This is a genomic window from Bacillus cereus group sp. BfR-BA-01380, assembly GCF_022663535.1.
In the GTDB taxonomy this organism is placed as follows: domain Bacteria; phylum Bacillota; class Bacilli; order Bacillales; family Bacillaceae_G; genus Bacillus_A; species Bacillus_A cereus_BB.
The window spans coordinates 1-115,343 of the sequence record NZ_JAKUFS010000002.1 but is presented as its reverse complement, the minus strand read 5'-3'; the positions used below and the strand labels follow the sequence as shown (position 1 = coordinate 115,343).

Here is a 115,343-nt window from a genome sequence, read left to right as displayed (position 1 = left end):
GCAAAATACTGTTCATCGCCTTCTGGTGTTTCTTCTAATAATAAAGGTAACGTATAATTGTTCACATATTTTGTAATCACTTCAACTACTTCTCCCAAAAAAACAGTTACTTGCTGCGTTTGGTTTTCAACCATTAAATTGGACATACTAGTTTCTCCCCCCACCATTTGAACTGATTTTGAAAGTTGATTTTTCTGTTATGTATTTATTCTGAAGCAGTATCTTTACAAAATCTCTTACCACTATTATTGTTTCTTCATCAAAATATACGCAAAAGTCTTTTACCGTATTAGTATAAAAATCCTCTCTCACACTATCCCTATTTTTATCACATAACGACAGAATAACATCACGCAAATATATGTTTTGATTTTCGATTTTAAAAACAAATTTCCTTCAAAAGAAGTAAATTCTTTCAAAAAATCTTCAAAATAAAGTGGAATTTCTCAGATTTTTAAGTTTAGAGTCTTACCGTCCATTAATAGCGGCACAAAACATGCAGTGCCTTTTCTATTCTGCTTGTATATTAGTGGTGAAATGTAGATAGTTTGATGATGTGTTTGATTACATTTTTAATTGTAGCCATTGTAACCTGTTAAACTCATCTGCTCTCCATTGCCTCGAATTTAGCAATTTATGAATAGAGAATGTTTACAAATATAAAGATTACAACTAAATTTTCAAAGAATTTTTCTTTTTATTTTTATTGAAGTTTGTCATAATAAAAATATTGTCTCAGTTTTCTTATACAAGGAGAGTTGTCTTTATGTCGTTTTCATGGAAACGTATATTACAAATCGGAAAATTTATTTTTCCCTTTGTTGTATTAACAATTGTGTTTTTTCAAGCACGCAAAGAACTATCTGGTATTTCATTTCGAGAAGCAGTTGAAACGATTAAAAACATTCCATCCGGTGGATTTTTCTTAGCTGTTATACTCGGCGCATTTGCTGTTGCTACAATGTTCTTTTATGATTTTGTTATGCTGCGGCATTTACAAGCAGATATACCAGTTAAAAAGATTTTTCGTATTTCTTGGACTGCTAATACATTCAATGGATTTATAGGATTTGGTGGTCTTGTTGGCGCAGGTATACGTACAATGTTATATCGTCCTTATGTACAAGAAAATGGTAAACTTATTCGAAGTATTGCCTGGATGACAACAGCTTTTATTAATGGACTAGCATTATTATCTTTTCTCGGCCTTATTGGCCTATTAGATACAAGATTTATTTTACATGAAAAACCTTGGCTATGGCCTGTTTTGATCTTTTTTGCTCTTTTTGTTCCATTATACATAGGTATTTCCAAAATGAAAAATCGCAAACAAAGCAAAGAAGAACAACAAGTAGAAAAAAATCCTACTGTCCTCTACTCACTTGTTTCATTGGTAGAGTGGGTATCAGCGGGTATAGTAATGTATATCATCTTACTTCTATTCGGAATTGACATAGATCTCCATAAGTTTTTTGGTGTATATGTCATTGCAGCTTTGGCTGGCGTTGTAAGCCTTGTACCAGGAGGCCTTGGTTCCTTCGATCTTGTTTTCTTATCAGGGATCGGACAATACGGAGTAGATACAGGTGTCTTACTCCCTGCTATGTTATTATACCGCCTTGTATATTATATTTTACCCTTTGGGCTCGGTTTAATTTTTGCAGCTTTTGAAATGACAGGTGCTGCTTTAAAGAAATTTGAAGATAATCCGTTCATTGCACCCGCCCTTGAAACAACCGGAGTCATTTGGTCGTTGCAACGTGATTTTCTTGGAAAACTAGGTTCTTGGGCATCTGCTGCATTAACAATTTTCGCAGGACTCATGGTGATTTTTTCCACCATTTTCCCAACAAGTATTGAACGCGCTCATGCGCTGCATATTTTAGTTCCTAAACACCTTGTACAAATTTCCTTTAGTTTATCACTAACATTTGGTATTTTACTCGTTATTTTATCACACGGCATTTATCATGGAACGAAACGCTCCTATTATATGACAATTGTATCTCTAATCGGAGCCGCGATTTTCAATACACTAAAAGGAATTGATTTAGAAGAAACCTTTATCTTACTCATTGTACTTACTGTACTATATATGATTCGCAAACGATTTGTTCGGGAAAAAATGTCGATTTCATTCTCAGATGTAGTAAAGGTTTGTCTCTTTTTACTTATTACATTGTATCTTTACAAAAAACTTGGGGTACAATTTGCGGAAGCCAAAGAAGTGTTTAAACCTGATTTTGTTGTTCGTAATATTAAACAAGTACAACGTAGTGCAATTGCAGCAGCTTTTTTTGTACCAAGTTTTCTACTAATTGGTTCTATTATCGCTAATCGCTACCGAAATAAATTTCCCGGGCAACCACCCAATATGACACGACTGCAGCACTTTTTAGATGAACACGGTGGAAACGTGTTAAGTCACCTTGGTTTTTTAGGAGATAAACAATTCTTTTTCAGTAGCGACGGAAAAGCAATGATTCAGTTTTCACCTGCAGGTAAACGTCTTATTGTACTCGGTGATCCAATCGGACAACCTTCTTCTTTTCGTAAAGTTTTAGAAGAATTTCTAACAGAAGCGGATCGTTTCGGCTATATTTGCGTATTTTATCAAATTGAAAGTAAATGGATGAGTTTATATCATGATTTTGGTTATAACTTCTTCAAACTTGGTGAAGAGGCAGTTGTCGATTTGAATGATTTCACAATTTCAGGAAAAAAACGAGCTGGATTGCGTGCAACTTTCAACCGTTTCGAGCGAGAAGGTTATACTTTTGCGATTCACGAACCGCCATTTACAGATGAATTGTATGATGAGCTAAAAAAGGTATCAGATGCATGGCTTGGGGGAAAAAAAGAGAAAAGCTTCTCTCTTGGTTATTTTGATCGTGATTATATAAACCGTGCGCCCATTGCAACACTTTCTGATGCTGATGGTAAAATCATTGCCTTTACAACATTTATGCCTGTATACCAAGATGGTAAATTATCTGTTGATTTGATGCGTTATTATCCTAATGCACCAGGCGGCATTATGGATGCTATATTCATTCATTTATTCCAATGGGCAAAAGAAAATGGCTATCACTGCTTTAATATTGGAATGGCCCCACTTTCTAATGTTGGGTTATCAGCACAATCCTTTTGGTCAGAGCGCGTTGCAGCAGCCATTTTTAATAATGTTCGTTACACATATAGCTTTAGCGGCCTGCGACATTTCAAAGAAAAATATAAACCAACATGGAGCGGGAAATATTTAGTATTTCGTAAAAATCATTCCTTACCAATTACGATGCTCGCTGTAACAAAATTAATCGGAAAACGAAAAGACAGCTAAAACTTAGCTGTCTTTTCGTTTCTGAACTTGTAATGTAAACTGTTCTTCATATTTCTTTCCGTTTATGTAAAAAGTACCCCATATTTTATAAATCCCTTCACTCGGAAACGTAACACGAAATTGTAATTGTTCCTCAGCATTATTAGGAACAACGTATAGAAAATGCTGTTTTCTCTCATCCACTATACGCAATTCAGTACGTTCTCCTGTATTTGAGCGAAACTTTAGATTTTGGCCTTTTCCTATTTGAAATTGAAACGTTAATGTTTCTTCTTCATTCGGATGTAACGTACGAAATAAAAGCGATGTTTTGTAAGGACCAATGTCTTTCGTTAATACCGTATCCGTAGCAATTGGATTTTGTTTTTTTTCGACCACTTTATTTCCTACTATTATATTTTTTTCAGCAAACTGTTTTGTTGTATCTCCTGTTTCCTCATATAGGAAAATTGTATATTCTCCCTCTTTTTTAAACTGATGAGTAGCTTTGTAAGAACCCTTGCCCACAAAATTTGGGCTCACTTGATATGATTGTGTTAACTGCTTGTCCACAATAAACATTCGAATATGGTCGTTTACACCGCGAATTTCAGCCCCTTTTTTATTTTGTAATTCAAATGTAATATTCGCGATTTCATTTACATCCATATCATGCAGTTGCCACTTTACTTGTTGTATCTGTCCTGTTGTTTCTTCACTGTTTTTATATTTTTTCATATAAAATCCTCCAAGAACAATAAGAAGCAAAGCGATAACTCCTATAATAACATTTTTCATGAAATCCCCTATCTATTTTTTAATAAATTGTAACATAATTCAGATTATTACACGTACAAAAACATCTATTAGAGCACAATTATTTTATGTTGTCTGAAGCAAATAATAGACACTCTCTACGAATGAATACTCCCCCACTGATTATCAGCCCTCACCAATCGGGCTTTTACGGGCAGTTTATCTCCTACCTAACTTCTTAAGAAAAGCGGAAGCGGCTCGTTCAGAATCGCAGGACGCCCACGCCCCTGACAGAGAGGCGCTTTTTGCCTCGTCCGAGGGGGCGAAACGGCCGGAGATTCTAGCCGCTAGAGCTGGACAACAAAGAAATGTGGAAGTGGCTCGCCCAGAATGTGAGGGGGATGGAGCTTCTGACGTAGAGGTGTTTTTTACCTCGTAGGAAGAAGCGAAGCCACCGAACATTCTAGCCACTGGAACTGGACAATGCTTTCGCTGAATTTTGAGGTGGGAGTATTACTGCCCACAAATAGCAGGATAAATACAAATTGAAAAAACGACTTTCTTTTTGGGTGGACAAGAGCATCTGGCCATGCATAGACGTGGTCAGCGCTTTTTGCTGCCGCATGCAAAGGTAAAAACAATGGAAGAAAGCGAGTGCAATGAATTATAAAATGAAACTTCCATCAGAAATATTTTCTCTCCCCCGAATCTTGAGACGGGATATTATTTCTCCGAATAGCTAAATAAACAGAAATACACTATTGTAAACGCTCTACTTCGTGTATACTACAAAGTGAAGTAGATATTTAGTAATATCGATTGCTACATAACAAGGAGGATTTTATATGAGCGTACACATTGGAGCAAAAGAAGGCGAAATTGCAGAATCTATTTTATTACCTGGAGATCCTTTACGTGCAAAGTATATTGCAGAAAATTTTTTAGAAGATGTAACATGCTACAACAATGTGCGTGGTATGCTAGGATTTACAGGAACATATAAAGGAAAACGCGTCTCTGTTCAAGGTACAGGCATGGGAGTTCCTTCTATTTCTATTTACGTAAACGAACTAATTCAAAGCTATGGGGTAAAGAATTTAATTCGTGTTGGAACATGCGGTGCAATTCAAAAAGACGTAAAAGTACGTGATGTTATTATTGCAATGACTACATGTACAGACTCTAACATGAATCGTTTAACATTCCCTGGATTTGATTTTGCGCCTTGTGCAAACTTTGATTTATTGAAGAAAGCATACGATGCTGGCATCGAAAAAGGGTTACACATCCGCGTTGGTAACGTACTAACAGCCGATGTATTTTACCGCGAAAGCATGGATATGGTTAAAAAACTTGGCGACTACGGTGTATTAGCTGTTGAAATGGAAACAACTGCACTATATACATTAGCTGCAAAATACGGTGTAAATGCATTGTCTGTCTTAACAGTAAGTGACCATATCTTTACTGGTGAAGAAACAACTGCCGAAGAACGTCAAACAACATTTAATGAAATGATTGAAATCGCATTAGATGCAGCAATCCAATCATAAATCCGATAAGAACTTGTCATACGTCTGGCAAGTTCTTTTTTATCCCTCTACTATATACATCTATTTTCATTTTTTGACATCTTTGTCTAGCTCTGCCTCCTAAGCCCTCATGTCTAAGAACCTTGCACATGGTAGAAAATGCCTTGACTAATTCTATGCATGGCCAGATGCTCCCGTTCTCCCTAGAAATATACTCACTTTATATGACTTTTTGAAATAAACTATCTCAGCATGCGACAGATTTTCTCTCCTACTATATTTATTCGTTTGCTATAATAAAGTGACGATTATGGAAATTACAGCTTATGAGGTGAAAAAGTGAAAAAAAGAAGTATTGTGTTTAAGCTTTTCTTATTAACATCAGCGTTATTTACTGCTACATTTTTACTCTTTTTCCTTGGACAATCACTGTTTTTAGAGAAATTTTACATTAATAAAAAAGTTCATACGGTCCAGACTAATTTCGAAAAATTTGTAAACAAATATGATAAAAGCAATGGATCCTTCGAAGAGCTTTCAAAGTTAAAACAAGAGTTTTATGAAAAAACAAACGCTGAACTCGTCCTATTAGATCGCAATGGTATTATTAAGGATGATAAAAATTATCACATTGAAATTGTTGATAAATACAATCATACACTTTTTATTCCATTGAATAATACTTTCACAATTCCTGACTATTCTTCGTTTATCAACTTAGGATTAAAGATTTCTGATCCGATCAGTGTACAAGGTATCTTAAAAAACAATATGATTATTCCTGTTACAATTACGACTGCTGATAATAAAACATGGCAAAATAATAATATCATTTCAGATTTGAAACTATTTGGCATCCAACTTACAGATACCAAAAAAAACCTATATACAAAAGATTTTAGTAATAGTGTTAACAAATTTGATGGTACTATATCAAAATTGCATATTCCTTCTCCAAACGATATTCGTCTTGCAAATAAAGATACATTAATGCAAGGCATCCAACATTGGGAGCTTTCTGTCGCATTAGGAAAAACGAATGCGAATGAAATGACGACATATACATTGGGCGGAGAAAACGACATTAAAAGTCAGATTTTTGTTAAACCCGTTATCAAAAATGGAGAAATAAAAGAATTTGCATTTGCAATGACATCATTGCAGCCCGTTAATGAGGCTATGCTTGTTTTGAAAGATTATTATGTCTATGCGTTAATTATCGTCTTTATTGTCATTATTTTATTATCGTTCTATTACTCAAAAATCATTGCAAACCCGCTTATTAAAATGAATCGTGTTACAAAAAAAATGGCAAACTTTGATTTCTCTGAAAAGCTCCCTATCTCAACAGAGGATGAAATAGGAAGTCTATCAAGTAGTATTAACTCTCTTTCTGTAAATTTAAAGGACCGAATTGATAAATTACATGTAGCAAATACAAAACTACAACAGGATATTGAAAAAGAACGACAACTAGAAAAAACAAGAAAAGAATTTATCTCTGGCGTATCACATGAATTAAAAACACCATTAAGTGTCATCCGAAGTTTCGCTGAAGGCATTAAAGATGGCGTAAGTAAAGACACTACGTATTATACTGACGTTATTTTAGAAGAGACTGATAATATGAACCGCCTTATTGTCGAAATGCTAGAACTTGCAAAACTTGAGTCTGGCACATATAAATTAGAATTGGAAAAGTTTTCGATAGGAGAGTTGATTCAACAAGTATATACAAAGCTATTATTTAGCATCGAAGAAAAAAATTTACAGGTAGAGCTTGCATTTGATTCCACTATTTATGTACAAGCAAATCGAAATCGTATTGAACAAGTTGTCGTCAATTTATTAAGCAATGCGATTCGGTATACACCAGCTGGCGAACAAGTGAAAGTATCTGTCAGTGAGTATGAAGAAACCGTAAAAGTGGAAATTGAAAATAATGGTGCACCGATTCCCGAGGAAAGTTTAGATAAAATATGGGATCGCTTCTATCGAATAGATGCATCACGTAGCCGTCATACGGGCGGAACTGGTCTTGGACTATCCATCGTAAAAAATATCTTAGAATTGCATCATACTAATTATGGTGTTTATAATAAAGAAAATGGCGTTGTCTTTTACTTTCATTTGCCAAAAGTGGAAGTAATCAAATAATTTGTCCTAATTTCACGAAGATTTCACATGAAATTCACACACTTCCTTTACAGTAATAACTAGTTAATCCTTTCCTTTACACATATAAAAGAGGAGAGTGCGTGAAATGAAACAAGTAGGACAACCAATTCAAAATGAAAAACAATTAGAAAAAATCAAAAGTATACTGATGCAGTCATCAAAGCGTGATGCTTTATTATTCGTATTAGCTGTGAATTCCGGATTAAAAGTTAGTGAAATATTGCAGTTAAAAGTTGGCGATGTTATCGATGAAAATGAGCATGTTCGTCATTCTATTTTGTTCTATAATGACAAAATGAAAAAGCACAAATGGTTCGCTGTAAATGAAGAATTGCAACATACAATCGAACAATATATGAAAGAACGAAAAGTATGGAAGCGAAATGAACCATTATTAAAATCTCAAAAAGGAACAAAATCTATTACGAGACAGCATGCTTGGTACATTTTAAATAAAGCGGCAAAAGAAGTTGGTTTAGAAGGGATTAGCTCGCATACACTTCGCAAAACGTGGGGATATTGTGCTTATAAATCTGGTGTAGATATTGCATTTTTACAACACTTTTTTGATCATAGTACCCCATCCAAAACTTTAAAATACATCGGTATCGCTTAACTATACTTGCTGTAAAAATCGTAAAAGAAGGTAGCTATTTTGAAAATAGTTACCTTCTTTTTATATACATATAGATTAAAATAGTCATTTAAAAACCCTTTTCTTTTTGGTGGGCAAGAGCATCTGGCCATACACGGGAGCGGTCAGGGCCCATTCCTGCCACATGCAAAATTTAAAAGCGGATACAGATTATGTTGATTACGCAATAACGGACAATACGACTCCCATCTCAAGATTCAAAGAAAAGAAGATAGATGGAGATAACTGTTCCTAAATAGCCTGATTGGCGAGAGCTTTCCACCAGTAGGAGAAGCCCCCAACTGATGGAGGCTTAGGAGGCAGAGCTAGACAAAGATGTTGAAAAATGAAAATGGATTTATATAATTTCTGTAACACCTTATATATCTTTCTCTTTTCTTGTTTCTCTCCTCTTCTAGTGATACTCTAATAGTAGGGGGGAGAAATATGGACACATTAACAATTGAATTACCGAAAGAAACATTGGAAAAGCTAAGTTTATTACAACAAGCTTACAAAAAGAAAACAGGTGCTGTCGTTACCGAAAGTACACTTATTCAATCTCTTATTTCAAGAGAATTTATTCAAGAAGTTACACCATTTGATTTACAGCAATACGTACAACAAAAAGAACTGCGATAAGTTTCTAATGACAGAAAAACTCTCACTTTCAAGATAAGTGGGAGTTTTTCTGTCTTTTAAAGTAAGTCTTTGCAAGTGTACATGGTCGATTGCCAATCTTATCTTTTTATAAACCTTAATTTTTTAAGATAAAATCTAGAAAAACTATTGACAATGATAATGATAACCATTATCATTTATTACGAAGCCAACAATTGATGAATCAACCAAATGCTCAGTAACATTGTTACCCCTCTTTTTTCATAAAGAAAAACATTGTACATTCCCCCTGTTTGTACAGTGTTTTTCTTTTTATTTTGATTATGAATAGATGAAACTCTTTCGTTAATATTTCACTTCATTCAAATAAATTTAGTTGTTCAGGCTTAAGTTTCCCGTACGTAATGCCAAGCATGTCCATTAGCTGTTTCGCATTATCCGCTGCATCTCCGCCAGAGTTATTATTAAATAGAAGATAAACTTCCTTTGTTTTCAATTCTTTTATCCTTTCTACCCATTCTTCTAACTCTTGTTTGTTATAGCGATATAAACAGCGAACTGCTCGCCAATTCTCTCCAGTATTCAGCCAGCCATGTACATTGCGTCCGTGAAATCGAACTAAGGTCATTTGCTCATGCGTGGCTTCTAGCACAATTGGAATAGAGCCAATTCCTGCTTGCGGTTCATCACAAATCGTATGAATCCAACCTTCTTGCTTCATAAATTGTAATGTTTGATTACGAAATTGTGGATAAAACCAAGTTTGATTACGAAACTCCAATGAACATGGGATATCTCTCATTTTTTCTTTCGTATAACGTAATAAGTCTACATTTTTCTTTTGACAATCAAACCAAGGCGGATACTGAAATAAAACCATTTTTAGCTTACTAGCTTTTTGAAGAGGAGTGATTGACTCTTTAAATGCGTGAAACATATCGTCAATATTTGCAAAAGGAATTTCTCCGCGCATATGGCCTGTCATTCCTTGATAAGCCTTCACAATAAACGAAAAATTTGATGGTGTTTCTAAAGCCCATTTCTCATAATTTCTTACAGGCTGCATAGCATAAAAAGAACTATCCACTTCTACAATTGGAAAATAGTCACTATATGTTTGTAGTTTATGCTTCATTTCATATGCATCCTTATATAAAGAGTCGTGATCCCCCCATCCTGTTAACCCAATAGAAATCATCTGAACACCCTCCGCTATCTACCTTTAAATCTTAAAAACATATTATAATATATTGGAAAAAAATAAAATGAAAGCGTTGTTTCATTTATGAACAATTCATTATACGTTTACACTCTTTACAAATTCCATTGTATCTTATAGCTTCTTATTAACCATATTAACCCTAGGTGCTTTCTCTATATACATCCATTTTAATTTTTCAACTTATAAGGCACTGCTATACAGAACACCACATGACCTACACTTGCTTTCTCCTTTTGTTTTAAATTTTGCATGTGGTAGGAATAGGCTCTGACCGTTTCCATGCGCGGCCAGATGCTCTCGTCCCCCCTAAAAAGAAAGAGGGTTTTACTTCGTTTTTCAATTTGTATTTATATATACAAAAAACTGTCCATCTTTACTTTTCTTTACCTAAGCTTAACGTTTATTTAATGCTCATTTTGTATAATTCATAATGAAAGAACTTATACGAAAAGAGGGTGAATGCTGATGAAAGTATTATCATCTGTCCGCTTTTGGATTATTCTCATGTCATGTATAATATTATGTTTTGCACTCTTTTTAATTGGAGAATACAATAAATCGAAAGCAGAATCAAATGACGATACCGTTCCTTATCACATCCTATATATAAACGAAAATCACATACCACTAACGCAAACTAGACAAAAAGAAAAAATTGTTCTAAAGGGAATGGTGATTACTGATGCCACTTCCTATAATCAATTAGAAACAATTGCAAAACAAATCAAAGAAAAATATGCACATGCAAACCTCGACTCTATTGAACTAACAGTCCATAACAAAAATAATGGCCAATACGATGATCTTGCTTATGAACCTATTGCCAAAGGTAATATTGTCATCTCTTATACAACATTAGCTAAAACCGAGCGCAGTGTGCATACAAATATAAATATTCAACTCAACAAGCACTCTTAATCTAATAGAGTGCTTGTTTTTTTATGTATACGCACATTTTTTATAAATTAGTCAAGTATCCTAGGTCTTGTCCTGTAAAGATGAATATCATATAACGACAAATGATTTAAAGAGAAATAATTTCCATTAAGGAGGAACTATGTATGATGTATCCATATAATCAGTCGTACTATTCTCGAAATTCGATGAGAAATTTTAAAAATTTAATTGGCACAAACGTAAGTGTTAATTTAGGGGGTCCAGAAAAAGGAGAGGGAACATTATTAAAAGTTCAAAGTGATTTTTGTGTAGTACAATCTGACGATGGTGTTGTTTACTATCCGTTACATCATATTAATGGCTTTGCCGAGCAATATGAAGATGAATCTGAAGAATCTGATGATAATGAACAAAACGACAATCAAAATAATCAAAATAACCAAAATGAAGACCCTATCATTGTAAGCGGAAACCGTTTTGGTAGTGTTATTAACCGGCTAAAAGGAGAAACAATTCAATTGAATCAAGGTCCGAAGAAAATAGAAGGGACTGTTGTCGGCCGTACTAGTAGTCATATTCTGCTAGAGGTTGATGGTCAGGTTACGTATGTACCATCGTTCCATGTTCAAAGTATGCGCTGGAACTATAACAACAATGATAATGATAACAATAACGACAACAATAACAACAATGAGAATAACAACAATGCTAATAACAATGATGATAATGAAACACGTAACCAAGATCGTGATAGAGATGAGCGGAAAAGAAAGAAATGTAAACGATGCAAAAAACGTCGTGACTAAAACAGTAATGCTCTCCGTACTAACAATTTAATATAACACATGTAGATCCCAGGCTATTTTATAACCTGGGATCTACTCCCTAAAAGGATGAAATCCATTCTTTTATTTTATCCATCCAGTTCCCTTTTTGTTCTTTTCCTTGTTTGTCTTCTTGACGTTTTTTCTCTTCTTTTCGCTTCATTTCTTCTTCAATGGTTTGTAATTGTTTTGTATACTCTGCTTCTGGTATGAGAGATAAATCAAAGCTTTTTTGGATTGGTTTTCCAATTGCTTTATTCATGATATCCCGAAACATCGTCGTCGTTATTTGACTCCCCGCCGGCACAAAATGTTCATTATCTGTTTTATCGTAACCAACCCAAATAGATGCAAGTAATTCTGGTGTATAGCCAACAAACCATGAATCTTTTGATCCATTATTTGATTCATCTGCTAGTTGTGTTGTACCTGTTTTTCCAGCAGTCTCTACATACTTAAGTTTCGCTTTTTTACCAGTTCCTTTCTCTACAACTCCTTTTAATAGATACGTCATCTTTTGTGCCGTTTTTTCATCTGTAACATAAATTTCTTTTTTATACCATTTCCCTACTGTATTCCCTTCACCATCTTGAATTTCCCGAATCGCATGTGCTTCCATTTGTACACCATCATTTGCAAATGTTGCGTATGCTTGTGCCATAACAAGAGGAGACGTACCTTCACTCATCCCTCCTAGCGCTAACGCATACGATTGGTCATTTTCTTGCAGTGGAATCCCAAAACGTTCTAAAGATTTCAATCCTTTTCCTAAACCAATTTGTTCTAATAGCCAAACAGCTGGTACATTATATGAATTAGCCATTGCCTCATACATCGTCACATTACCATGGTATACATTCCCGCTATTTTTTGGTTTATATTCATTCATTTCAAGCGGTTCATCTTTTAATACATCATATACCTCATATCCTTGTTCCAATGCCGGTGTATACACCGCTAGTGGTTTTAATGTGGAACCTGGCTGACGTTTTAATTGTACTGCATGATTAAACTGTAAAAATTGATACGGTCCTCTTCCGCCTACAAGGGCTGGAATACCGCCCGTTTTTGGATTCATAAGTACAACACCTGTTTGCATGATCTGATCAGAGGTAGTCTTAGGAAAATAATGATCATTATTCACAACATCTTCTGCAGCTTCTTGCATTTTTGGATTTAATTCCGTGTAAATATGATAACCACCTGATAAAATTTCATTTTGTGTCAATTTATATTTATTCATTGCCTCTCGAACAATGTAATCAACATATTGAGAGTACTTTCCTTTATATTTATCTTCGACACCTCGATGAAGTGAAAGCCCTTCATCTTTTGCTATTTGAAATTGTTTCTCTGTAATATAACCTTGTTCCTTCATTAATGAGAGAACAACATTTCTTCTTTCAATCGACTTATTAAAGTCTTTGAAAGGTGAATACGTAGAAGGGGCTTTAATTAATCCGGCTAAAGTAGCAGCTTCCGGAATTGTCAATTCCTTTACTTCTTTGTCAAAATACGTTTTTGCCGCCTTTTTAATCCCCCAAGCTCCTTCACCAAAATAAATTTGATTCAAATACATCTCTATAATTTCATCTTTTGTATATGTGCGTTCAATTTTCTTTGCAATAAAATACTCTTTAAATTTTCGTGAAAACGTCCGATCCTGTGTTAAAAATACGTTTTTAGCTAGCTGTTGTGTAATTGTACTTCCTCCAGCAACAACTTCTCCTGCTGTTATATTTTTAACAATCGCATGAAAAATTCCGCTATAATATATGCCACGGTGCTCATAAAATTTTTTATCTTCTACTGCGACAACAGCTTCCACCATAACATTTGGAATATCTTTTCGCTTAATTCCATCCGTTTTCGAAGAAGACAATGTTGCCGCTACTTCCTTATTTGCATCGTAAATAACTGTTGGCTGAGGTACTGCTTGTTTTAATGCCGAAATATCTTGGATTGTGATCATAATATTCACAAAGATAAACATGGATAAGAAAACAACGCCTATCGTTAACAATACAATTCGCAATTTTTTTCTTCTTTTGAACCACTCCTGTATCTTTTGTAAATGAGCGCTGTTCAACTTCATTCATTCACTTCCTTCTATCTTACTTTCAAATGTATATATGTACGTTATACCTTTACAAATTTTCCATGATACCGCTATAATTCGTCAAGTGTAAGCTCTCTTTATTAGTCATACTTTTTATAAAAAAGGACATTCTATAGACGAGAACATCACTAATTTTTATTAATATTGCTAATTTTTCAACATGTCTAATGTTAAGTTTTTGTAAACTTTTCGATAAAATGTTTTAAAAAACGACAGCTTTTTGATAGAATGAACTAGCCAATATGCTTTACATAACTATTTTTTGGTGGGGGTAACTATATGGTTTTCAAATCTAAGAAAGATAAATTTTCAGAAATGTTAACGAATATTTCCGAAAATTTAAAAGAAGGCGCTCAATTTTTTGTGGAGTACAAACTGAAAAACGCAAGTGATTTAAAAGAATTCTCCATGCGCATGAAAGAATATGAGTCAAAAGGCGATTCATTTATTCATGAAGTTATTATGGAATTAAACAAAGCGTTTATTACTCCAATTGAACGTGAAGACATTTTGCAACTTGCAATGAGTATGGATGATGTATTAGACGGATTAGATCATAGTGCTGGTCTATTTGAGATGTACTCTATTACAGAAGCAGATGAGTACATGATTAAGTTTGTTGATGCAATTAATCAATGTGCAATTGAAATTGCATCATCTATTGAATTGATGTCTAATAAAAAGTTGCTCGATATTCGTACAAACGCAATTAAAATTAAAGATTACGAATCAAAATGTGATGATATTCGTAGACATGCGATTAAACATTTGTTCTCTCGTGAAAAAGATCCAATTAAGATTATTCAATACAAAGAAATTTACGAAGAACTTGAAGAAGTTGCTGATAGCTGTCAAAGCGTAGCAAATGTTTTAGAAACAATTATTATGAAGAACGCATAAGGAGTTTGATCATGGATACACTCTTGATTTTAACCGTTTTAGTTGTCATTTGTGCTTTAGCTTTCGACTTTATTAACGGGTTCCATGATACAGCAAATGCTATCGCAACAGCTGTTTCAACAAAGGCTTTAAAGCCAAGGCAAGCCATTCTTATGGCATCTATTATGAACTTTTTAGGTGCAATGACATTTACGGGCGTAGCAAAGACGATTACAAAAGATATTGTTAATCCATTTAATTTACCAAATGGTTCTGTCGTTATTTTAGCAGCACTGCTTGCTGCCATCGCATGGAACTTAATTACTTGGTACTACGGAATTCCAAGTAGTTCATCTCATGCAATTATCGGCGCTATTGCTGGGGCAGCTATTGCTGCCGCTGGTGTACATTCATTAAATTATAAAGGTTTCATTAAAATTATTGAAGCTTTAATTACTTCACCAATTATCGCTTTCGTCATTGGTTACATCGTGTATAGTATTTTTAAAGTTGCCTTTAAAAACTTTAATCTGACGAAAACGAACAAAAACTTCCGTTTATTCCAAGTGTTTACAGCTGCATTGCAAGCTTACACACATGGCACAAACGATGCTCAAAAAGCGATGGGTATTATCACAATGGCACTTATTGCAAATAATTATCACACTTCAACAGATATTCCTTTTTGGGTCCAAATCGCGTGTGCGACTGCAATGGGTCTTGGTACTTCTATTGGAGGATGGAAAATTATTAAAACTGTCGGTGGACAAATTATGAAAATTCGCCCTGTAAATGGTGTAGCTGCTGATTTATCATCATCACTTGTTATTTTCGGTGCAACTTTCATTCATTTACCAGTAAGTACAACACACGTTATTTCATCTTCTATTTTAGGTGTTGGTGCTTCACATCGCGTAAAGGGTGTAAAATGGGGAACAGCAAAGCGCATGTTAATTACATGGGTTATCACACTTCCTATTTCAGCTACATTAGCAGCTTTATGCTATTACGTATTAGATCTTATTTTCTAAAAAAAGTCGTCTTCTACATAAGAAGACGACTTTTTTGTAAACACACATCGTTCTCATTCAAAACGTTGTATAATGAATGATGTATTTGCTACAAAAGAGGAGATGTTACAGTTGGAATATATTATGCTACTACTTGTTGGATTATTAGCAGGTACGATTGGAAGTCTAGTTGGTCTTGGTGGTGGAATCATTATTGTTCCTTTACTCATTGGCTTACATAGCCTTTCCCCACAATTAGCTGTCGGTACTTCAATTGTTACTGTCGTATTTACAGGTTTGGCTTCTACCCTTACTTATATGAAGCATAAACGAGTAGATTACAAAAGTGGTCTTATTTTATTTATTGGGAGTGGCCCTGGAGGGATCATCGGATCATGGGCAAATAAATTTTTAAATCAAGAATCATTTTCTTTATATTTTGGAGTCTTTCTTATTTCCGTATCGATTTTACTCATGCTACGAGATAAACTAAAACCCCTCTCCCTTTCAAGCAGTTCTACTATTAAACGTTCCTTTACAACTTCAGAAGGAGAAATCATAACCTATCAGTTTCCACCTTTTCTTGCTATCATTATTTCATTTGGTGTAGGTTTTATTTCTGGGTTATTCGGGATTGGCGGAGGTGCCTTATTAGTTCCAGCAATGATGCTTCTTTTTGCTTTTCCGGCGCAAATCGCCGTTGCTACATCCATGTTTATTGTTCTTTTATCTGCAATTGTAAATTCAGCAACTCACATCTCCCTTGGCAATGTTAGCTGGCTCTATGCCCTAGTTTTAATCCCTGGGGCATGGATTGGCGGAAAATTGGGAGCTTATATTAATACAAAATTAAGTGGTAATGCCATTATTAATTTATTACGTATTACCTTAATTATTCTCGGCACACGCCTCATTATTAGTTCCATTTTATAACGCATTCTTTTTTAGAATGCGTTTCTTTATATACATGTATAAAAAAACACACCTAAAATAATACATAATGCTGAGCAGACACATAATAAAATAAGATTAGAAACATGTAAATTCCTCAAAACAATCACTCCTATGTTTGTTGCATCTTTTTTACTTGATCCCGCTCTAACGTACAATAAGACTCCTACCGAAATAGGTAAAAATGAAACTTCCATAAGAGCTTGATTGGTTCAACTAATGAAAAATTACTATTTACTTTATCATACCGAAAAAACACAACATATACATTTACAATGCCCTAACAATATAGAAATGAGTGTTACAAATCCGATGTAATTATTACATTATATATACAATCTCATTGTTTTGAATTTACAAATATATCCTTTTTTATTTTTTTCGACGTATAAGTCGCTGCTATGCAGCAATATAACATAACCGCTACTTTCTCCTTTTGTTTTACATGTAATAGGAAACTTAACCGTTTCTATGCGCGGCCAGTTGTTCTCATCCGCCTAAAAAGAAAGGGGGGTATGTCATTTTTAACTTATATATATAAAACAATCCAATACATGCTTCTCTCATAAATGAAAAGCAGCATGTATTGGATTGTTAAAAATTCCATTAGTGTACAAGCGACCATCCCATAAAATCTTCATGAACTTGTCTTGCTCGTTTATCATTTCGATCGTATAATTCTGCATAACTATCAGTTTCTTCATCATAAGCCATCGTATAAATAATTTGTCCATCTATTTCGACTGATAGAACAACTCCGCCCTTCATTTCTTCCACATGTATCACTGCATCAGCTGAAATCCTCACATCAGTCATTTTTTCATCTAACATGGTATGCCCCCTAAAAAATATTCCTTTCTAGTACCGTTCTTACACATACACACTAAACAGTATACTACTGTAATACGGTATCTTTCGTCAATATAATTAATGGACTTTATGTAAGTGAATGTCTTTTCTACTAAATATAAAGCGAAATGCCCCTTAGCAGGACCACTCTCTTAACCTTATAATACAAATCTTACTACTTATAAGTGATTTGATAAAGTGAAACTTCCATCAGTGGAGAGCTTTTTCATCTCCCACTGATGGTTAGCCCGCCCAATCGGGCGCATGCCAGCAGTTATCCCCCACCTATCTTCTTTAGAAAAGCGGAAGCGGCTCGCTCAGAATCGCAGGACGCCCACGCCCCTGACAGAGAGGTGCTTTTTGCCTCGTCCGAGGGGGGCGAAACGACCCGAGATTCTAGCCGCTAGAGCTGGACAACGTTTCTCTCTGAATCTTGAGGTGGGGGTCTTACTGCCCACGAATAGCGGGATAAAGCTATATCCACTTTGATTTTTCAACATATACGTCGCAGCTGTGCAGAACAAAACATGACCTACACGTGGCAGAAAAAGGTCTTGATCGCTTCTATGCATGACTAGTTGCTCTCGTCCACCTAAAAAGAAAAGGGTTTTATGTCGTTTTTTCAAAATAGATTTATATATACAGTCGCCTCTATCTGTATCAAGTATAGTCTTATATAAACACTTCCTCTATAATGAAATTAAAAGCAAAATATAAAGAGGTGCTTACATTGATTTTACATAAGGGAGAAATATTATTTCGCCAAGGGGAGGAAGGCCCTCTATATTTTATAAAAAGCGGTTTATTAAAAGTCGTTCGTGTCCAAGAAGATGGCACACCTTTTTTATTTAATATTATTGTTCCAGGTGAAACAATTCCTCATCACTCTTTAATCTCACCAAAAGAATATCATGGTACTGCAATTGCTTTAATTAAAACAGAAGTAACACCAATTACATGCAAAACATGGTATGAACAATTACAAACAACTCCTGAATCTTATGCCGAGATCGCCCTTCAGCTGCAAACAAAATTACGCATGATGCAGCAGCGTATCGACCAACTTACAACTGTCTCACCAAAAGAACGCCTTGATCGTTTACAAGAATGGTTCGCAACATATTTAGGTGATATCCCTATTTATGAAATCTTAACGCAAACGGAAATCGGGCAATTAATTGGCATTCGCCGTGAAACAGTAAATCGTTTTCTTCGAGAACAAACAAAAAACGAGGTGAACTAACACCTCGTTCTTTCTAATTACTGTAAGCTTGCTGCTGGTCCGAAAAATTCAAAGTGAATATGCTCTGATGAAACGCCCCATTCTGTCAAAGCTGCATGAATATGCTTCATAAATGGTACTGGTCCGCAAAAATAGAAATCTGCTTCAGTAGAAGGAATAATAGTTTGTAACCACGCTAAATCAACAAATCCTTCTTTATCATAGTTTTTTGCTTTCTTATCTTGCTCAGTTGGTGCCGAGTAGCAAGTATATGCTTTTACCTGTTCATGTTCTTTTGCTATATTTGCAACATACTCTTTCATTGCGTGTACATCGCTGTTTAACGCACCGTGAATAAAGTATACATTGCGGTTTGGCGATTGCTGAATTAATGTATTTAACATACTCATCATCGGTGTAATTCCTACACCACCACTAATTAACACAACTGGTAATTGTGAATCCATATTAAGTACAAAATCTCCTGCTGGTGCACTTAACGGTAAAATATCTCCTTCTTTTACATGATCATGTAAATAATTAGATACCACTCCCTCTTGACTTTCCATACTTTTCTCACGTTTTACACTAATACGATAATAATCTTTTCCAGGAGCATCGGATAAACTGTACTGACGGTTATGTGTATATGTTTCCCCTTCAATATTTAGCTGTACGCTTACATACTGTCCTGGCAAAAATGAAGATAGTGACCCTTTATCTTCTGGCTTCAAATAAAATGATGTAATCACATCACTCTCTTTTTCTTTTTTCACGACGATAAAGTTACGGAAATCTTTCCAACCACCCGCTTTTTCTGCCGCTTCTTCATACATCTCTGCTTCTATACTAATAAATGCATCAGCAATTACGCCATAAGCTTCTCCCCAAGCATCTAATACTTCTTGCGGCGCATGAGCTACTTCTTTAATTGCTTGCAATAAGCATTTTCCAACAATCGGATAGTGTTCAGCTTTAATACCTAAGCTGCGATGCTTGTGTCCTATTTGTTTTACAACTGGAATAATTACTGCTAAATTATCAATATAATTAGCAGCTGCATATACTGCATTTGCTAAAGCTTGTTGCTGTCTTCCTTTTTTTTGATTTGTATGGTTAAAAATATTTAATAGTTCAGGATGCTCAGAAAACATGATTTGATAAAAACGTGTTGTAATCTCTACACCCTTTTCTTGTAATAACGGTACAGTTGATTTTACGATTTCAATTGTTTTTGCACTTAACATACTATTCACTCCTCTATTTCTTTATCTACCTCTATTTTATAGGATACCCAAAATAGAGGTTGTGATTTTAATCACTATAAACATGATGTTTTTGTGAAAAACATCATAAAGTGAACCTTTAATCTATCTTCTGTACTTGTCTCTCTATCTTGACGTGGTGGCTTACTGCCCAAAAGTAGCGAAATAATAAAAAGACATACTAAGTATGCCTTTTTACGGTGCTTTCAATGCCTGTTCAATTACTTTTACGTCTTTTCCATTTCCAAACTCTGTATAGCCCCAAATGTTCGTTTCACCTGTATATTTATTTACAATAATATCGAGATCATGATACACACGATGGGCATAAACAATACATTCGATATTCCGAGTAGTTACTCCCTTTTTCAAAATTTCATAACTTCGTTTCACATCTCGTTTTATTTGATTGTTTTTCACTTTCTTCTCAAAATCTTTTAAAGCATTCTCCTGTTCTTGAAACCATTTCATGAAATGGTACCAATCTCCATCTGTATACTTTTCTGCTTTTCCATAATTTAAGAAGTTATTGTAGCTTTCATGTGTTGTACCGATAAATTGTAGTACTTCTTTCGTCTCATCCACATTTTCTACTTTTGGTATCGATGCTACACCAACTGGCTTACTTGCATAGTGTATAAAAAATTTGCTTAAGCCGTAACTAGCGATTCCCATGGCAAGAAGAATTCCAAGTATACTCCACATTTTTTTCATACACCTTACCCCTTTGCTTTATGAATATTACATTTATTTATCCCGCTATTTTGGGGCAGTAATACTCCCGCCTCAAAATTCAGCGGAAGCAAAGAAGTTAGGCGGGAGATAAACTGCCCGTAAAAGCCCGATTGGTGAGGGATGATAATCAGTGGGGGATGAAGAAAACCCCCACTGATTAAAGTTTCACTTTATTAGAAGTGTAATGTTTGTAATATTCTACAAAAAAATAAGGGTTCCTGTATAAATAGTTCTTACCATTTCGACAATGTTTTTCTACAAATTACGTGTCGGAAGTTGATTTTGCAAGATAGTTGTTCCTTGATATGTAGCATATCCGAGTACTACAAGTAGTAATACATACAAAATGAATATACTTATATGAGTTTTCATATTTGCAGAATAGTACTTTTCATGCTGTTCTTTTTCTTCTTCCCACTTATGTAAATTTCGCTCTGACACTGCTATTACCTCTTGCATCAATAAAAGATACTGTTCTCTTTCCTCTTCATACGGTACGTAATCTAGTGGTTCAAATTTAGGATGCAAGTAATCTAATGCCATTTTAATTTAGACAACAGAAAAACACCAACTGCTGCAATAATCCCCCATAATCCTTTTGTATTTTGTTTCATATTCCTCTCCTTACCGATAATCTTTTTTTCTTATTATGTCATATTTTTTAAGTTTATTGGAAACTATCGTTTATTTCCTCCATTTTTAGCCAATACTATACATGCAAGGAGGTGAAAACGGTGACACTGCAATCTGTTATGATCGGCGCCTTATCTTTTCTAGCTTCTATGCTAATTTTTTATACTGTTGGACATGTATTACTTTTAGATTGGCTACCCGACAATATTTTTATTAGCTCTATTATCCTTTCTGCACTTATTATCGCTTATTTTATTACGCGAAAATCCATGAGTGAGCCTTCAACAAAAACAAAATAAAAGAGTGATGGTGTCTTATCACTCTTTTTCTCATTTCCTAGAATAACCATTATCTCTCTAACTGCATCTTCTCTCCATATTCTTTCACTATTTGAATAATATTTTGAAACGCACCTATCTCTTCTTTTTTATGATTCAATACTTTTAGGTTGTATTGATCATAATACGCTTCTAACATTTTTAATTGAGATGATGATATACCGCTAACAGGAACAACAAAGTTCACTTCATATTGTTTATATCCTTCTTTCACTAACTCACCTTGTACTTGTTCACTTTTTTCTTTATTTATTATCTTTTGTACTTTCGAAGGAAATTGTAATTGAAAATAATAGTTTTTTTCTTTTTTCAGCTTTTTATATAATGCATCTGAAATCGTATAATATACCGTATAATACACTGTATTTTCCTTTGTTTTAATATGAAAACGAGTAATTTGTAAATCTTTTTTAGTGATTTCAGTTATAGCTGATTGTTGTTCGTCATCATTTTGTGTTAAAGGTGCTGACGGAAATAAAGAAAGCAGTTTTTCGGTATCCACTTTTGATATAAGATAAAAACTTTTTGGATCCGCTTCTTTTTGTAACCACCCTGTTCTCGCTTCTGTACGAAGCCAAGCTTTATATTTTTCTTCTTGTCCATTTTTCTTAATTGTAATTACATATTCGGGTTCACCTAATTCACCGATCACATTTTGTTTCTCTGCTTTACTTATAATATTAGCCGCTATTTTTGCTTTTTCATCCTTCAATATTGTTTCTTTTTTCCCTACTAGAGATACAATTACTTCTACATTCTCTTCCATAATACGCCCCGCTTCTTTTGTTAATTTTTCACTTCGTTCTATTTTCTCATCCGTTTGATTACATGCCACTAATAAAAAAAGAAAGAACATGAATAACCATTTTTTTCGCATAGCTCTCATCCTCATTCCTCAAAATAAGCAAAACTTATTGTCCTCCGAAGAAAACAAAATCAATCTAACAAATTAAATTCGATATAATATACATGAAAAGGAGGTTACAACATGCCGATAGATTTTCATAGTTCAGACAACAAATATACGTATACCAATCGTCAAGCAGCAGATTCATGGACACATATGATACAAAACATTGTAGATGTCAAAGAAAAAAGAGTGATTGATATTGGATGCGGCGGTGGTATTTATACGAAACAACTCGCTATGATGGGTGCAGCTGAAGTAGTTGGTGTTGATTTTTCAAATCAGATGATCCAAGCTGCCAAAGAAAACTGTACTCATATATCAAATATTTCCTTTATACAAGGTGACGCTTATCATATCCCTTTTGCAAATGAAACATTTGATATTGTTATATCGCGAGCTGTTATTCATCATCTAGATCATATTCCGAAATTTCTTCAAGAAGCATATCGTATTTTAAAACGAAGCGGGATTCTTATTCTCCAAGATCGGACAATTGAAGACTGCACGATTCCAGGAAGTCCAGAACATATTCGCGGCTATTTCTTTTCTTGCTATCCAAAATTAATCCAGATAGAAGCAAAACGAAGACCGGAAACAAATCAAGTACTACATTCGTTACATGATAACGGCTTTCAGACAAATCCGATTCAAACTTTTTGGGAAGTTCGTAAAATCCATCCTTCAATTGAGGATTTACTTCAAGACTTATCACCACGTACTGGTCGTTCTATTCTCCATGAATTATCAAACAATGAACTTTCTGGGTTATTACAACATATTCACTCTAAACTTTACGATAAATCTCCTATTATAGAACAAGATCGCTGGACAATTTGGACAGCCGTGAAATAGTAACAAGCCTCACATAATGTGAGGCTTGTTACTATTTCATAACCTTGTTCGGCAACACTCTTGATATCCACCATTTCTTGCCTGTGCACTACCACACTTCGTACATACTAAAAATCTGGATTGATTTGCAAACAAACTACCTTTATCAAAAAGTAACACTCCTGCCTGTTTAAGCGAACGAGAATAATATAACCATATAAAACCACAAATTGCAGTAATACATAACAATACACCCATTACAAGCATTTTCGTCACCTCTGCTTCGTTTGTTCTTTCCAGCAAGTGGATGATTACATTATTCTCTATAATAAACAATAAATCCTTCTTTTCGTCATAAAATAAAGTGAAACTTCCCTTAGGGCGAAATGAAAGTAAATGTATAATAAATAAAAAATTTTATAATTCCCATAAAAGATTTACGATTTTTTAATAAAATAAAACGTTGTCCTTCTAATACAATAAAAATACTAGAATATGTAAAGGAGTGACAACATGTTTACCTTTCTTACGTATATCCCTTTTCTTATTTCTATAACTCTTTCTTCCTTTTTTTCCACTTCAGAATCCCCTGAAATACCTGTACAAATCATTGGATTAAACGATTTACACGGACAAATCAACACAACTACAACGCTGCATGGTAAGCCCGCCGGTCGCGCTGACTACATAGCCTCCTATATCAACGCCTATAAACAACAATTTCCAAATACCTTGCTTGTTCATACTGGTGATATGATTGGTGGAAGTCCCCCCATTTCAGCTCTCTTTCAAGATGAGCCAACAATAGAATTTTTAAATATGCTACAATTTGACGTTGGAACAATTGGTAATCATGAGTTTGATGAAGGAGTAGGAGAGCTAAAACGACTAATTGATGGTGGCTTTCATCCAAAAACCGGTATGTTTCCAGGTAGTTCTTTCCCTTATGTTTGTGCAAATGTACTAAATGCTAACACAAATAAACCTCTATTCCCACCATATGCAATAAAATGGATTGATGGTATTCCTATTGCTTTTATTGGCGTCGTTACAAAAGAAACACCTTTTCTTACGATGCAAAGCGATATGTCGGCAGTCACTTTTATAGATGAAGCTACTGCTGTTCAAACGTACGTACGAGAGTTACAGCAAAAAGGCATCCATGCTATTATCGTTCTTGCTCATCTAGATGGTAAGACAACAGATGGAATTACCTACGGGCCACTTGCTAATTTAGCCAGTAAACTTGATGATGATGTAGATATATTATTTGGTGGACACAATCATTCTTATATGAATGGGTATGTAAATGGAAAATTACTTGTTGAAGCGTATTCTTACGGAAGAGCTTTTGCGAATGTGCAGTTCACAATTAATCGTAAAACGAAAGATATTACAAAAAAAACGGCAAAGATTATTCCCACTTATCATGATCAAATGCAACCTAATCCAATCATCCAAACATGGCTCCAAAGCTATCAAACAAAAATAGCTCCATTAACCGAGCAAGTACTTGGAAAAAATATACATGAACTGACGCGAGATCAAAATAAAGACGGAGAAGCAGATCTTGGTGCTCTTCTTGCTGCATCGCAACGTCAAGCCATGCAAGCTGACATTGCATTTGTCAATCCAGGGAGTATTCGCCATGATTTACCAGCTGGTTTCATCACATGGGAAAACACCTTTCTCGTCCAACCTTTTGAAAATAAACTCATTAAAATGGACCTAACTGGTAGAGAAATTCAAAGTGCATTGCACGAACAATGGGATGATGAAATACGTATGTTACAAGTATCTGGAATTCGTTACATATGGAGAAAAAATGGGATAGAATCAATTACACTAGAAAATGGTGAGCCACTCCAAGATCATACAACATACTCTGTCGTAGTCAATTCTTTCCTAGCAAATGGGGGAGATAAGTTTACAATATTTCAAAAAGGACGAAATCGCGTTGAAGGCCCGACAGATCAAGAAGCACTCGCAAATTTCATCCGTTCTAATCCATCTTTAGAAAATGTTCAAATGAATCATATTCAAAAAATACAGTGAATGCTTGCAAACTAAAAAAGGCTTCTCTACAGCCTTTTTTAGTTTGCAAGCTGATGACGAAACGCATAAATAACTGCTTGTGTTCGATCACTTACATGTAATTTATTTAAAATATTACTTACATGCGTCTTCACTGTTTTTAAAGCAATAAATAGTTCATCCGCAATTTCTTGATTACTCTTTCCCTCGGCAATCAATAATAAAATTTCAAGTTCTCGTTCTGTTAACTCTTCATGCAGCGGCTGTTCCTTCTTTTGACGCATACGTGACATCATTTTTCCGGTAACTTTCGGTTCGAGTACCGTTTCCCCATCGTATGTCGCTCGAACTGCATCTGCTATATCACTTGCTCTAGATGTTTTTAACAAATAACTAGTTGCACCAGCTTCAATAACTGGATATAACTTTTCATCATCTAAGAAACTTGTCACAACAACAATTTTTGCTTCTGGCCATTCTTGAATAATCGCTCGCGTTGCCTCAACACCATCCATTTCATCCATGACAAGATCCATTAAAATAATATCTGGTTTTAGCATTAGTGCTAATTCTGAACCTTTTCTTCCATTTTCCGCTTCTCCTACAACTTCAATGTCCGGCTGAGTCGATAAATACGCTGATACACCCATACGAACCATTTCATGGTCGTCAACAAGCAATACTTTAATCATCTTGTTCCTCCCCTCTTTCTAAAAGAATTGGCACTTTCACCTCAATTTGCGTCCCTTTATTCGGAAAACTTAATACCTTTAAAGTTCCGCCAATTTCATGAACGCGCTCTTGCATAGAGCGAAGCCCATATGACCCTGCTTTATTTACTCCTACTTCAAAGCCTACGCCATCATCAATAATTTTTAAAATTGCATATTCGTCAATTTGGCGCAACCTCACTTCTGTTTTCTTCGCTTTTGCATGCCGCAATGTATTGGACAGTGCTTCTTGTACAATACGGAATAAGTGATCTTCTACACCTTTTTTCAATTGAATTGGCTCAATCAACCATTCAATCTTCATATGTTGTTTTCTTGAAAGCTCTGTTAATAATTCTTCAATGCCTTCTGTTAACTTTTTACCTTCTAATTGGACAGGACGTAAATGAAGAAGCAACGCTCTCATTTCTGATTGAGCGTTTACAACCATATTTTCAACAAGTTGTAATTGTTTTTGAGTACCCTCTGGTATGTGAGCGGTTTGCTCATTAATTGCTGACATCATCATCGACATCGCAAAGAGCTGTTGACTTACAGAGTCATGAAGCTCTCTAGCTAGACGATGCCGCTCCTCTGAAATGGCCTGCTGCCTCATCTCTTCATTCCAATGCGCTCGTTCATTCGTTACTTTTTGAAATAATCCTGCTTGCTCTTCTAAACGTCTAGCAAGCGAAATTACCTTCCGTTCTACTTCATGAAATTCATCTTCTCCAGTAAACGAAGCATCTCTTGGAAAGTTTCCTCGTTCTACTTCAAATAAAAAAGTCGTTAAGCCTTGAATACGCTGCTGCATATAATAACCAATTGCATACCCAACAATTCCACCAATGAGAAGACTCGTACAGATAATAAACAAACTAACGGGAACAGAAGCAATCGATTCTTTCCATAATAAATCATATACATCTTGCTGGCTTTTCCATACATAAACGATGGTACAAATAAGTGCAATACTAATAGAAGATAAAATCGAGTACCGGATATACATCCATGAAATGTTCTTTTGTTTTTTCATTATACTTTCCTCACTTCCGTATCGCCTACGATAAGCGAAGAAATAATTTTAATACGGCGAGGAGCTTCTTTATACTGTTCCGTTCTAAACTTCACATTACGGTTAAAGCCTGTTTCTTCATACGATGGAAGCAAAATTCTTCCAACAATAACAGAATGATTTAAAGATAGTTCAATGTCATACGGAACATACAAACGAATATTACCAATCACACCGCGAATGACAATGACAGTTTCGCCTTCTGGAATCATAGCTGTTGTTAGATCAATTTCAACATCACCGATTCCATATTGAACATTAACATCTTCTAACTCATAAATATGATCCATTATTCGTACGTTACCAACCATTATATTCTTTATATACGGTTCTGTTCGATAGATTGGTTTTTCTTCATTTATATATTCTTTTTCCTTAATTTCAACCTGTACCGTTTTTGTCTTCTGCTGGCCCTGCATCAGCTGATAACCAATGAAAGCTAAGCAAGTAAATAAAACGAGAACGAAGGCTGCTGATGAAAATAGGAAAAATAAGAAAACAATTCCCCCAACAAATAAACACACATTCCCTCTCACATATCGATTCTTTTTTCGATAATGCCTTCCAAACATAATCATAATAAATGCAAAAATAAGAGCACCAGGCTCAAAATGCCCAAGAATCATATCGAGAAAAAGACCGAATCCAAATATGACGAGGAGCATCCCTAATAATTGTGTTTTCGAAAATTGTTTCTTCATTGCAGCTCCCCCTTCTTCATTATATATACATAGAAGAAAAAGGCATTGTATTCCAACACCTTTTCTTCTATCACTATATCATAAGCTCGTTTTATAATATACTACAATTATTTTATTACTTATTTGTCTAAAGATACTTCTTTTTTCTCTTTCATTTCGCGTTCAAGCTTTGCAATTTTCATATCAAATGTGTCACGTTCATAACCTTCATTCATGCGAAACTCTAAATCACGAATGTGATTTTCAATTTCTTCGAAGCGTAAAAATGGGTTATTTTCATCCATCTTATGAAGAGCCGTATTCATACGACGGTTCGCATGTGCCATATTTTCGCGTGCCATTAATTCCATACGTTTTGCATGCATTTCTTTTAATTTATTTTTCATTTCAGATAGACGACGTTCTAGCTCATCTATTTGGTCTACAACTCCTGCATACATTTCTTCTAATCGAGCTACTTGCCCTTCGTAGTATGCGACTTCTTCTAATGCACGTTCATGTAATTGTATTTCTCCTGCTTCCTTTGCAATTACAGCTTGCTTGGATCTCTTATTTACGAAATAACGCGCCTCTTCAAGCTCACGAGCAAAGTTAGATTTTAATGTTTTGTGACGCTCAATTAACTTTTCAATTTTTGTTACTTCACGTTCACTATTACGTAAATATTGATTTAACATCGCAATTGGATTTTTTCTTTCTTTCTCGTCTAACACATCATGAAAATCTGCAAGTATTGCATCACGTACACGTCCGAATAATGATTGTTTCATTTTTAATCTTCCTCTCTTCTACTCTATTATTTTTTTTTATTTAATATTAGTTATTTTTCATTAATTTGTTCCACTCATCTTCAAAATTGCTATACGGCTTCGAGCTGTCTGAAGCAACATCTACTACATCTTTCCCTTTTTTCCATTCACGGTATCCATAATATAGAACGACTAATGCCGCAATACCGATTAATGCCGGGGAATGAGACAGGGCGATTGACAAGCCAATTAAACCGACAATACCCCAAGCTAGTTTTCCAAAAAATGATTTTGCTCGCACAAATGATTTATAGCTCCAATACACAATCCCCGCTCCAATTGCTAATCCTACAATACCAGCAAGACTTCCAAGAGCAATTAAAGCCAAAATACCGGCTGCCATAAACGCTAAAAATTGTTTCATCTTGTGCTTGCCTCCCTTCGTTTTGATACTCTTATCTTACCTATCTTTTCATTTTTCTATAACGAGCTTAAGAACCGTTTTTCTCTCAGACTTAAGTCCTATTTATTATCAGACCTATTTTAAAATGAGATGGAATGATAGAAATACAAGTTAAAAAACCCCTTTCCTTTTAGGGGAGACGACTGTTTAAGCCTGTTGGCTAAGGCTCTTTCACACAGAAGGTTCTTAGACATGAGGGCTTAGGAGACAGAGCTAGACAAAGATGTCGAAAAATAAAAATGGAGTTCTATCATTGTGATATCCAAAATAAAAGAGGATGCCTACTATAAGACATCCTCTTCTGAATCATTATGCTGTTTTTTGATATTCCTTTTTCTCAGGCGAAAGACGCGGAAAATTAACGACAATTGAAATAATACCACAAACAGCAACTAACATTGGATAAAATGAGTATGGTAATAATTCAATTGGTGAAAGTGAAGCAAATCCTGCCGCCGTTAACATTTGTGCACCGTATGGAATTAATCCTTGCACACTACAAGAGAATAAATCTAACAAGCTCGCCGATTTTTTCGGATCAATATTATATTGATCTGCAACGTTCTTTGCTAGTGGACCTGTAAAAATAATAGAAATCGTATTATTTGCTGTGCACATATTTGTCATACTTACAAGACCAGCAATTCCAAATTCTGCACCTTTTTTCGAACGAATATTACGTGTTAGCACATTCATTAAATATTGAATGCCACCGTTATATTGAATAATTTCGACCATTCCACCGATTAAGATTGCCAATAATACAAGTTCCATCATACCATTAATTCCTACTGTAACGCTTTTAAAGAAGGTTGCGAGTGTATAACTACCATCCACCATACCGATAATGCCAGCTAACACTGTTCCTCCCGTTAATACAACTAGTACGTTACATCCAAGCAGTGCTGTAATTAACACTCCTGCATACGGTAAAATTTTTACCCAATTAAACGCATGTGCTGTCATATTTGAATGAGTACCTATTGTAAGAACGACTAACAGTACACTCGTAACAATAGCGGCTGGTAATACAATTAAGAAATTTGTTTTAAATTTATCTTTCATTTCCGTTCCTTGTGTACGTACGGCTGCAATTGTCGTATCTGAAATAAAAGATAAATTGTCGCCAAACATCGCACCGCCAACAACTGTTGCCATTGCAAGCGCCATAGAAATATCCGTGTGTCCACTAATCCCTACTGCAATTGGAGCCAATGCTGCAATCGTACCCATTGATGTTCCCATTGCTAATGAAATAAAAGCACCGATAACAAACAAACCAACAACTAAAAATCCTTGCGGCAAAATTGAAAGAGCTAAGTTTACAATTGCTTCAACGCCGCCCATACCTTTTGCCGTTTCAGAAAATGCACCTGCTAGTACAAAGATTAATACCATAATCATGATATCTGGATTGCCAGCCCCTTTAGCAAAACGTTCAACCTTTGTCGTAAAGTTTTCTTTCCTGTTCATTACTAATGCAGCGGCAACTGCAATTAAAATAGCAACCAAAATTGGTAACTTATAAAAATCCCCTGTAATTACACCAGAACCAATAAATAATGCTAAAAATATGCCAAGTGGCAATAATGCCCATGCATTTCCTTTTGTTTGTTCCAAAATTATATCCTCTCCTACTTCTAAACCTATCCTTCACAAGAGCGAAAAAGACCTCTTCTGAAGAGAAGAGGTCTTATATATATCATATAAGAAACACTCTTCTCATCTATCAAGCATATCGCTTGCTGGATTTGGCACAGCACTCAATTATGAGTCCGCTGCCGAGGCATCGTAGGGCCAGTCCCTCCGCCTCTCTTGATAAGAAGGTTTCATATTATATTTTGTGTGAATTAATCTTTTCTTACTTTACTCTTTGCAGGAGAAAATGTCAAACATTATTTCTATCAAAATAGTTGGTATTTTTTTGAATTTCTGTTTCTAAAATTGAAAACCATAAAAAATCTTCTTCTTCAATTTTTTTCATAACCCACTTTGCTGTATTCCAAGCTAAATCATACTCCTCTTTTAAAATATCGCCATCCGTATATGCTTTTTCTAACTCATCTTCATCTAATACATACATTTCCCCGTTTGGTAATAAGACAACATCTACATATAAATCATCGTAATAAGGAAGTCCTCTTCCATCAATTTTATACTCTTTTGCAACATCAATATAATATTGGACAAGCTCTTTTTTCTCGTTTAACATAGCTGTAATTACGAAGTTTTTTTCATTTATAAAGTACTGGATCCAAGTATAACCATTATGCGCAATACAAATCTTCCTATTATTATATCGCTTATAGCTAGGCTCTTTCACGTGCTTTATATGTAATATACCTAACATACCACCCTGTACATCTTTTACTGAATATGTTTTATCAATTAACCGTCCCCATGATGATCCATCTCCATATTTCCGTTTCATGTGCAGCCACCTCTTTCATATAGAAAAAACCCTCACGTATAACGTGAGGGTTTTGTTGTAATTTAAGCTGCTTGCTTCTCTGAAATCTCTTTCAAATAAGCTTGTCCTTTTTCTGCATCGTACTGTCCTTCCCATTTAGACATAACAACTGCAGCTAAAGAGTTACCTACTACGTTTACTGCTGTACGTGCCATATCTAAAATACGGTCAATACCAGCAATAAACGCTAAACCTTCAGATGGAATACCTACTGTATGAAGCGTTGCTAATAACACTACGAACGATACGCCCGGTACACCAGCAATCCCTTTTGAAGTAAGCATTAACACAAGAAGCAATGTAATTTGTTGTGTAATAGATAAATGAATACCATACATTTGCGCTAAGAAAATCGCTGCAATTGCTTGATATAATGTTGAACCATCTAAGTTAAATGAATAACCTGTTGGAATAACGAAAGATGTAATTGCTTTCGGGCATCCGAAACGTTCCATCTTTTCCATAATCTTTGGTAGAACCGTCTCTGAGCTTGCTGTAGAATATGCTAAAATAAGCTCGTCTTTTAAAATCTTAAAGAATTGGAAAATATTAATTCCAAATAACTTTGCCGTAATACCTAATACAACAACAACGAAGAAAATCATCGCCCCGTAAACAACAAAAACTAAATTAGCTAATGGAACTAATGACTTTACACCAAACGTAGAAACCGTTACGCCAATTAACGCAAACACACCAAATGGCGCAAACTTCATGACTTGGTTTGTTACATAAAACATCGCATCTGCTACGCCTTGGAAGAAATTCAGAACTGGTCGTCCTCTTTCTCCAATTGCCGCTACCCCTAAACCAAATAATACAGAGAAGAAAATAATTGCAAGCATATCACCATCTGCTAACGACTTCATAATATTCGTTGGCACAATGTTTACAAATGTGTCTGCAAATGAATGGTGCTGTACTTGTTCTGTTGTAGCTGCAACCTTAGAGATATCTGTTTTTTGTAATGATGACATATCCACACCTTTTCCTGGTTGGAATATGTTTGCTACTAATAAACCAACAACAATTGCAATTGTCGTAATAATTTCAAAATAAATAATTGTTTTTCCACCTAAACGTCCAAGCTTTTTCACATCGCCAACGCCGGCAACACCAACAACAATACTTGCTACTACAATTGGTACAACAATCATTTTAATTAAACGAATAAAAATATCACCAATCGGTTTTAGAATAGTACCAACCATCGGATCTTTATAAAAGATTGCTCCTACCAAAATACCGAGAGCAAGACCTATTAAAATTTGCCACGCAAGTCCAATTTTTTTCATACTTACTGAAACCCCCTTCTTAGATGTTCTAGTTTTTCATATTCTATTTTTCTATCAAATACAAAAATAGAATATTGTTCGACTATTCAATACTTTCTTCCCCTTTTAAAATGATAAGGCAAAAATAGAAATCTGACAACTAAATAAGTTTACCAATGTGCAAATATTTTTGTTGACAAAAATAAAACCATGTTAGAAAACCTAACATGAGAACGATTCCTTTCTCTTATTCCTTGCTATTCATCAATTACTATATAAATTGAATTTTTATAGTAAAAATAAACAATTCAGGAGTAAAATTCTTCTATTTTTCGACATTTAATAACAATTATTTAAATATTTTTTTACATTATTATTACAACAATAGACATATTTCTCTTTTCTATGATTAGATAGAAACATAGGGAAAGGAGATAGGCAGATGAACAAAAAAATAACAGCGTTTAGTTTATTGACAGCCGGTACTATTTTCGTTTCTCCTGTGCTTTCAACAGCGTATGCGGAGACGAGTCAAGATAAATTATCTAATATTCAATCACAACTAGACGGTAAGCAACAAGAATTACATATGAAATTAGAGGAAAAACAACAAATTGAAAAAGAAATTCAAGACTTACAGAAAAAAATCGATGAATTAACTGCTTCTATTAATAAAAATGAAGCAGATTTAAAAGCAACAAAAACGGAAATTGAAAAAACACAAAACATTATCGCAGAGAAAAAAAAGCATATCGAAGAACTACAAAAGCAAATTAATACACGCCAAGAATTAATTAAGCAAAGATTGAAATCTATGCAAGAAAAACCACGTACAAATTTAATTACAGAAGTATTAATTAATACAAACAATATCGCCGAACTATTTGAAAATGTGTATTCCATCAGTTTAATTTTAAATAGTGATACAGAGATCGTAAAACAACAAATACGCGATCAAGATACCGTTAAAAAAGAAAAAGAAGCGATTGAGAAAAAAGAACAACAACTAAAAGAAGCGGAACAAACATTACAGAAACAACAGCAAGAACTACAAGCAAACCAACAACAACAACAAGCTTTGATTGCTGATTTGCACGCAAAGGCTTCAAAAATAGATTCTGAGATGGAAAGTTTAGAAGAAACTAAGACTATTCTAGAAAATCAACGTCAAGCTGTCCAAAAGGCAATTGAAGAGGAAAAACGTACAGAAGACGCTAAAAAAGCAGCTGAAGCGAAAAAGGCTGAAGAGCAAAAACAAGCCGCTTCTTCATCTCCAACTGCTCCTGCACCTCAAACTGCTCCTGTACCTCAAGGAGAAAGTACTGGCGGTTTCATTAAACCCGCAGCTGGAGAAAAAACTTCAGGATTTGGTGTACGTGACATTGGCGATCATAAAGGAATTGACATCGCCGCATCAGGAACAGTGCCAATTATAGCTGCTGCTGACGGTGTCGTAATTCGTTCTGATCTATCTACCAGCTATGGAAATGTTGTGTATTTATCACACCGTATAAACGGAAAAACTTATACAACTGTTTACGCTCATATGAGCAGCCGTTCCGTTTCTGTCGGACAAACAGTGAAACAAGGGCAACAACTTGGATTTATGGGTAATACTGGACAGTCTTTTGGACAACATTTACATTTTGAACTTCATATCGGTGAATGGAATCAAACAAAAACAAACGCTGTTGATCCATCCTCTTATATTGGACTGTAATAAAAAAACTCGGCAATTGCCGAGTTTTTTATTTATGTAAAACAAGTGAGCACCATCTTTCATATATACTTCTTACATATTATTTTGCAATCTTTAACACCTTCTAGGCATTACACATACAATAACATGAAAGTTTTTTCAAAGAGGTCTACACATGAAACAAGAATTACAAGCAGTTGCAGAATTACAAGAAGCCAAAGAGACATTTATAGGCCGAATATTTTCAGTAGTTGGATCCGGTATCTTTTTATTGGACACACTCCTTTCTTGTTTTGTATACACAAAGTATATCAAATGAGAACATATGTTTCTGTTCATATACTAAAAAAAAGCGGAGAATATTCTTCGCTTTTTTTACTAAAACACACCAATAACATTTAAAAATACAAGAATAACGGTAATTGGAATAATATAACGAAGCAAGAAGAACCATATGTTAAATAACGTTTTCCCTCTTGTTTCTGTCACTTCTAATTCTTGCATTAACAACTCTTTCTTCATTTTATTTGGTACAAAGAGCGAAATGGCTAACACACCAAACGGAAGTAATATGTTACTCACCGAAAAGTCCACTAAATCAAAAAATGTCTTTCCAAATAATTTCACATCACTCATCACTCCAAATGATAATGCTGCTGGAATTCCAACTACGAAAATGAGTAATCCAATTAAGAGCGATGCTGATGGGCGCTTCTTTTCATCCTCTTTCGCTACAGAAGCAACAACAATTTCCAGCATAGAAATTGCCGATGTGATCGTTGCAAAGAAAAACAGAATTAAGAATAATATAAAGAAAAAATGCCCGAAAGGAATTTCTCCAAATACAGCTGGAAGAACGATAAATAATAATCCAGGACCTTCTGTCGGACTCACGCCTAACGCAAAAATCGCCGGGAAAATCGCTAGTCCTGCAAGTACAGTAACAAAGACTGTTAAACTTGTAATTGACGTTGCTGATTTTGCTAAATGTTCTTCTTTTTTCAAATAAGAGCTATATGTGACCATAACTGAAGCCCCAACCGTAAGTGAAAAGAACGATTGCCCCATCGCGTATAAAATTGTTTTTGCTGTTAACTTTGAGAAATCTGGTTTTAAGAAAAATTCGACACCTTTCCACGCCCCGTCCAATGTAAGAGAACGAACAATAATTGCAAGAAACAGAACAAATAAAAGCGGCATCATATATTTACTTGCTTTTTCAATTCCTTTTTCTACACCTTTACTTACGATAAAAATTGTACAAAGCATAAAAATAAATTGTGCTCCAATGGCACTTATTGGATTTGAGATGGTTTCTCCAAATAACTTTGCGTAGTCAGCACCATTCCCCCATAACCCACCGGTTACACTATAAAATAAATAAAGTAAAATCCACCCTCCCACAACACTATAAAATGATAAAACGCTAAAACATGTCACTACTCCCATACGACCAATCCATGGATATAGTTTACTATTTGGTACCAATACTTTATAAGCTGTCACCGCTTCTTTTTGCGTACTGCGACCGATCACAAATTCCGCCACTAAAAGTGGCATACCAATAAATATTGTCATGAATAAAAAGACAAGGAAAAAAGCTCCTCCTCCACTATTTCCGGCAACATACGGAAATTTCCAAATCGCCCCAAGTCCTACTGCTGCCCCGGCTGCTGCGAGTACAAAACCAATTTTCGACGTCCATTGCTGTGTTTCTTTCATTTTCACTTCTCCTGATCTGAATATTTCCATTTTTTTCACTCATATACTTTCAGTTCATACTCGCCCACCTCCTTTAGAAAATAAAAAAGTCCCCTACACGCTATGATGCATGTAGAGGACGATATATGTAATATAATACCGTGGTACCACCTCAATTGGATATAATTATCCCACTTTTCAGGTACAGGAATGCTTCCGATACCTTATCCTTTTAACGGCGGAACCCGGGTTGCCTACTATTCGTTCAACATACCTCTCGCAAGCCCATTCTGTATATTTTATCGTACCGGGCTCACACCTTTTCCCAGCTCTCTGAACGTCTCAAATATACGTACTCTTCTTGCTCATCGATTTCATGTATTGAAGTTAATTGTGATTATAGAGGAGATTATTTTATTTGTAAAGCATAAATTAATTGACATCTCGCCCATCTAAAAAGAAAGAGGGTTTTTAGATCGACTTTTTAAATTTCATTTATATAAAGAATACAGAAGCGCTTCTCTCTCCTCTATATTGTATACGTAAGTAGACTTAAGCACTTCCTGTAATACAACATTTTGTTTCTTCTTATCTAGTTGTAACTGCTTCACTTTCATACGTACTTCATATAAAAAATCTAAGTATTCCTTATAACTATCATCATATTCTCCTGCAATTTTATCACGAATTTTTTTCGCAAGTTTTGGGCTTGCCCCGCCAGTAGATACAGCAATGTTTAATTTGCCCCGATGAATAGCTGCCGGAAAATGAACATTACCACTTTCCGGATTTGTAATTACATTTACTAATTGATTTGGCGCTGCATCATCTGCAATTCTCTCATTTAACAACAGATCGTCCGTTGCCGCAACAACTAAAAAAGCCCCGATAAGATCCCTTGTTTCATATTCTTTTTGAAACCACCGAATTTTTTCTTCTTCTACAAGTTGAATTAGGCTTGTATCCAATTTTCTACTAACAACAATAATATTGGCTCCTTCTTGCAATAAAGGAGCAATCTTAAATGCCGCGACTCGTCCGCCGCCAATGAAAACAACACGTTTATCCTTTATTCGCACTGTTAATGGATACATATACATTCTCCCTTATCATTTCTTCTGTACGCTTAATGAGCATATCTTGAAATGCCTGATTTTTGCTTACATACGGACATAATACAATTTGAGAATGGTTATGTTTTCGAATTGCTTTTTCAATTCTCTTCATTAACAATCCTGTAAATAAAAGATACGGAAAAATAACAATCGGAGCATTCGTTATTTGAACAAGTTCACGCAGCTTCTCTTCAAATTGCGGTTTAGCTGCTGCTAAATAACATACTTCGACCTCCGCTACTTCATCTGCCATTTCGAACAATGATGCAATGTCCCTAACATCTCTTAACGTTTCCTCATCACTGCTCCCTCTTGCTACAAGTAAAAGAGTCACTCGTTTTCCAATGGCTTTCATTCCGCTACCATCTAGAACCGCAGTAACAAGTTCACGAGAAACACCAAATGGATTTCCATATGAAAAAGACACATAGGGATATTGATTTTGCAATTGTCCTAACTCCTCAGGAATATCTTTTTTCACATGAACTGCCGCTAATAAAAAGACAGGGACAATCACGATTTGAGTTGCCCCTTTTTGCACACAAGCTGTAACTCCCTCTGCAATAGAAGGAGATGCTAATTCTAAAAAGCATAATTCCTGAATAGGAGCTGATATACGTTCCATACACGATGTAACAAAAGTAGTCGCTTCTTCACACGCTTCCTGCAAACGACTGCCGTGACAAATATAGAGTACTGCTTTCATATTAAAGCACTCCGCTAAGTAGAGACGAACGTTCAAGCGTTTGTTCAAACCAATGAATTTTCTCGCGAAAGCGTACAACCTCTCCAATTACAATCATACTCGGATTTTGGATTCGTTCCTCTTCTGCTACAGATACGATACTTCCTAATGTTCCTGTAATTGTACGTTGAGATGCCGTTGTCCCCCACTCTATCATCGCCACTGGTGTATGTTTACTTTTCCCATATTTCAAGAGCTGTTCACATATATAAGGTAGATTACTTACCCCCATATAAACGGCAAGCGTGTCGACTCCCTTCGCTAAGTTTTCCCACTTCACTTCCTCTTCCGCTCCTTCTTTCCGGTGCCCCGTTACAACTGCAAAACTTGTGCTAGCTTCGCGGTGTGTAACAGGAATCCCTGCATATGCAGAAGCTGCAATCCCAGCTGTAATGCCTGGAACTATCTCAAACGGAATACCATGTTTCACCAATGCCTCCGCTTCTTCGCCGCCCCTTCCAAATACGAAAGGATCTCCGCCTTTTAAACGGGTCACAATCTTCCCTTTCTTTGCATACTTCACTAAAAAAGCATGAATCGTTTCTTGCTTCATCGTATGGTAGTTCGGAAGTTTCCCGCAGTAAATTAAATCCGCTTCTGGCTTTGCATAAGAAAGCAGTTCTTTATTCACAAGACGATCATATAAAATGACATCTGCTTGCCTAATACATTTTACACCCTTCACAGAAATTAACTCTGGATCACCAGGCCCTGCGCCAACAATATACACTTTCCCCATACTTTCTCCTCATTTCTTCTATAAAGTAAAACTTCCATCAGCAGAACTTTTTCTACTAATGGAAGTTGACAATTTTTCGTCTTACTTCCTGTTGGCATTGATTAAACGGTTTCCTATTCATGCAATATAAAAGCTGCACCCTTTCGAATTTTCTTTTTCTCGTATAAAGAAATTTCTTTCACTTCCGGCAAAGGTAAAAAATATTTTTCAAGTTCTACTTCAACGAGACGAAATGCTTGCTCTTCACTTTGCGCAACAACGACTACAGGAACAACACCATTTGCTAAAATAGCTTCAAAACGATATAAATCCATATTGTTCCCCTCCTACTATGCAATCACTTCTTCTAAAATCGTATCTAATACTACTTGTAAATCCGTTATTCCAACACGACTAACAAACTCATAAAATGTTTCACTAGGAAGTTTATTTTCTTTAAAATACGTTAAAAATGCAGTGAGAACATGTGGTAGATCTTTACTGTCAATTTTCCCTTTTAATTTTTCATTGTAAGCACCGCCATCTAGTAATGTCCCGCCTACATAAATTTCAAACGCTTCAACTATCCCTTTTTCTTTCGTTTTTAGTTTGACGCCTTGCAAGCCGATATCAGCAATTTGCCGTTGTCCGCAAGAGTTTGGACAACCGACCATATGAATGCGAACGGGTACATCTAATACAAGCTGTGCATCTAAATAATCTGCGATATTACGTAATCTTTCTTTTGTCTCCACTAATGCTAAGTTGCAATATTCAATTCCTGTACAAGAAACTGCATAACCGATAAATGACTTTGGTTTTGCAGAGATCACTTCTAACATTGGTTCTTGCAATAGTTCATCAATATTTTCTTGCGGTACATTCGGAATAATAAAGTTTTGTGAATTGCACGTACGAATTTCACCATTTCCATACTGCTTTGCAATTCTAGCAATCTCATACATTTCTTCTGCATGCAGACGACCAACCGGGACATTAAAACCAATATAGTATCGATTATCTTGCTTTTGCTTATGAACACCGTAAAAGTAACCAGCATTCCAACCTTTTAAGGCACTTTCTCCTCTCTCATATAAAGGCCCTGTATATTGTAATAACTGTTCTTTAAATTTTTCTGGTCCCCAATCTGCAACAAGAAATTTTAAGCGAGCCAAGTGGCGCTTTTCACGATATCCAAAATCACGAAAAATCGTTGCAATAGCAATTGCTACATCTTTCACTTGCTCTGGTAAAACAAATACATCTAATTCTTCCGCCAAATATGGACGCGCTGATAAACCGCCACCTACTTTCACATGAAAACCAATGACTGTCTTTCCATTCATTTCTTTCGTTGCAGGTGTAAATGCTACACAGTTAATCTCAGCATTTGCTGAATTGTATACATTTGAACTAATTGACATTTTAAATTTACGAGGTAGATTTGAAAATTCTTCATTATGCTGAAAATATTCGTATACCTCTCGCACAATTACTTGTGTATCAAACAGTTCATTTTCATCAATTCCAGCGAGTGGATTCCCTGTAATATTACGTGTAATATCACCGCATGCACCAGCTGTCGATAAACCTACTTTTTCTAATCGCTCGAAAATGTCTGGAATTTGTTCAATTTGTAGCCAATGAAACTGAATCGCTTGACGTGTTGTAATATCAAGTACATCACGTCCGTAATCTTCAGCAATAGAAGCAAGAGCCTCCACTTGTTCATTTGTTATAATTCCAGATGGGATATTCACACGCATCATAAAATATCCTGCCTCTTTTGGACGCTGTAAATATAATCCTGCCCACTTGAAAGAATCCCATTCTTCTTTTGGAATCGACGCAAATCCATGTTCAGCATAATACGGAATATTTTTAAAAATTTCTAAACCGTCTTTTTCTAATTTCTTTTTCTCCGTTGCATTTAATTTTTCATTGTTCGCCCACACTTTTTCATAACTCATCTTTTTTCCTCCCTAGATAAAGTGAAACTTTACTCAGCGGGGGTTCTTCATCCCCAACCTATCTTCTTTAGAAAAGCGGAAGCGGCTCGCTCAGAATCGCAGGACGCCCACGCCCCCCCTGGATAGAGAGGCGCTTTTTGCCTCGTCCGAGGGGAGATTCTAGCCGCTAGAGCTGGACAACGATTTTCTATTAATCTTGAGGTGGGGGATAACTGCCCACGAATAGCGGGATAAAGCTTCGTTTTTGCAAATAAGCAATAATTTGCTGTGCACATTCTTTGGTAGAATAGCGGTGTGTTTCCACAACAATCTCAGCTTGAATTGGCTCTTCATAAGGAGAGTCGATTCCTGTAAATTGCTTCATCTCTCCGCTTCTTGCTTTTTTATAAAGTCCTTTCGGATCACGTTTTTCACATTCTTCAATCGGACACTTTACAAATACTTCAACAAACTCATCCTGTTCTAATATGTCGCGCACTTGCCTGCGATCTTCTCGAAATGGTGAAATAAATGCTGTTAATACAATTGTTCCATTATCAACAAATAGTTTTGCCACTTCGCCGATGCGGCGAATATTTTCTGTACGATCCTCTTCTGAAAATCCTAAATCTTTATTTAAACCGTGACGGATATTATCTCCGTCTAATACATAATTATCGATATTCTTCTCAAATAATTTGCGAGCTACTGCATTAGCTACTGTAGATTTTCCAGAAGCTGATAAACCTGTAAACCATAGAATGAAACTATGATTCTTATTTTGTTTTCGGCGTTCTTCTTTTGAAACAGATGCTGCATGCCAAGTAATATTTGTACCCATCTTTTTTCTCCCCTTACTTTGTCACCACTTCTTTTTGCAAACCACGAATTAAGACTTCTACAACTTCTTTACGGCTAAACGTACTTGGTGGTAATTCTCCACTTCGCAAAAGCTCTCTTACCTTTGTGCCTGATAAAATGACATGCTCTTCTTTTCCATGTGGACATGTTTTTGTTGATGCCATTCCCTCACATTTTGCACAATAAAAGCTATGTTCAAAAAAGAGAGGCGTAATTCCTAACTCTTCTATTGTAAAATTGCTAAAAATCTCCTGCGCTTCATACGTACCATAATAATTTCCAACACCAGCGTGGTCACGGCCAACAATAAAATGTGTACATCCAAAGTTTTTTCTTACAAGTGCATGAAAAACCGCTTCACGCGGACCCGCATATCGCATCGCCGCTGGAAATACCGCTAAAAAGACACGACTTTTTGGATAGTAGTTTTCAAGAAGTACTTCATAACTTTCCATTCGAACATCAGCTGGAATATCATCTGACTTCGTTTCTCCAACAAGCGGATTTAAAAACAAGCCGTCAACTATTTCAAGAGCTGCTTTTTGAATATATTCATGCGCGCGATGAACCGGATTTCTTGTCTGAAAGCCAACAATTGTTTTCCAGCCACTCCGTAAAAACTCTGTTCGCGTTTCACTTGGATCTAAATAATAAACGGAAAATTTTTCTTTTTTAATTCGTTTTACAAGCGTAATTGGTCCTCCCACATATACATTAGGACGATCGTATAATTTCTTAACACCCGGATGTGCGTCTTCTACCGTTTTATAGACAAGGAATGCTTCTTTTTCTTTGTTAGGCGTGTAAATCTCTTCAACTTGAATTACACCATAAGTCACCCCTTCTTTTACGAGCCTAACTTCTTCCCCTACTTGTAATTCTTTTGCTTGTTCTTCTGTTATAGACAATGTAATTGGAATACTCCATACCTCTCCATTTATTAATCTCATTTCCTCTATTACTGACATATAATCACTTTCTCCTAAAAAACCAGTAAGCGGACTATATCCACCGATAGCAATAAGTTCTAAATCACTTAATGCTACTGTGTCTAACTCAATTTCCTTTACAATATGTGCTGTTTCATATGTTGTATCAATTCGATTCACCAATGTTTTTGTATCACTCATTCTCTTCTTCTCCTTTTTTATCGACCTTTTTCCCGCTATTTGCGGGCAGTAATACTCCCACCCCCTCACATTCTGAACGAGCCACTTCCGCTTTTCTTAAGAAGTTAGGCGGGAGATAAACTGCCCGTAAAAGCCCGATTGGTGAGGGCTGATTATCAGTGGGGGATGAAGAAAACCCCCACTGATTAAAGTTTCACTTTATTGATAATGAAGACCACATTCCGCTTTTGTCTTTCCAGCCCAACGCCCATCTCTCAAATCACCGCCTTCTTGCACCTGTACTGTGCACGTTTCACATCCGATGCTCGGATACCCAATATCATGAAGTGGATTGTATGGCAATTTATGCTTGTATACGTAACGCCATACTTCTTTCCAAGTCCAATGAATAAGCGGACAAATTTTAACAGATTGAAAACGATGATCTTGATTAACAAACTGCGTATTTTTTCGCGTTTCAGATTGCTCTCTTCTCAAACCAGATATCCATGCCTTCCTACCTGTTAATACTTCTTCTAACGGCTTAATCTTTCTTAATTGACAACAAAGGTTTGGATTATGTTCCCATAATTTATCGCCATACTCTTTTGCTTGTTCTTCAAGTGTAAGTTCTGGCTGCTTTTCAATAATATTCAACTTAGGAAATCGTTCTCGTACTTTTTTGATTAAGTCATACGTTTCTTGAAAATGAACATTTGTATCTAAAAATACAACCTTTGCAGATGGATTTACTTGATTAATAAAATGCAATAAAACCATTCCTTCTATCCCAAAACTGCATGCATAAACAATATCCTGCCCATAATGTTCATAGGCCCAGCGCACCGCTGCTAAAGCCCCTCTCGTTTCATCATCTTCTGAAAATGAAACAAAATGATCTTTCCATGTTTCATACGTTAACACCGCCCTACCCCCTTCATAAAACTCATACAAAAAGGCGGCTTTAATCTAATAAAAATAGATTAAAGCCGCCTCTAGTTTTTCTAGTCAGCATGCTTATTTCAAACGTACTTTTTCACTTTTTTCAAGCTGAATCACTTTACCATCTTGCACAACAATTGTAATTGAACCATATTTCATATCAGCAAGCATCGCTTGAATCTTACTCGCTACTTCTTCAAATTGTCCGCGTATCCCCATGAACAGCCCCCCTTTTTTTCATAAAAAAAATCTTCCCCATTTCGAAAAGACTGTTCCGGTAACGTATCTACCTTATCTTCCAAAATGGATTCCATTTTGCTGGAAGTAGCACCTTACTTTTATAAAGTAGGTTGCCGGGCTTCCTTGGGCCAGTTCCCTCCGCCGCTCTTGATAAGAATTTAATTATATTTGCATTTTATCACAATTCTGAATTTTTTCAATCCTAGTTTTCCGATAAAATTTATATTTTTTTAGAAAAAGGAGTTTTTCACCTAAAAAAACCCCTTCTTCAACTACCCATTAGTGGGGAATGAAGCCCCCCCACTGATGGAAGTTTCACTTTATACAAATTCCTTTACACGTATGCGATCGTTCCCAATAATATTTTCATACGATTCCCTCTCAACAATAATATGAGATTTTCCATTTTCCACAAACACAACTGCTGGTCGACGGATTCGATTGTAATTATTCGCCATTGAGTAACCATATGCCCCTGTACAAGAGATAGCCAAGAGATCACAAGAAACAACTTTTGGGAGCGCTACGTCCCAAATGAGCATATCCCCGCTTTCACAACACTTCCCTGCGATTGAAACAACCTCTTCGGCAGATTCATTCGCTCGGTTTGCTAGCAATGCTTCGTAACGAGCTCCGTAAAGCGCTGGTCGAAGGTTATCTGTCATCCCTCCATCAACCGATACATATTTACGAATTCCTGGAATATCTTTAATTGCCCCCACTGTGTACAAAGTTGTCCCTGCATCACCAACAATACTACGACCTGGCTCTACCCAAATTTCTGGAAGTGGATATCCACAAGCTGTAAATTGCTCGCGTACCGCACCTGTCACAGCTTGCACATATTCCCCAAGAGCAAGCGGTGTATCTCCTTCCGTATAACGAATTCCAAAACCACCGCCTACATTTAATACGGGAGCTACGTAATCCATTTCTTTTCTCACTGCTTCTAAAAATTTGTGAAGCACTTCAATCGCACGAACAAATCCTGCCGTCTCAAAAATTTGCGACCCAATATGAGAATGGATTCCCATCACATGGTAATTTGATTTTTCTAAGGCACTTTTCATTGCTTGTAATGCATACCCCGTTGAAATACCAAAGCCAAACTTGGAATCATCTTGACCTGTTGTAATATATTCATGAGTATGCGCTTCTACTCCTGGAGTTACCCGAAGCAGAACACTTGCAACTTTCCCGTATTCTTCCGCCAAATCATGCAATACTTCTAGTTCCAAAAAATTATCTACAACGAAACACCCGATATTAGCTTCTAGGGCCATTCTCATCTCTTCTTCTGTTTTATTATTACCATGGAAATGGATACGCTCAGCCGGAAATCCTGCTTGCAGCGCTGTATATAACTCTCCGCTAGACACAACATCAAGCGACATATTTTCTTCCGCAGCTAATCGGCACATTTCCATGCACAAGAACGCTTTGCTCGCATATGCTACTTGATAAGAGAACCCGCTTTCTCTAAAAGCATGATGAAATGCACGACACTTCTCACGAATTGCAGCTTCATCATATACATAAAGAGGTGTTCCATATGTTTTTGCGAGTTCCGTAGCATCGCATCCCCCAATTTCTAAGTATCCCTGCTCGTTAATGCGGCTTGTGCCGTGTAAATACATGTGAATTCCTCCCTTTTTCTCCCAAAAACATCCATATATATTCTTAATTTTTCGACATATAAGTCACTGCTATGCAGAATACAACTTGATCGCTACTTGCTTCTTCCTTTTGTTTTAAACATTGCATGTGGTAGGAAAAGGCCCTGACCGTTTCTATGCGCGGCCAGATGCTCTTGTCACCCCCTAATAAAAAAGGAGGTTTTTATGTCGGTTTTTAACTTGTATATATTCCATCTCTTAGTTGTTCATATTATCCCTAATTAGGTAAACAAAAAACGCGCGGAACAATGTTCACGCGCGTTTCTTATTAGAAGAATTTACGATGAAAAAATAAACTTGTTGTTATTTTCTCAAATAAGAAACCGCATCAAACATCTCCAAATAGCTCTCCATAAGTCAAAAACTTATGACAGTACTACATTTATTTAATGCAGTCCCAATATATGAATAAAGTGGGTATTCATATATTTCGGCGATAATCCCTTTCAGACTATAATCATGAATACCACTTTATTTCCTATAGCTTACTTTTGATTATCGCGGCCTCTACCCTTGAGTGTAGATGAGGTAAGTCTATTTAATTTTCAAGCATCTTTTTATTGCTATTAACAATAGCAAATGACTGATTTATTTGTCAAATACTTTTTTAAATCGGTTTACGACAATTTAATTTCGTATTATCTGGTAAGCGCTTTACATCTATATTCTTCACAGTCCATTCACCCTCATCATTTTCAAACGTAATTGTTACTTTTTCAAACGGCGGGAGTTTTTTCCCTCCTACTCCTGGCTCATATTTAATTATTTCAATAGAAGTACGAAACAAATATGTACCGCTGTATATTTTTTTCATGCTAACGATTTTAGGGCATTCATATGGCTTTTGTTTTCCATAATACTTTTGAATCGCTTCATTTATTCTCGGAAACAGCACCGAATAAAGGGCATCTTCTAATAATAACGGTTCATGTTCAGCCAAAAAAGGAGCTGGATTTCCAAGTAAAATGAAGCAACTCAATATAAAACAACATATTTTCTTCATAGTACTCCTCCACATTTCCATCGATGATATTATTTTATCCATCTTCCCTTTTTCTACCCAATTATGAGAAAAGCATCCACAAATTCACTATGTTTTTATATAATAGTACACATAGTAAAAAAACATAGAGATATGTAACCGGTTATATACATAAAGAGACGGTTACTTGTAGGTAGTAGGAGGAGCCCAATATGATGCAACGTTTGTTTCCAAAAGTACGATTCGCTCTCATAGCTATCGTCCTATTATGGATCAAAACATATATTGTATACAAACTAGCTTTTGACATGAAGATCAATAACGCTTTCGAACAAATCATGTTATTCTTTAATCCGTTAGCTTCATTATTATTATTTTTCGGTTTCGCTTTATTAGCAACAAAACATCGAAATCGTATCATTATTAGTATTAGCGTGGTGTTATCCTTTATTTTATTTGGAAATGCCATGTTTTATGGATTTTACAATGATTTTGTAACGTTCCCTGTGTTATTTCAAACAAATAATATGGCTGATTTAGGAACGAGTATAAAAGAACTATTTACATATAAAACACTTCTTTTGTTTGCAGATACCATTGTTTTAGCCGTATTAACTCGGAAATTCCCGAGTTTTTGTGATACAACTCCTCTATCGCTGAAAGAGAAGCGAACGTTTTTTAGTGGTGTAACAGCAATATTAGCTTTGCAGATGGTTATTTCAGTTATTTATAACCCACAACTATTTTCACATTCATTCGATCGCCAAACCGTTGTGAAAAATCTCGGCTTATATACGTATCATGTTTATGATATTACGCTGCAATCGAAATCGTCTGCCCAGCGTGTCTTCGCAAGTGGAGATAGCTTTTCTGAAATTGATAACTATGTAAAAACAAAAGATAGACAAGAAAATAAAAATTTATTCGGCGTGGCAAAAGGAAAAAATGTTATTTTAATTTCAATGGAATCCACACAAAGTTTTGTCATCAATCAAAAAATAAATGGAAAAGAAATTACACCATTTTTAAATGATTTCATTAAAGACAGCTATTATTTCGATAACTTTTATCATCAAACCGGACAAGGGAAAACATCAGATGCCGAATTTATTATTGAAAACTCTTTATATCCGCTTGATCGCGGCTCTGTTTTCTTTACACATGCTAATAATGAATATACAGCTACACCAGAACAACTCAAAAAACATGGATATTACTCTGCTGTATTCCATTCAAATGATAAAACATTTTGGAATCGTAATTTGATGTATCCTGCACTCGGATATGATCGCTATTTCAATTTGCAAGACTATACAAATGCAGAACAAATGTCTGTTGGTTGGGGGTTGAAAGATAAAGCATTTTTCGAACAATCTATTCCAAAATTAAAATCTTTACCACAGCCGTTCTATACGAAATTCATTACATTAACAAACCATTTTCCATTTTTGCTGCAACCGGACGATCAATTCATTAATGAATTTAATTCAGAAAGCGGCGTTGTAAATCGTTATTTTCCAACTGTACGTTATACAGATGAAGCATTAAAATATTTTATTGAACAATTAAAAAAAGAAGGATTATACGATAATTCGATTATCATTATTTACGGAGATCATTATGGTATTTCTGAAAACCATAATGCAGCTATGGCCCAATTTTTAGGAAAAGAAACCCTTACTCCTTTTGATACGATGCAGCTACAAAGAGTACCGCTCATCATTCACATTCCTGGTCAAAAAGGACAAGTCATTTCAAAAGTTTCTGGACAAATTGATGTGAAACCAACACTTCTACATTTACTCGGTATAAAAACAAACAATTCTATTGAATTTGGTACAGATTTATTTGAAACAAATAATGAGCCACTTATGGTTATGCGTGACGGAAGCTTCGTAACAAATGATTATCTGTATACAAAAAATGTATGCTACAACAAAAAAACTGGTGAACCAACTGATATTACGGTCTGTCAGCCGTATATCGAAAAGGCAAAAACAGAGTTAAATTACTCTGATAAACTCATTTACGGTGATTTATTACGATTTGATCCGCATAATCAATATAAGACTGGTACGATGATAACGAAATTTGAATAAGAAAATAAATTTTCAAAAAACATAAAACCCTTTTCTTTTTAGGGGGGACGAGAGCCGCTGGCCGTGTATTGAAGCGGTCAGGGCCTTTTTCTGCCACGTGCGGGGTTTAAAACAAAGGGAGCAGACAAGTAGCGTTCTTATTTTATTCTACATAGCAGCAAATTAGATATCGAAAAATTTATTTAAGTTAAAAAACTACATACCTCTCCTTTTTAAAATTGACGAGAGCCGCTGGCCACGTATAGAACGGTCAGGGCCTTTTTCTGCCACGTACGGGGTTTAAAACAAAGGGAGCAGGTGAGTAGCAGGGCTTATTTTTTCTACATAGCAGCGACTATATATTTTAAAAATAATATATATAATAGTTTTGAATTAAATAAATAAAAAACACGCTGAAAACTTTCTCAAAATGAAGAATTTTTTCGACGAGTACAGGAAATTTATGTTATGATAAAAAAGATAAAATTCCATAAAATAATCAAGAATCTATAAAAGAAAGCAAGGGATCAGATTTTGTACAGAGCAGCCATTCCAAACTTATTTACGCTCGGAAATTTATACAGTGGATTTCTATCCATCGGCTACGCCTCATTAGGATACTACAAATCAGCGGCAATTTTAGTTTTAATCGGAATGATGCTAGATAGCCTTGATGGAAGAATCGCACGCTTACTTCGCGTCGATTCACAGCTCGGAAAAGAACTTGATTCATTAGCAGACGTCGTTACATTTGGTGCTGCACCCGCTGTATTGATGTATTACACATCTTTCTCTAATTACGGTATTATCGGATTATACATAGCAGGACTTTTCCCTCTATTTGGAGCATACAGATTAGCTCGCTTTAATGTCACACCATCATCAACATCAATGAAATACTTTACTGGTGTACCAATTACAGCTGCAGGTGGTCTTGTTGCCTTCCTTACTTTATTTTCACATACGATTCCAAAAATCGTACTTATTACAGTATTCGTGACATTCGCTTTTCTTATGGTTAGCCGCATTCGTATTCCAAGTATGAAAGATGTACCGATTCCAAAATATAGTATTATCGTGACACTCTTTTTAATCGGAATCATTTATACGATGTATAAAACGAGTGTCGGCAATATTTCAGTGTTTTTATTCATTGCTATTCCTCTCTATATTTTGTATATGCTGTCACAATTTCTGAGACAACGACCAGCACAAAAAAAACGAACAAACAAATAGTAAAAAAGAATCCTTCCTTCCTATCATAAGGAAGGATTCTTTTTATTTCATTATAAGTTCTTTTTTATACACTGGAGTTAACGGCTCATTTCCTTCTAATACCGCTAAAATATTGCGCACTGCCACTTCTGCCATTGCATCACGCGTCTCAATTGTTGCGTTTCCAATATGCGGTGTTAACACAACATTTTTTAACTCTTTTAATTTATCTGTAATGTTTGGTTCAAATTCAAAGACATCAAGCGCCGCCCCTTCAATTTCTTTTGTTTCTAATGCAAACGCAAGTGCCTCTTCATTCATAATTGGACCACGTGCCGCATTAATAATATAAGCCGTTTTTTTCATCAATCTAAATTGTTCTTCATCAATCATATGATGCAACTTCGGATTATAAGCACAGTTAATGGTAACAAAATCCGCTGTTTGCAATAGTTCTTCCAGCGTTACATATGTTGCCCCTAATTCTTGCTCCGCCCTATATTTACGACTTGGTCCTGTATACATAATGTTCATCCCAAATGCTTTTGCTCGTTTTGCCACTGCTTTCCCAATTTCTCCAAGACCAATAATGCCAATCGTTTTACCGTATACTTCACGCCCTAAGAAAAAGAGCGGTGCCCAGCCATTAAAACCAACTGTACGACATAGTGTATCGCCTTCTGGAATACGGCGTGCTGCCGCTAACAAAATTGCAAATGTTAGCTCTGCTGTTGCCTCTGTGGAAACTTTTGGTGTGTTCGTAACCGCTATGTCCTTTTCCACCGCATATTTATAATCAATATTGTCATATCCAGCTCCGTAGTTTGCAATAATTTTCAAATACGGTGCTGCATCGATGACTTCTTTCGGAATTTTTGTTGAAAGTAAGCTCAATAATGCATCCTTATCTTTTACACGTGCTACTAGCTCTTCTGTGCCAATCAATTCTTCTTTATCATACATTTCCACTTCATGATCTCGTAACAACTGTAGTCCAATTTCTGGAATTTTTCCTGCTATTAAAATTTTTGCCATGTTTAAGCATCCTTTCTTTTCTACATCAAAATATGCTCATTCAATACTATTGTAAAAAATCCCGTCGAAAAAAGACAAGGAATTTGATTAAACTATATAAATCCGTTTTGTTTGTTCTACATATACGTTGCGGTTATGTGGAACAAAAGATGACATGCACTCGTTTTCTCTCTTTCTTTTATTACCGTACGTGGCAGAAAAAGGCCCTAATCGTTTCTATGTATGGCCAAACCCTCTCGCCCACCTAAAACAAAGGAGGTGTCCTTTTTTCAATTTGTTTTCATATATTTTTATCACCTTTCTTTACAAAAACATGGAAAAAAGGCTGAATACATTCAGCCTTTTTTCCATGTTTCACTTTATTGGTCTCTTCCTTGTCCTAGCTTCACATCAATTGTTCCTTCTGCTACTGTATCACTAATTTGTTCTTGTATAATTGCTTGCTCTGATTGATCTTTTTGCAAGGCATTGCTCTCATTCGTTAACTTCCCAGTATCTTTATATTGTTGTTTCGCCATAAGAAAATCCTCCTTTGTTGTTCAACGTTAGTGTAAACAAAAAAGGAGGTTTTCATCCCGCTATTCGCGGGCAGTAAGCCCCACCCATTCAAGATGCAAAGAGAATAGGCGGGGGCATGTGCAAGGTTGGGCGGGCTTTCCATCAGTAGGGAATACAGCCTCTCCTACTGATGGAAGTTTCACTTTATCACAAAACATTCTCTTCTACATATTCGAGCGGTTTCATGTTCCGAATTCTTTTTTCAAATGTTGCAACATGTGTCACACCATGATTTCGGAGTGTTTCTATATTTTCTTGTACGTAACTACCTAAATCATTTGGGAAATGTGCATCTGAAGAAATTGTAATCGGAACACCATATTGTACTAAGCGCTGTAAAAACAAAGGGCTCGGACACATTTCTCTTACAGGATATCGATAATATAATCCAGCATTCACTTCCGTAGCTGTATTCGTCTCGATTAAAGCCTTAGCGATTGTTTCGTAATATGGTAATTGCTCATTTTCATCTATGCGATAGTTAAACACTTTTATGTTATCTAAATGTGCAACAATATCAAATAATTCAGAACGTATTCCTTTTTCTAACGTTTGAAAAAATGTCTGATATAACGCATGTAAGTCATGCTGTCTAAAATAATCGTCTGTATCCGGATTATCAAATCCCCACCCATTAATAAAATGTACAGAACCAATAACATAATCCCAATTTCCTAACGTTAATAACTTTGTCAGTTCTTCTTCCCCGCCGATGAAATAATCTGCTTCTAGCCCAAGTCGTAACGTCACGCCCCGTTTTCTCCATCTGTCTTTCGCATCTTCAATTGCGCTTATAAAGTTTATAATCGATTCTACCCTCACTTGATCTAACCATTCTTTTTGCAGCTGCCCTAGTTCTGTATTACGAATATCGACGTAGCGTTCATAATATTCCTTCGCTTCATAGAAACGATATAAGTGATCCACAATGCCAACTTCTCCCAACCCTTTACGCACAGCTTCCTCTAAGTATAAATCAATCCATTCCGATGAAAATGCCCCTGCCTTTACCCGCTTTTGTAAACGTTCCCCCGCCTTCAATATCCATTTCATCGAATGCTTTTCTTCTTCAATCGGTGCAAAATGCTCAAGCGCTTCATTTGTGCGAGATAACCATCGCATGGAATACGGTCCTTCTTCTAAGTGAAGGTGATAATCTACTCTCATTTTTCTCCCCTCCTATAAAGCATCAATGTCTTTTCGTTCGCCCACTCTCGATAATTGTCCTTGCCGTTTCTGTAATTCTTCTGTTATCTCTTGTAATGAGACATTTTTTTCTACGAGTAACACTAAGCAATGATACGTAAGATCAGTAACTTCTTTTATAAGCTCGTCTTTCTTATTATTTTTCGCTGCAATGATAACTTCCGTACATTCTTCCCCTAATTTCTTTAATATTTTGTCTTCTCCTTTTGTAAATAAGTAATTTGTATACGACTCAGAGATAGGATTCTCTTTTCGCCGCCCAATGGTTTCGTATAATTGTTGCAACACATCGCTCATTTCCTTATCCCCCTATAACACCTTATTATAAAAACACGACTTTTCTCCTGTATGACAAGCTACACCTACCTGCTGAACAACTATCATAATAGAATCTTGATCACAATCTAAATATAGTGATTTAACGTACTGAATATGTCCCGATGTTTCCCCTTTATTCCACAAACTTCTTCGTGAGCGCGAATAAAACCACGTCGTTTTTGTCTCTACTGTTTTTTCATACGCTTCTTCATTCATATAGGCTAACATCAATACATCTTTTGTACCCTCTTCAATCACAACAGCTGGCAATAACCCTTTTGAGAAATCTGGTTTCACAATCTCACCTCAATTTGCGCTTTTTGTAACTTTTGTTTCGTTTCTTGAATCGTTGCCTCGCCGTAATGAAAAATCGAAGCTGCCAACGCGGCATTTGCCGATGTTCGCTGAAAAACTTCGGCAATATGTTCAATTGATCCACATCCTCCCGAAGCAATTACGGGAATACCAACTGCTTTTGAAACTGTTTCTGTTAAAAATAAATCATAGCCATCTTTTGTTCCATCTGCATCCATACTCGTTAACAATAATTCACCTGCCCCCAAGCATTCCACACGCTTTGCCCATTCGACTACATCCATTTCTGTATCAATGCGTCCTCCATTCACATACACATTCCATTTGTTTTCCACGCTCTTTCTGGCATCAATTGCAACAACTATACATTGAGAGCCAAATTGTTCTGCTCCCTCTTGGATTAATGCCGGTCTTTGCACTGCCGCTGAATTTAATGAAACTTTATCTGCACCTGCACGAAGTAATCCATACATATCTTGAACAGACGAGATTCCGCCTCCAACTGTAAGAGGAATAAATACTTGATTTGCTGTACGTTCTACAACATCAATCATGGTTTTCCGATCTTCGTATGTTGCCGTAATATCTAAAAATACAAGTTCATCCGCACCTGCTTCGTTGTATGCAGCAGCGATTGCAACAGGATCCCCAACATCTTGTAATCCTACAAAATTGACTCCTTTTACAACGCGACCATTTTTCACATCTAAACACGGAATAATTCGCTTCGTTAACATGCCCCTGTCACCTGCAATGCTTCTTCTAACATAACTTTTTTATCATATAATGCTTTCCCTATAATCGCGCCATATAAGTCCATATCCTGTAACTTCTCAACATCAGCAAGAGAACTCACACCACCAGAAGCAACAATTTGAAGCGAAACCTCATCTTTTAATTTTTGTAATTGTTCGAAATTTGGACCTGTAAGCGTTCCATCTCTAGAAATGTCAGTAAAAATAAGTGTCTGTACACCTACTTCCTCCATTTCCTTTGCTAGTTGTATATAAGACATTTCAGACACATCTAGCCATCCTCGCGTTGCTACATACCCATTTTTAGCATCAATTCCAACAATAATTTTGCCTCCATATAAACGAACTGCCACTTCTAGAAATATACGATCATACAGTGCTGACGTTCCAAGAATTACTTTCATCACTCCAACTGATAAAAGTGTTTCAATCGCAGCAATCGAACGAATCCCTCCTCCAACTTGCACTGGAATTCGCACTGCCTTGCAAATATCTTCAATGACAGAAAGATTCTCTGAACGACCAGCAACTGCGCCGTCTAAATCGACAATGTGCAATGCACGTGCACCAAGTTGTTCAAATAACAATGCCTGTGCAACAGGGTTTTCATTCATGACTGTTTCTTGTTGAAATTTCCCTTGATATAAACGGACGCAACGACCATTTTTCACATCAATAGCTGGGAAGATTTTCATTTTTCTATAACCTCCTTAAAATTTCGTAATATTCGAATTCCTATTTCCCCACTTTTTTCAGGGTGAAACTGAGCTCCGAATACATTTTCTTTCGCAACAAGACCTGGTACGAAAACACCGTACTCACTCCCACCAACTACAACTTCAATTGGACATTGTGCATAATAAGAATGAACATAATAAACGAAGGAGTCCTCTTCTATTTCATTCCATAAAGGATGCTTCGTTTTCTTTTGTAATTGATTCCATCCCATGTGCGGAATTTTATGCGCTACATTTAATTTCCTTACTGCCCCTGGAAGCAATCCTAACCCTTTTGTTCTTTCAATCTCTTCACTTTCTTCAAATAAAAGCTGCATGCCTAAACAAATACCAAGCAGTGGTTTTCCTGCATAAGCAACCTTTTGTAAAACAGAAATAAGTCCTTTTTCTTCTAAACAACGCATCGCTCTTGGAAACGCACCAACTCCTGGCAAAATAACACCTTTGCTATTTACAATTGCTTCTGCTTCATCTGTTACAATATACGCAGCTCCAATATGCCTTAATGCTTGCTCGACACTCCGGATATTACCCATTCCATAATCTACAATTGCAATCAAATTACAACAGTCCTTTCGTAGAATTTACCCCGATAATTTTTTCGTTTTTCTCGGTAGCATCACAGAGTGCACGTCCAAACGCTTTAAAGAGCGCTTCAATTTTGTGATGCGTGTTGCTTCCATATATAACGCGTGCATGTAATGTTATATTCGCCGCATGAGCAACTGCCCGAAAAAATTCTGCTGCTAACTCCGTATCAAAGTCACCAAGCTTTGGATTTGTAAATTCACCATTAAATACGAGATGTGACCTTCCGCTTATATCAACTGCAACAAACCCTAACGCTTCATCCATTGGTACATAAGCTGTACCGTAACGATTAATCCCCGCTTTATCACCAAGTGCTTCTTTCAAACAATTCCCAAGAACAATCCCAACATCTTCTACTGTATGATGGGCATCAATATACACATCACCATCAGCTTCAATTTGCAATCCAAAACGACCATGCTTTGCAAATAAAGTCAACATATGATCAAAAAAACCAACTCCTGTTTGAATGGAAACTTCTTGATTGCCATCTAATTGCAGTGCTACAGAAATTTTTGTTTCCGCTGTACTTCTCATTTGTTTTGCAGCGCGCATCACTTGTTCCCTCCCTTAAAACGAATCTCAATTGCTCTCGCATGAGCTTGTAATCCTTCTTTTTCTGCTAGATTGACAATATGATGTTGCACCTTTCCAAGAGCCTCTTTTGTATAAAATAAAAAGCTCGATTTTTTAATAAAATCATCAACAGATAACGGGGAAAAGAACCTTGCTGTTCCGCTCGTTGGTAACACATGATTCGGACCTGCCATATAGTCACCTAATGGCTCCGGCGTATATGGACCTAAAAATATAGAGCCTGCATGTTGAATAGACGAAAGAGCTGTCATTGGTTCTTTTATGTGCAGTTCTAAATGTTCCGGCGCTATTTCATTTGAGAGCTGAAACGCTTGTTCCAACGACTCTACGACAAGAATTGCTCCGTTTCTGTTAATAGATTCACGAGCTATTTCACTTCTTGGGAGATTCAGCAATTGTTTTTCTATTTCCCGTTTCACTTCCTGTGCTAATTCCAAACAAGTTGTGATACAAATTGCAGTTGCTCGTATGTCATGTTCTGCTTGTGATAATAAATCAGCCGCAATATATGCTGCATTTCCCGTTTCATCAGAAATAACAACAATTTCGGACGGACCAGCAATCATATCGATATGAACGGAACCAAATACTTCTCGCTTTGCTAATGCAACATATATATTTCCTGGCCCTACAATCTTATCAACACGTGGAATCGATTCTGTTCCGTATGCTAACGCAGCAATTGCTTGTGCTCCTCCTACTGTATACACCTCATCAACCCCAGCAACTTTTGCCGCTGCTAAAATATGTGGATCTACTCCTCCACGATTCGGCGGTGTTACCATGACAATTTTATTGACGCCCGCAATTTTTGCGGGCAAAACATTCATAAGAACAGATGATGGATATACTGCCGTTCCCCCTGGTACATACACGCCAACGGTTTGCAGCGGCCTAACAACTTGCCCTCTAATAACCCCTTCTTCTGTATCAATAAATGCCTGTCTTTTTTGCTTTTCGTGGTATGAAATAATATTATTCTTTGCTTCTTGCAATGCTGCTAAAAAGGCTGGTTCGACACGTCTATACGCGAGTTCCAGTTCTTCTTCCGAAACTTGAAATTGAGTCAACTCTACTCCATCAAAAGCCTTTGTATATGAAAAAAGTGCTTCATCTTTCTTCTCCTTTACACTTACAACAATTTTCTTCACATCTTGTTGAATCGTTTCTTCTACTGTGTTTGCTTGTTCTCTTAGCCGTTTTACCTTACATAAAATATTTGAATAATCCTCATATATAATTTCCATCTTTCCGCCTCCTTTCGTTCTTTTCTGCTACAACACCCTCTATCTTATTTATAACATTGAATATTTCGTCTTTTTTCATTTTTAAAGATGCTTTGTTTACAATTAAGCGTGCTGAAATATCGCAAATTTCTTCAAATACGAGTAACCCATTTTCTTTCAACGTTTGTCCTGTTTCTACAATATCGACAATTGCATCTGCTAACCCTAGTAAAGGAGCAATTTCAACAGAACCTTCTATTTTAATAATCTCTACATCTTCTCCCTTCTTATGAAAATATGCAGAAGTAATATTCGGATACTTTGTTGCAATTCTCTTTTTGTTATAACCATTTGGGCGATACGACAAAGTGGAAGCAACGCAAATTTTACAACACCCTACCCCTAAATCAACCATTTCATATACGTCATTCTCATATTCAAGTAAAATATCTTTCCCAACAATCCCAATATCCGCGATACCATGCTCGACATATGTTACGACATCCACTGCCTTTACAAGAATAAATGAAACTTTTGAGTTCGTACTTTGAAATACGAGCTTCCTTCCTTTATCTTTTAGCTCTTGGCAATCAATACCAATTTGTTCAAACAATGAGATTACATGTTTTTCTAATCTTCCTTTCGTTAACGCAATTTGAATGTTACGCATGAGGATTCTCCTTTTTTCCGCATGATCCATTTCCCTTTCCAAACATACTGGGTTAAAGTATCTCCTGATACATCAATTACCGTTTTTACATCAAGTGTTCTTGCAAATTGAAATGTATCTTGTAAATTTTCTAACATAGACAGTTCTGCTTTTATACCATCTTTCCTAAATAAAATACGTAATTTCTCTGCTTCTGAAATCATATCTAACGAATAATATATGAGAGCATCCACTTGTTTTTGATATGAAGTTTCCTTCTGCTCTTGTAAAGTGCGTACAATTTGATTTACTTGTATTGCTAACCCTACTGCAGATAGAGACTCGCCAAAATTCCCAATCAGTTCATCATATCTCCCGCCGCTGACAATCTCTTCGCCAATATCACATATATATCCACGAAAGATTACACCCGTATAATAATGAAGATGTTGAATCATCCCCAAATCAATAGAAATATACCCACCATACCCAAGACGTTCCATGTTTTCATATATATTTTTAATCCGTGCAATGGCTCGCTTCATCTCTTTACTTACAGCAAGCTTCTCAGCTTCTTCAATCACTTCTAACCCACCAAATAAACGAGGTAACTTTTGTAATAATTGTACCGTTTCATCTTGCATATCTAACTGCTTTTCTTGGAGAAAATGGGACAAAGCAGCATAATTTTTACTCTCAATATATTCTCGCAATGTGTATTCATCTTCTTCTCGTAAAGACAATTTTTTCACGATAGATTTATAGAGTTCCACTTGGCCAATTTCAATTTTAAATGATTGAATACCAACTGATTGCAAAGCGACAATTGTGCTCACAATACACTCAATTTCAGCGCGTATATTATCGATACCAACAATCTCAATTCCAGTTTGTGTAATTTCATTATATTTGCCTGATAAAGATTCATTTGCCCGAAAAACATTTCCACTATAGGTTAATTTCAAAGGAGCTTCCATTCTTTTTGTTCCGATTACACGAGCTAGTGGAATTGTCATATCAGGTCTAAGAACGAGGATGCGCCCCTCAGAATCAAAAAACTTATACATCTTCTCCTCGTCAATAGGACGATTTTGAAATGCAAATACATCATAAAATTCAATCATAGGTGTCCGGATTTCTTCGTATCCTCTCTCAATAAATGTACGTCTTAACCTTTGTTCAGTTTCCTCCATTAATGTACATTCTTGAAACAAAAAATCTCTTGTTCCATTTGGATTGGCTCGTTTCCATTTTTTCATCATCACACCTCTACTTTTTTGACACATGTATACAAAAAATCTACAAAGATAACATATTTAATACCCTTCTCTTATATGTCCCTTATTCATTTCTTTAGCCACATTTCACTTGATGCGGGATAAATAATTACTCATACACTCACAACATAGCGCTTAGAAAACGAAAAAAGAGCTATGTAGATAAAAATACCTACATAGCTCTTTGGAGAATGTAGGTACAACAGGAATAACCCTTGTACCTACACGTTTTTTCACGCTAGGTTCAAGGGTTTATGTATGATGATGTTGTGTAAATAAAATGACTGATTGGAAAGTAAACATTGTCATTACTCCCTTTCTCCTCTTAGTTTTAAGTCAGTATACTACCGATAAAACAGAAAGTAAAGAATATTCTTTACTTTCTATAATTGTTTCATTTCATATTCTACAATTTTCTGTTCGTATTGAAGTGTAACCCCAATATCATCTAAACCGCTTAACAACTTTTCTTTCCACATGCGTTCAATAGAAAAAGAAAAGCTGTGCTCAGGAGTTGTTATCATTTCATTCTCTAAATCTATTTCTATTATCGCTTGCGGTGCTACAGATGCAAGATGCTCACGAGCTTCTTTTGTCATAACAATAGGGAGAATTCCATTTTTCATACAGTTCATATAAAAAATATCTGCAAAACTCCCTGCAATAATAGCCCGAAATCCGTAATCCGCAAGAGCCCACGGGGCATGTTCTCTAGAAGATCCGCAACCGAAGTTTTCTCCTGTAATTAAAATCGTAGCTCCTTTTCGCTCAGGAGCGTTCAGCGGAAATGCAAGGTTTTCTTGACGGTTATCTAAATAACGCCATTCATCAAATAAAAACTCTCCAAATCCTGTTCTTTCAATCCGTTTTAAATATTGCTTCGGAATGATTTGATCGGTATCGATATTATCATGCATCAATGCTACAACTTTCCCTTTATGCATATGAAATGGCTCCATCGTAGTTCTCCTTTCTCACATCAACAAAATAACCGTAAATTGCAGCGGCTGCAGCCATAGCCGGGCTAACGAGATGTGTTCTTGCTCCCTTTCCTTGCCTTCCTTCAAAATTCCGGTTCGAAGTAGAAGCACAATGTTCACCTTCTGGCACTTGATCTGGATTCATGCCAAGACACATTGAACATCCAGGTTCTCGCCACTCAAATCCCGCATCTTCAAAAATAAGATGTAACCCTTTTTTCATTGCTGCATCTCTCACTTGTTTTGATCCAGGGACAACAAGAGCTCGCACCCCTGTTTTCACCTTCCTCCCTCTCACAACCGCAGCAGCAATTTCTAGATCAGACAACCGGGAATTTGTACAAGAACCAATAAACACGTGTTGGATTGGAATATCCGTTACGCGCCTACCTGCTTGAAGACCCATATATGCATAGGCACGTTCATCATTTTTGTCATTTGCCGGCGGGAGTACTTCATCAATGCGAAGCCCCATTCCTAGATTGGTACCCCATGTTACGTACGGCGCCAAATGTTTCACATCAACTGTAAGGACTGTGTCATACACCGCATTTTCATCCGTGTATAATTCACGCCATTTTCCCACTTCTTGTTCAAACTCTTTCGGTGCATATTGTCGCCCTCTTACATAAGCAAACGTCGTTTCATCCGGAGCAATCATGCCTGCTTTTGCTCCTCCTTCAATCGCCATATTACAAAGCGTCATTCGTTCTTCCATTGTCATTTTTTGTACAGCATCTCCATAGAACTCCATCACATGTCCTGTTCCAACAGAAACACCGTATGTAGCAAGTAAATGTAAAATAATATCTTTCGCATATACACCTTTTGGCAATGTTCCTTTTAATTCTACTCCCATCGCTTTCGGCTTCCGTTGCCATAAAGTTTGGGTCGCTAATACATGTTCAACCTCACTCGTACCAATCCCAAACGCCAGCGCACCAAACGCTCCATGTGTCGCTGTATGACTATCCCCGCACACAATTGTTTTTCCCGGTTGTGTTAATCCAAGTTCTGGCCCAATCACATGTACAATTCCTTGTGCTTCATCTCCTATATCTGCTAATCGCACATGAAATTGTTCGCAATTATGACGAAGCGTATCCATTTGTTGTTTTGCGATGCCATCTGTAACGTTCCACACATCCTTTGTCGGTACATTATGATCCATTGTCGCAAACGTTAAATCCGGACACCTCACAGTTCGCTTTGCAAGCCGCAAGCCCTCAAAGGCTTGCGGTGATGTTACTTCATGAACGAGATGAAGATCAATATATAATAAATCCAATCCATTCTCATCTGTTGCTACAACATGCCGTTCCCAAAGTTTATCTAGTAGTGTCTTTCCCATTATCGCCATCTTCCCACTAGTGCCTGCTCTTCCATCGCTTGTAATACATACTTTGTAAACGAAGTTGTTGTTTCATTCCCGCCTAAATCTGCAGTACATTTTCCAGAACAAAGAACTGTAGAAATGGCTTCTTCAATTGCTTCTCCTTCTTTTCTTAACCCAAATGATTGCCCAAGCATCATTGCGACCGAACGAAGCATTGCGATAGGATTTACTTTATCTTTCCCAGCAATATCTGGCGCTGATCCATGAATTGGCTCATAAAGAGACGGACCATTCTCCGCATGACTTGCAGACGGTAACATTCCTAATGAACCTGCTAATACAGATGCTTCATCACTTAAAATATCGCCAAATAAATTTTCTGTAACGATCACATCAAATCGTCTTGGATTACGAATGAGTTCCATTGCGGCAGCATCTACTAATAAATGTTCTAACTCTACCTCTGGATGGCGCGCTGCTACTTCTTCTGTTACTTGCCGCCATAGTTTACTAGACTCTAAAACATTCGCCTTATCAATAGAAGTTACTTTTTTTCGACGTTTTCTCGCTAATTGAAATGCATAGGAAACAATTCGTTCTACTTCACGTCGATGATAAGTAAGTGTATCCGTTGCTACTTCTTCTGTCCGCTCTTTCGGAAACGAAAAATAGATTCCACCTGTTAATTCACGAACGACAACAAAATCAACTTGCCCCGTTTCTTTTAGCGGTGATAAGTGCGCTGTTGTTTCTTCTACAGAAACTGGCCGAACGTTTGCAAAAACACCTAACCCTTTTCTCAGTGTAAGAAGTCCTTGTTCAGGACGTTCTTTTGCATCATCCCAATACGGTCCTCCAACTGCACCTAGTAATACTGCATCACTTGCTAAGCACGCTGTTAATGTGCGGGGCGGAAGCGGCTGGCCGGATACATCAATTGCTGCTCCTCCAAACAATTCATCTTGCAAATAAAAATCATGACCGTATAGCCTTTCTACCATCTCTAGCACTTGTTTTGCACTAGTCATAATTTCTGGCCCAACTCCATCACCAGCTAAACAAACGATTCGTTTTTCCATCTTCAGGCACTCCTTTACGATTTTGTAAGTGATCGTAATGCTTTTAATTTCCCAGCTGCATATACGTAAGCACGAGCCGAAGCTTCTAATACATCTTGCGCTACGCCAAAACCAGAAACTTGATGCCCATCTTCTTTCAATTCAACATGAACATGAGCTAATGCATCTTGTCCTTGTGTAATCGATTGAATACGATAGTCAGCGAGCTCACATTGTAAATGAAGAATTCTTTGAATTGCATTATAAATCGCTTCAATGCTACCAGCTCCAGTCGCAGCATCCTCCAGCTCATTCCCCTCAGTATCTTCTAAGCAGACGGTTGCACTTTGAATACTGCTTGATACAAAATGAACTTGCAATTGTTTAATATCATACTGCTGCTTAGCAAATGCAGTTTCCCCTAATACAAGCGCCCGTAAATCTTCTTCTGTAATTTCTTTCTTTCGATCTGCTAACCGTTTAAAAGCACGAAATGCTAAGTCCCTCTCTTCTTCTGTAAAATCATAACCTAACTCTCTCATTTTCTCTGTAAAAGCGTGGCGTCCGGAATGTTTCCCAAGTACAAATTGATTTCGTTCTTCTCCTACGAGAGAAGGTGAAATAATCTCATAAGTAGATGCTTCTTTTAAAACCCCATCTTGATGAATACCAGATTCATGGGCAAACGCATTGGCACCAACAATTGCTTTATTTTTTGGAACAACCATACCCGTTAACCGACTTACAAGTGTACTCGCCGCTTTAATTTCCTTTAATTGTATGGAAGATGACGCCCCGTAGTAATCGTTTCGAATATGGAGTGCAACTGCAATTTCTTCGAGAGCAGCATTACCAGCGCGTTCTCCGATGCCATTAATCGTTCCTTCGACTTGAAGTGCACCGCCTTCAATTGCCGCTAATGAGTTGGCTACTGCCATGCCAAGATCATCGTGACAATGACAAGAGAAAATAGCTTTCTCATAAGAGAGAACATATTCTCCCAAATATTGGAAAAGAGAATAATATTCTTCTGGATTTGTATATCCTACTGTATCAGGAATATTAATTACATCCGCTCCAGCGCGAATCGCAACTTCTACAGCTTCCGCTAAAAAAGAAGGGGGTGTTCGCGTTGCATCTTCTGCGGAAAACTGCACCGCTGGAAATAATGATTTCCCAAGTTTTACAGAACGATAAATTGTATCTAACACTTCATCCTTTGACATACGGAGCTTATATTTCATATGAATATCGCTCGTTGCGAGAAATACATGTAACCGAGGAGATACGCCTCCTTTTAACGCTTCATATGCAGTACGAATATCACTTTCCTTAGCACGAGCCAGACTCATAACAGAAGCATTTTGAATTACTTCAGCAATACGTTTCACCGACTGGAAATCACCTTCGGAAGCGGACGCAAAGCCCGCCTCCATCACGTGAATTCCAAGCCTCTCTAACTGCCTTGCAACTTGTAATTTTTCTTGTTCATTTAAGTTTACTCCAGGTGATTGCTCCCCATCGCGAAGCGTCGTATCCATGAACAAAATTTGCTTCATATTACTTAACCTCCATTTTCACTCTCGGTTTCACAAATGGCATCATCTCACGCAATTGGCGGCCCACCACTTCAATTTGATGTGCATTCTCCTCTGCATTCATTGCATGGAAGTTTTGTCTTCCTGCCTTATGTTCCGTAATCCAGCCTCTAGCAAATGTTCCATCTTGAATGTCTTTTAATACTTCTTGCATCGCTTGCTTCGTATGCTCTGTTACAACACGCGGCCCCGATACAAAATCCCCCCACTGCGCTGTATCCGAAACTGAATAGCGCATATTTTCTAATCCACCTTCATACATAAGATCGACAATTAGCTTTAGTTCATGTAAACATTCAAAATAGGCAAGTTCCGGTTGATAACCAGCTTCTACTAATGTTTCAAAACCTGCTTTCACAAGTGCTGTTGCACCTCCGCAAAGCACTGCTTGCTCTCCAAATAAATCTGTTTCTGTTTCTTCTTTAAATGTTGTTTGCAGTACACCAGCGCGAGTTGCCCCAATTCCATCTGCATACGATAGCGCTTTTTCATAAGCCGTTCCTGTTGCATCTTGGTAAACTGCAAATAATGCTGGTACAGCCCCGCCCTCTACAAATGTGCGGCGTACAAGATGCCCCGGCCCTTTTGGTGCTACAAGGAATACATCTACATCTTCCGGTGGTGTAATTTGATTAAAATGAACGTTAAACCCATGAGCAAACACAAGAGCATTTCCTTCTTGCAAATTTGGTGCAATTTCTGCTTCATATACTTCCGGCTGTAGTTCATCTGGAAGCAATACCATTACAACATCTGCTAGTTTTGTAGCTTCGGCAACTTTATATACAGAAAATCCATCTTCTTTCGCCTTTTCCCATGACTTTCCTTGACGAAGACCTACAACAACATCAAAACCGTTATCACGTAAATTTTGCGCATGAGCATGACCTTGAGACCCATAACCAACAACTGCTACTTTCTTTCCATTTAATACATTTACCGTTACATCCTTTTCATAATAAACTTTCGCCATTTTCTTTCTCCTCCTATATTTTAAAAATTAATGAATTAACATTACTTGTTGTTTATCTTGCTTTTTCATACTTCTTGTAAAAGCTGTTACTCCTGTCCTTGCAATTTCTTTTAAACCGTATGGGCGTAACAATTCAATCAGCGCTTCTACTTTTTCTTGCGTTCCTGTTACTTGAACGACGATGGAATCCTTTCCAACATCTATAACAGCAGCGCGAAATGGTTCAATTAAGCTATACAATTCGGATCTAGAAGCAATAGACGTAGACACTTTAATGAGCGCAAGTTCTCTTGCAATCATTGCTTCTTCTGTAATATCAGATACTTTTAATACATCAATTTGTTTATGAAGCTGTTTAATAAGCTGTTCGACTTGCTGGATATTTTCAACATGAACAACAAATGTCATTCTTGAAGTATGAGATGATTCTGTATGGCCTACTGAGATACTTTCAATATTAAATTGCCTCCTCGCCATCACACCTGTAATCCGATTTAAAACTCCGCTTTGATTTCGAACTGTCGCTGTCACAATCCGTTTCACTATTCCACCCCCTCCATTTGATGAATACCTTTCCCCGGTGCAACCATAGGCATAACTTTTTCAGATTGTAAAACGCGGCAATCAATTAGCACCGGCTCTTGTAAATTCAGCGCTTCTTTGAATTGTTCTTTTGCTGTTAATGGATTTTCAATGCGGACTCCTTTTATTCCATATGCATGGGCTAACATGACGAAGTCCGGTTGACAAGAAAGGACCGAATGTGAATAACGCTGATTATAAAACTCATCTTGCCATTGCCGCACCATCCCAAGTGCTTTATTGTTTAAAATAAGGACTTTCACAGGGAGGGAATGTTCCTTTAAAACACTTAATTCTTGTAATGTCATTTGAAAGCCAGCATCACCTACAATTGCTACAACGAGTTCATTTGGCTCGGCAAATTGTGCGCCAATCGCAGCTGGCAAACCAAACCCCATCGTTCCAAGACCTCCTGATGTAATCCACTTATCAGGTTGTTTTAATTTATAATATTGTGCAGCCCACATTTGATGCTGTCCAACATCCGTCGTTATAATCGCATTTCCCTTTGTAACTTCATAAAGCATTTCGATTGCCGCTTGTGGTTTTAACATTTGTGAATCGTCTTTATAACAAAACGGATAACGACTCTTTCTTCTTTGCAAAAGTTCTAGCCATTCTTTATGATTGTGTTTCTCCCCTTTACACGCTAATAACGCTTCTAAAGCATGCTTAGCACTTGCGACAATTGGAATTTCTGTTGCAACGTTTTTTCCAATTTCCGCAGGATCAATATCAATATGGGCTACCGTTGCTTCCTTTGCAAAATACGTTAAATTACCTGTGAGACGATCATCAAAACGCGCCCCTATATTTATTAACAAATCGCATTCATACAAAGCCATATTTGCTGCATATGAACCATGCATCCCCCCCATTCCTAAAAACAATGGATCATCCGCTGGAAATCCACCAAGACCAAGCAATGTATGAACAACCGGGAGGTGGTACATTCGAGCAAATGTAGTTAATTCATTTGCCGCTTTGGCATGAAGTACACCAGCACCTGCTAAAATAAGTGGTTTCTTTGCCGTTTCAATTGCTTGTAACAGCTTTGTAATTTGCAGTTGATTCGGATGATAATTCGGATGGTATCCAGGTAAATCCATCTGGACATCGCTGCATCGCTCTCCAGTTTCTACAACCATATTTTTCGGAAGATCAATGACGACCGGACCTGGTCTACCTGTTGCTGCAATATGAAATGCCTCTTTCACAATTCTTGGTAAATCCGAAACATTTCGCACTTGATAATTATGCTTTGTGACAGGCATTGTAAGTCCGATTACATCCGCTTCTTGAAAGGCGTCACTCCCTATGAGCGTTGTTGCAACTTGACCAGTAAATACAACAAGCGGTAAAGAATCCATCATCGCATCTGCTAAGCCAGTAATGACATTTGTCGCTCCTGGCCCGCTCGTAGCAATTACAACACCAGGCTTTCCAGTGATTCTTGCATACCCTTCTGCAGCATGGATTGCTCCTTGTTCATGCCGCGTTAAAATATGAGGAATTTCACAATCGTAAAGCGCATCATATAGCGGCAAAACAGCTCCTCCTGGATAGCCAAAAATGACTTCTACCTTCTCCTTTCTAAGCGCATGTAACAATAACTGTGCACCGGTTGCCATTTTCTCTTCCGTTTTTGAAGACATCGTTTTGAGAAACCTCCTTTATGAAATACATATATAAATAAAAAAGTCTTTCGCCCACACTTCAGCTATATGCTGAAGGGACGAAAGACTTCGTGGTACCACCCTTCTTTGCAAGAAAGATTCTTGCCTCAGTGACTCTAATAGAATCAAGCTAATAACGGAGCTACCGTCCAAACCTAGACAAGTGCTTCAGTTTGGCACTCAAGGGCGATGTTCGTCAACGTGAACCATCGGTTTCCACCAACCACCGACTCTCTGTGAGGCTTCACAATCAACTACTCCTCCCTATCAACGCTTTATCCATCCGTAAACGGAAGTTTCACTTTATACTTTCATAATTCCTCCCGTGTTTGCCGAAGTAACAAGCTTTGCATATCGTGCTAAATAGCCAGTTTTCACTTTCGGTTCTGGAGAAATAAATTGTTTTTTTCGCTCTTCTAATACTTCGTTAGAAATTTCCCAATGAATACGGCCATCTTTTAAATTAATGATGATTGGATCACCGTCTTTCACATATGCAATTGGTCCTCCTTCAGCTGCTTCTGGTGATACATGCCCAATCGCGATCCCCCTTGTTGCTCCGGAGAAGCGTCCGTCGGTAACCAATGCAACCTTTGTTCCAAGTCCTCTTCCAACGATTGCTGATGTTGGAGCTAACATTTCCGGCATACCAGGTCCGCCTTTCGGGCCTTCATAGCGGATAACCACAACATGTCCTTCTTTCACAATACCACTATGAATTGCTGCGACCGCTTCATCATGGGAATCAAAGCAAATCGCTTCACCAACAAATGAAGTAACCGATTCATCAATCGCTCCAACTTTTAGGACCGAACCATCAGGTGCTAAATTACCAAAGAGAATCGATAATCCACCCGTTTTACGATAAGGCCGCTCTTTCGGACGAATTACTTTTTCATCTAAAATTTTTCCATCTTCTACTGTTTCATAAATGCTTTTCCCTGTAATTGTAATGCGCTCAGAATGAATTGCCCCTGGAATTTGTGAAAGCTCCTTAATAATAGCAGCCACCCCACCCGCTTCATGTACATCATGCATAGAATAATGAGAAGCTGGGCTAATTTTCGCCAAGTATGGAACGCGCTTTGCAATATCATTAATACGCTGCAAATCATAATCAATTCCAGCTTCATTCGCGATGGCTAACATATGTAAAACGGTATTTGTCGATCCGCCCATCGCCATATCTAATGCAAAAGCATCATCAATTGCTTCTTTCGTAATAATGTCACGCGGCTTTATGTCACGCTTAATTAAATCCATTAAATGAAACGCAGCTTGACGAATTAAATTATGTCGTTCTTCACTTGTTGCCACAATCGTTCCATTTCCAGGAAGTGCAACACCGAGCATTTCCATAATGGTATTCATAGAATTTGCTGTAAACATCCCTGAACAAGAACCACACGTTGGACATGCTGATTTTTCCATATCAATCAGCTGCTCTAAACTTAACTTCCCTGATTTATGAGCGCCAACCCCTTCAAATACAGATGCTAATGAAAGAGGGGTTCCGTCTTTTGCTTTTCCAGCTTCCATCGGCCCTCCTGATACAAAAATAGAAGGAACATTCGTCCGAACAGATGCCATTAACATTCCTGGTGTAATTTTGTCACAATTCGGCATAAACATAACTCCGTCAAACCAATGAGCTTGAATTACAGTTTCTGCTGCATCTGCAATAATCTCCCGGCTCGGAAGTGAATAGCGCATTCCAATATGTCCCATTGCAATTCCGTCATCAACACCGATTGTATTAAATTCAAAAGGAACACCTCCCGCCCCGCGAATGGCAGCTTTCGCTACATCAGCAAGATCCCTTAAATGAATATGACCTGGAACAATATCTATATATGAATTACAAATTGCAATAAATGGTTTATGAAAATCTTCTTCTTTAACGCCTGCTGCATGAAGCAAACTTCGATGCGGCGCCCGGTCAATCCCTTGTTTAATCATATTGCTTCGCATCGGTTACTCTCCTATCAACTTACTTTATTTTCTTCATAAATTTTTTCACCATCTTCTACAACAAGCTTACGGAATTCTTCTAATAAATGATTTGTATGTGTTCCTGGTTTCCCAGCACCAATTTCTCTTCCGTCAACCTTCGTCACCGCAATAACTTCAGCTGCTGTACCTGTTAAAAACACTTCATCCGCTACATACACATCATGACGAGTAAATAACTCTTCCCTTACGTCATAGCCAAGCTTCTTACCAATTTCCATAATCGCATTTCGCGTAATTCCTTCCAGTGCTCCCGCAGAACTTGGCGGCGTAATTAATTTATTGCCTTTTACAATAAATACATTGTCGCCTGAACCTTCTGCAACATACCCTTGTTCATTTAACATCAGCGCTTCCTGCACACCCGCAAGTTTCGCTTCAATTCTAACTAAAATATTATTTAAATAATTCAATGATTTCACTTGTGGTGTTAATACGTCTGGGCGATTCCGCCTTGTTGCAACGGTCACAACCGGAATACCCTTTTCGTAATATTCCGCTGGAAACAATGCTAGTTGTTCAGCAATTACAACGACACTTGGCTTTAAACACGAATCAGGATCCAAACCAAGATTTCCAGCCCCGCGTGATACAACTAAACGAATATACCCGTTGGATAATTGATTACGTCTTATTGTTTCAACGACAATATTGGTCACCTCTTCCAACGTATATGGAATTTCTAGTAAAATGGATTTTGCTGATTCGTACAGACGAATTAGGTGCTCCTTTAATCGAAAAACATTCCCGCTATAGACACGAATGCCTTCAAATACCCCATCGCCATATAAATATCCATGATCATAGACAGAAACTTTTGCCTCATCCTTTGGAACAAATTCTCCATTTAAGAAAATCCATTGCTCGTTCACTTAAAAGCGCCCCCTATTCCCTTGAATTTTTTATTGTTTCCTAGTTTACGCTCCCTTTTTAAATAAATCAAAGAAATTTTTGAAAATTTAAAATTTTTAAACTTAAGAACAACCTACTTTATATTGTTTCATCAACATTGTTAACGTTTACAAAATGTCAAAAAATATTTTTCGACATTTTCTTTAGCGAAAAATTATTTGTTTAAGAGAAGGATTTTTGTCTAAAGATGCGAATGTATTGTATTCAATAAACGGGCGTTCTATCTGTTTTTAGGAAAAAGAGGATTCATAAAGTGAGGTGGAAAAATAAAAAATAAAATTTGAGGATAACACTCATATTTTTTCCTTTTTACTCATAATCCTATTTTCAAAAATCATTTTGACAAATTCGAGGAGGCTAAATCATATGACATGTTTACAAATTAAAGGAACCAGACAAGAAGTAATGGAAATGCTTCAGCTATTTGATTTAATGAATACAAAAGGACTGTGTAAATTAGAGGATTATGTAGAATTACTTCCATACACAGAGCAAAATAAAACAACACAAAATCTGATGTATATTGCTTCTGTTGATGTACAATCAAATGATGATACGATGCAAGATGTGCAAAATGATCGTTTTGTATGTGATATGTTAACTGGAGTTTATAATGACTAGTTTATTTCTTCTTCTGCCACACGTGGGAACTCTTCTGCTAATTAGTGAATATTCTTCCGAAAAAGGAACATATTACTAGATGGCAGGAGGTGAATAACATGGCGAAAATTGGAGTAGAAAATACTTTAACAAACGTACAACAAGCATTACAGCAAAAGGGACATGACGTAGTCTCATTACAATCTGAAAGTGATGTACAAGGATGTGACTGCTGCGTTATCAGCGGTCAAGATTCTAACGTAGCGGGGATAAGTAATGCCGTGATAAAGGGATCTGTTATTGACGCAAGAGGATTAACAACCGATGAAATTTGTCAACAAGTCGAAAGTAGAATTTAATAAAGTGAATCTTTAATTAATAAGGACTCTTATAGAAAGCTTCACTTTATAAACCCATCATTCGCTCGAAGATGGGGACTTCTTTCAGAAATACATGAAAAGAAGGCTACCATTTTTTAAAAAAGTAGCCTTCTTTTTTTATATTTAACTAACGGGAAAGTAACATATACTGGATGAAAGCCCTACCTCTCTTTCATCATCACGGCTCCAACGACCGCTCCTGATACACTAGTATGTGGATACAGCTTACAAATACAAATCATCCTATACGTGATCACTAAAGTTGTTGGCATCATCACCCGATCTTTAGCAAGCCAGTGATTTGTATAAGTAAAGAATAACCAATATATACTAGTTGTAACCGAGACACGAAATCATATTATACCTCAATACAATATCATTGTCAATATTTTTCCCAAAATAAAAACAGACTAACAAATGAGCCTGTTTGTTAAAACTGCGCTTTTTCCTTTAGTACATACACAACAAATCCGCTCACTAACATACATAAACCGACAACAAAATTCTTGATGTTAATCATTTATACCTCTCCCTTGTTCTTTCATAAATCATCATTCTCTATATATTTCCATTCACTTTATATTCGTATCGTTTTTAAGCACACTTCAACTACTATACCATAATTTCCTTAAAATGCAAGTATCCTATTAAAGCTTATTTACCAATCTCTGCACTGCATTAGGCACTGTTTCCAATGCTTTTTCTACAAGGTGTGTACCACTATGTAAGTGCATTACTTGAACCCCTTTTGCCCCAACTACTAAAAATGCAACCGGATTAATGGAAACCCCAGCACCACTTCCACCTCCAAATGGATGTATGCTCTGCGCCTCTGTTTTTTGTCCATTCACATTAAAATCACTTCCGCCTGCTCCAAAACCAAAGGCAACTTTGGAAACGGTTAATATAATACTGCCATCTGCTGTTGATACCGGCCTTCCGACAATCGTATTAACGTCCACCATTTCTTTTAAATTTGCCATTGCTGTTTTCATTAAGTTTTCAATTGGATGTTGCGTCATAGAAACCACCTCTTTTTCCTATCAATTCCTTTTTATCGTTTCCAAAAACAATAAAGACATACCAATTTTTACAACTTAATATTTTTTAAAAATAGCTCTTCTCCCAAAAGTTACTTGAGCTAAAAGTATAGCTTACCGTTTGCGAACAATAGGATAAAGTGAAACTTTAATCAGTGGGGGATTTTTTTCATCCCCCACTGATTATTAGTTGAACCAATCGGGCTTTTACGAGCAGTTTATCTCCCACCTTACTTCTTAAGAAAAGCGGAAGTGGCTCGTTCAGAATGTGAGGGGGATGGAGCTTCTGACGTAGAGGTGTTTTTTACCTCTTAGGAAGAAGCGAAGCCACCGAACATTCTAGCCACTGGAGCTGGACATTGCTTTCGCCGAATTTTGAGGTGGGAGTATTACTGCCCAAGAATAGCGGGATAAAAAAACAAAAGTAGCTCATACTAAACATGAAGCTCTTTATGAAAGGAGATATCACATTGACTGATAAACACGAGGAACGTTATAGAGAAAACGAAGATCATTTTGAAGAAGAATATGCAACTGAAATTGCACCGAACGGTGTACCTTACACTGACAAAGAACGAGAAACGACAAAAACCGGCGGAGGAACAGCTGGATTTATCGCACTCGCTCTTGCTGTCTTATCTTTATTCACTTTTCCAGTACTCTTTGGACTTCTTTCTGTCCTACTTGGCATATATGCCTATAACCGCGGCGCTACTGTTACAGGTGGAATTGCTGCAATTATGGGCGGCATAGCGGCAATTGTCGCATTAATATTCCGAGCGGCTCTGATCGGTTTATTCTTCTCTCTTTTTTAAACACGATAAAGTGAAACTTTAATCAGTGGGGGATTCTCTTCATCCCCCACTGATTATTAGCATGACCAATCGGGATTTTACGGGCAGTTTATCTCCCACCTAACTTCTTAAGAAAAGCGGAAGCGGCTCGTTCAGAATGTGAGGGGGATGGAGCTTCTGACGTAGAGGTGTTTTTTACCTCGTAGGAAGAAGCGAAGCCACCGAACATTCTAGCCACTGGAGCTGGACAATAAAGAAATGCGGAAGTGGCTCGTTCAGAATGTAAGGGGGATGGAGCTTCTGACGTAGAGGTGTTTTTTACCTCGTAGGAAGAAGCGAAGCCACCGAACATTCTAGCCATTGGAGCTGGACAATACTTTCGCTGAATTTTAAGGTGGGAGTATTACTGCCCGCAAATAGCGGGATAACGCAAAGCTTCCGTCATAGAACATAATAAAAGGTATCTTGCTTCTTGCAAGATACCTTATCCTGTAAATACATCCTCAGATGGATAGCGAATTTTTTGTTTCGCTGGCCGAGCAAGTGAAAATACAAGTGTTAGCGGTCCAATTAATCCGCAAAACATAACAAACATAATCACACATTTTCCAAAAGCTGATAATTTAGCGGTAATCCCCATTGTTAATCCAACTGTTCCAAATGCTGAAATCGTTTCAAATAAGACTTCCATAAAACTAAAATTTTCAGTAAGCATTAATATAAATACTGCCACAAAAATTAAAAATTGACTGGCAATGACAATCGCCAATGCTCTCGTCACTGTCGACATTTTTATCGTACGACGAAATAAAACCAAATCTTCTTTTTTCTTGAAAAACGAAAGCACGGATGTAATTAAAATAACAAAAGTGGTAAGCTTAATACCGCCTCCAGTCGAAACGCTTCCTGCTCCAATAAACATAAGCACCATCGTAAAGAACAGTGTTGACTCTCCCATACTTCCGTAATCAATTGTATTAAATCCAGCTGTACGCGGTGTAATTGCTTGGAAGAAAGATGCCCACAACTTCTCACTAAGTGATAAAGGACCTAATGTTTTTGCGTTATTATACTCTAATACAAATATAATAAACATTGCAGCCACAATTAACACAATCGTACCAATAATCATGATTTTTGAATGCAGTACTAGTTTTCGAAAACTGCGGCTATACCATATATCAATGAGTACGGTAAAACCTAAACCACCGGTTACAATTAACGAACAAATACCAATATTAATAATAGGATCTCCAACATATCTCGTTAAATTATCTGGCCATAATGCAAAGCCGGCATTATTATAAGCAGCCACGACATGGAACAAGCTGTAATATAGTCCTTTTCCGAGTCCAAATTCAGGAACAAAGCGAATAGATAAAAATACAACACCTACTAATTCAATACAAATCGAGAAGAAAAACACCCGTTTTACTAATTTTACAAGCCCACCAATGTTCGTTTGATTTAACGCTTCTCCAATAAGAAGGCGATGACGCAGCCCTATCTTTTTACCTAACACCCAAACTATTAAAATAGCAATTGTCATTAAACCTAAACCACCGGTTTGTATAAGAAGCATAATGACAACTTGCCCAAATATTGTATAGGTACTATTTACATCCACTACACCTAATCCTGTTACAGTCGCAGCTGACGTCGCTGTAAAAAAAGCATCTACCCAGCTAACAGACGTTTTTGTTGAAATTGGTAATTTCAACAATATTCCCCCAACCATAATCAAAGCAAAAAAGCCAATTGCTAAAATTTGTGGTGGACTTAATCGTATAAAACGATCATTTAAGTCTCGTTTTTCTATTATTTTCATAGCACTAACTCCCTTAATCCGTCCTCCAAAATATGTAACATAGTTGAGCATAATCTTTTTTCTTATGAATTTCAACATTTATTTCCATATAAAAAAATAGAAAATTCCTAATTCCTTCACTCCAAGTTCACATTGAATTCACATTAGTCTTTTATAGTATAACTATCAAAGCTGTTCCTCCCTAATAATGAGACATCCCCAATGTCTCGAACAGCTTTCTGTCCCTAACTTAAATTGACATAAATTGTCCCCCTTCCTAGGCCATCTTTCAATGTAAAGATGGCTTTTTTTTATCCCGTTATTTGTGGGCAGTAATACTCCACCTCAAAATTCAGCGAAAGCATCGTCCAGCTCTAGCGGCTAGAATCTCCGGCCGTTTCGCCTTTCTTAAGAAGTTAGGTGGGAAATAAACTGCCCGTAAAAGCCCGATTGGTGAGGGCTGATAATCAGTGGGGGATGAAGAAAACCCCCACTGATTAAAGTTTCACTTTATCTCACTACTTATAATCCCTTCTGATATGTATAAATCTATTTTAAGTTTTCAACATATAATTCGCTGCTATGCAGAATACAACATGTCCTCTACTCATTGTTTTAAACCTCGCATGTGGCAGGAAAAGGCCCTGACCGTTTCTATGCACGGCCAGATGCTCTTGTCCCCCCCTAAAAGAAAGGGGGTTTTATGTCAATTTTTAAATTTGTATTTATATAAAAAAGAAGAAGTGAATATACTTCACTCCTTCCTTGATTTGCTGCCTTTTTTCGAACGATATTCTTTACCTTTATTATCATCACCAGCAATAAACTCTGTACCAAATTCCTGTTGATATTGTCCGGCTTTAGGTGCTCCTTGATTGCCGCTCCCTTTACTACCATTACGATTCGTCATACAACTTCCTTCCCTTCTTTATCATAATATTGCTAGTATGCTTCGTTTCATTAAAAATACACTTGAAAAGCCTTCGCGTGATCGCGAAGGCTTTGACGTAACGAAACGATTCCCTTATGCAGAATACATAAAATGATTTATACTAGATTAACTTTTGTGAAATAGAAATCATAACCATTATTTCCTCTTCAGATAAAGTAGAAAATCGTTCTTTCAAATACAACTTGTTCTGCTTTTCCATCTCAGCTACTAACTCTTTTCCTTTATCAATAATCTCCAAATACACGACACGGCGATCTGATGTACTACGCGAACGCGTTACGAGTCCTTTTTTTATTAATTTTTCTGCAACAGCCGTAATATGACTATTCGATACATTCAATTCATTCGCAACACGAGAAACCATTTCCTTTTGGTTTCGATTTAAAATACGCAACACAAGAAATTCATTCCACGGAATATAATCCTCAAAAATTTTATTCATATCATTACGAAATGTACGAAACATAGCAAAAAAATTTGTCGACAAATTCTCGATTAACAACTGGCGATTATTAACCATTTTATACAGCACCCCTATGTATTTAATATAGTTAAATAAAAACATTATGAACTATATTAACGTACTTTTTAAATTTTGTCATCCACTTTATTTGGAAATTCATGTATCTTACCTTCATTGTTTGGAAATAGATGATAAAGGTTGCTTTTAAAAAATGCTGTGCATTTGATCAGCGTGAAAACAGGGTGCTTCTAAGCACCCTGTTTTCATTTTATCCGGCTATTCGTAGGCAGTAAGACCCCCACGACTGATGGAAGTTTCACTTTATTCCTTATACTCAAATTCCCTCCAAAATGTTACAATAGAAAAAGTTAATTATTCCCAAAAACAGAGGGGGGATTAAATGAAAGAGCCAGAAGAACAGTTCTCAAATTTAAATTTAAAAGAAAAAATACTTGTAATTAGTGCAATCAGCTTATTAATTCTACTCCCGTTTGCTCTTATCTTTTTTGTTTATGTTGGTGTCTTCCACCTTACCGGGGTCGAATATACATCTCGAACAGTCCTTCTTCTCTTTTTTATATTACTTACTGTTTTAGACCTCTTTACTAGTTTTGGAATTAATTCATGTAAATTATTTTTCAAGGCCACATTGAACAGCATGCCAAAATGGCTCTCTTTTCTTCTGCTTGCCATGTTAGAAATTTCTTTTGACTGGATTACCTTTCATATTGCAGATGAGTGGATAGATGATGTTACTATTTCTAATACAGCAGAGCTATTAATTGTGTTGTTCTTTTTTATACTCGACAAAATATGGCTTACCGATAAAAAGGAAAAGTAATTTTACAAGCTTTCCACAAAAAAACTTGATACAATATGAGAAAATATAGAAAGGAGTGTAATGTATGACATTACAACAATGGTTTGAAAAAGGAATGTCCTTTGATACATATGTAAATAATATGAAAGTAAACCAATTCGAATTACTTCACATTTACAATAACTTCTTAATTCCTAATGAACTCCTTCCAATTTTAGAAACACGCCAAAAGGACAACTTAAAGGTTATCGTTTTAACCGCAGATTGGTGCGGTGATGCCCTTCTTTGCGTACCCATTATAAAACGCATTTGCGAAGTTGCTGGCATTGAGATGAGCTTACTCATTCGCGATGATCATTTAGAGTTAATGGATCAATATTTAACAAATGGTACAGCACGTGCAATTCCAATTTTTATTTTTACCGATCAAGATGGGAATGAACAAGCAGTATGGGGACCTCGAGCACCAAAAGTACAAGAGTTGGTTACCTCTATGCGTGCAACACTTCCTAATAAAGAAGATCCAGGGTTCGAAGAAAAACAGCAAAACATGTATGCAGAATTCCGTAAAACATTAGCTTCTGACACAGCAATTTGGGAGCACGTCATGAAAAATATAATAGAAAAAATAGCAAAATAAAAAACTGCCAATTGGCAGTTTTTTCATTATAAAACAAAGAAATAAAACACCGCAGCAAGAATGAAACGATAATATGCAAATGGTGTTAATTTCACACGAGATAATAATTTTAAGAATGAAACAATCGCTAACATCGCAACTACAAAGGCAGTAATAAATCCGCTCGCAAATAACGGAAGATCTGCTGCACTTAATTCACTCCAACTCTTAATTAAGTCAAGACCTGTTGCCGCAACCATCATTGGTACCGCAAGAATAAATGTATATTCAGCAGCAGCTGTATGAGATACACGAGCTAATAACCCACCACTAATCGTAGACCCAGAACGTGAAAATCCTGGCCATAGTGCTAAACATTGAAACATCCCAATTGTGAATGCTTGTTTATATGTAATCTCGTCCAATGTTTTTGCTGTGCTTGGTTTTGAAAACTTCTCAGCGATAATCATTAAAATACCACCAGCAACTAAACTAATAACAACCGGTCCTGTCCCGAATAAAATCGCCTTGATTTTGCTATGAAATAAAAAACCAAGTAAACCTGCTGGAATCATTCCGATAATAATATGTAATAAGTTTAATGATGGCCCTTGCTTTACTCGTCCAATTCCAACTAATGACCATAATCGTTTCCAAAATACAACAACAACCGCTAAAATGGACCCTAATTGCACAACAACTTCAAATGTTTTTGCTTTATCTCCTTCAAATCCAATTAAATGCCCTGTTAAAATCATATGTCCTGTTGATGATACAGGTAAAAACTCCGTCAATCCTTCAACAGCACCCATGATTAATCCAATTAACCAATCAGCCACATTCGTGCCTCCTTAATACCTTCTAATGCTTTATTTACACTTTATCATAATACCTCATCTTTACAAAACACGCATCGTTTTTTTCAAATTCTTTCTAAATACATGGGTACACATTACTTTTCTAAATTCTTATTCAATAGTATGATTAAAGCGGCTTGTTTGTATGTTAGAAAGGAGTATATATGAAAGAAACTACATCAACTTCACAAAAAATAAAACAATTTGTCTTATTATTTTTCCCTATATTCGTCACACAAATATCATTGTTTTCCATGAGTTTTTTTGATACTACGATGTCAGGTCATGCGAGTGCTACTGATTTAGCTGGCGTTGCAATTGGAACAAGTATCTGGATTCCTATTAGTACAGGATTAACAGGTATTTTAATGTCGATTACTCCGATTGTCGCTCATCTTGTCGGTTCCAAACAAAAAGAAAAAGTGTCTCATGTCGTGACACAAGCTGTATATTTAGCGATTTTTGTTAGCCTTATCGTGATACTCATTGTTTTTTTTGCAGCTTCACCTATTTTACATGCCATGCATTTAGAACACCAAGTAGCACAGATTGCTAGTCAATTTTTAAGCATTATCTCATTTGGTATCATTCCACTGTTTGTCTATACAGTACTCCGCGGTTTTATTGACGCCTTAGGAAAAACACGGACAACGATGATTATCACTTTACTATCTTTACCAATTAATATCATTTTGAACTATGTGTTCATTTTTGGTCATTTCGGTTTTCCTAAACTCGGAGGAGTCGGAGCTGCGATTGCCTCAACAACCACATATTGGTGTATTTTACTGATCACAATTATCATTATTCGTACGAAAGAACCGTTCTCTTCCTATGGTGTCTTTCAATGTTTCTATCGCCTCTCTCTATCTATCTGGAAGGAATTATTAAAACTTGGGATACCTATTGGGTTTGCTATCTTTTTTGAAACAAGTATTTTTGCTGCTGTTACGTTATTAATGAGTAATTTTAATACAACAACCATTGCTGCTCACCAGTCTGCAATAAATTTTGCGTCTCTTTTATATATGACACCACTCAGCTTATCTATGGCAATGACAATTTCTGTTGGATTCGAAGTCGGTGCATCCAGGTATAAAGATGCCAAGCACTATAGCTTTATAGGTATTGGATTGGCACTCGCTTTTGCATTTGTTTATTCGCTCTTACTATTTATATTTGATGAAAATATCGCTTCTATTTATACAAATGATCCTGTTGTACACGACTTAACGAAACAATTTCTAGTACTTGCGATTTTGTTCCAATTTTCTGATGCCGTTGCCACACCAGTACAAGGTGCACTTCGTGGTTATAAAGATGTAAATGTAGCTCTTATTATGACGCTCATTGCCTATTGGGTCATAGGTCTACCACTTGGTTATATCCTTGCAATCTATACGCCTTTGGCTGCAAAAGGATATTGGATTGGACTCATTTTAGGATTGGCTTTCGGGGCAATCTTTTTACTCGCTCGTCTATTGCAAGTACAGAAAAAATATATTGCAGCAAAAAGCCGCTAAATAGCGGCTTTTTAATATCTGAAAAATACAAAAAGAACAAACCTCTACTTTTTGAATCCGTTTATTTTTTGATCTTATTAATGATAATCTGTAATATTAAAAAAAAAGGATGGGATTCTTTATAAAAGAAAGCTATAATAGATTTTGATATTTCTAAAAAGGAGATTAATAGAATATGAGGAAAATTATGATCGCACTACTATTATTCTTTTCTTCTATGCTTCCTATCAAAGCAGTCACCGCAGAGACAAATCAGCAAGAAAATTTGTTAATCGTCAATGTCGCGACAAATAAGATGGCATATTATGAAAAGAATAAACTTATTAAAGAGTTTACAGTTGCTACCGGCAAAAGCAGTACACCAACACCTTTAGGAAAGTACACGATTGTCAACAAAATTAAGAATCGACCATACTACAAAAGACACATTCCTGGCGGTGATCCACGTAATCCATTAGGAGACCGCTGGCTCGGTCTAGATGTAAATGGAACAAAAGGAACAACATATGCCATCCATGGAACCAATAACGTAAATGCTATTGGAAAATGGACAACACTTGGTTGTATTCGTATGTATAATGATGATGTACACTGGTTATTTGACCGCGTTCCGGTCAATACAACTGTAATTGTCACAAACAAATAAAACACAACATATAAAGCAATTACTGCTTCATATGAATGCAAAGTTGCATAATGCTTTTTTGAAGAAGAGTGTTCTTATAAAAGAACACTCTTCTTCTTTTATAAACTATATCAAGAACTCATTATAACAATATGTTTAAACGTTAATTTCCTTCTACTTTTGAACTCCTCCTTCTTCATAATAATTTTCCAAATATTTCTTATCCCGCTATTCGTGGGCAGTAATACTCCCGCCTCAAAATTCAGCAAAAGCATTGTCCAGCTCCAGTGGCTAGAATCTCCGGTCGTTTCGGGCAAAAAGCGCCTCTCCGCCTTGTACGTGGGCGTCCTGCGATTCTGAGCAAGCCGCTTCCGCTTTTCTTAAGAAGTTAGGCGGGAGATAAACTGCCCGTAAAAGCCCGATTGGCGAGGGCTGATAATCAGTGGGGGATGAAGAAAACCCCCACTGATTAAAGTTTCACTTTATCTATATGTATAAATTCTTATTCAATGCTTAGCATACTGAGTGTATATTTCTTTCTTATAGCGCGTAACCTATCGATACAGTGAAAGGAGTTGCAACAATGGACGAAACAGAAGAACAACAATCTTATCAAGAAGAGTTTGCACCGGAAATTTCACCTAGTTATCGTCAAGATGTACATCACCCCTCTCGTTTTTCGAACATGGCGTTTTTAGTGGGAATTGTCGTGTTTGCAGCTGTACTACTATTACTTATTACCTTCGTATATTTTAGATAAAGGACAGGAGGAGTATATATGGATAACAACGCAGAAAATTCAAGCAAAAGAGTTTTAAAAACACAAAAGGGCTATGCCGGAGATTCTTTGGACAAACATCGGGCTATCGAAAATGCAAATCTTGAATTGAGTAAAAAGGAGATTGGGCAACAAAACGAGAATTTATAAAGCAAGGTTACTATAATAAAATGTGTGTATATACTTGCTAAAAAAATAACATAAAAACCCCTCTCTTTTTGGGGGGCGAGAGCATTTGGCCGTACATAGAAGCGGTCAGGGCCTTTTCCTGCCACATGCGAAGTTTAAAACCAAAAGAGAAAGCAAGTAGCAATCATGCTTTTTCAACATAGCAAGGACTTGTATGTTGAAAAAACAAAATGGATTTATATAGAATAGCAAAAGAAATCCCTGAACTAGGGATTTCTTTTGTATGATTAATAAACGAAAGAGGTGAAAAAAATGACATACTATAAGCACTACATTCAAAAAACGCTCCCGCATTTGCCTATCCATTCCTTTCATCAAGATGAAAGTGGCTGGGATAATGTTGCTATTATCGTAAACAATGAATGGTTATTTCGATTTCCTAGAAAAATTGAATATGCGAAAAAAATCCCTCGTGAAAAACAATTATACGAAGCTCTATTTCCTAAACTGCAAGCTGGACAGATAGAAGTACCAAACTATCATATTCTGTATGAAAACCAAGCTGATTCAATTCCCGTTTGCAGTTACTATAAAATGATTCACGGCAAACCATTCAAATCATCTTATTTACACCATCTCTCAATCAGTGAAAAAGCGCAAATTGCCGCGCAACTAGCGTCATTTCTTGCTGCTTTACATACAGTTCCTACTACACTTGCAAAAGAGTGGGGCTTTCAAGTCGAACAAACCACTAAATATTGGAAGGTGTTACATATAAAACTAAAAGATTATCTATTTAACACATTTACAATAGAAGAAACCGATCGATTGAATATACTATTTCAAACATTTTCCGAGCAACTATATACAAGCTCTTCCTTACAAACCGTTATTCACGCCGACTTAACACATAACCATATTCTATTTCATCCTCACAAAAAGCAAATTGCTGGCATCATTGATATAGGAGATGCACAAATTGGCGATCCCGCATTTGATTTTGCTGGATTATACGCTGACTATGGACATGACTTTACATTAGAAGTGTACAACAAATATACTGCTTTAACGAATAACAAGGATACCACATTTTTCGAGCGAATTATCTCCTTTTATCAATATAGCCATATACTCCATGACCTCGTATATGGTTTCGAGACAAATAATGAAAAAATAATTGAAACAAATAAACAACGATTGTTACATATTTTAGAGGGAATGCATTAAACACTTTCCCTTAATCTTTCTTCTAATACGATTATTTTCTTATCCATTTCAACTATTAATTCATATAACTGGAATGCTTGAAAAATTTGCAACCGTATTGAAAAAGGTGCCTTTTGTTTTTCTAACCATTGAAACACTTCAACTTTGTTCTCCATTTAACATTTCTCCCCTTTACTTTTTCTCCTCACACTATGAACGTAATTCATGAAACGCGTTTCATGTCAACAATTAAAAAAAGGTGCTTTTTCGCACCTTTTTTATAATATTCGATTGTTTTTCTGACTATCTTGTTGATCATTCGTTATGATCTTCAGCTTGTTTTTTCCTGCGTCTGTTCTTGATTCCAACCATTAAGAAAGGTGCTGTACAAACTCTGTACCAAAACGAAGACATGCTTCAACATCTTCCTCTTCTGGCGTTAATTCCACTTTTAATCCTTCAAGTACGACATTAGCTCCACGTTTTTGTAATTTTTCAATTAAAATATCAACAGCTGCCCCATATTTCGGATATGCAGAATCACACGAACCAAACACTGCTGCTATTTTCCCTGTTACATCCACTTTATCCATTTCATCATAGAAATCTAAGAAATCATCCGGTAAATCGCCGTCTCCCCACGTGTATGCACCTAGTACAATTCCATCATACTTTTCTAGAATAGGTGCATCTGGTGATGACATTATATCGATTACTTCAATTTCTTTTCCCGCCTCGCGAATCGCCCCGGCAATATAATCTGCCATCTCCTCTGTATTTCCACTCATACTTGCAAAAATCATTACTAACTTACTCATTAAACTCTCTCCCTTAATTATGTATCTCATTCTATATATTTTTTAGTACTCTTTCACAACGGATAAATGATATTGATAATTATTATCAACGGTGCCACCACTAGATTAATTTATAATAATTAGCAAAGTCAATAATTTTTTTGAAAAATTAATGAAAAGACACAAGCTTGTCCGGGAAACATACATATATTATAAATGAGCATAGTTCTTTCTTAACCCTCTCTAACGGAAAGAAATAGAAGCAACTGCGAATATCGCAGTTGCTCTTTTTTTATCTTGGAATATACAGCGAAACTTTTGTTCTGTTTCCGCTGTTTGTTCATTTTACTTTATTCTTTCAATAGTTCCATTGCAGTTTGTAAGAATAATTGTGCACCGCGAATTAATGCTGTTTCATCTACATCAAATTTAGGATGATGATGCGGATAACATGTTTCTTTATTTCCATTCCCTGTTCCTAGCTTTACAAAACAACCTGGAGCCTTTTGTAAATATGCTGAAAAATCCTCTCCTCCCATAGAAGGTGGAAGTGAGATAACACTTTCTTTCCCAAACAATTTAATCGCACTATCTTCCACTATCTTTGTCACATACAAATCATTTATGACCGGATCATATCCATACCGATACGTATATGTGTACGTTGCATCATGAGCTGATGTAATTCCTTTTACAATTTGTTCAATAATCCCTTCAGACTCTTGTCTTAGTCTATTCTCAAAGCAACGCACCGTTCCTACAATCGTTGCTGTCTCAGGAATAATATTATCGGCTGTTCCAGCGTGAAATTGCGTAACCGACACCACCCGTTGTTCAAATACATCAGTCCGTCTTGAAACAAGATGTTGTAAATTTGTAATAATTTGTGCTCCAATTACAATAGGATCCACTGTTTGCTTCGGATGAGCAGCATGTCCTCCTCTTCCTTTAATTTCAATTGTAAATACATCAGGTGCTGCCATCATCGGCCCGTAGGAAATTCCTATTTGTCCACTATCTAGTCCTGACATTACATGCAAACCGATAACATAATCTACGCCATCCATAACGCCTGCCTTGACCATCTCTTGTCCTCCACCAGGGTATTGTTCTTCAGCGTGTTGGAACAAAAGACGAATTTCTCCTCCCCAGTCACCATCATATTTTGCTAAAGCTTCTGCTACACCTAGTAAAATCGCGGTATGTGCATCATGACCACAAGCATGCATAACTCCTGGTACAATTGATGCATACGACTTCATTGTCTCCTCTTGAATTGGAAGTGCATCTATATCTGCTCGAATTGCAATCGTCTTACCCGGACCTTTTCCTTTTCGTTTTGCCATTACACTACATGCTGTTGGTCTCGTTAAGTCAAAATAAGAAAACGAATGCAATGTATGATATATAAACTGCGATGTATGCTTTTCCTGAAATGACAACTCAGGGTGCTGATGCAAATAGCGTCGCCAATTTCGAATATTTTCTTCAGAAAGGTAACATAACCAATCTACTTGAGATGTTTTCATCCGCTTCAACTCCCTATTCTATTTTTACAATCTTATTCCATCATGAATAACCGTATTCACTTGTTTAACAACAGTTTATGTACTATCGTAGTTAGAAGTAACATATTCTTGCCTCTTCCATAGCAAAGGAATTACAATTTGCTATGGAATGTAATATAATTGTTAAGTTAGGGATTTTCTTTTTTAACATTTAGTGCTACTATCAGAAAAGAGCCTTTCCGTCTTGCATTTACCTAAAATGTGGAATTTTTGTGTTTTTCAAAGCGATGTAGGATATGATACTTACATACGGATACTATTTCTATAGAGAGGGACAGACATGAAAACATTAAAAGAAATATGGTCTCAACCACTCACGCAATGGATTGCAAAAACTTGTTACTACCTTGCGATTTTATTTGCTTTACTATGGTTGTATGGATTCCAAGATACAAATACAAGTACATTTATTTACAATGAATTTTAGGGTGGGAGCGTTATGAAGTTATTAGAACAGATTGAAAAATGGGCGCTTGAAACGCCTGACCAAACTGCTTTTGTTTGGCGAGATGCGAAAATTACGTACAAACAATTAAAAGAAGATTCCGATGCATTAGCATATTGGATTTCTTCCAAATATGAGGATGATCGTTCGCCAATTATGGTATACGGACATATGCAGCCAGAAATGATCGTCTGTTTCCTAGGGTGTGTCAAAGCTGGTCACGCGTATATTCCAGTAGATGTGTCAATTCCTGCTGATCGTGTGCTGCGCATTGCAGAAAGTTCTGGTGCAAAGCTGCTTTTATCTCCGACTGATGTTACAGTGGCTGATTTACCAGTTCATATTATTGATGGAAACAAATTAGAAGACATTCTTCATACTCATAAAGGAAATGTCCCAAATCCTGAACATGCAGTAAATAATGAAGACAACTTTTACATCATTTACACATCAGGTAGTACGGGAAATCCAAAAGGTGTACAAATTACGTATAACTGTCTTGTAAGCTTTACAAAATGGACGGTTGAAGATTTTCATTTACAAACAGGACAAGTCTTCTTGAACCAGGCACCTTTCTCATTTGACTTATCTGTTATGGACATTTATCCATCATTAGTAACTGGTGGTACACTATGGGCAATTGATAAAGATATGATTGCACGTCCAAAAGATTTATTTACTTCTTTAGAACAATCAAATGTGCAAGTTTGGACATCCACACCATCCTTTGCAGAGATGTGTTTAATGGAGCCGTCTTTCTCAGAAGGTATGCTTCCAAATATGAAGACATTCTTGTTCTGCGGTGAAGTATTATCTAATGATGTTGCAAGAAAACTGTTAGATCGTTTCCCAAAAGCTACTATTATGAATACATATGGGCCAACAGAGGCAACTGTTGCTGTGACTGGTATTCATGTAACAAACGAAGTAGTAGACAAGTATCACTCTCTTCCGGTTGGATACTGTAAATCAGATTGCCGCATCATCATTATGAAAGAAGATGGCACAGTTGCAGCTGATGGTGAGAAGGGTGAAATCATCATTGTTGGTCCAAGTGTCAGTGTTGGATACTTAGGAAGCCCTGAATTAACAGAAAAAGCATTCACTGTTATTGACGGCGAACGTGCTTATAAAACAGGTGACGCTGGCTATTTAGAAAATGGACTTCTTTTCTATAACGGTCGTCTTGATTTCCAAATTAAACTACATGGTTATCGTATGGAATTAGAAGAAATTGAACATCACCTTCGTTCTTGTTCATATGTGGAAGCTGCTGTCGTACTTCCAATTAAAAAAGGTGAAAAGTATGACTACTTATTAGCAGTTGTTGTTCCAGGTGAACATTCTTTTGAAAAAGAATTCAAACTAACATCTGCGATTAAAAAGGAGCTCAATGAACGATTACCGAATTACATGATTCCACGAAAATTCATGTATCAATCTACTATTCCAATGACACCAAATGGAAAAGTAGATCGTAAAAAATTATTGAGTGAGGTTACAGCATGACCCCATATGCATCATTTTATTATTTCGCTATTGTAGGCATTTTGCTTATCCCTACCATTATCGCTGGGTTACAAGGGAAAATGCTACGCAAATATAATGCGGTCGTAACACTTATTATGCTGGCTGTTATCTTTTCAGATAAACCAATACAAGCTGTTGCACTAGCAATATTTGCAATTTGGCAATTTATTTTGATTAAAGGCTATTTAGCGTTAAGGCAGCGTGATAACAAAACGAGTATTTTTTGCACTGCTGTTGTTTTATCGATTTTACCGCTTATTTTAGTAAAAATTATACCTGCTGTACCAGCTTTAAAATCACTCGTACTTTTTGATATACCTGTTAGCAATTTTGTTGTATTTCTTGGTGTACCAAATGGAACATTTACTGTTAGCAATTTTGTTGTATTTCTTGGTGTCTCATACGTAACATTTAGAGCTGTACAAATGATATTTGAAATTCGTGATGGTCTGATTAAAGAAATATCACTATTTAAGTTTTGGGAGTTTCTTTTATTCTTCCCAGCGATTTCAACAGGTCCGATCGATCGTTATCGTCGATTCCAAAAGGATGTAGCGAAACCGCCATCAGCGGATGAGTATAAAGCAATGCTTTATACAGGAATCAATCGTATTTTCCAGGGCTTTCTTTACAAATTTATTATTGCGTACTTAATTAAAAACCATATTTGGGATGCAGCAATTTCGAAACAAGCTACATTTATTTCATTTATGACTGATATGTACTCTTATAGTTTATATCTATTCTTTGACTTTGCAGGATATAGCGCATTCGTAATCGGTGTAAGTTATATAATGGGTATTAAAATGCCTGAAAACTTTAACAAGCCTTTTTTAAGTCGTAATATTAAAGACTTTTGGAACCGTTGGCACATGACATTATCTTTCTGGTTCCGCGACTTTATCTATATGCGCTTTGTCTTTTTTGCGACAAAGAAAAAATTAATTAAAAACCGTTATACAATTTCTTATATCGGTGCATTTTTAAACTTTGGAATTATGGGCATTTGGCATGGACTAACGTGGTATTATATTACGTATGGCTTGTATCATGCAATTTTGTTTATTACGTTTGATATATTTGAACGTAAAAATAAAAAGCTGAAGTTTTGGCCAAATAATAAATTCACACATGTCCTTGGAATTATCATTACATTCCACTTCGTTTGTCTCGGCCTCCTACTCTTCTCAGGTAACCTAGGCAGACACTTTTAGTTAAAAACTTCTTAGGAAGTTACACATAATACATTATGGATATAAAGGAGAATAAACAATGGCTGAATTTAAAGATCAAGTATTAGATATTTTAGAGGAAGTATGTGAAAATGACATCGTAAAGGAAAATACAGATGTACAATTATTTGAAGAAGGCATTCTTGATTCTTTCGGTACAGTATCCTTATTAGTAGAAATTCAAGAACGTTTAGACATTGAAGTGTCTATTTCTGACTTTGATCGCGACGAGTGGGCAACACCAAACATGATTATTAAGAAACTGGAAGATATGCGATGAAAAAAACAACGTTTGGCCCGATGCTTCTAGCATTTGCTCTTTTTTGCGTGGTGTTATTTATTCCATCACGCTTCCTTTTACCACTTATCGGGGAGCAAAAGGTGGGCGATGCCGCAACATCTTTAAAGAGAGATATGTTTCAAGGCATTGCACTGCAACAAAAGATGCTAGAAGATCAAAAATACCTTCCGATGTATGGTTCATCGGAATTTTCTCGATTGGATGTGTACCATCCATCGAACTACTTTAAAGTAAAAGAACAAGAATTCACACCGTTTCTTATCGGTCGCGGTGGAACACAAAGTCTTACTCATGTATTAAGTCTAGCCTCCTCAATGGATCAGTTAGAAAATCGCAAAATTGTCTTTGTCCTTTCACCACAATGGTTTGTAAAAGAAGGGTTAGATGAAGTACATTTTGCGCCAAACTTTTCGTCTCAACAAGCGTACCATCTTATCTTTAACAATGACTTAAAGCCTGAGATGAAAAAACAAATTGCTGAGCGCTTATTAGGATTTGAGATTGTTCGAAAAGACACACTCCTAAAAACTTCGTTAGAAGGAATTGTGTATGACGATACAGAACATAATCTGAAAGCAGCGGCTGCAAAACCATTTGCATACGTATATCGTAATATTTTAGACCGTAAAGACTTAGTTACATCAATATTCGATATGAAACCGCGAAAAACACATTTAGATCCTGATTTAAAACCACTTGCTTGGGAAGAGATTCGTAAGCGAGCAGAAATAACTGGTGAATCGGAATCTAAAACGAATCCATTTGGCATTGAAGACCCGTACTATAACAAAGGAATTAAGGATAAATTAGCACGTCTAAAAGGTTATCGAGCAAATGAATCATTCAATGAATCGCCAGAGTATGACGATCTCCAATTAGTTTTAGACATTTTAAAACAAACACATGCAAAACCATTATTTATTTCTGTTCCCGTTAATGGTCCGTGGTACGATTATGCTGGATTCCCGAAAGAACGCCGTGATGTATACTATAAAAAAATAAATGAACAAATTGCCAAAGCTGGATTCCCAGTTGCAGACTTTTCAAGCCACGAATATGATAAGTATTTCTTAAAAGATACGATGCATTTAGGTTGGAAAGGCTGGGTATATGTCGACGAGACACTTCAGCAGTTTTATAAAAATAACTAAGATGAACGCTTGAATTTTTCAAGCGTTCTTTTTTTATTTATCCCGCTATTCGTGGGCAGTAATACTTCCACCTCAAAATTCGGCGAAAGCATTGTCCAGTTCCAGTGGCTAGAATGTTCGGTGGCTTCGCTTTTTCCTGCGAGGTAAAAAACACCTCTACGTCAGAAGCTCCATCCCCCTCGGACGAGGCAAAAAGCGCCTCTCTGTCAGGGGCGTGGGCGTCCTACGATTCTGAACGAGCCGCTTCCGCTTTTCTTAAGAAGTTAGGTGGGAGATAAACTGCCCGTAAAAGCCCGATTGGTGGGGCTAATAATCAGTGGGAGATGAAGAAAACCCCCACTGATTAAAGTTTCACTTTATAAATCGTACTTTGTAATCTAGTTAATGTTTCCTTCGTCTCTTTCATCACTCGCATTATAATTTGCTGTGCCTCTTCACTTTGTGCTAAGGTCGAAGCCTGTCCTGCCCAAAGTGACATATACTCACGATTATTTTGCCCTACTGCTGCTTGACGGATTTCTGTTGTTAATGCATTTTGAATTGGATACGCAGGAAATTTCTCTTCTTCATTTTTCAATTGTTCGATATAAGTATTGCGAATTCCTCTTGCGTACTTGCCTGAAAATGCACGTGTCATTGTCGTACTTTGGTCTGTACTCTTTATAATTGCTTCTTTATATGCATCGTGAGCTGCACTTTCATAACAGGTTAAAAATGCTGTACCCATTTGTACGCCTTCTGCACCGAGTGCATAAGCTGCCAGTACTCCCCGTCCATCCATGATTCCACCTGCTGCAACAATTGGAATGTGAGGAATAGCGTCAACAAGCTGGGGAATGAGTGCAGTAGTTCCAATCATAGAATCTTGTTCTTTTCCTAGAAATGTTCCGCGATGCCCTCCTGCCTCACTTCCTTGTCCAACAATAATATCTACACCTAAATGTGCCAATACTTTTCCTTCGGCCACATTTGTTGCTGTACCAATGATTTTAATCCCATGTCTTTTCAACAGTTCTATTTCTTCTTGTTCTGGTGTATCAAAAGTAAAACTAAAAACAGGCACGTTTTCTTCTATAAGAATTTGTAGCTGTTCTTTATAGCTCTCCGGTAACTGTACCGTTTGCTTTGCTATATCCAATTGCAATTGTTCCCGAATAGGCTGTAGTAAATGTTGTGCCTCTTCTACTTGCTTTTCATTCATTTGCACTTCTTTTGTAATAAACAAGTTCACTGCAAACGGTTTATCTGTTAACTGACGAATCGCATGTACTGCTTGGCGAATTTGTTCAGAGCTCATATATCCTGCACCTAATGTACCTAATCCCCCGCTATTAGACACTGCAGCTACTAACTCTGGTGTTACAACTGTTCCTGCCATCCCAGCTTGAATAATTGGATATGTAATTTGTAGCTTTTCACATACTCGACTATAGAACATTTTTTTCTCCCCCTTCTCTTATACTTTCTTGTCCACTAAAACTATTTCCTTCTTTCCTCAATTATTGAAGACACATGAAATGAATATAGTGTAAGAAAGGAGGGAATTTGATGCAGTACCCAGAACCGTTACAATGCGGAGATATCGTTATGATCATTGCTCCAGCAGGTCCCCCATCTGTAGAGCACATTCTTCAAGCAAAACAAAAACTCGGAGAGATGGGCTTATTCGTTATCATCGGAAAGAGTGTACAAGAAAAACGAGGCTATTTAGCTGGAGATGATACTGTTCGTCTTCATGACCTACACGAGGCCTTTACAAATCCATATGTGAGAGGTATTTTTTGTGCGAGGGGGGGATATGGGACTGGTCGTCTTCTATCTTCTATTAACTATGAACTCATTCGAGATAATCCAAAAATTTTCTGGGGTTATAGTGATATTACAGCTTTACACATCGCTTTTGGGCAATTTGCAAGGCTCGTTACTTTTCATGGTCCTATGATGGAGGAAGTTGGAAAGGAACTTGATCCTCTCTCTTTTTCCTCTTTCAAACAACTTTTTCATCCATACTCTATTGTTCTCGAAGCAGCAGCATTTTTGCATTCCGTTAATGATTGCATCACTGCTCCTCTTGTCGGAGGAAACTTAGCTGTAATTACAAGTACACTAGGTACACCATACGAAATTGATACGAAAGATAAGTTATTATTATTGGAGGAGATTGGAGAAGAGCCTTATCGCGTTGATCGTATGTTAAATCAATTACGCTTAGGAAAGAAGTTTGAACAATGTGCCGGCGTTATCTTTACAAGTTGTCACAACTGTACATCTTCAAAACCATCTTTATCTATTTCTGAAATTCTATATGATTACATTGTCTCTTATAATATTCCACTTTTATATGACTTACCAATTGGTCATATAAGGCCAAATATAGGAATTCCTCTAGGTGTCCCTGCTACAATAAATGGGAAACAAAAAACACTTTCTATCTCTTCTGGTATAAAGTGAAACTTCCATTAAGAAGAGTTTCTTCATTTTCTCTGACTCTTATACTACCTTTATAGGAAAATAAAAGGAGAAGCTTGTCTTGCTTCTCCTTTTTCCATTCATTTATTGTTATTGTTGTTATTGTTATTATTCCAGTAATTCCAACCATAACAGCAGTTATTCTTGTTGTTCTTATTATTGTTATTGTTGTTCTTATTATTATTGTTGTTATTGTTATTATTATTGTTGTTATTCCAGTAATTCCAACCATAACAGCAATTATTCTTGTTGTTATTATTATTGTTATTGTTGTTATTATTATCGTTAGCCATCCATATATCCCCATCCTTTCTTGGTCAAGCTACTAATACTATATGTCCACTAGAAAGAATGGTAACGGCAATTTATTGATAATAGTTAAAAATTCTTCCAGAAGCAATATCAGCAATTTCTGGAGGTGTAAATGTTTTATCAAGATCTGTGCCAATATTTAAGACCGCTGTTGCTTCCACATCAATGCTTTCAAATAACTCTTTTCCACGAATCGAAATAACAGGTACATCTTCAGGTAATACAGCTTGTAAAAATTCAAGTTGCGTAAAAAATGGTAAAATCCATCTTCCTTCCCCCTGAAAATAGCGTAAATGCACTGTTCCTTGTGAATCTCCTTCTTCTATATCAACTGTTCCTGCAACATAAACGTATGTTGTTAATAATGTTTCATAAAATTCTTTTTGCTTTTGTTTATCTCCATCAGCTAATGCTAATAATGTTTCTAGTTTTTTTACTGGAATATGTGCCATACGCCGCCACCCTGCTTTCAAAATTATTGTAATGTAATTATACAAAATATTCTTATTTTTTTCTATAAAATTATTTTTTACTATAACATCAACAATGATATTTCTGGCTATAATTGAAACATTGGGCAACGGTTTCTCACATTGTCTAATCAGAAGCGGCATTAACAACTGATATTGAACATGTCTTTCCTGCATACATTTTTTTGTTAATTTTATTCAAAAAACACGGAAAAACCTCTTACAAAAAGCATAAAAATGTTTTATTATGTATTAAAATACAAAATTAAGAAAGGGGCACCACAGTGAAAATTTGGTTTTATGAAAAAACGAAAACCACAAATGACTTACTCGGTATTTGGGATAACGTTCCAACTATTCCGCGAATTGGTGAGAAAGTAGAGCTTTTAAAGAAAGTACGTACTGTAACAGATATTAAATATACAAAAAACGGGAATAACTTTCATGTTGAAATTTTTATTTACTAAAGAAAAAAGCTCTCCATACTTTAGGAGAGCATTTCTCTTTCATCTGCTTTTTTGATCACAATTGTATCATTAACTAGTTCCACTTTTACATAATCACTTTCTTCTAAACCTAAATGATTAACAGCCTCATCAGGTAATTCAACAGCCATGTAGCGCTCTGTGAAGACAACTTGACTATATGTACCTTGCTCTGCAATGAAATCAGCTTGCTTTTCTTCTTGAATGGTTCGAAGTAGCGGCAGTCCAACTTCTTTTACGGTACGCCAATTGCGACGAATAAAAGGAACAAGCCATAATAAGCTAATAATAATGATAACAAGACCAATCCATAAATTACTTTGTGCTTGCAACTCAGCAATTTTTGCTGGTTCATGTGCGCTGCTATCACTAAATTGAATAATGCTAACGACAGTATTGTTTAAAGCATGCACAATTATATTTGTCCATAAGCTTTTCGTCTTAATGTATAAAAGGCACATAACAACACCAAATAAAAAGGCACCAATCACATCAACATGCCCGAATCCAAAAATCAGTGAAGAAATGATAATGGCCCGTTTCATACCCCACTTATACGCCATTCGATTTAAGAAAAAGCCCCGAAAAATCACTTCTTCCATAATTGGAGCAAATATACAAGCTGAAATGACACTTAAAATCTTTGTAGAAGTAGTGCTCATATCAATAGCATTTCCATCACTTAACAAATCAACAAGAAAGTTAGGAATCAGCTGAGCTAATATGTAAAATTGAATAAAAGATATACCAAATGAAAAAATCATTCCCATAGCCGTAGCCATTAAAATAAGTCGCCATGGAATAGATGATGGCTTATCAAAAAAACTTGTAAATGCTGCATTATGTTTTTTCATCTTATAAAACAACCACAGTAATGGAAATGCAAAGAAAACTAAAGTGTCTGAAACAAATTCGAATAAACTATTTTCAGCACCTATCACCCCTAGCGGAAGGTATGCAATGAATGAACCTAAAATCATCCATCCAAAAAAACTTCGAAGTCGAATTCGTGAAAATGCAAGATTAATAGAAAACACCTCCAACATGATATATTTATATTATAGTATCAATATGCTGTAATTTCTTCCTTTATTTATCAACTTAACCCTATATAAAGTGAAACTTTAATCAGTGGGGGTTTTCTTCATCCCCCACTGATTATTAGCCCGCCCAATCGGGCTTTTACGGGCAGTTTATCTCCCATCTAACTTCTTAAGAAAAGCGAAAGCGGCTCGCTCAGAATCGCAGGACGCCCACGAATAGCGGGATAATCCTACAACTCTCCAAAATAAATCCCCGCTTGAGCGAGGATTTATCTTTTATAAAACATCTCGTTTTTGGAACAATGCACTGGAAGCAATAAGTAAAACAGCAAAATGAGCTAACACAAATAACAAGGAAGTTGTAAAGCTAAACTCTGAAAACATTGGCTTGGCCCCCTGATTCAGCAACTCATTACTATCATACATATTTAAATTTAAGTGAAACATTACAATATATTTTGCTATACCATGGGCAAATTGGAATATTAGTAATTTTAACATTCCCTCTATGAAAAAGAAAAATAGTGTAATAACTAATGGCAAAACTGATTTTCTAAAAATATTTGCTAGCAAGAACGCAACTGTTGGATAAAAGAATATTGGTAAAATGTTATAGGCAAAACGTTTTAATAAAATTGCAAAAGTTACTGCTCCAATGGACCCGCCAAATGCAATGAGACCAATTAACATCGCTGTAAGTAAAGAAGCAATACATACAAATAATATAGCTAAAAGAACTGTAATATACTTTGAAAATAAGATCGCAACTCGTTTTCTTGGTCGAATCAATAACTGTTTAATTGTCCCTTTTTGAAATTCTTCTGTAATTGTGCGGGAGGCTAACGTAATTCCAAAGATTGTCGCAAATGTAACAATCATGCCGATATTTTGCTCTGCAAACATAATAAACCCTTCAAATTGAATTTTAGGTGGAGCCCATTTTTTTATAATAACTGCCTCTGCAATTTCTAATACTGTTAACACTATTAACAAAATATACATACTCTTTTTCGCATGTAATTTTAAAAATTCATTTTGAATTAATTTTATCATTATGCTTTCACTCCCCCTGTAACTGCTAAGAATTCATCTTCCAATGATTTATTTTGAACTGTTATACTATACACAAGAACATCAGCATACACTAAATTTTTCACAATTTGCGGAATTTCCTCTTTCATAACAGATACGATAATTTTCTTTTCTTGTACTGTTCCTTTTATCAGTTCATTTGCTTTCTCTACTTGATCCACTTCAAACGCTACTACAACCTTGTCGTCGCCTTTTATCTGTTCACGTAGACTATACTCTTGCACAAATTGTCCATTCTTAATAATCACGACACGGTCACACATCAGCTCAATTTCACTTAATAAGTGACTGGATACAATGACTGCGATGTTTTCTTCTTTTGCTAAACGCTGTAAGTAATCGCGAATTTCACGAATTCCTGCTGGATCTAAACCATTTGTTGGCTCATCTAAAATTAAAATTTTTGGATTATGCAAAAGCGCTTGTGCAATCCCTAAACGTTGTTTCATACCAAGAGAATATGTTTTTACCTTTTTATGAATCGCATGTTCTAATTCAACAAGTTTTACAATTTCAGCAATTCGTTCTTTACCAATTGGTATAACAGCCATATTCGCAAAATGCTTTAAATTTTGCATCCCTGTCATATATTCATATAACTCAGGATTCTCTACAATCGCTCCAATGCACTCTAACGCTTTTTCACGTTCAGTACGTATACTGTGACCACAAATTGTAATGTCGCCTTCTGTTACTGAGATCAGACCTGTCATCATCCGAATTGTCGTCGTCTTCCCACTCCCGTTTGGTCCAAGAAAGCCGTACACTTCCCCTTCCTGCACTTCAAACGAAAGACCGCGAATAATTTCAGCACTGCCTATTTTTTTATGAACATTTTCTAATTTTACTACTACATTTCCCAATGATTATTCCTCCTTTAAACCTCTAATTTTTTGTCGATGATGTAGGATGTTATAAATATGAAGAGAAAGGTCGATAACAAAGTAACGCATACATACGTAATACTTACCCCCTCAATAGAATAAGATGATATTTCAAAGTAACTATTTTTACCCATAAGTGTAATGTTTTTGGTATACAATAAATAATTGTCTATTTTTTCGAAAACATTAGTTATAAAAATTTGAATTCCACCAAGAATCAAAAAGAAAAATATAAATAATACCTTACTTAATAAAGAGTTCACATTAAAGAGTTTTATAACTGCAATTATGAAATATATAGAAACCAATGTATTTGTTAAATCTACAATCAATGAAAAGATAGAAAAAAGATGATGAAGTGATCCATAATTATATAAGTGACGCATCGCTTGTTGAATCTCTCCATTTGTCTTTCTCTCATAAATATTCAAAGAAAAAAAATGAACAAATCCTAAACCGATTAAAGACAATAGCATAATCATTAGCGCAAAAAACAATAGATTTGCATATAAATATTTTTTAGCGGGAACAGCTGTATAACGAATCATCGAATTTTTTAACATTCTCCGAAAAGATGAGACTGCTATTAAACCAATCGAAAATACCGTTATACAAAATAATAATATAAACAAAGCTAATATTATGTTTTGTTTTACTGGAGTCATATGCTTAGCAGAACCCATAAAATTAAATAATAGAATAAGCGAAATTGTAATAAACCCTATGTAAATAATCCACATTTTCTTTTTATTACAGTTATATAAATAATGAAGAAGTTGATTCATTGTCCAAAAACCTCCTTGAACAACTCGTGTATTGCTTTTCCTCTTTGGAAACGAATATCTTCTACATTTTCATGTAACATAATTTCTCCGTCCTTTAAAAAGATCACTTCATCAAACAAGTTTTCAATTTCGCCAATTAAATGAGTAGAAATTAAAATTGTACAGTCTTCACGATAAAATTGAAGAATTAACTCTAGTACATGCTCTCGTGAGACAAGATCGATTCCGCCAAGCGGCTCATCTAACACATATAATTTTGCATGTCGTGAAAATGTTAAAATGAGCTGTAGTTTTTCTATCATTCCCTTTGATAAAGCATTAATATTTTCTTCTAACGGAATTTTAAATTTCGCGATTGTATCCACTGCTTTTTGAATATCAAAATCTTCATAAAAATCGCGATAAAAAAACAAAGCATCTTTTACAGTCATCCACTCTTCAAATATAGGACGGTCAGACATGAATGAAACAATTTTTTTCGTTTCTAGACCTACTTTCTTACCAGCAATGAAAATGTCTCCTTGAGAAGGGTGCTGCAAACCTACAATCATTTTCAGTAACGTCGTTTTCCCGCTACCATTATCCCCGACAAGACCAATAATTTTTCCTTCTGTTATCGTTACGTTTACATCTCTAATAACAGCTTTTAAATCGTAACGTTTCCATAGATTTTCTATTTTTACTAACTCTCGCATCTGTTTTCCTCCTTTTTCTCTTCTAATGAAGAATGGAGAATGGACAGCATTTCCTCCTCTGAAAACCCTAAGTTGTTCATTCCATTTATAAAGGCATGAAGCAACTCTTTCGCCATATCCTTTCGCAACTCCATAATCTTCTCCCCTTCAGTTGCTACATATCTTCCCATTCCTCTACGCGTCACAACGATCCCCTCGCGTTCTAACTCTTGAAATGTACGTTGAATTGTATTTGGATTCACTTGTAACTCACCTGCTAATTCACGTACAGAGGGAATTTTGCTACCAGGCGATAAATGACCTGTTGCGATTTCTTTTTTTATGTATTCCATCACTTGAATATAAATAGGGATGTTAGGGGAAAATTCAATTTTCATTTCTTCCTCCTATTGTTATAGTGTACTAGTTATATAATACACCGTTATGAAAATAATGTAAATAATGCAAATAATAGGTTCATCACCAAAAGACGGGGAGGACATATAGATAGATGTACACTCCACTCCGAGTGGACGCTTTCCGCGGGCGAGAGCGAGCCTCCTCGGCAAGCCTGCGGGGTCTCACTTCCCTCGCTATTCCCGCAGGAGTCGCCACTCTCCGTTCCGTGTATGAAAAATGATTCATTTTCAAAAAATCAACCCCATGTTACGGTGATGAACCAAATAATATGCATTTATAAACGTTATAAGTAGAATGATTTATTATATTCTGCTTTACAATGAGAGCTATGCAACACTAGAGAAAAGGAAAAAAAGGCTGTCTCCAAGAAGGAGATAGCCTTTTCTTCCTCTTAACTTTGTCCCGCATTAACGGGCAGTAAGACCCCCACCTCAAGATTGAGAGAGAATCGTTGTCCAGCTTCAGTGGCTAGAATGTTCGGTGGCTTCGCTTCTTCCTACGAGGTAAAAAACACCTCTACGTCAGAAGCTCCATCCCCCTCACATTCTGAACGAGCCACTTCCGCTTTTCTAAAGAAGATAGGTGGGGGATAACTGCCCGTAAAAGCCCGATTGGTTCAACTAACCACCAGTGGGGGATGAAGAAAACCCCCACTGATGGAAGTTTCACTTTATTTCGTTACCATTTCTGCTTCAGTTTCTTCAAAAGGCCACTTCGGTAACATGTTACGAAGCTCCTTATCAGAACGATATCCAAGTGCGTATTCCGCTTGCATAATCGTATGAATTTCACGTGTTCCTTCATAGATAACTGGAGCTTTTGCATTTCGTAAATATCGTTCTACTGGGAATTCATTCGAATATCCATAGGCACCATGCACCTGCACTGCATCATTTGCCGCTTCAAATGCAGCATCATAAGCAATCCATTTTGACATAACTTATTCAGTCTCTCATACCACTACATACACGTGAAGTGAAGCTTTAATCAGTCGAAAAATAACAAATTTATCACGAAATAAAAACATTATGTAAACTATAAACACAAAAAAGCTGCCTTCATATGAAAGACAGCTTTTTCAATCCTATCTATTAAAAATCAAATACAAAATCATCATCTGATAATTTTTCAACATTTGTTGCTTTTACATAACCATTCCCTTTTACAGAGAAGAAATCATGGTTTTTCGTATCCGTACGTAAGCCGTTTAGTACGATTGGGTTAATTTCCTCTTCTTCAAAGTGTGGTTCTAATCCTAAGTTCATAAGCCCTTTATTCGCATTGTAACGAACAAAACGATTTACCTCTTCCACAAGACCGATAGATGTATAAATTTCGTCTGTATATGCAGTTTCAATTTCATACAGTTCCATCAATAACTCTTGTGTTTCTTTTTGTACTTCTTGTTGCTCTTCTGCAGAAAGCTCTGCAAAAACTTGCTGTGCTAAAATACCGACGAATACGCCGTGGATGGACTCGTCCCTAATGATTAAATTAATAATCTCTCCACTCGCCGTTAATTTTCCTTGTCCTGCTAAATACAGCGGATAGAAGAATCCACTATAGAACAAGTAGCTTTCTAAAAATACACTTGCTACCATTGCCATGTATAGCTCTTTTTTCGTTACTTGAGGCTGTAATAAACGACGGTAGTAATTTGTAATGATATTTGATTTTTTCTCAAGTATCGGATGTGTATCTACCCATTCAAAAATTTCATCAATTTCTTCTTCACTTGCAAGTGTTGTAAAAATATGACTGTAACTTTTCGCATGCACTTCTTCCATAGCACCCATGAACGCAAGCACACTTTTTGCCTGTAAGTTTTCAAGATGCACAAGAATTAGCGGCATTCCCTCGCCGCCTTGCTTCGTATCTAGAAGTGTTAATCCCCCAAGTACACGCTTATAAGCAATTTGTTCTTCCTTAGATAACTGCACCCACGTATTTTTGTCAGAAGAAACAGCGATCTCCTCTTCTGTCCAAAACTGAGCGATGTTTTGCTTCCAAAACATTAAACTAAAATCGTCTTCTTTCTTGTTCCAGTTTACCGCGCGCATTGAATCGCCCCTTTATTATATTGTTGCATCGTTCTAACGTGCGGTAAAACTTCCATTTCATAATGAAAATCTAACCGCACGTTAGAACGTAAATTTCATAACTAAGCATGAGCAGGGCTTTTTTGACCCTGCTCATGCTGTTTTATATGATAAATATCAATTGTATGCTCTTCTGCTAAAAAATCACATTATACTGTGCAGGCTACACACTCTTCCACACTTAATTTACGTGTTCTTGTGTAGTACAAGCTCTTTAATCCTTTTTTATGAGCATAAATATAGTAACGTGCTAATTCACGAGTAGAAATATCACTATTTACATAAAGAATTGTACTAATCCCTTGGTCAATATGCTCTTGAATTTCTGCGATTAAATCAATGAGCTTAAACTGATTCATATCGTAAGAAGATTTATAGTACCAGAACGTATCTTTTGATAAATACGGCATTGGATAATATGTCGTTGCATTTGCGTACGTTCTTGATTCAATTTGGCTTACAATCGGCATCACTGATGAAGTGGCATTCTGCACGTAACTAATCGATTGTGTGGGTGCAATTGCTAGTCTATATGAATTATATAAACCATGCTTCTGTACTTGTTCTTTTAAGTTTGTCCAATCTTCTTTTGTTGGAATATGAATTCCTTCAAATAACAGCTGTACTTTCTCAGTTGCCGGACTATAATCCGTTGTTTCATACTTCTCAAAGTATGTGCCATTTGCATAATCTGACTTTTCAAAGTCTTTAAAGGTTTCACCCTTCTCTTTTGCAATTTCCATACTTTTTTCAATGGAGTAGTAATTCAGCATCATAAAGAATGTACGAGCAAATTCTTTCGCTTCTGCACTTTCATAAGCGATTTTACTTTTCGCTAAATAACCGTGTAGGTTCATCGCTCCAAGACCGACAGAATGAAGCTCATCGTTTGCTTTTTTCACAGTCGGTGCGTTCGGAATAATCGTCATATCAGAAACAGCTGTTAAAGCTTCCATTCCCGCATGAACCGCTTCACGTATTTCTTTATTCTCCATCACGTTCACGATATTTAATGATCCTAAGTTACAGTTAATATCACGGCGGATCATATCATCTGTACCATAATCATTGATTAACGATGTTTCTTGTAACTGGAAGATTTCAGTCTCGAATGTTCAACTGAGGTCGCTACTCTCAGCCCGTTGCTTACACAACTGCTGTATGTCACCATACAGGACAGACTATATCATCACCTACAGCATAACCTGATTAGGTGCTCCGCTTTTCGAACGCCAATTGCTTGCGCCCTACTCCCATATGGGATAGTCGTTAGGCTTTTACTTATCTTATTTTTTCAGAAAGTCTCTTATAATTAGGATACTTTTCACTATCTAAACGTCTTATGACAGTTGAAGTTGATACTCCTAAAGATTCAGCAGCCGCTTTAATGCTCTCATATACTAAACCATTTACATTCACCTTACATGTTGGGTTATTCGACTTTTTCTGCACTTTCTTCTTTGGAGAAATTCTCTTCCATTCTGGATAAGTGTCACTATCTAAACGATAACTTACAGTCGTTATCCCTAAATTTAAGGTCTTTGCAACCTCAGTTTGACTTTTATAGTAAATCCCTTCAATGATAACAGCACTAGAATTGGCTTGTCTCACAGATTCAATCATTTTTGCGGTCTTAGCCCTACCATATTGATGATTACCTTTCCCACTCATTTGTTTTCTTCTCATTTCACGAATCTCCTCTTTTCGAGGATTATTGGAAAAGATATCGCCACCAATAGCAGTAAGTTTAACATTGTAGTATTCTTGTGAGTTTACAGCATCAAGATTAAAAATATATTCTTCCTCTAAGCGATTTAATTCTTCTTTAGAAAATGCTTCAACTAGTATATGTTTTTCAAAATTTTCTTTTCCATACTTTCTAATCGCTCGTTGAAGATATAATCCAGATCCTAAGTACTTTTGCCAATCATTTTGTCTTTGATATATACATTTACCAATATATTTCATTCCATTTATCTTGTTCACTGTCATATAAATAAAACCATAAGGGACTTTCTGATTCATTTTATTTGCCACCCTCTGCATCTAAATTCCAAAATACAGTAGTTAACAAGGAACAATTAATTATCTAAGATAAGATTTAGCACGGTAGGTTACCTCATTTTTGAGGCTTTCCCCGTTTAACGGAGTTTTCGACTAGTATTTCTACTAGAAGGTGCTACATAGTTAACACAGGTTTGACATCTTCACAGTTCCAATACCCTTTAACGGATGCTGCTTATTCGCATTTGATTTAAACATTAAGTATGGATAGCCAGACTCAAGCTGAATCATTGCAATTTTAATGAGCATATCGCGTGTGCCAATATCCAGTTGTTTCTTTTTGATATTTGGATTGCTCATCAGTTCGTCATACATCTCATCAATGTCGATATCATCTAAATGTTTTCCGTACTCTTTATACACTGTATAAGGCGCGAAAACATGGAATGGCTCGTTTTTCTCAGCAAGCTCAAAGAACTTGCTTGGAACGATAATTCCGATGGAAAGAGACTGAATACGGCTCTTCTCGTCGGCATTTATTTTTTTTGTATCGAGGAACTCAATAATGTCCCAATGGAAAATATTTAAATATACTGCTCCGGCACCTTTTCGTTGGCCCAACTGATTCGCATATGAAAACGAATCTTCAAGTAATTTCATAACTGGTACAACACCACTTGCTGCATTTTCGATACCTTTAATTTGTTCACCGCGTGCTCGCAGCTTTGAAAGATTAAGTGCACCTAACACGTTCCATCAAGTTCGCTAAACTTAACGCGTCTCATCTTGAGACAGCTTACAGTTACCTGTAAGAGCAGACCATATCATGCTCTTTCGAGAAAAATTTTCTCATGAAGAGCCCTCGCTTTTCGAACACCTATCGCTTGTGTTCTACTCTACTCCCTTCTATTACAAATATATGCAATATGGTTTCGATGGTCGTTACACCTTTTAGATAATCAGTTTTCTTTACTCAATAAACATAAAACTTTCCATCACTTACATTAGTGATTTTATATATGTGTTGCAAAACATCCACCCCTAAGTAGCAATAATGCCCTAAACTGATTAACTAACTTGGCTCGGTATTATCTTAAAAACTTAAGACTTCCACCGAATTAACGAGGTTCTTATAACTAGCATTTCTACTAGTTGACGCTACTCAATTAACGCCTCCACCAATCTTACTTAGCTGCATCGCAGTATTAATATTAAACCCAATCGAGTTTAAGCTGTCGTCCATCTCTAACAAGAAACAAGACACCATTTCTCCTCTTCTGCTTCTTCCTGCATTTAAAAAGGTTGGTGTCGCTGGTTGATAGTTTTGTTTTACAATCATACTTGCGAATTGCTTCGCCTTCTGAGCGTTTCCTCGTCCTAAGTATAATGATACGATTGCTACGCGATCAGGATAGCTTTCTAAGTATTGTTTTTGATCATTCGTTTTTAACGCGTAATCTTTATAAAACTTAGATGCTGCCATATAGGATTGGAACTCGAAGTTTTCGCCATATGTGATATCGTATACAGCTTCTACCTCGTCCATCTTATATTCGTTTAACACATCATAGTAGTAATCATGCTCTACCATATACCCGATGCGTTCTGCCACGCTATCAAAATGAACGGTATTCTCTTTCGCCTCTTCCATAAAGACTGCTAGTGCCTCTTTATCTTTGTGAAGCTGATAGAACCCGTCCTGCATTTGCGTGATCTCATTATTCAATTCAATGTGTCGCAATCTCCAGCACCCTCTCTTTAAAAAATTCTACATCTTTATTTGTCCCAGATAACTCAAATTTTGATACAATCGGCACCTCATATCTCGTTGCAATCTTGTCCGCACTTGCTCCAAACATATCGCCCCAATTGCGATTTCCGCTTGCAGATACTCCTTTTAAACGCTCATGATTACGTTCTAAAAATTTCAAAACACGTTCCGGCACATTTCCAAAACCTGTTGTATACGTAATAAGGACAAATTCTTCATCTAATACGAGATTTTCATTAATTTGAACGGCCGGCATATTTAATTTGTGGATGAAACGCTTCACGTTTCCTGTCATAGAATCATATGCAACTAACATCTCCGACCCTCCCTTTACAGCTTTTTACATCTTGTTCGCCCATGATGATTTCCCTATATATTGTATTACTTTTAAAGAAAGGACACAATATATATGTGTAATTTCTTTTTTTTTTAAAATTTGTTTTTTCGACAGAAACGGCCGATCTTTTTACAATACAAAGAATATGAAACAACATTCTAAAACACATGTCAATAAAGTGTATTTCAAAAAAGTTGTCAACGGATTTACCCACATTTCCAAAAAAGTTCCTCGCATCAAATTGTCAAAAAAAGAAACATATATGCGAAATCTATTGCTCATTTGTCAAAAAAAAACAAACAGCTTCCCTATTAGAAACTGTTCGAAACCGGTTACACATTTTTTCTCTTTTTTAGTACACGTTAAACATGCTGCTTTTTTAATTACATGTTTGTACGCGCACGATATCGCTCAAAAATATATGATAGAAAATTTCATCTTTACATTGCATCGTAAAAACAGGTGATTCTTCATCGAAATATACAATCGTACCTTTCACTTTTTGAATAGAATTTTGAAGTTTTGCTACTACAAGCACACTTTGTTCTTGTTCATATGCTATTTTTAATTGCCCTATGATTTCCTTCATTCGCTTTCGCTTCTCCGGAAACATAACCATCCCAACAAATTTCCTTCCCTTCTCATCTTTCCAAAAACAGTCCCAGTGCGGAAGTATTCCTTGCTTAAACTCTCCCATATAATCGCCTCTCCTTTCTCGTTACCCGACTCTTAGCAAGTAGTTTTAATAGGAAATTCTTTTCCTTACGAACGCGGCGTTTCCATATATGTATAAATGATTTTCCCACCGTGCTGTGCGTTACCTCGAAAATGTTTAAAATCTTCCCGTTCTACTAAAACTTGGCGAAATGTATAAAACACTTCTTTTGATACAATGTATTCTTGTATTTCTTTATTTTTAAGCTGATCTAAAATCATATTTACTTGTTGTTTATCCACACTAATCACCTCTCTGTCGTATTTTTATTTCACGACTACTTCTGAATATATCCAATTCACTTCCAATACAGCGAATCATTTCCTATCACGCTAACTCTTATGATACAATAAAACGGACGCCAGGAGGGATAACATGATTCGAAAAGCAAAACAAACAGATAATGAAGCAATATCTCCTTTATTGTACAACGCACTGCATGAAATTGCTGAAAAATTAACAGGTGGCACAAACGAAACGGAAGTTCTAGAAGGTTTAGAATTTTGGTTTACGAAAAAACAAAACCGACTCAGTTATGAAAATTGTTTCGTTGAAGAACGAGATGGACAGGCTGTTGGTATTATTGTAGCTTACCACGGAAGTGACGCAGCCAAACTAGATAATCCAATTGTGAAACGGTTACGAGACATTAAACAAGATCCTTCTATTAAATTAGAAAAAGAAGCAGAAGAAGATGAATATTATATTGATACTCTATCAGTTTCATCTAAATATGGCGGACAAGGTATCGGTTCAAATTTAATTCTTGCTGCTGAAACACACGCTAAAAAAGAAGGGCATGACAAAATTTCATTACTAGTAAACTTAGAAAACAAACCTGCGTTTTCTCTTTATAAAAAACTCGGCTATATACAAGATAACACACTTATGCTCGTGGGCGAACCATATGCTCATTTAGTTAAACATATATAATACAAAGGCACAATTATAAAATTATAATTGTGCCTTTGTATTATATATAAAGTATTACCACTATTTCACTTTATGTATATGTTACAAATGCATTTCCCTCCATTACCTCATGAAAAGTATAAATTGTACATCCCCACGGGTTATTCTGCAATAGCAGTGGTCCACGCCATCCCCGCATACGTAACTCTTTACCAATCATCGCATTAAAATAACTGTGCCCAATAAGCGTAACGCGCTGATATACATTTGCATATCCAACTAACACATCAGCCGCTTGCTTCGCTCTTCTTTGTACTTCTAAATAAGATTCAACACCCCTGGAATAACCGAACGTCCAAAATGTCCGGCCTATAAATAGCCATACTTTCGGTTTACACTTTATCCATTTTGGGACAGGTAAAATAGAAGGAACGACAGCTTCACAAAAAAGTGAACTCTGGATAAACATGACATTGCTAGTCAACATTGTTGCTGATTGAACAGCTTTTTTTTGATCACTCGATACGATACATTTAGAAGCTTCAATCACTTCAATCGTTTCACTCGGAATTTCCATTTCTCTCATAATATCTCCATGCTCGTATCTTTGCAGCCACTCTTGAAATCCTTGTACTGTAATCGTTTTCTTTTGAACTATAGAGCTTCCATGACGTATGAAAGAAATTTGCATCCTTCTCACTCTCCGTTCAATATTTTCCTAATATATATAAATCCATTTTCATTTTTGCCATCTTTGTCTAGCTCTGCCTTCTAAAAAAGAAAGGGTTTTTATGTCGATTTTTTAATTTGGATTTATATAGAAACACACTTATATTATTCAGCACTTCCATCTTCATGACTAGAAAAAGAAGAAACGCTATCAACTCCCTCATAGTATATGTATGTTTCATGTTCACGAATCATTTTTAATTTTGTATATGCAAATAGAAACAACACAATAGCTATAAAGCTCCCTACAATCTCAAATACCATATTATCGTCTCCGTTTCATGACACTCCTATATTCACCTTACAATAAATATGAAGTTCTTACTATAAATTCATTATGAAAAATTAGTATTTTTTTCAAAAAAATATCATGGAAACATTTACAAATGAGGGAATATCGTTCAAAATAAAGGAAAATACAAAAAGAACGAATCTTGTTCTCTTTTTCGTAAAAATGTAACAAGGAGAGTTGCTTATGAAAATCGCAGAAGCTGGGGATGTCATTGAATTTAAAAATGGTTTACAAGGGCGCGTTCAAAAAGTAAATAAAAACTCCGTTATCGTTGATATAACAATTATGGATAATTTTAGAGAACTAGACATGGAACCTCTTACTGTTGTCAATCATAAAAACTATACAGTTATTACGCAACATACATAGAATACTAGAAAAGAGGGGGCAAGCCCCCTCTTTTCTTAACGATTATCTACTGTTTCTGGATATAAATCATGATTCATTAAACGATATTCAGCCATTTTTTCATATTTTGTACCAGGGCGTCCATAGTTACAATATGGATCAATAGAAATACCACCGCGTGGTGTAAATTTGCCCCATACTTCAATATAGCGTGGATCCATCAGTTTAATTAAGTCATTCATAATTACATTCATACAATCTTCATGGAAATCTCCATGGTTGCGGAAACTAAATAAATATAACTTTAAAGATTTACTCTCTACCATTTTTTGTTCTGGAATATAGCTAATATAAATTGTCGCAAAATCTGGTTGTCCTGTTTTCGGGCATAAACTTGTAAACTCTGGACAATTGAATTTCACAAAATAATCGCGATTTGGGTGATTATTATCAAACGTCTCTAAAATTTCAGGGCTATATTCAAATAAATATTTTGTATTTTGATTTCCTAGTAAGGTTACATCTTTTAAATCTTCATCTTTTCTTCCAGTCATCTTAAAATCTCCCTTCACTTATACACCGCGTTTATTCCCCCACACTAAAGCGTGGAGCTGCGGTAATACTTTCGCATCATTCATTTCCTTACATTGCACTGCTTTATCAATAAGCCACTCATATTTCATAAGAAGACGCTGAATTAATGAAGCATCATCAGTCGTCTTTGTATCATCATTTCCAACTTGCAAGAAAAATGGAACGTGCGGATAACGTTCATGCACTTCTTTTGCATATACAAAATCTTGATCATCAAATACAACCACTTTTAAACTAAAATCTTTTCCGTCTAACTTATCAATGATTGCATCTAACATAACAAAATTCGTTGTCATCTTTGAACTTGGCGGCTTCGGTGAGATTGTCACCTCATCTATATGAAGCAACCAATCTTGCCATTTACTTCCTTGCGTTTCAATTGCTGTACGAATTCCGTTCTTTTTTAATAAAGAAATCAATTCTCCTAAATGCTTTAACAGCGCAGGATTTCCACCAGAAATCGTTACATGCGAGAAATTTTCACCACCAATTTGCACTAGTTCAGAAAAAACCTCTTCTGGCGACATTTGACGAATTTGCTCTTTTGCAGAACCGTCCCATGTAAATGCAGAATCACACCATGCACAGCTATAATCACAACCTGCTGTACGAACAAACATTGTTTTTTGGCCAACAACCATTCCTTCTCCTTGAATTGTCGGTCCAAAAATCTCTAAAACAGGAATGTTACTCATCCATCATCCACTCCCGTCTTACTTCTGCATAGCTTGTTGGTGTTTCAAATAAGCGCACAAACTCAACACGCGCTCCTTTATATTCATTTTGCCTGTCACCTTTTGTTAGTGCCTCTTCCATTTTCTCAAAAATCCATACAACCATATTTTCAGCAGTTGTATTCATAGCTGGAAGTGTTTCATTTAAGTAACGATGATCTAAATATATTTCAATTTCATTTTTCCAAATTTCTTTTATATCACCAAAATCAATTGCTAAGCCAATTTCATTAACATAACCACTAATTCCAAAAATTACTTTATACGTATGGCCATGAAGGTTTTTGCATTTCCCTTCATAACAGTGTAGGTGATGTGCAGCATCAAATGTAAATTCTTTGCTCACCATAACACGCTTATTATGATACTTTAGTTGCTTACGCTCAATGTCCTGATCTATTTTTTGCAAATTTTCAACAATGCGAAATCCAAAGAAGTCTTGTGTCATTATGCTTTCGCTCCTTCACGCTCTTGTACATACTTATCAAGTCCTGCTTTACGAAGTTGACACGCTGGACATTCACCGCAACCATCACCAATCACTCCGTTATAGCACGTTAACGTTTTTTCACGGACAAATTCAAATGCTCCAAGTTCGTCTGCCAATTTCCATGTTTCAGCTTTATCAATCCACATAAGTGGTGTATGAATAACGAATGGATAATCCATCGATAAATTTAGTGTAACATTTAGCGATTTCACAAACACATCACGGCAATCTGGATAGCCGCTAAAGTCTGTTTCACACACACCTGTTACGATATGGCGTGCCCCTACTTGTTTCGCTAACACAGCTGCAAACGATAAAAACAATAAGTTACGTCCATCCACAAATGTCGACGGCAACTCACCATCTTCATGGGTAATTTCCATATCTGTACGCGTTAATGCATTAGGAGCAAGCTGATTTAATAAGCTCATATCAAGTACAGTATGTTTCACACCTAATTCTTTTGCAATTTCAGCCGCACAGTCAATTTCAAGTTTATGACGTTGATTATAATTAAACGTCACTGTTTCTACTTCTTCAAACTGTTCTAGCGCCCAAAATAAACATGTTGTACTATCTTGACCACCACTAAAAACAACAACTGCTTTTTCCTTTTTCATTTCACTCATTCTCCTCTATTCTCGATTCCAAGAAGAAAGAGCGTTCTTGAACTGTCATACTAAAAAAAACAAAACAATACCTAAAAGGATATTGTTCTCTTCATAGTTTTTTATAGAGGGAGTTCGCGAACCTCTCCCATGCTAGGCATGGATTGTCTTCTTTAACTTTCACATTACATTGTAACATACCGAGTAGATGTGTGAAAAACGTCTATTTTTTCTGTTTTTTCCGAAAATAATATTTCATTTTCTTCCATATTAATAGTATGATAATTTTATATATCAAACCTTTTATTTCTCGGTACAAGGAGGTTTTAAACCTGAAGCTTTTTATTATGTACCTCTTCATAAATATATTATTTATTTTAGTTACAATGTTAATTTATCACTCATTTTGGAGTGAAAAGGGAAATCGCTCTCCAAAGCTCAATTCGTTTGTATTTATTCTCTCCTGCAGCATTATCACTATTGTTTGTATGTCATTTGCTGCAAAAGTTGATTACGGTTTTCAATTTGACTTCCGACATATCGTGCTCGTTGTCGGAACATTATCGGGAGGACCAATAGCAGGCGGTGCTATTTTAGGTGTTATGAACCTTTATCGTTTTTTTATTGGCGGCAGCGGCTTCATACCTTCACTTATTGCCTCTATTATTTTGTACATTTTTCTCTTTACTACATACAAAATATATATAAAAGGGAAAATCAAAACAAAAATGTATTTAGCTTTTTTCTACAGCCTTATTTACGGTATTGGCTGGATTCCCTATTTTCTATCTATCGTTCCAAACCCAAAGGACTATACATCTTATTTTGTTATATATGAGTTATGCACAATTATAGGAACGATTTTAATTTTATACTTAATGGACGTTTTACAATCACAAGTCCGTTTTGCAAAAGAACTTGTGAACGCCGAAAAATTTCAACTCATCGGTGAGATGGCCGCTTCTATTTCACATGAAATTCGAAACCCTCTTACATCAACAAGGGGATTTCTTCAATTGCTGCAATCAAAAAATTACTCAGAAGAAGACAAACTGTTGTACTTAGACATCGCTATGCGTGGTATTGATCAAGCAAATCATGTATTAACAGACTACCTAACATTCGCAAAACCAAGTATTGAAAAAGTGCAAATATTACAGTTAGAAGAAGAGTTAGTTCATGCGCTTACACTCATGACACCATTAGCAAACCTTTCTAACGTTCGTATTCATTATACGAAACAAAGTAAAACATTTTATATCATGGGAGAAAAACAAAAGCTCAATCAATGCCTTTTAAACATTATAAAAAACTGTATTGAAGCAATGCCAAATGGCGGGGACCTTACATTTACTGTAACACCCGCTCATAAACACATCCAATTACATATTCAAGATACTGGGATCGGTATGAGTACCGAACAAGTAAAACGCCTCGGGTCCCCTTTTTACTCTACAAAAGAAAAAGGAACAGGCCTTGGAATGATGGTTGTCTTTAGTGTTATAAAAGCAATGAACGGAAAAATTGACATCTCTAGCAGGAGGAATATCGGAACAACTTTTCTTCTTACATTTCCCTTAACGAAAAAAACGTGATGCAACTGCATCACGTTTTTTTCGTTTCATCCACAAGTTCCGCAAAAGCCTTCACTTTTCCATGCGGCTGTTGATGTTCTTTTCGTGCCTTCCATTGCCTTTCTTGCTCCCGTTTTTTATTTCCCATTATTTCAACTCCTTTTCAGATGTCCTTATATATGTTCCAACATATGAAGTAGGAATATACATATACTAAATGGTGCAAAAACTATAAAAAATCCATCAGCTAGTAAATCAACTGATGGAAGTTTCACTTTATCCCGCACTAACGGGCAGTATGACCCTCACCAAAATTCAGAGAGAAACAAAGAACTGCCCGTAAATGCCCGATTGGGCGGGCTTTCCATCAGGACACCACTGATGGAAGTTTCACTTTATCTTTGCAAAATTGCATGTTTTGCTTCTTTTAACTGTGTAAGATGACGCTGTTCATGTAAATCTAAGAACTGTACCCACTGATATAAATTAAGCTCACCAAATACAGGATGTTTGAGCGATTTTTCAAATAGTTCTTTTTCATTTACAATACTATGCAGAACATGCAAAAGCTTTTCTCTTGAACTTTGCAGCAATTGCATCATTTGTGCTTTTTTCATTAATGTTTCTGTTGGTTGCATTTGTTGAGGGGCTTCTCTCTTTCTTGTTCGATCAAGTGTAGCTTGAAGGTCCTGGGGTGGAACAACTTTTCTTTCAGTTTTATGAAGCGCATATACTATAGCAGATGTAACAGATTGTTCAACAAGATGAAGGTGATGTAAAACTTGCATAATGCTCCATTTATCACGGCGCGGTTTCGTATTAATTTCTGTATCTGTTAACATTTCAATTTCTGATAAAAGCATCTGTCTTGTAGATGCCATTCCACGTAACAACGTTTCCATATTCATATTTGCATAAGATTGCATCATAATTTCTCCCCCCTTATTTGGTTAAAAAGAGGCGCTTCTTTTCAAGAAACACCCCCTAGTTTAATTATTCTAAATTTTCTCTTATTATCTCATTTTTCCCAATAATTGTCGATTGCAAATCCATAAAAAATAATGAATATTTTTATAGTTCTGTGTCATCTACTCCGTTCAACCAAGCATGAATCTCATCGATCACACCTTTCACACACCCATCAGCAAATGGTGATGTTAAATTTGCTACTTCAACTAATTGTAAAAATGATTTACTACCGCCTTGACGGCAAAGATGAACATAATCTTCCCATGCCTCTTGACGATTCTCTCTAGAACGTTTCCAAAATTGGAATGCACAAATTTGTGCTAACGTATAGTCAATGTAATAAAATGGTGAGTTATAAATATGTGCTTGGCGTTGCCAAAAGCCTCCGCGCTCTAAATAATCATTTTCTTCATAATCACGATGTGGTAAGTACTTTCTTTCAATGTTACGCCACGCTTCTTTCCGCTCAGCTGGTGATGCTTCTGGATGTTCATATACAAAATGCTGGAATTCATCAACAGATACACCATATGGTAAAAATAGCAACGCTGAACTTAAATGTGAGAAATAATATTTCTCTACATCTTCTTCAAAGAATAATTTCATCCATGGCCATGTGAAAAATTCCATACTCATAGAATGAATTTCACACGCCTCATATGTCGGCCAGTTATATTCTGGAATTTCATAGTGGCGGCTTTCATATACTTGGAAAGCATGTCCTGCTTCATGCGTTAACACATCAATGTCACCGGACGTTCCGTTAAAGTTTGAGAAAATAAACGGCGCTTTATAGTTTTCAATATATGTACAATAGCCTCCGCCAGCTTTTCCTTTTTTCGCAACAAGATCTAGTAAATTATTTTCTAACATAAAATTAAAAAATGTATTTGTTTCTTCTGACAGTTCTTTATACATCGTTTTGCCATGATTCACAATCCAATCTGCATCACCTTTTGGCACTGCATTACCAGATGGATATTCAAAGTTTTCATCATAATAAGCAAGCTTCTCTACTCCAATGCGAGCCTGTTGCTTTTGTCTAAGTTCCGTTGCAACAGGAACAATATAATCAAGTACTTGTTTGCGGAAATTCGCAACCATCTCTGCATTGTAGTCTGTACGATACATTCTTGCATATCCAAGCTCAACAAAATTATTAAAACCAAGTTTCTTTGCAATTGTCGTTCTTACTTTTACAAGTTCATCATAAATACGATCTAACTCTTCTTCATGCTCTGCTAAAAATCCATAATATGCTTCACTTGCCTGTTTACGCATATTTCGATCTCTCTTCTCCATAAACGGAGCAAGTTGCGAAAGTGTTCGTTCTTCTCCTTCAAATGAAATTTTAGCTGCTGCTAATAACTGTGTGTACCCAGAAGACAACTTGTTTTCTAACTGCAAATCTGCTACTACTTCATCAGAGTATGTTTTCATCTCAGCCTCTGCAAGTGCAAATAGCTGTATACCATAATACTCTTCTAATTGTTTTCGAAATGGCGATTGTGTTAATGCCTCATAATATTTTGTCACATACCCTTTCACAATTGGAGAATATTCATCAAAGAAATCTTGTTCTTCTTTATAAAATACATCCGTTGTATCTACACTATGACGAATAGAACAAATGTTATACATCGTGCTAAAATCATTACGAATTGCATTAATCCGTGCAATTATTTCTTTTTGTTCTTCCACTGTTTTAGCATTCTTAAACTGTTGTAAAGTCTCCGTAAATCTATCTTTCACTTCATCCATATTTGGACGTTTGTATTCATAATTCTCAAATGACATAGAAATAGCCCCTTTCTTTTCTAAAAAACATCCCTTTACTATAATTCCATATATTTCGTAAATTCCCTTTATTCATCAGTAAAATTCATCCACCTTATTCATGCACGTAAATTCACATCCGTGAGTACTAAATTTCCCTCTCATTTTCTTTACATCTTAAAGTATATAAATCAATTTTGATCTTTCCACATATAAGTCATTGCGGTGCAGAACCAAAAATAGGCCCGCGCTCGCTTTCTCCATTTGTTTTTAACCTTTGAATGAAGCAGAAAAAGGCCCTGACCGCTTCTAAACATGACCAGATGCTCTCACCCAACTAAAAAAGGGGGGTATTTCATTTTTTCAATTTGTATTTATATAGAAGTCTTACTGCCTACAAGTAGCAAGGTAAAGTGAAACTTTAATCAGTGGGGGTTTTCTTCATCCCCCACTGATTATCAGCCCTCACCAATCGGGCGCATGCCAGCAGTTTATCTCCCACCTAACTTCTTAAGAAAGG

The 115,343-nt window shown here is 36.3% G+C and carries 122 protein-coding genes, 3 pseudogenes, 4 riboswitches and 2 other annotated features (1 of these 131 running past the window's edge); of the genes and pseudogenes, 39 read left to right on the top strand and 86 right to left on the bottom strand.

All coding sequences use genetic code 11. The features are described 5' to 3' along the window. Positions 1 to 146 carry the 5' end (the start) of a DUF3907 family protein gene (locus tag MR076_RS02380; protein WP_242217215.1) on the bottom strand. The gene continues 346 nt to the left of window position 1, outside the view, so 146 of the gene's 492 nt are visible here — the first part of the coding sequence; its start codon is at positions 144 to 146; the stop codon falls past the left edge of the window. A gap of 620 nt (positions 147 to 766) precedes the next feature. On the opposite strand from MR076_RS02380, the gene mprF reads away from it, so the two are divergent. Next, positions 767 to 3,340 (top strand): bifunctional lysylphosphatidylglycerol flippase/synthetase MprF, encoded by a 2,574-nt coding sequence (mprF, locus tag MR076_RS02375; RefSeq protein WP_242217213.1) that lies wholly within the window; start codon positions 767 to 769, stop codon positions 3,338 to 3,340. A 3-nt stretch (positions 3,341 to 3,343) separates the two neighbouring features. Here the strand turns inward: mprF and MR076_RS02370 are convergent, their stop codons facing one another. Continuing rightward, the gene (locus tag MR076_RS02370) at positions 3,344 to 4,117 is read right to left on the bottom strand and encodes a hypothetical protein (protein ID WP_242217211.1); all 774 of its coding nucleotides are present in this window, start codon (positions 4,115 to 4,117) and stop codon (positions 3,344 to 3,346) included. An 803-nt stretch (positions 4,118 to 4,920) separates the two neighbouring features. On the opposite strand from MR076_RS02370, the gene deoD reads away from it, so the two are divergent. The 4 genes from deoD (at position 4,921) to MR076_RS02350 (ending at position 9,061) form a co-directional block, all read left to right on the top strand. Then, positions 4,921 to 5,628 carry a purine-nucleoside phosphorylase gene (deoD, locus tag MR076_RS02365; RefSeq protein ID WP_242217210.1) on the top strand — a complete coding sequence of 236 codons (708 nt, stop codon included), beginning with the start codon at positions 4,921 to 4,923 and terminating at the stop codon, positions 5,626 to 5,628. Positions 5,629 to 5,946: 318 nt separating this feature from the next. Then, positions 5,947 to 7,764, top strand: coding sequence for a HAMP domain-containing sensor histidine kinase (locus MR076_RS02360; RefSeq protein ID WP_242217208.1), 1,818 nt, complete (start codon positions 5,947 to 5,949; stop codon positions 7,762 to 7,764). Between the two features lie 106 nt (positions 7,765 to 7,870). Further along, positions 7,871 to 8,401 (top strand): tyrosine-type recombinase/integrase, encoded by a 531-nt coding sequence (locus MR076_RS02355; RefSeq protein WP_242217206.1) that lies wholly within the window; start codon positions 7,871 to 7,873, stop codon positions 8,399 to 8,401. A gap of 465 nt (positions 8,402 to 8,866) precedes the next feature. Beyond that, complete coding sequence (locus MR076_RS02350; protein ID WP_242217204.1) at positions 8,867 to 9,061, top strand: DUF3924 family protein; 195 nt, start codon at positions 8,867 to 8,869, stop codon at positions 9,059 to 9,061. A 337-nt stretch (positions 9,062 to 9,398) separates the two neighbouring features. Here MR076_RS02350 and MR076_RS02345 read toward each other — a convergent pair whose 3' ends face one another. Continuing rightward, positions 9,399 to 10,238, bottom strand: coding sequence for a DUF72 domain-containing protein (locus MR076_RS02345; RefSeq protein ID WP_242217202.1), 840 nt, complete (start codon positions 10,236 to 10,238; stop codon positions 9,399 to 9,401). A 489-nt stretch (positions 10,239 to 10,727) separates the two neighbouring features. On the opposite strand from MR076_RS02345, the gene MR076_RS02340 reads away from it, so the two are divergent. Both MR076_RS02340 and MR076_RS02335 read left to right on the top strand, forming a co-directional pair. Continuing rightward, entirely contained in the window at positions 10,728 to 11,180 is a 453-nt protein-coding gene (locus tag MR076_RS02340; protein WP_242217200.1) for a hypothetical protein, read from the top strand. 143 nt (positions 11,181 to 11,323) lie between these two features. Beyond that, positions 11,324 to 11,965, top strand: coding sequence for a hypothetical protein (locus tag MR076_RS02335; RefSeq protein WP_242217198.1), 642 nt, complete (start codon positions 11,324 to 11,326; stop codon positions 11,963 to 11,965). 79 nt (positions 11,966 to 12,044) lie between these two features. Here MR076_RS02335 and MR076_RS02330 read toward each other — a convergent pair whose 3' ends face one another. Further along, positions 12,045 to 14,078: a transglycosylase domain-containing protein gene (locus MR076_RS02330; protein ID WP_242217196.1), complete on the bottom strand. Its 2,034-nt coding sequence runs from the start codon at positions 14,076 to 14,078 to the stop codon at positions 12,045 to 12,047. A 303-nt stretch (positions 14,079 to 14,381) separates the two neighbouring features. Between MR076_RS02330 and MR076_RS02325 the strand changes: the two genes are divergently transcribed. From MR076_RS02325 to MR076_RS02315, 3 genes are all read left to right on the top strand, one after another. Further along, positions 14,382 to 15,002 carry a DUF47 domain-containing protein gene (locus tag MR076_RS02325; RefSeq protein ID WP_242217194.1) on the top strand — a complete coding sequence of 207 codons (621 nt, stop codon included), beginning with the start codon at positions 14,382 to 14,384 and terminating at the stop codon, positions 15,000 to 15,002. 11 nt (positions 15,003 to 15,013) lie between these two features. After that, positions 15,014 to 16,012, top strand: coding sequence for an inorganic phosphate transporter (locus MR076_RS02320; protein ID WP_242217192.1), 999 nt, complete (start codon positions 15,014 to 15,016; stop codon positions 16,010 to 16,012). 111 nt (positions 16,013 to 16,123) lie between these two features. Then, entirely contained in the window at positions 16,124 to 16,924 is an 801-nt protein-coding gene (locus MR076_RS02315; RefSeq protein ID WP_242217190.1) for a sulfite exporter TauE/SafE family protein, read from the top strand. Positions 16,925 to 17,548: 624 nt separating this feature from the next. Here the strand turns inward: MR076_RS02315 and MR076_RS02310 are convergent. Further along, positions 17,549 to 17,773: a hypothetical protein gene (locus MR076_RS02310; RefSeq protein ID WP_098915386.1), complete on the bottom strand. Its 225-nt coding sequence runs from the start codon at positions 17,771 to 17,773 to the stop codon at positions 17,549 to 17,551. Between the two features lie 748 nt (positions 17,774 to 18,521). On the opposite strand from MR076_RS02310, the gene MR076_RS02305 reads away from it, so the two are divergent. After that, on the top strand, positions 18,522 to 19,034 hold the full coding sequence (locus tag MR076_RS02305) for a Crp/Fnr family transcriptional regulator (RefSeq protein ID WP_242217188.1): 513 nt from the start codon (positions 18,522 to 18,524) through the stop codon (positions 19,032 to 19,034). A gap of 17 nt (positions 19,035 to 19,051) precedes the next feature. On the opposite strand, the gene hmpA is transcribed toward MR076_RS02305, so the two are convergent. From hmpA to MR076_RS02290, 3 genes are all read right to left on the bottom strand, one after another. Further along, on the bottom strand, positions 19,052 to 20,260 hold the full coding sequence (hmpA, locus tag MR076_RS02300) for an NO-inducible flavohemoprotein (RefSeq protein ID WP_242217187.1): 1,209 nt from the start codon (positions 20,258 to 20,260) through the stop codon (positions 19,052 to 19,054). Positions 20,261 to 20,473: 213 nt separating this feature from the next. Then, on the bottom strand, positions 20,474 to 20,992 hold the full coding sequence (locus tag MR076_RS02295) for a hypothetical protein (RefSeq protein WP_242217184.1): 519 nt from the start codon (positions 20,990 to 20,992) through the stop codon (positions 20,474 to 20,476). A gap of 276 nt (positions 20,993 to 21,268) precedes the next feature. After that, the gene (locus MR076_RS02290) at positions 21,269 to 21,556 is read right to left on the bottom strand and encodes a hypothetical protein (protein WP_242217182.1); all 288 of its coding nucleotides are present in this window, start codon (positions 21,554 to 21,556) and stop codon (positions 21,269 to 21,271) included. 191 nt (positions 21,557 to 21,747) lie between these two features. Between MR076_RS02290 and MR076_RS02285 the strand changes: the two genes are divergently transcribed. Further along, the gene (locus MR076_RS02285; RefSeq protein WP_020060182.1) at positions 21,748 to 21,945 is read left to right on the top strand and encodes a hypothetical protein; all 198 of its coding nucleotides are present in this window, start codon (positions 21,748 to 21,750) and stop codon (positions 21,943 to 21,945) included. 49 nt (positions 21,946 to 21,994) lie between these two features. On the opposite strand, the gene MR076_RS02280 is transcribed toward MR076_RS02285, so the two are convergent. Next, entirely contained in the window at positions 21,995 to 22,861 is an 867-nt protein-coding gene (locus tag MR076_RS02280) for a YhfM domain-containing protein (RefSeq protein WP_242217180.1), read from the bottom strand. A 111-nt stretch (positions 22,862 to 22,972) separates the two neighbouring features. On the opposite strand from MR076_RS02280, the gene MR076_RS02275 reads away from it, so the two are divergent. Beyond that, positions 22,973 to 23,746 carry a class I SAM-dependent methyltransferase gene (locus tag MR076_RS02275; RefSeq protein ID WP_242217178.1) on the top strand — a complete coding sequence of 258 codons (774 nt, stop codon included), beginning with the start codon at positions 22,973 to 22,975 and terminating at the stop codon, positions 23,744 to 23,746. Positions 23,747 to 23,782: 36 nt separating this feature from the next. Here the strand turns inward: MR076_RS02275 and MR076_RS02270 are convergent, their stop codons facing one another. Further along, complete coding sequence (locus tag MR076_RS02270) at positions 23,783 to 23,992, bottom strand: hypothetical protein (protein WP_242217559.1); 210 nt, start codon at positions 23,990 to 23,992, stop codon at positions 23,783 to 23,785. 246 nt (positions 23,993 to 24,238) lie between these two features. On the opposite strand from MR076_RS02270, the gene MR076_RS02265 reads away from it, so the two are divergent. After that, positions 24,239 to 25,780 (top strand): bifunctional metallophosphatase/5'-nucleotidase, encoded by a 1,542-nt coding sequence (locus tag MR076_RS02265; RefSeq protein ID WP_242217176.1) that lies wholly within the window; start codon positions 24,239 to 24,241, stop codon positions 25,778 to 25,780. A gap of 38 nt (positions 25,781 to 25,818) precedes the next feature. Here the strand turns inward: MR076_RS02265 and MR076_RS02260 are convergent, their stop codons facing one another. The 8 genes from MR076_RS02260 to gltP form a co-directional block, all read right to left on the bottom strand. Further along, positions 25,819 to 26,451 carry a response regulator gene (locus tag MR076_RS02260; RefSeq protein ID WP_242217175.1) on the bottom strand — a complete coding sequence of 211 codons (633 nt, stop codon included), beginning with the start codon at positions 26,449 to 26,451 and terminating at the stop codon, positions 25,819 to 25,821. Next, the gene (locus tag MR076_RS02255) at positions 26,444 to 27,505 is read right to left on the bottom strand and encodes a sensor histidine kinase (RefSeq protein WP_242217173.1); all 1,062 of its coding nucleotides are present in this window, start codon (positions 27,503 to 27,505) and stop codon (positions 26,444 to 26,446) included. The genes MR076_RS02260 and MR076_RS02255 overlap by 8 nt, the downstream gene beginning before the upstream one ends. Then, positions 27,505 to 28,245: a cell wall-active antibiotics response protein LiaF gene (gene liaF, locus MR076_RS02250; protein ID WP_242217171.1), complete on the bottom strand. Its 741-nt coding sequence runs from the start codon at positions 28,243 to 28,245 to the stop codon at positions 27,505 to 27,507. The genes MR076_RS02255 and liaF overlap by 1 nt, the downstream gene beginning before the upstream one ends. Positions 28,246 to 28,364: 119 nt before the next feature. Next, positions 28,365 to 29,015 (bottom strand): PspA/IM30 family protein, encoded by a 651-nt coding sequence (locus tag MR076_RS02245; protein ID WP_242217169.1) that lies wholly within the window; start codon positions 29,013 to 29,015, stop codon positions 28,365 to 28,367. A gap of 46 nt (positions 29,016 to 29,061) precedes the next feature. Beyond that, the gene (locus MR076_RS02240; RefSeq protein ID WP_242217167.1) at positions 29,062 to 29,418 is read right to left on the bottom strand and encodes a lmo0954 family membrane protein; all 357 of its coding nucleotides are present in this window, start codon (positions 29,416 to 29,418) and stop codon (positions 29,062 to 29,064) included. Between the two features lie 348 nt (positions 29,419 to 29,766). Further along, on the bottom strand, positions 29,767 to 31,077 hold the full coding sequence (locus MR076_RS02235; RefSeq protein ID WP_242217165.1) for a Na+/H+ antiporter NhaC family protein: 1,311 nt from the start codon (positions 31,075 to 31,077) through the stop codon (positions 29,767 to 29,769). A 99-nt stretch (positions 31,078 to 31,176) separates the two neighbouring features. Beyond that, positions 31,177 to 31,282: riboswitch (SAM riboswitch) on the bottom strand. A gap of 63 nt (positions 31,283 to 31,345) precedes the next feature. Beyond that, complete coding sequence (locus tag MR076_RS02230) at positions 31,346 to 31,888, bottom strand: ribonuclease FAU-1 family protein (RefSeq protein ID WP_242217163.1); 543 nt, start codon at positions 31,886 to 31,888, stop codon at positions 31,346 to 31,348. 62 nt (positions 31,889 to 31,950) lie between these two features. Beyond that, on the bottom strand, positions 31,951 to 33,222 hold the full coding sequence (gltP, locus tag MR076_RS02225; RefSeq protein ID WP_242217162.1) for a glutamate/aspartate:proton symporter GltP: 1,272 nt from the start codon (positions 33,220 to 33,222) through the stop codon (positions 31,951 to 31,953). 421 nt (positions 33,223 to 33,643) lie between these two features. Between gltP and MR076_RS02220 the strand changes: the two genes are divergently transcribed. Together MR076_RS02220 and MR076_RS02215 are read left to right on the top strand one after the other, a co-directional pair. Further along, a complete protein-coding gene (locus MR076_RS02220; RefSeq protein WP_242217161.1) occupies positions 33,644 to 34,921 on the top strand; it encodes a murein hydrolase activator EnvC family protein in 1,278 nt (425 codons plus the stop codon). Between the two features lie 154 nt (positions 34,922 to 35,075). After that, the gene (locus MR076_RS02215) at positions 35,076 to 35,219 is read left to right on the top strand and encodes a hypothetical protein (protein ID WP_242217160.1); all 144 of its coding nucleotides are present in this window, start codon (positions 35,076 to 35,078) and stop codon (positions 35,217 to 35,219) included. 59 nt (positions 35,220 to 35,278) lie between these two features. Here the strand turns inward: MR076_RS02215 and MR076_RS02210 are convergent, their stop codons facing one another. The 12 genes from MR076_RS02210 to MR076_RS02155 all read right to left on the bottom strand — a co-directional run bounded on the left by MR076_RS02210 (position 35,279) and on the right by MR076_RS02155 (position 46,959). Beyond that, positions 35,279 to 36,622: a sodium-dependent transporter gene (locus MR076_RS02210; protein WP_242217159.1), complete on the bottom strand. Its 1,344-nt coding sequence runs from the start codon at positions 36,620 to 36,622 to the stop codon at positions 35,279 to 35,281. 111 nt (positions 36,623 to 36,733) lie between these two features. Next, positions 36,734 to 36,979 (bottom strand) — a binding site (T-box leader). Positions 36,980 to 37,092: 113 nt separating this feature from the next. Continuing rightward, complete coding sequence (locus MR076_RS02205) at positions 37,093 to 37,695, bottom strand: NAD(P)-binding protein (RefSeq protein WP_242217158.1); 603 nt, start codon at positions 37,693 to 37,695, stop codon at positions 37,093 to 37,095. Beyond that, the gene (locus MR076_RS02200; protein WP_242217157.1) at positions 37,664 to 38,422 is read right to left on the bottom strand and encodes a sirohydrochlorin chelatase; all 759 of its coding nucleotides are present in this window, start codon (positions 38,420 to 38,422) and stop codon (positions 37,664 to 37,666) included. Before MR076_RS02200 ends, MR076_RS02205 begins: the two co-directional genes overlap by 32 nt. Position 38,423: 1 nt before the next feature. Further along, a complete protein-coding gene (gene cobA / locus MR076_RS02195; RefSeq protein ID WP_242217156.1) occupies positions 38,424 to 39,200 on the bottom strand; it encodes a uroporphyrinogen-III C-methyltransferase in 777 nt (258 codons plus the stop codon). Between the two features lie 113 nt (positions 39,201 to 39,313). Continuing rightward, positions 39,314 to 39,514, bottom strand: a complete 201-nt coding sequence (locus MR076_RS02190) for a DUF3906 family protein (protein ID WP_242217155.1) — start codon at positions 39,512 to 39,514, stop codon at positions 39,314 to 39,316. A 15-nt stretch (positions 39,515 to 39,529) separates the two neighbouring features. Next, positions 39,530 to 41,149 (bottom strand): nitrite/sulfite reductase, encoded by a 1,620-nt coding sequence (locus tag MR076_RS02185; protein ID WP_242217154.1) that lies wholly within the window; start codon positions 41,147 to 41,149, stop codon positions 39,530 to 39,532. A gap of 190 nt (positions 41,150 to 41,339) precedes the next feature. Beyond that, positions 41,340 to 41,969 (bottom strand): adenylyl-sulfate kinase, encoded by a 630-nt coding sequence (gene cysC, locus MR076_RS02180; protein ID WP_242217153.1) that lies wholly within the window; start codon positions 41,967 to 41,969, stop codon positions 41,340 to 41,342. Between the two features lie 13 nt (positions 41,970 to 41,982). Further along, positions 41,983 to 43,119, bottom strand: a complete 1,137-nt coding sequence (gene sat, locus MR076_RS02175) for a sulfate adenylyltransferase (RefSeq protein ID WP_242217152.1) — start codon at positions 43,117 to 43,119, stop codon at positions 41,983 to 41,985. Positions 43,120 to 43,317: 198 nt separating this feature from the next. Then, complete coding sequence (locus MR076_RS02170) at positions 43,318 to 44,022, bottom strand: phosphoadenylyl-sulfate reductase (RefSeq protein WP_242217150.1); 705 nt, start codon at positions 44,020 to 44,022, stop codon at positions 43,318 to 43,320. Between the two features lie 93 nt (positions 44,023 to 44,115). Further along, the gene (locus MR076_RS02165; RefSeq protein ID WP_242217147.1) at positions 44,116 to 44,259 is read right to left on the bottom strand and encodes a YezD family protein; all 144 of its coding nucleotides are present in this window, start codon (positions 44,257 to 44,259) and stop codon (positions 44,116 to 44,118) included. A 69-nt stretch (positions 44,260 to 44,328) separates the two neighbouring features. Then, positions 44,329 to 44,437, bottom strand: a riboswitch (SAM riboswitch). Between the two features lie 163 nt (positions 44,438 to 44,600). Further along, a complete protein-coding gene (gene lysA, locus MR076_RS02160) occupies positions 44,601 to 45,917 on the bottom strand; it encodes a diaminopimelate decarboxylase (protein WP_242217145.1) in 1,317 nt (438 codons plus the stop codon). 374 nt (positions 45,918 to 46,291) lie between these two features. After that, positions 46,292 to 46,474: riboswitch (Lysine riboswitch) on the bottom strand. Between the two features lie 89 nt (positions 46,475 to 46,563). Further along, positions 46,564 to 46,959, bottom strand: coding sequence for a DUF3888 domain-containing protein (locus MR076_RS02155; protein ID WP_242217144.1), 396 nt, complete (start codon positions 46,957 to 46,959; stop codon positions 46,564 to 46,566). Positions 46,960 to 47,150: 191 nt separating this feature from the next. On the opposite strand from MR076_RS02155, the gene MR076_RS02150 reads away from it, so the two are divergent. Beyond that, positions 47,151 to 49,037: an LTA synthase family protein gene (locus MR076_RS02150; RefSeq protein WP_242217143.1), complete on the top strand. Its 1,887-nt coding sequence runs from the start codon at positions 47,151 to 47,153 to the stop codon at positions 49,035 to 49,037. A 513-nt stretch (positions 49,038 to 49,550) separates the two neighbouring features. Further along, entirely contained in the window at positions 49,551 to 50,252 is a 702-nt protein-coding gene (gene pssA, locus MR076_RS02145; RefSeq protein WP_242217142.1) for a CDP-diacylglycerol--serine O-phosphatidyltransferase, read from the top strand. Positions 50,253 to 50,294: 42 nt separating this feature from the next. Here pssA and MR076_RS02140 read toward each other — a convergent pair whose 3' ends face one another. The 21 genes from MR076_RS02140 to ilvE all read right to left on the bottom strand — a co-directional run bounded on the left by MR076_RS02140 (position 50,295) and on the right by ilvE (position 70,580). Beyond that, a complete protein-coding gene (locus MR076_RS02140; protein ID WP_242217141.1) occupies positions 50,295 to 51,266 on the bottom strand; it encodes an NAD(P)-dependent oxidoreductase in 972 nt (323 codons plus the stop codon). 359 nt (positions 51,267 to 51,625) lie between these two features. Then, positions 51,626 to 51,784: a DUF4025 domain-containing protein gene (locus tag MR076_RS02135; RefSeq protein WP_242217140.1), complete on the bottom strand. Its 159-nt coding sequence runs from the start codon at positions 51,782 to 51,784 to the stop codon at positions 51,626 to 51,628. Between the two features lie 187 nt (positions 51,785 to 51,971). Next, positions 51,972 to 52,991, bottom strand: coding sequence for a histidinol phosphate phosphatase domain-containing protein (locus MR076_RS02130; protein ID WP_242217139.1), 1,020 nt, complete (start codon positions 52,989 to 52,991; stop codon positions 51,972 to 51,974). A gap of 12 nt (positions 52,992 to 53,003) precedes the next feature. Continuing rightward, positions 53,004 to 53,327, bottom strand: coding sequence for a phosphoribosyl-ATP diphosphatase (gene hisE / locus MR076_RS02125; RefSeq protein ID WP_242217138.1), 324 nt, complete (start codon positions 53,325 to 53,327; stop codon positions 53,004 to 53,006). Positions 53,328 to 53,339: 12 nt separating this feature from the next. Next, entirely contained in the window at positions 53,340 to 53,645 is a 306-nt protein-coding gene (gene hisI, locus MR076_RS02120) for a phosphoribosyl-AMP cyclohydrolase (protein WP_242217136.1), read from the bottom strand. Next, a complete protein-coding gene (hisF, locus tag MR076_RS02115) occupies positions 53,642 to 54,400 on the bottom strand; it encodes an imidazole glycerol phosphate synthase subunit HisF (RefSeq protein WP_242217135.1) in 759 nt (252 codons plus the stop codon). The genes hisI and hisF overlap by 4 nt, the downstream gene beginning before the upstream one ends. Then, positions 54,394 to 55,113 carry a 1-(5-phosphoribosyl)-5-[(5-phosphoribosylamino)methylideneamino]imidazole-4-carboxamide isomerase gene (hisA, locus tag MR076_RS02110; RefSeq protein ID WP_242217134.1) on the bottom strand — a complete coding sequence of 240 codons (720 nt, stop codon included), beginning with the start codon at positions 55,111 to 55,113 and terminating at the stop codon, positions 54,394 to 54,396. The genes hisF and hisA overlap by 7 nt, the downstream gene beginning before the upstream one ends. Continuing rightward, positions 55,110 to 55,715: an imidazole glycerol phosphate synthase subunit HisH gene (gene hisH / locus MR076_RS02105; protein WP_242217133.1), complete on the bottom strand. Its 606-nt coding sequence runs from the start codon at positions 55,713 to 55,715 to the stop codon at positions 55,110 to 55,112. The genes hisA and hisH overlap by 4 nt, the downstream gene beginning before the upstream one ends. Before the next feature lies 1 nt (position 55,716). Further along, the gene (gene hisB / locus MR076_RS02100; protein ID WP_242217132.1) at positions 55,717 to 56,301 is read right to left on the bottom strand and encodes an imidazoleglycerol-phosphate dehydratase HisB; all 585 of its coding nucleotides are present in this window, start codon (positions 56,299 to 56,301) and stop codon (positions 55,717 to 55,719) included. After that, complete coding sequence (hisD, locus tag MR076_RS02095; protein WP_242217131.1) at positions 56,301 to 57,590, bottom strand: histidinol dehydrogenase; 1,290 nt, start codon at positions 57,588 to 57,590, stop codon at positions 56,301 to 56,303. Before hisD ends, hisB begins: the two co-directional genes overlap by 1 nt. Further along, complete coding sequence (gene hisG, locus MR076_RS02090) at positions 57,574 to 58,239, bottom strand: ATP phosphoribosyltransferase (protein WP_242217130.1); 666 nt, start codon at positions 58,237 to 58,239, stop codon at positions 57,574 to 57,576. The genes hisD and hisG overlap by 17 nt, the downstream gene beginning before the upstream one ends. Further along, on the bottom strand, positions 58,215 to 59,477 hold the full coding sequence (gene hisZ, locus MR076_RS02085; RefSeq protein ID WP_242217127.1) for an ATP phosphoribosyltransferase regulatory subunit: 1,263 nt from the start codon (positions 59,475 to 59,477) through the stop codon (positions 58,215 to 58,217). The genes hisG and hisZ overlap by 25 nt, the downstream gene beginning before the upstream one ends. Positions 59,478 to 59,878: 401 nt before the next feature. Further along, positions 59,879 to 60,454 carry a 3-isopropylmalate dehydratase small subunit gene (leuD, locus tag MR076_RS02080; protein WP_242217126.1) on the bottom strand — a complete coding sequence of 192 codons (576 nt, stop codon included), beginning with the start codon at positions 60,452 to 60,454 and terminating at the stop codon, positions 59,879 to 59,881. Beyond that, positions 60,432 to 61,826: a 3-isopropylmalate dehydratase large subunit gene (gene leuC, locus MR076_RS02075; protein WP_242217124.1), complete on the bottom strand. Its 1,395-nt coding sequence runs from the start codon at positions 61,824 to 61,826 to the stop codon at positions 60,432 to 60,434. Before leuC ends, leuD begins: the two co-directional genes overlap by 23 nt. Beyond that, entirely contained in the window at positions 61,826 to 62,890 is a 1,065-nt protein-coding gene (gene leuB / locus MR076_RS02070) for a 3-isopropylmalate dehydrogenase (protein WP_242217122.1), read from the bottom strand. The genes leuC and leuB overlap by 1 nt, the downstream gene beginning before the upstream one ends. Before the next feature lie 14 nt (positions 62,891 to 62,904). Next, complete coding sequence (locus tag MR076_RS02065; RefSeq protein ID WP_242217120.1) at positions 62,905 to 64,428, bottom strand: 2-isopropylmalate synthase; 1,524 nt, start codon at positions 64,426 to 64,428, stop codon at positions 62,905 to 62,907. Between the two features lies 1 nt (position 64,429). Then, on the bottom strand, positions 64,430 to 65,440 hold the full coding sequence (ilvC, locus tag MR076_RS02060) for a ketol-acid reductoisomerase (protein WP_242217118.1): 1,011 nt from the start codon (positions 65,438 to 65,440) through the stop codon (positions 64,430 to 64,432). Between the two features lie 27 nt (positions 65,441 to 65,467). Beyond that, on the bottom strand, positions 65,468 to 65,983 hold the full coding sequence (ilvN, locus tag MR076_RS02055; protein ID WP_242217117.1) for an acetolactate synthase small subunit: 516 nt from the start codon (positions 65,981 to 65,983) through the stop codon (positions 65,468 to 65,470). After that, positions 65,983 to 67,677, bottom strand: a complete 1,695-nt coding sequence (ilvB, locus tag MR076_RS02050) for an acetolactate synthase large subunit (RefSeq protein ID WP_242217115.1) — start codon at positions 67,675 to 67,677, stop codon at positions 65,983 to 65,985. The genes ilvN and ilvB overlap by 1 nt, the downstream gene beginning before the upstream one ends. Before the next feature lie 73 nt (positions 67,678 to 67,750). Beyond that, positions 67,751 to 67,978, bottom strand: a binding site (T-box leader). 23 nt (positions 67,979 to 68,001) lie between these two features. Next, positions 68,002 to 69,669 carry a dihydroxy-acid dehydratase gene (ilvD, locus tag MR076_RS02045; protein ID WP_242217113.1) on the bottom strand — a complete coding sequence of 556 codons (1,668 nt, stop codon included), beginning with the start codon at positions 69,667 to 69,669 and terminating at the stop codon, positions 68,002 to 68,004. Positions 69,670 to 69,683: 14 nt separating this feature from the next. Next, positions 69,684 to 70,580 carry a branched-chain-amino-acid transaminase gene (gene ilvE / locus MR076_RS02040; RefSeq protein WP_242217111.1) on the bottom strand — a complete coding sequence of 299 codons (897 nt, stop codon included), beginning with the start codon at positions 70,578 to 70,580 and terminating at the stop codon, positions 69,684 to 69,686. A 406-nt stretch (positions 70,581 to 70,986) separates the two neighbouring features. Between ilvE and MR076_RS02035 the strand changes: the two genes are divergently transcribed. Both MR076_RS02035 and MR076_RS02030 read left to right on the top strand, forming a co-directional pair. Further along, on the top strand, positions 70,987 to 71,241 hold the full coding sequence (locus MR076_RS02035; RefSeq protein ID WP_242217109.1) for a DUF3911 family protein: 255 nt from the start codon (positions 70,987 to 70,989) through the stop codon (positions 71,239 to 71,241). Positions 71,242 to 71,339: 98 nt separating this feature from the next. Further along, positions 71,340 to 71,579 carry a YkuS family protein gene (locus tag MR076_RS02030; protein WP_242217107.1) on the top strand — a complete coding sequence of 80 codons (240 nt, stop codon included), beginning with the start codon at positions 71,340 to 71,342 and terminating at the stop codon, positions 71,577 to 71,579. Between the two features lie 451 nt (positions 71,580 to 72,030). On the opposite strand, the gene MR076_RS02025 is transcribed toward MR076_RS02030, so the two are convergent. Both MR076_RS02025 and ytfJ read right to left on the bottom strand, forming a co-directional pair. Beyond that, positions 72,031 to 72,120, bottom strand: a complete 90-nt coding sequence (locus tag MR076_RS02025) for a hypothetical protein (RefSeq protein ID WP_020063024.1) — start codon at positions 72,118 to 72,120, stop codon at positions 72,031 to 72,033. A gap of 127 nt (positions 72,121 to 72,247) precedes the next feature. Continuing rightward, complete coding sequence (gene ytfJ, locus MR076_RS02020) at positions 72,248 to 72,622, bottom strand: GerW family sporulation protein (protein ID WP_242217106.1); 375 nt, start codon at positions 72,620 to 72,622, stop codon at positions 72,248 to 72,250. Between the two features lie 470 nt (positions 72,623 to 73,092). Here ytfJ and MR076_RS02015 point away from each other — a divergent pair, with 470 nt between their 5' ends. After that, positions 73,093 to 73,455, top strand: a complete 363-nt coding sequence (locus MR076_RS02015; protein ID WP_242217104.1) for an imidazole glycerol phosphate synthase — start codon at positions 73,093 to 73,095, stop codon at positions 73,453 to 73,455. A 463-nt stretch (positions 73,456 to 73,918) separates the two neighbouring features. Here MR076_RS02015 and MR076_RS02010 read toward each other — a convergent pair whose 3' ends face one another. From MR076_RS02010 to MR076_RS02000, 3 genes are all read right to left on the bottom strand, one after another. Next, the gene (locus MR076_RS02010) at positions 73,919 to 75,262 is read right to left on the bottom strand and encodes a TrkH family potassium uptake protein (protein WP_242217102.1); all 1,344 of its coding nucleotides are present in this window, start codon (positions 75,260 to 75,262) and stop codon (positions 73,919 to 73,921) included. 733 nt (positions 75,263 to 75,995) lie between these two features. Further along, complete coding sequence (locus MR076_RS02005) at positions 75,996 to 76,151, bottom strand: imidazoleglycerol-phosphate dehydratase (RefSeq protein ID WP_242217100.1); 156 nt, start codon at positions 76,149 to 76,151, stop codon at positions 75,996 to 75,998. A 142-nt stretch (positions 76,152 to 76,293) separates the two neighbouring features. Next, positions 76,294 to 76,713: a MarR family winged helix-turn-helix transcriptional regulator gene (locus MR076_RS02000; protein ID WP_242217098.1), complete on the bottom strand. Its 420-nt coding sequence runs from the start codon at positions 76,711 to 76,713 to the stop codon at positions 76,294 to 76,296. Between the two features lie 343 nt (positions 76,714 to 77,056). On the opposite strand from MR076_RS02000, the gene MR076_RS01995 reads away from it, so the two are divergent. Both MR076_RS01995 and MR076_RS01990 read left to right on the top strand, forming a co-directional pair. Beyond that, on the top strand, positions 77,057 to 77,497 hold the full coding sequence (locus MR076_RS01995) for a YrvL family regulatory protein (protein WP_242217096.1): 441 nt from the start codon (positions 77,057 to 77,059) through the stop codon (positions 77,495 to 77,497). A 64-nt stretch (positions 77,498 to 77,561) separates the two neighbouring features. Next, a complete protein-coding gene (locus tag MR076_RS01990; protein WP_242217094.1) occupies positions 77,562 to 78,116 on the top strand; it encodes a thioredoxin family protein in 555 nt (184 codons plus the stop codon). A gap of 26 nt (positions 78,117 to 78,142) precedes the next feature. On the opposite strand, the gene bacA is transcribed toward MR076_RS01990, so the two are convergent. Beyond that, a complete protein-coding gene (gene bacA / locus MR076_RS01985; RefSeq protein ID WP_242217092.1) occupies positions 78,143 to 78,934 on the bottom strand; it encodes an undecaprenyl-diphosphate phosphatase in 792 nt (263 codons plus the stop codon). Positions 78,935 to 79,116: 182 nt separating this feature from the next. Here bacA and MR076_RS01980 point away from each other — a divergent pair, with 182 nt between their 5' ends. The 5 genes from MR076_RS01980 (at position 79,117) to MR076_RS01960 (ending at position 83,234) form a co-directional block, all read left to right on the top strand. Continuing rightward, the gene (locus MR076_RS01980; protein ID WP_242217091.1) at positions 79,117 to 80,475 is read left to right on the top strand and encodes an MATE family efflux transporter; all 1,359 of its coding nucleotides are present in this window, start codon (positions 79,117 to 79,119) and stop codon (positions 80,473 to 80,475) included. A gap of 217 nt (positions 80,476 to 80,692) precedes the next feature. After that, entirely contained in the window at positions 80,693 to 81,121 is a 429-nt protein-coding gene (locus MR076_RS01975) for a L,D-transpeptidase (protein WP_396021643.1), read from the top strand. Between the two features lie 562 nt (positions 81,122 to 81,683). After that, a complete protein-coding gene (locus MR076_RS01970) occupies positions 81,684 to 81,860 on the top strand; it encodes a 2-isopropylmalate synthase (protein WP_242217087.1) in 177 nt (58 codons plus the stop codon). An 18-nt stretch (positions 81,861 to 81,878) separates the two neighbouring features. Continuing rightward, on the top strand, positions 81,879 to 82,028 hold the full coding sequence (locus MR076_RS01965; protein ID WP_242217085.1) for a hypothetical protein: 150 nt from the start codon (positions 81,879 to 81,881) through the stop codon (positions 82,026 to 82,028). A 291-nt stretch (positions 82,029 to 82,319) separates the two neighbouring features. Continuing rightward, positions 82,320 to 83,234 carry an aminoglycoside phosphotransferase family protein gene (locus tag MR076_RS01960; RefSeq protein WP_242217083.1) on the top strand — a complete coding sequence of 305 codons (915 nt, stop codon included), beginning with the start codon at positions 82,320 to 82,322 and terminating at the stop codon, positions 83,232 to 83,234. Here the strand turns inward: MR076_RS01960 and MR076_RS01955 are convergent. The 3 genes from MR076_RS01955 to MR076_RS01945 form a co-directional block, all read right to left on the bottom strand. After that, positions 83,231 to 83,389: a hypothetical protein gene (locus tag MR076_RS01955; RefSeq protein ID WP_242217081.1), complete on the bottom strand. Its 159-nt coding sequence runs from the start codon at positions 83,387 to 83,389 to the stop codon at positions 83,231 to 83,233. The two genes, MR076_RS01960 and MR076_RS01955, sit on opposite strands and share 4 nt — an antisense overlap. Positions 83,390 to 83,584: 195 nt before the next feature. After that, positions 83,585 to 84,031 carry a flavodoxin gene (locus tag MR076_RS01950; protein WP_242217079.1) on the bottom strand — a complete coding sequence of 149 codons (447 nt, stop codon included), beginning with the start codon at positions 84,029 to 84,031 and terminating at the stop codon, positions 83,585 to 83,587. A gap of 329 nt (positions 84,032 to 84,360) precedes the next feature. Next, positions 84,361 to 85,539 carry a M20 metallopeptidase family protein gene (locus MR076_RS01945; protein WP_242217077.1) on the bottom strand — a complete coding sequence of 393 codons (1,179 nt, stop codon included), beginning with the start codon at positions 85,537 to 85,539 and terminating at the stop codon, positions 84,361 to 84,363. 319 nt (positions 85,540 to 85,858) lie between these two features. On the opposite strand from MR076_RS01945, the gene MR076_RS01940 reads away from it, so the two are divergent. From MR076_RS01940 to dltD, 5 genes are read left to right on the top strand one after another with little or no spacing between them, the layout of a single operon-like run. Continuing rightward, complete coding sequence (locus tag MR076_RS01940; protein WP_090915341.1) at positions 85,859 to 86,005, top strand: teichoic acid D-Ala incorporation-associated protein DltX; 147 nt, start codon at positions 85,859 to 85,861, stop codon at positions 86,003 to 86,005. A gap of 12 nt (positions 86,006 to 86,017) precedes the next feature. Then, positions 86,018 to 87,532 carry a D-alanine--poly(phosphoribitol) ligase subunit DltA gene (dltA, locus tag MR076_RS01935; RefSeq protein WP_242217075.1) on the top strand — a complete coding sequence of 505 codons (1,515 nt, stop codon included), beginning with the start codon at positions 86,018 to 86,020 and terminating at the stop codon, positions 87,530 to 87,532. Next, positions 87,529 to 88,767, top strand: coding sequence for a D-alanyl-lipoteichoic acid biosynthesis protein DltB (gene dltB, locus MR076_RS01930; RefSeq protein ID WP_242217073.1), 1,239 nt, complete (start codon positions 87,529 to 87,531; stop codon positions 88,765 to 88,767). The genes dltA and dltB overlap by 4 nt, the downstream gene beginning before the upstream one ends. Positions 88,768 to 88,825: 58 nt before the next feature. Continuing rightward, positions 88,826 to 89,065 (top strand): D-alanine--poly(phosphoribitol) ligase subunit DltC, encoded by a 240-nt coding sequence (dltC, locus tag MR076_RS01925; RefSeq protein ID WP_242217072.1) that lies wholly within the window; start codon positions 88,826 to 88,828, stop codon positions 89,063 to 89,065. Continuing rightward, positions 89,062 to 90,237, top strand: a complete 1,176-nt coding sequence (gene dltD, locus MR076_RS01920) for a D-alanyl-lipoteichoic acid biosynthesis protein DltD (protein WP_242217071.1) — start codon at positions 89,062 to 89,064, stop codon at positions 90,235 to 90,237. The genes dltC and dltD overlap by 4 nt, the downstream gene beginning before the upstream one ends. 343 nt (positions 90,238 to 90,580) lie before the next feature. Here the strand turns inward: dltD and MR076_RS01915 are convergent, their stop codons facing one another. Beyond that, positions 90,581 to 91,675, bottom strand: coding sequence for an NAD(P)H-dependent flavin oxidoreductase (locus tag MR076_RS01915; protein WP_242217068.1), 1,095 nt, complete (start codon positions 91,673 to 91,675; stop codon positions 90,581 to 90,583). Positions 91,676 to 91,785: 110 nt separating this feature from the next. Between MR076_RS01915 and MR076_RS01910 the strand changes: the two genes are divergently transcribed. Both MR076_RS01910 and MR076_RS01905 read left to right on the top strand, forming a co-directional pair. Continuing rightward, the gene (locus MR076_RS01910; protein ID WP_242217066.1) at positions 91,786 to 92,688 is read left to right on the top strand and encodes a S66 peptidase family protein; all 903 of its coding nucleotides are present in this window, start codon (positions 91,786 to 91,788) and stop codon (positions 92,686 to 92,688) included. A gap of 74 nt (positions 92,689 to 92,762) precedes the next feature. Next, positions 92,763 to 93,035, top strand: coding sequence for a hypothetical protein (locus MR076_RS01905; RefSeq protein ID WP_242217064.1), 273 nt, complete (start codon positions 92,763 to 92,765; stop codon positions 93,033 to 93,035). Between the two features lie 36 nt (positions 93,036 to 93,071). On the opposite strand, the gene MR076_RS01900 is transcribed toward MR076_RS01905, so the two are convergent. Next, positions 93,072 to 93,470: an SseB family protein gene (locus tag MR076_RS01900; protein WP_242217063.1), complete on the bottom strand. Its 399-nt coding sequence runs from the start codon at positions 93,468 to 93,470 to the stop codon at positions 93,072 to 93,074. 302 nt (positions 93,471 to 93,772) lie between these two features. Here MR076_RS01900 and MR076_RS01895 point away from each other — a divergent pair, with 302 nt between their 5' ends. Then, complete coding sequence (locus MR076_RS01895) at positions 93,773 to 93,955, top strand: DUF3913 family protein (RefSeq protein ID WP_242217061.1); 183 nt, start codon at positions 93,773 to 93,775, stop codon at positions 93,953 to 93,955. Between the two features lie 20 nt (positions 93,956 to 93,975). On the opposite strand, the gene MR076_RS01890 is transcribed toward MR076_RS01895, so the two are convergent. The 15 genes and pseudogenes from MR076_RS01890 to MR076_RS01820 all read right to left on the bottom strand — a co-directional run bounded on the left by MR076_RS01890 (position 93,976) and on the right by MR076_RS01820 (position 106,039). Beyond that, a complete protein-coding gene (locus tag MR076_RS01890; RefSeq protein ID WP_242217557.1) occupies positions 93,976 to 95,001 on the bottom strand; it encodes a CPBP family glutamic-type intramembrane protease in 1,026 nt (341 codons plus the stop codon). 291 nt (positions 95,002 to 95,292) lie between these two features. Continuing rightward, the gene (locus MR076_RS01885; RefSeq protein ID WP_242217059.1) at positions 95,293 to 96,069 is read right to left on the bottom strand and encodes an ABC transporter permease; all 777 of its coding nucleotides are present in this window, start codon (positions 96,067 to 96,069) and stop codon (positions 95,293 to 95,295) included. Further along, complete coding sequence (locus MR076_RS01880) at positions 96,069 to 96,971, bottom strand: ABC transporter ATP-binding protein (protein WP_242217057.1); 903 nt, start codon at positions 96,969 to 96,971, stop codon at positions 96,069 to 96,071. The genes MR076_RS01885 and MR076_RS01880 overlap by 1 nt, the downstream gene beginning before the upstream one ends. Positions 96,972 to 96,985: 14 nt before the next feature. Continuing rightward, positions 96,986 to 97,777, bottom strand: a complete 792-nt coding sequence (locus MR076_RS01875) for an ABC transporter permease (protein WP_242217055.1) — start codon at positions 97,775 to 97,777, stop codon at positions 96,986 to 96,988. Continuing rightward, positions 97,774 to 98,472, bottom strand: a complete 699-nt coding sequence (locus MR076_RS01870) for an ABC transporter ATP-binding protein (protein WP_242217054.1) — start codon at positions 98,470 to 98,472, stop codon at positions 97,774 to 97,776. The genes MR076_RS01875 and MR076_RS01870 overlap by 4 nt, the downstream gene beginning before the upstream one ends. Further along, on the bottom strand, positions 98,460 to 98,849 hold the full coding sequence (locus MR076_RS01865; protein WP_242217052.1) for a GntR family transcriptional regulator: 390 nt from the start codon (positions 98,847 to 98,849) through the stop codon (positions 98,460 to 98,462). Before MR076_RS01865 ends, MR076_RS01870 begins: the two co-directional genes overlap by 13 nt. Before the next feature lie 692 nt (positions 98,850 to 99,541). Next, positions 99,542 to 99,808: pseudogene (locus MR076_RS01860) on the bottom strand (acyl-CoA dehydrogenase family protein); the annotation flags it as partial. 154 nt (positions 99,809 to 99,962) lie between these two features. Continuing rightward, positions 99,963 to 100,931, bottom strand: coding sequence for a class 1b ribonucleoside-diphosphate reductase subunit beta (gene nrdF / locus MR076_RS01855; RefSeq protein ID WP_242217051.1), 969 nt, complete (start codon positions 100,929 to 100,931; stop codon positions 99,963 to 99,965). A 188-nt stretch (positions 100,932 to 101,119) separates the two neighbouring features. Continuing rightward, positions 101,120 to 102,070: a ribonucleotide reductase large subunit gene (locus tag MR076_RS01850; protein WP_313897298.1), complete on the bottom strand. Its 951-nt coding sequence runs from the start codon at positions 102,068 to 102,070 to the stop codon at positions 101,120 to 101,122. Between the two features lie 181 nt (positions 102,071 to 102,251). Further along, entirely contained in the window at positions 102,252 to 102,995 is a 744-nt protein-coding gene (locus MR076_RS01845; RefSeq protein WP_242217050.1) for a hypothetical protein, read from the bottom strand. Positions 102,996 to 103,160: 165 nt separating this feature from the next. Continuing rightward, positions 103,161 to 103,715 (bottom strand): annotated as a pseudogene (locus MR076_RS01840) (ribonucleotide-diphosphate reductase subunit alpha); the annotation flags it as partial. 427 nt (positions 103,716 to 104,142) lie between these two features. Further along, positions 104,143 to 104,715: pseudogene (locus MR076_RS01835) on the bottom strand (ribonucleotide reductase N-terminal alpha domain-containing protein); the annotation flags it as partial. After that, positions 104,702 to 105,061, bottom strand: coding sequence for a class Ib ribonucleoside-diphosphate reductase assembly flavoprotein NrdI (gene nrdI / locus MR076_RS01830; protein WP_242217049.1), 360 nt, complete (start codon positions 105,059 to 105,061; stop codon positions 104,702 to 104,704). The gene nrdI and the pseudogene MR076_RS01835, both read right to left, overlap by 14 nt. 400 nt (positions 105,062 to 105,461) lie before the next feature. Then, entirely contained in the window at positions 105,462 to 105,779 is a 318-nt protein-coding gene (locus MR076_RS01825; RefSeq protein ID WP_242217048.1) for a hypothetical protein, read from the bottom strand. Between the two features lie 65 nt (positions 105,780 to 105,844). Further along, positions 105,845 to 106,039: an abortive phage infection protein gene (locus tag MR076_RS01820; protein ID WP_242217047.1), complete on the bottom strand. Its 195-nt coding sequence runs from the start codon at positions 106,037 to 106,039 to the stop codon at positions 105,845 to 105,847. Between the two features lie 133 nt (positions 106,040 to 106,172). Between MR076_RS01820 and MR076_RS01815 the strand changes: the two genes are divergently transcribed. After that, the gene (locus MR076_RS01815) at positions 106,173 to 106,730 is read left to right on the top strand and encodes a GNAT family N-acetyltransferase (RefSeq protein ID WP_242217046.1); all 558 of its coding nucleotides are present in this window, start codon (positions 106,173 to 106,175) and stop codon (positions 106,728 to 106,730) included. A gap of 70 nt (positions 106,731 to 106,800) precedes the next feature. On the opposite strand, the gene MR076_RS01810 is transcribed toward MR076_RS01815, so the two are convergent. Continuing rightward, a complete protein-coding gene (locus MR076_RS01810; protein WP_242217044.1) occupies positions 106,801 to 107,400 on the bottom strand; it encodes a histidine phosphatase family protein in 600 nt (199 codons plus the stop codon). A gap of 143 nt (positions 107,401 to 107,543) precedes the next feature. Further along, positions 107,544 to 107,702, bottom strand: coding sequence for a hypothetical protein (locus tag MR076_RS01805; RefSeq protein ID WP_242217042.1), 159 nt, complete (start codon positions 107,700 to 107,702; stop codon positions 107,544 to 107,546). A 211-nt stretch (positions 107,703 to 107,913) separates the two neighbouring features. Here MR076_RS01805 and MR076_RS01800 point away from each other — a divergent pair, with 211 nt between their 5' ends. After that, entirely contained in the window at positions 107,914 to 108,099 is a 186-nt protein-coding gene (locus MR076_RS01800) for a YkvS family protein (protein WP_242217040.1), read from the top strand. A 35-nt stretch (positions 108,100 to 108,134) separates the two neighbouring features. Here the strand turns inward: MR076_RS01800 and queF are convergent, their stop codons facing one another. Genes queF through queC form a run of 4 tightly spaced genes read right to left on the bottom strand, consistent with a single transcriptional unit; the run spans position 108,135 to position 110,516 of the window. Continuing rightward, on the bottom strand, positions 108,135 to 108,632 hold the full coding sequence (gene queF / locus MR076_RS01795) for a preQ(1) synthase (protein ID WP_035435424.1): 498 nt from the start codon (positions 108,630 to 108,632) through the stop codon (positions 108,135 to 108,137). A gap of 18 nt (positions 108,633 to 108,650) precedes the next feature. Further along, entirely contained in the window at positions 108,651 to 109,367 is a 717-nt protein-coding gene (gene queE / locus MR076_RS01790) for a 7-carboxy-7-deazaguanine synthase QueE (RefSeq protein ID WP_242217037.1), read from the bottom strand. After that, positions 109,360 to 109,854 (bottom strand): 6-carboxytetrahydropterin synthase QueD, encoded by a 495-nt coding sequence (queD, locus tag MR076_RS01785; protein ID WP_242217035.1) that lies wholly within the window; start codon positions 109,852 to 109,854, stop codon positions 109,360 to 109,362. The genes queE and queD overlap by 8 nt, the downstream gene beginning before the upstream one ends. Further along, positions 109,854 to 110,516: a 7-cyano-7-deazaguanine synthase QueC gene (queC, locus tag MR076_RS01780; protein WP_242217032.1), complete on the bottom strand. Its 663-nt coding sequence runs from the start codon at positions 110,514 to 110,516 to the stop codon at positions 109,854 to 109,856. The genes queD and queC overlap by 1 nt, the downstream gene beginning before the upstream one ends. Before the next feature lie 96 nt (positions 110,517 to 110,612). Next, positions 110,613 to 110,656: riboswitch (PreQ1 riboswitch) on the bottom strand. 234 nt (positions 110,657 to 110,890) lie between these two features. Between queC and MR076_RS01775 the strand changes: the two genes are divergently transcribed. Next, the gene (locus tag MR076_RS01775) at positions 110,891 to 112,099 is read left to right on the top strand and encodes an ATP-binding protein (protein WP_242217556.1); all 1,209 of its coding nucleotides are present in this window, start codon (positions 110,891 to 110,893) and stop codon (positions 112,097 to 112,099) included. A 10-nt stretch (positions 112,100 to 112,109) separates the two neighbouring features. Here the strand turns inward: MR076_RS01775 and MR076_RS01770 are convergent, their stop codons facing one another. The 3 genes from MR076_RS01770 to MR076_RS01760 form a co-directional block, all read right to left on the bottom strand. After that, positions 112,110 to 112,226, bottom strand: a complete 117-nt coding sequence (locus tag MR076_RS01770; RefSeq protein WP_242217030.1) for a DUF6254 family protein — start codon at positions 112,224 to 112,226, stop codon at positions 112,110 to 112,112. A 247-nt stretch (positions 112,227 to 112,473) separates the two neighbouring features. Continuing rightward, positions 112,474 to 113,007, bottom strand: a complete 534-nt coding sequence (locus MR076_RS01765; protein ID WP_242217027.1) for a DinB family protein — start codon at positions 113,005 to 113,007, stop codon at positions 112,474 to 112,476. Positions 113,008 to 113,149: 142 nt separating this feature from the next. Further along, on the bottom strand, positions 113,150 to 114,844 hold the full coding sequence (locus MR076_RS01760) for a M3 family oligoendopeptidase (RefSeq protein WP_242217025.1): 1,695 nt from the start codon (positions 114,842 to 114,844) through the stop codon (positions 113,150 to 113,152). Positions 114,845 to 115,343 lie beyond the last annotated feature (499 nt).

What these genes read in the sequence shown, in the direction of transcription:
- MR076_RS01945 (WP_242217077.1), bottom strand. Translation starts at nt 85,539, where the DNA reads ATGAAAACATCTCAAGTAGATTGGTTATGTTACCTTTCTGAAGAAAAT.
- MR076_RS02185 (WP_242217154.1), bottom strand. Translation starts at nt 41,149, where the DNA reads ATGAGTTATGAAAAAGTGTGGGCGAACAATGAAAAATTAAATGCAACG.
- MR076_RS01955 (WP_242217081.1), bottom strand. Translation starts at nt 83,389, where the DNA reads ATGGAGAACAAAGTTGAAGTGTTTCAATGGTTAGAAAAACAAAAGGCA.
- MR076_RS02295 (WP_242217184.1), bottom strand. Translation starts at nt 20,992, where the DNA reads ATGAAAAAAATGTGGAGTATACTTGGAATTCTTCTTGCCATGGGAATC.
- MR076_RS01915 (WP_242217068.1), bottom strand. Translation starts at nt 91,675, where the DNA reads ATGTTCTATAGTCGAGTATGTGAAAAGCTACAAATTACATATCCAATT.
- ytfJ (WP_242217106.1), bottom strand. Translation starts at nt 72,622, where the DNA reads ATGACGCAACATCCAATTGAAAACTTAATGAAAACAGCAATGGCAAAT.
- MR076_RS02230 (WP_242217163.1), bottom strand. Translation starts at nt 31,888, where the DNA reads ATGAAACGGAAATATGGAGATGGATCATCATGGGGACGGTTAATTGAT.
- MR076_RS01975 (WP_396021643.1), top strand. Translation starts at nt 80,693, where the DNA reads ATGCTTCCTATCAAAGCAGTCACCGCAGAGACAAATCAGCAAGAAAAT.
- hisD (WP_242217131.1), bottom strand. Translation starts at nt 57,590, where the DNA reads ATGGAAATTATATATGAGGATTATTCAAATATTTTATGTAAGGTAAAA.
- MR076_RS02320 (WP_242217192.1), top strand. Translation starts at nt 15,014, where the DNA reads ATGGATACACTCTTGATTTTAACCGTTTTAGTTGTCATTTGTGCTTTA.
- sat (WP_242217152.1), bottom strand. Translation starts at nt 43,119, where the DNA reads ATGAGTGATACAAAAACATTGGTGAATCGAATTGATACAACATATGAA.
- MR076_RS01870 (WP_242217054.1), bottom strand. Translation starts at nt 98,472, where the DNA reads ATGCGAGAGTTAGTAAAAATAGAAAATCTATGGAAACGTTACGATTTA.
- dltC (WP_242217072.1), top strand. Translation starts at nt 88,826, where the DNA reads ATGGCTGAATTTAAAGATCAAGTATTAGATATTTTAGAGGAAGTATGT.
- MR076_RS01960 (WP_242217083.1), top strand. Translation starts at nt 82,320, where the DNA reads ATGACATACTATAAGCACTACATTCAAAAAACGCTCCCGCATTTGCCT.
- MR076_RS02335 (WP_242217198.1), top strand. Translation starts at nt 11,324, where the DNA reads ATGATGTATCCATATAATCAGTCGTACTATTCTCGAAATTCGATGAGA.
- MR076_RS02260 (WP_242217175.1), bottom strand. Translation starts at nt 26,451, where the DNA reads ATGATTAAAGTATTGCTTGTTGACGACCATGAAATGGTTCGTATGGGT.
- MR076_RS02035 (WP_242217109.1), top strand. Translation starts at nt 70,987, where the DNA reads ATGACATGTTTACAAATTAAAGGAACCAGACAAGAAGTAATGGAAATG.
- MR076_RS02330 (WP_242217196.1), bottom strand. Translation starts at nt 14,078, where the DNA reads ATGAAGTTGAACAGCGCTCATTTACAAAAGATACAGGAGTGGTTCAAA.
- MR076_RS02205 (WP_242217158.1), bottom strand. Translation starts at nt 37,695, where the DNA reads ATGTATCCATTAACAGTGCGAATAAAGGATAAACGTGTTGTTTTCATT.
- MR076_RS01865 (WP_242217052.1), bottom strand. Translation starts at nt 98,849, where the DNA reads ATGAAAATTGAATTTTCCCCTAACATCCCTATTTATATTCAAGTGATG.
- MR076_RS02340 (WP_242217200.1), top strand. Translation starts at nt 10,728, where the DNA reads ATGAAAGTATTATCATCTGTCCGCTTTTGGATTATTCTCATGTCATGT.
- MR076_RS01875 (WP_242217055.1), bottom strand. Translation starts at nt 97,777, where the DNA reads ATGAATCAACTTCTTCATTATTTATATAACTGTAATAAAAAGAAAATG.
- MR076_RS01950 (WP_242217079.1), bottom strand. Translation starts at nt 84,031, where the DNA reads ATGAGTAAGTTAGTAATGATTTTTGCAAGTATGAGTGGAAATACAGAG.
- MR076_RS02290 (WP_242217182.1), bottom strand. Translation starts at nt 21,556, where the DNA reads ATGGCATTAGATTACTTGCATCCTAAATTTGAACCACTAGATTACGTA.
- hisG (WP_242217130.1), bottom strand. Translation starts at nt 58,239, where the DNA reads ATGCGTAACATTCAAATTGCGTTAACGAAAGGAAGATTAGAAAAACAT.
- leuD (WP_242217126.1), bottom strand. Translation starts at nt 60,454, where the DNA reads ATGGAGCCATTTCATATGCATAAAGGGAAAGTTGTAGCATTGATGCAT.
- MR076_RS02275 (WP_242217178.1), top strand. Translation starts at nt 22,973, where the DNA reads ATGCCGATAGATTTTCATAGTTCAGACAACAAATATACGTATACCAAT.
- MR076_RS01800 (WP_242217040.1), top strand. Translation starts at nt 107,914, where the DNA reads ATGAAAATCGCAGAAGCTGGGGATGTCATTGAATTTAAAAATGGTTTA.
- MR076_RS02370 (WP_242217211.1), bottom strand. Translation starts at nt 4,117, where the DNA reads ATGAAAAATGTTATTATAGGAGTTATCGCTTTGCTTCTTATTGTTCTT.
- MR076_RS01815 (WP_242217046.1), top strand. Translation starts at nt 106,173, where the DNA reads ATGATTCGAAAAGCAAAACAAACAGATAATGAAGCAATATCTCCTTTA.
- MR076_RS02010 (WP_242217102.1), bottom strand. Translation starts at nt 75,262, where the DNA reads ATGAAAATAATAGAAAAACGAGACTTAAATGATCGTTTTATACGATTA.
- MR076_RS02155 (WP_242217144.1), bottom strand. Translation starts at nt 46,959, where the DNA reads ATGAAGAAAATATGTTGTTTTATATTGAGTTGCTTCATTTTACTTGGA.
- queF (WP_035435424.1), bottom strand. Translation starts at nt 108,632, where the DNA reads ATGACTGGAAGAAAAGATGAAGATTTAAAAGATGTAACCTTACTAGGA.
- dltA (WP_242217075.1), top strand. Translation starts at nt 86,018, where the DNA reads ATGAAGTTATTAGAACAGATTGAAAAATGGGCGCTTGAAACGCCTGAC.
- hisB (WP_242217132.1), bottom strand. Translation starts at nt 56,301, where the DNA reads ATGCGCGCTGCAAAACAAATGAGAAGTACAGCGGAAACAAAAATTTCT.
- MR076_RS02255 (WP_242217173.1), bottom strand. Translation starts at nt 27,505, where the DNA reads ATGAAAAAACAAAAGAACATTTCATGGATGTATATCCGGTACTCGATT.
- MR076_RS02210 (WP_242217159.1), bottom strand. Translation starts at nt 36,622, where the DNA reads ATGAAAGAAACACAGCAATGGACGTCGAAAATTGGTTTTGTACTCGCA.
- MR076_RS01990 (WP_242217094.1), top strand. Translation starts at nt 77,562, where the DNA reads ATGACATTACAACAATGGTTTGAAAAAGGAATGTCCTTTGATACATAT.
- MR076_RS02140 (WP_242217141.1), bottom strand. Translation starts at nt 51,266, where the DNA reads ATGGCAAAAATTTTAATAGCAGGAAAAATTCCAGAAATTGGACTACAG.
- MR076_RS01980 (WP_242217091.1), top strand. Translation starts at nt 79,117, where the DNA reads ATGAAAGAAACTACATCAACTTCACAAAAAATAAAACAATTTGTCTTA.
- MR076_RS01970 (WP_242217087.1), top strand. Translation starts at nt 81,684, where the DNA reads ATGGACGAAACAGAAGAACAACAATCTTATCAAGAAGAGTTTGCACCG.
- MR076_RS02015 (WP_242217104.1), top strand. Translation starts at nt 73,093, where the DNA reads ATGAAAGGAGATATCACATTGACTGATAAACACGAGGAACGTTATAGA.
- hisF (WP_242217135.1), bottom strand. Translation starts at nt 54,400, where the DNA reads ATGTTAACGAAGCGAATTATTCCGTGTTTAGATGTGAAAAATGGTCGC.
- lysA (WP_242217145.1), bottom strand. Translation starts at nt 45,917, where the DNA reads ATGTATTTACACGGCACAAGCCGCATTAACGAGCAGGGATACTTAGAA.
- MR076_RS02135 (WP_242217140.1), bottom strand. Translation starts at nt 51,784, where the DNA reads ATGGCGAAACAACAATATAAAGATACTGGGAAGTTAACGAATGAGAGC.
- ilvD (WP_242217113.1), bottom strand. Translation starts at nt 69,669, where the DNA reads ATGCGAAGCAATATGATTAAACAAGGGATTGACCGGGCGCCGCATCGA.
- MR076_RS02265 (WP_242217176.1), top strand. Translation starts at nt 24,239, where the DNA reads ATGTTTACCTTTCTTACGTATATCCCTTTTCTTATTTCTATAACTCTT.
- MR076_RS01775 (WP_242217556.1), top strand. Translation starts at nt 110,891, where the DNA reads ATGTTAATTTATCACTCATTTTGGAGTGAAAAGGGAAATCGCTCTCCA.
- hisE (WP_242217138.1), bottom strand. Translation starts at nt 53,327, where the DNA reads ATGAGCGATGTGTTGCAACAATTATACGAAACCATTGGGCGGCGAAAA.
- MR076_RS02240 (WP_242217167.1), bottom strand. Translation starts at nt 29,418, where the DNA reads ATGAAACAATTTTTAGCGTTTATGGCAGCCGGTATTTTGGCTTTAATT.
- MR076_RS01965 (WP_242217085.1), top strand. Translation starts at nt 81,879, where the DNA reads ATGGATAACAACGCAGAAAATTCAAGCAAAAGAGTTTTAAAAACACAA.
- MR076_RS01995 (WP_242217096.1), top strand. Translation starts at nt 77,057, where the DNA reads ATGAAAGAGCCAGAAGAACAGTTCTCAAATTTAAATTTAAAAGAAAAA.
- queC (WP_242217032.1), bottom strand. Translation starts at nt 110,516, where the DNA reads ATGAAAAAGGAAAAAGCAGTTGTTGTTTTTAGTGGTGGTCAAGATAGT.
- queD (WP_242217035.1), bottom strand. Translation starts at nt 109,854, where the DNA reads ATGACACAAGACTTCTTTGGATTTCGCATTGTTGAAAATTTGCAAAAA.
- MR076_RS02355 (WP_242217206.1), top strand. Translation starts at nt 7,871, where the DNA reads ATGAAACAAGTAGGACAACCAATTCAAAATGAAAAACAATTAGAAAAA.
- MR076_RS02220 (WP_242217161.1), top strand. Translation starts at nt 33,644, where the DNA reads ATGAACAAAAAAATAACAGCGTTTAGTTTATTGACAGCCGGTACTATT.
- nrdF (WP_242217051.1), bottom strand. Translation starts at nt 100,931, where the DNA reads ATGCGCGCGGTAAACTGGAACAAGAAAGAAGACGATTTTAGTTTAATG.
- nrdI (WP_242217049.1), bottom strand. Translation starts at nt 105,061, where the DNA reads ATGTTAGTTGCATATGATTCTATGACAGGAAACGTGAAGCGTTTCATC.
- MR076_RS01885 (WP_242217059.1), bottom strand. Translation starts at nt 96,069, where the DNA reads ATGATAAAATTAATTCAAAATGAATTTTTAAAATTACATGCGAAAAAG.
- MR076_RS02165 (WP_242217147.1), bottom strand. Translation starts at nt 44,259, where the DNA reads ATGGGGATACGCGGACAATTTGAAGAAGTAGCGAGTAAGATTCAAGCG.
- MR076_RS01770 (WP_242217030.1), bottom strand. Translation starts at nt 112,226, where the DNA reads ATGGGAAATAAAAAACGGGAGCAAGAAAGGCAATGGAAGGCACGAAAA.
- MR076_RS02130 (WP_242217139.1), bottom strand. Translation starts at nt 52,991, where the DNA reads ATGAGAGTAGATTATCACCTTCACTTAGAAGAAGGACCGTATTCCATG.
- hisA (WP_242217134.1), bottom strand. Translation starts at nt 55,113, where the DNA reads ATGAAAATCTTCCCAGCTATTGATGTGAAAAATGGTCGTTGCGTCCGT.
- MR076_RS02325 (WP_242217194.1), top strand. Translation starts at nt 14,382, where the DNA reads ATGGTTTTCAAATCTAAGAAAGATAAATTTTCAGAAATGTTAACGAAT.
- MR076_RS02350 (WP_242217204.1), top strand. Translation starts at nt 8,867, where the DNA reads ATGGACACATTAACAATTGAATTACCGAAAGAAACATTGGAAAAGCTA.
- MR076_RS02030 (WP_242217107.1), top strand. Translation starts at nt 71,340, where the DNA reads ATGGCGAAAATTGGAGTAGAAAATACTTTAACAAACGTACAACAAGCA.
- MR076_RS01845 (WP_242217050.1), bottom strand. Translation starts at nt 102,995, where the DNA reads ATGAATCAGAAAGTCCCTTATGGTTTTATTTATATGACAGTGAACAAG.
- queE (WP_242217037.1), bottom strand. Translation starts at nt 109,367, where the DNA reads ATGAGTAACATTCCTGTTTTAGAGATTTTTGGACCGACAATTCAAGGA.
- deoD (WP_242217210.1), top strand. Translation starts at nt 4,921, where the DNA reads ATGAGCGTACACATTGGAGCAAAAGAAGGCGAAATTGCAGAATCTATT.
- ilvB (WP_242217115.1), bottom strand. Translation starts at nt 67,677, where the DNA reads ATGTCTTCAAAAACGGAAGAGAAAATGGCAACCGGTGCACAGTTATTG.
- liaF (WP_242217171.1), bottom strand. Translation starts at nt 28,245, where the DNA reads ATGAAGAAACAATTTTCGAAAACACAATTATTAGGGATGCTCCTCGTC.
- MR076_RS02200 (WP_242217157.1), bottom strand. Translation starts at nt 38,422, where the DNA reads ATGAAAGCAGTACTCTATATTTGTCACGGCAGTCGTTTGCAGGAAGCG.
- dltB (WP_242217073.1), top strand. Translation starts at nt 87,529, where the DNA reads ATGACCCCATATGCATCATTTTATTATTTCGCTATTGTAGGCATTTTG.
- MR076_RS01940 (WP_090915341.1), top strand. Translation starts at nt 85,859, where the DNA reads ATGAAAACATTAAAAGAAATATGGTCTCAACCACTCACGCAATGGATT.
- MR076_RS02280 (WP_242217180.1), bottom strand. Translation starts at nt 22,861, where the DNA reads ATGCGAAAAAAATGGTTATTCATGTTCTTTCTTTTTTTATTAGTGGCA.
- ilvC (WP_242217118.1), bottom strand. Translation starts at nt 65,440, where the DNA reads ATGGCGAAAGTTTATTATGAAAAGGATGTAACGGTAAATGTATTAAAT.
- MR076_RS02245 (WP_242217169.1), bottom strand. Translation starts at nt 29,015, where the DNA reads ATGAAACAATCATTATTCGGACGTGTACGTGATGCAATACTTGCAGAT.
- MR076_RS02215 (WP_242217160.1), top strand. Translation starts at nt 35,076, where the DNA reads ATGAAACAAGAATTACAAGCAGTTGCAGAATTACAAGAAGCCAAAGAG.
- MR076_RS02000 (WP_242217098.1), bottom strand. Translation starts at nt 76,713, where the DNA reads ATGGTTAATAATCGCCAGTTGTTAATCGAGAATTTGTCGACAAATTTT.
- MR076_RS02345 (WP_242217202.1), bottom strand. Translation starts at nt 10,238, where the DNA reads ATGATTTCTATTGGGTTAACAGGATGGGGGGATCACGACTCTTTATAT.
- hisZ (WP_242217127.1), bottom strand. Translation starts at nt 59,477, where the DNA reads ATGAAAAAATGGAAACGAGCCAATCCAAATGGAACAAGAGATTTTTTG.
- MR076_RS01825 (WP_242217048.1), bottom strand. Translation starts at nt 105,779, where the DNA reads ATGGGAGAGTTTAAGCAAGGAATACTTCCGCACTGGGACTGTTTTTGG.
- MR076_RS01760 (WP_242217025.1), bottom strand. Translation starts at nt 114,844, where the DNA reads ATGTCATTTGAGAATTATGAATACAAACGTCCAAATATGGATGAAGTG.
- MR076_RS02005 (WP_242217100.1), bottom strand. Translation starts at nt 76,151, where the DNA reads ATGACGAATCGTAATGGTAGTAAAGGGAGCGGCAATCAAGGAGCACCT.
- MR076_RS01765 (WP_242217027.1), bottom strand. Translation starts at nt 113,007, where the DNA reads ATGATGCAATCTTATGCAAATATGAATATGGAAACGTTGTTACGTGGA.
- mprF (WP_242217213.1), top strand. Translation starts at nt 767, where the DNA reads ATGTCGTTTTCATGGAAACGTATATTACAAATCGGAAAATTTATTTTT.
- hmpA (WP_242217187.1), bottom strand. Translation starts at nt 20,260, where the DNA reads ATGTTAAGTGCAAAAACAATTGAAATCGTAAAATCAACTGTACCGTTA.
- cobA (WP_242217156.1), bottom strand. Translation starts at nt 39,200, where the DNA reads ATGGGGAAAGTGTATATTGTTGGCGCAGGGCCTGGTGATCCAGAGTTA.
- dltD (WP_242217071.1), top strand. Translation starts at nt 89,062, where the DNA reads ATGAAAAAAACAACGTTTGGCCCGATGCTTCTAGCATTTGCTCTTTTT.
- MR076_RS02190 (WP_242217155.1), bottom strand. Translation starts at nt 39,514, where the DNA reads ATGGATTTATATCGTTTTGAAGCTATTTTAGCAAATGGTGTTGTTCCT.
- MR076_RS02310 (WP_098915386.1), bottom strand. Translation starts at nt 17,773, where the DNA reads ATGTTAGATGAAAAAATGACTGATGTGAGGATTTCAGCTGATGCAGTG.
- MR076_RS02150 (WP_242217143.1), top strand. Translation starts at nt 47,151, where the DNA reads ATGATGCAACGTTTGTTTCCAAAAGTACGATTCGCTCTCATAGCTATC.
- MR076_RS01900 (WP_242217063.1), bottom strand. Translation starts at nt 93,470, where the DNA reads ATGGCACATATTCCAGTAAAAAAACTAGAAACATTATTAGCATTAGCT.
- MR076_RS01810 (WP_242217044.1), bottom strand. Translation starts at nt 107,400, where the DNA reads ATGCAAATTTCTTTCATACGTCATGGAAGCTCTATAGTTCAAAAGAAA.
- MR076_RS01805 (WP_242217042.1), bottom strand. Translation starts at nt 107,702, where the DNA reads ATGGTATTTGAGATTGTAGGGAGCTTTATAGCTATTGTGTTGTTTCTA.
- MR076_RS01910 (WP_242217066.1), top strand. Translation starts at nt 91,786, where the DNA reads ATGCAGTACCCAGAACCGTTACAATGCGGAGATATCGTTATGATCATT.
- MR076_RS02065 (WP_242217120.1), bottom strand. Translation starts at nt 64,428, where the DNA reads ATGAAGCAAATTTTGTTCATGGATACGACGCTTCGCGATGGGGAGCAA.
- cysC (WP_242217153.1), bottom strand. Translation starts at nt 41,969, where the DNA reads ATGGGTACAAATATTACTTGGCATGCAGCATCTGTTTCAAAAGAAGAA.
- leuC (WP_242217124.1), bottom strand. Translation starts at nt 61,826, where the DNA reads ATGGGAAAGACACTACTAGATAAACTTTGGGAACGGCATGTTGTAGCA.
- gltP (WP_242217162.1), bottom strand. Translation starts at nt 33,222, where the DNA reads ATGAAAAAAATTGGACTTGCGTGGCAAATTTTAATAGGTCTTGCTCTC.
- MR076_RS02270 (WP_242217559.1), bottom strand. Translation starts at nt 23,992, where the DNA reads ATGCTTGTAATGGGTGTATTGTTATGTATTACTGCAATTTGTGGTTTT.
- leuB (WP_242217122.1), bottom strand. Translation starts at nt 62,890, where the DNA reads ATGGAAAAACGAATCGTTTGTTTAGCTGGTGATGGAGTTGGGCCAGAA.
- MR076_RS02025 (WP_020063024.1), bottom strand. Translation starts at nt 72,120, where the DNA reads ATGATTAACATCAAGAATTTTGTTGTCGGTTTATGTATGTTAGTGAGC.